This window comes from Pseudomonas deceptionensis, assembly GCF_900106095.1.
Lineage (GTDB): Bacteria > Pseudomonadota > Gammaproteobacteria > Pseudomonadales > Pseudomonadaceae > Aquipseudomonas > Aquipseudomonas deceptionensis.
In genome coordinates this window covers 4,321,005-4,436,347 of record NZ_FNUD01000002.1, presented here as the reverse complement: position 1 = coordinate 4,436,347, position 115,343 = coordinate 4,321,005, and the positions used below count along the sequence as shown (strand labels likewise).

The following is a 115,343-nucleotide window of genomic DNA, read 5'->3' as shown; positions in this document are numbered from 1 at the left end:
CCAGGTCCTGCGTGTTGGTCTGGATCTGGCTGATTTGCGCGGCGTTGTCGCCAGCCTTGTAGCGTGCCTGCATCCCCGGCTCCAGCCGCAGGCCGTCGCCACTGAGGTTCTTGTTGCTGGTCACCAGCACAGAGCCTTCGAGCAGCGTGACCCGCACCTGGTCTTCGTACAGCCACACGTTGAACTGGGTACCAGTGACACGAACCCGTCCTTCTGCGGCCTGTACCAGGAACGGATGGGCCGTATCGTGGCTCACCTTGAAAAACGCTTCGCCCTTGCTCAGGGTCACCCGGCGCTCGTCCTTATAGTTGCTGAAGGTCAGTTGCGTGCCCAGATTAAGTTCGACCTGGCTGCCATCGGGCAGGGTTACCGTCTTAGCGCTGGTACCGGCCTGGAAGCGTTCGTAAGCATTGGGCAGCCAGCCCAATTGCCAACCGCTGAACGCGGCCACGGGTGCTGCGAGAAGGGTGATGGCCGCGGCCACGGCAAAACGCTGCCAGGGGCTGCGGCGCGGGGCAATCACCTGAGCTTCGGTGGGCGCGGAGCGTGGCAGGTGCGTGCTCACTTCCCAGATGTCCAGCACGGCTTCGTATTCGCACGCATGCAGGGGGTTGGCGTTTAGCCACACAGCAAAAGCGTCACGTTCCCGGCGGGTGCAATCGGGCTCATGCAAACGCATGCACCACTGAGCTGCCGCTTCGGTGATGGCATCGTGTTCGGCTTCTGTGGGGCGTGTATCGCTCATTGGGTCTTCCCGGTTTTGTGCATTCTAACCCCGCGCCAGAGCTAACGAGAACATGAGCCATGTCAAAAGCATGTCATTTAGGCTCATGGCTCGGGTTTTCTCTGCTACGGTTGTCCCAGTCACATTGAGTACCAGACGCAACATCAATTAATGGAGTTAAGACAATGTTGAAGAAAACCTTTGCTGCTGTGATCACTACTGCTGCTTTGTTGAGTGCCGGTGCAGTAATGGCTAACCCTGTTGATCCAAACTGGGCGTTCTCCAAAGAGTTGGTTGAAGTTCTCAAGAACAAAAACGGCTATACCGTGATCAAGAAAATTGAAGCTCAGGACCCGGCTGCCGGCATCTGGAAAGCAGAAGGGATCAAAAAGGTCGATGGCCTCGAATACGAAATCATTTTCGATTCGACCGGCAAGGTCATTTCCGAGAAGAAAGACTGATTACGGTTGCCTGACACGAATCGCCTATCAGGCGGTTCGCCTCGACCCTGATCGCTCGCAGCGACAGGGTCGGGTGTTTTAAACCTCGCCTTCACCGCCGTTTTTGCGCCGCGCCAGCCATTGATCCTGGGTGATTTCCCACAGATCGCAGGCAAATCTTCCGCTCACAAAGTCTTTCTCTTCGCTGCTTACCTTGTGCATGCCGGCCCGTTCGGAGATGCGTCGCGATCCTGTATTCGGTGCGGCTTTGGGCACCCTCATGCTCTCGCGATTGAGGGTCTGGAACCAGAAAGCGTCCACCGCCTCGCAGGCTTCGCCCATCAGCCCCTTGCCTTGATACTCGGGTGCCAGCCAGAAGCCCCTGTTGTTGTCGACGGCGTCCATCAGGCTGATGCTGCCGATCAAGTTGGCAGGTTGCGACAGCAGGCGAATCGTCCAGTGCCACTCTTTGCCCAGCGCGATGGCGGGTAACGCCACGTCACGCAGGTAGCTCAGCGCACCATCGGCCGGGTAGGGCCATGGAACGGCGGCATTCAGGTAACGCACGACTTCCCAATGGGCAAACCGCTCCTGGATTGCGGGCGCGTCGCCAAGCTGCAATGGCTGCAGCACGAGACGCTGGGTGTGCAATGTCGGGGTGATGGGCATGCATATGCTTCCTTGCAATGGATTTGAGTTGAGACTACCTCTCAATGTCACCCATTAAAAAGCCCCCGTAAACGGAGGCCTGGTGCTGATCGTTGCGTCGGGGGGTGGTATTAGCCGTTGCTGCAACCATTGCCCATCACGCGGTACTCCAGAATATGACGCTGGCCCTGATGGTCTTCATAGGTCATCTGTGCCGGTACGACTTCGCATACATCGGCCGTCGGCGTCACGCTGATAACGTTGGCAATGTCGAGGTCGGTGGCGTAAGTGTAATGTTCAACGGCCAGTTGTTGTGGCGCTACTGCATGTTCGTCAGCGGCAGCCAGCGTTGAAAAACCAATCAATGCAAGAGCGATCAAAGATTTCATTATTAAGACCTTAAATATTCACGAATCACTGACTTCAATTGCCGTGCAGGCGGGAGAAGTTGTTACGCTGTTGGAGGCCGTGGCGTAACACGAAGTACCGTGCCCTGTTTCAATGTTGCGGTGAGGGATGAACATAGAATACGCGCCGGGTGTTTTGATTAAAGTCAAAAGATCGCCAAGCAGTCTTGTCAGATCAGTAACAATCCCTCCGGCGTTTTCTGCGCACAACAAAAAGCCCCCTGTGAAAGGGGGCTTGTGGACGTAGCCGCTGTTTGTCAGTGGGTGCTGCAACCGTCGCCCATTGCCTGGTATTCAAGGGTGTGGCGCTGACCCTGGGAGTCTTCATAGGTCATGGTTGCCGGTACGACTTCACACACGTCAGGAATAGTGGACAGGCTGATCACACGTGCGATGTCCAGTTTCGTACCGTAGTTGTACTGTTCTACCGCCGGTTGTTGAACCGAGGATGTTTCACCTGCAATCGCCAACGTTGCAAAGCCGGCAAGTACGAGCGCAATTAAGTTTTTCATTGTGTGGCCTCTAAAGTAATCAAGAGTTAAAGCTGACTGACTTCATTTGCCGATGAGGCGGGAAGAAGTTACGACACATGTAAAAGTTATCAAGTGCGTACGAAGTACCGTGTATCAATGTCAACCCATGCGTGAAGCATGTGAGTAAGGTTACGCTGATCCATCAAATCAAAAAGGCCTGATGGCAAAAGGCTCTATTACCGCTTGGGTAACAATGTGATGGCGCTCTGGCTTTTTTCAAGTGCTCCGGTTGTCACCTTGCTGGCATACTCGCCTCTCTGATTCAGGAGTCAGTCACCCGCATGAATGTCGAGTCCCCCCTTAGTGCATATCAACAGGCCATCGAGCAGCAGGGTTTTGTCCATGACCCTGCCCAATGGGTGGCGGTACAGGCGTTGCAGCGTTGCCATGAGGCATTGCACTGCGGTGCGGAGCCGGTCAACGGCGTGTATTTGTGGGGCCCGGTGGGCCGGGGTAAAACCTGGTTGATGGACCGGTTCTACCAAAGCCTGCGGGTGCCGGCCCGGCGTCAACATTTCCATCATTTTATGCAGTGGGTGCATCAGCGCCTGTTTCAGCTGACCGGTACGCCAGACCCGCTCAAGGCATTGGCCAAAGGCTTGGCTGAGGACGTGAAAGTGCTGTGCTTTGACGAACTGTTCGTCAATGACATCGCCGACGCGATCATTTTGGGGCGTTTGTTCCAGGTGATGTTCGACGAAGGCGTGGTGCTGGTCTGTACCTCTAACCAGCCACCGGAAGACCTCTACGGCCACGGTTTCAACCGGGACCGCTTTGAGCCCGGTATCACGGCGATTCTCAACCATATGGACGTAGTACCGGTGCAAGGGGTGGAGGATCACCGCCTGCACCCTGGCATTGCTCATCAGCGATATTGGGTGACCGTGCCGGGCCAGCCGGGCGCGATCGACACGGTGTTCAGGGACCTGACCCGGGGGCAGACGGTGTCTGATCAACCGATCAGCGTGGGTCATCGCTCGCTGAGTGTGGTGCAGGCCAGTGATGCGGTGCTGTGGTGCACGTTTCATGAACTGTGCGAGCAGCCGCTGGCGGCCACCGAATTTATGGATATCTGCGACCGCTACAAGGTGATGTTGCTCAGCGATGTGCCTTGCTTGAGTGCCGAACAGCGCGAGGGCAAAATTGCCCGCGGCACGGAAGACGGGGCAGTGAAAGTCGAGGCGGGGGATCGGGAACTGCCGCAGCTGTCCAAATACGATGACAGCGTGCGGCGTTTTATCGCCCTGATTGATGAATGCTACGACCGTAAAGTGCCGGTGTGCATCGAGGCTCAGGTGCCAATGGACCAGCTCTACACCAAGGGTTACCTGGAGTTTGCCTTTCGCCGGACATTGAGCCGTCTGCAGGAAATGCAGTTGCAGCGGTTTGGTCTGCAATAACCCGTGATTTTGTTGAAACCCTGCAGTCGCTGACTCGTCGAACGAGGCTGCAATTACAGGGTTTGGGGTAGCCGCAAGATCAATCCCACGCAGGCGCAACGCTTTGCGGGTTGGTCAGGCGATGTCCGCGATCCAGCGCGGCGATCTGTGCCATATCCCCATCGGTGAGTGTCAGCTCGCAGGCCTTGAGGTTGCTCTGAAGGTTGGCGCTTTTGGTGGACGATGGAATCACCGAGTAACCCAACTGCATGGCCCAGGCCAGGGTCACTTGCGCTGGCGTGGCGTCATGGCGCTTGGCGATCTCGATAATCACTGGATCTTTCAGTACTTCACCGTAAGCCAGGGTCATGTACGAGGTGATATGGATGCCTTGGCTCTGTGCGAATTCCACCACTTTGCGGTTTTGCAGATACGGGTGCAGTTCGATCTGGTGGGTGGCGATATTCTCGGCGCCGACGGCGGCAATGGCTTCTTTCATCAGCGCGATGGTGAAGTTCGAGACGCCGATTTGTCTGGTCAGGCCCAGTTGTTTTGCCTCAAGCAGTGCGCCCATGAACTCCGCGACGGGTACTTCATTGCCTGGTGATGGCCAGTGGATCAGCGTCAGGTCAAGGCGGTCGGTGCGCAGCTTTTTCAGGCTGTCCTTAAGGCTTGGGATCAACTGGTCTTTGGCAAAGTGGCTGACCCAGATTTTGCTGGTGATAAACAGCGCATCACGTTCCACGCCACTCTCGGCAATGGCCAGGCCGACGTCAGCTTCGTTTTCATAGATCTGTGCGGTGTCGATTGCGCGGTAACCCAGGTCCAGGGCGGTTTTGACCGAGTCGATAACCACTTGGCCCTTGAGGCGGAACGTGCCGAGACCGAATGCTGGAACTGTCATGGATGACTCCTTGGAGGTCGTAAGATTGAGGTTGAGTATCCTCGCCCTGATCTGTGGGAAAAACCGCCGGTCAAGCAAAGCACTTTTGACCTCAGGTCATGAATCGCCCCCTGAAACTGCCCAGCCACCCCCCAGCGCCTTGTACAGGGCAATACTGGCCTGCAGCCGCGCCATGCGCAGTTGCACGTGCTGCTCCTGGGCCTGATACAGCGTGCGCTGGGTTTGCAATACCGTCAGCAGCAGCTCGGCCCCGGCGGTGTAACGGTTTTGCGCGATGTCGAAGGCCCGTTGCGCCTGTTTGAGTTCTTCGTCCTGCCACTGCCTTTGCCGGTCCAGGCCGTCGGCACTGTTGAGGGCTTTTTCGACGTCGGCCAAGGCATTGATGATGCTCCCTCGATAGGTTTGCAGCAGCTCCTGCTGGCGGGCCGTGGCCTTGTCACGTTCGGCGCCCAGGCGCCCGTTGTTGAAGATTGGCGCTGCCAGCCCGGCGGTGAGGTTGTAGAACGGACTGTGCAGGATGTCGCTGAAATGATCCGCGCCAGAGCCAATGCTGGCACTCAGGGTCAGGTTGGGCAGCATGGCGGCGCGGGCGACGGTTATATCGGCACTGGCTGCGACCAGTCTGGCTTCAGCGCTGGCGATGTCCGGGCGGCGGCTGAGCAGTTCGCCGGGCAGCCCGCTGCCAATGGTGGGCCACTGCAAGCGGGCAAAAGACGTATCGCCCATTGTCAGATTTTGTACGGGCTGGCCAAGCAGCACGGCCAGGCTGATACGCGCTTCCCGGGCCTGTTGCACAAGCAGCGGAATGAATCGTTGCTGACTGGCAACCAGGCTTTTTTGCTGGGCCAGTTCCAGGGCGGTTGCGGAGCCTGCGTCATGGCGGGTCTGTACGACGTGCAACACGCTTTGCGCATTGGCCAGATTGAGTCGGGCAATGCGCACTTGCTCATCGAGTGCCAGGGTCTGGACGTAGCTGTTGGCCACGCTACTGAGCAGGGTCAATTCGACGGTGTCGCGATCAAACTCGCTGGCCTTGAGGGTCTGTAGTGCACTGTCGTGGGCCGCGGCCTTGCCTCCCCAGAAATCCACCTCGTAGCTGGCACTCAGGCGGGTGTCGAAAGAGTCCACGGCCTTGTTGTCGTCGCGGGCATCCAGTTGGCTGTAGCCTTTGCCGCGCAGCAGTTTTTCGCGACTGGCGTTGGTGCCGAACTTCACTTCAGGCAGCAGCGGTGCCCCGGCAATCACGGCAGTGGCACGGGCCTGACGTACCCGCGCCATCGCTCCGGCCAGATCGTAGCTGTCGACCTGCGCCTGGTTGATCAGGTGATCCAGATCGGGGCTTCCAAACTGCTGCCACCATTGCCGGCTGATCTGTTGGCGGGCAAGTACGTGTGGCGCCTGCCAGGTGGCGGGAACAACCACGTCATGCGTGTCGTCAGGGGTGGAGTGGCTGCAGGCGCCCAGCAGCAGGCACACGGACAACAAGCTCAAGGACGGCTTCATCAATAGATCATTCACTGGTTAGGGCCGTGACCGGGTCGAGCCGGGCAGCTTTGCGGGCCGGCATAAAGCCGAAAATGACGCCGGTCACCAGCGCACAACCGAAGGCGCCAAGCACGGCGACCCATGAAAATGCCACGGCCACATCGCACAGCAGCAGGACGCCGCCGACGATAAAGGCCAGGGTGATGCCGGCCACACCGCCGACCACCGAGAGCATCAGGGCCTCGGTCAGGAACTGGCGCAGGATGTCGCGCTGGCGGGCGCCGGTGGCCATGCGGATACCGATCTCGCGGGTGCGCTCACGCACGGTCATCAGCATGATGTTCATCACCCCGATACCCCCCACCAGCAGAGAGATGGCGGCAATCGAACCGAGCATCAGCGACAGGGTGTTACGGGTTTTGGCTTCGGCCTGGATCATTGCCGCGTTGTTGGTGATTTCGAAATCGCGCTGGCCGTGATGCAGTTTGAGCATCAGTTGCTCGATAGCTTTTTCGGTTTGATGGACCTTGCTCGCGTCCAGTGCGGCGATCACCACGTATTCCGGGTTATGGCTGCCGAACAGGCGCACGCTGGCGGCGGAGTAGGGCACCACGATGCGTGTGTCGCTGTCCGAGTCGCCGGAGCTGGCGCCCTTTTCGGCCAGCACGCCAACGACGCGAAAAGGCACGTTCTCCAGCAGGATGTACTGGCCAATGGGGTTGGGTACATCTTTGAGCACCTTGTCGCGCACCTTTTTGCCGATCACTGCCACAGCGGCGGCGGCGTTTTCGTCGGCCTGGGTGAAGAAGCTGCCCTGGACCACGGGCCAGTTGAAAATCGCCGGAAAGTCGATGCCGTTGCCGCCGGTGTACAGGGTGTGGTCGACGTTGCCGTAACGCACGCCGATTTCGGCGCCATTGATGGGCATGATCATTTTCACCTGGGGCAAGGTCGACAGGGCGGCCACGTCATTGAGGGTGACAATGCCCAGCGGCGCCCTGGGCCTGGGCGACATGCCGCTGAGGTAAATGATGTTGGAGCCGAAGGCGCCCATTTCGGCCATCACCTGGCGCTTGCTGCCTTCGCCGACGCCTAGCATCACCACCACCGAGGCCACGCCGATGACAATGCCGAGCAAGGTCAGGGCGGTGCGGAAGCGGTTGATCCACATCACCCGCCAGGCGGCGTGAACGGCGTCGACCAGCTCGCCTTTCCAGGCGCCACGGGCTTCGCTGCCTTCATTCAGGCGCTTGCGCAGATCAATGGCCTGCAGGGCTTGGGGGTTGTCACTCACGGCAGCAGGCTGGCCGTTGGCACTGTCGCTGATGACCTCGCCGTCGCGCACTTCGATGATCCGGTTGGCCCGCGCCGCGACTTCGCGGTCGTGGGTAATCAGGATCACCACGTGGCCCTGGCTCGCCAGTTCGTCGAGCAGGGTCATGACTTCGGCGCCGCTGTGGCTGTCGAGGGCGCCGGTGGGCTCGTCCGCGAGGATGATGTGCCCGCCGTTCATCAGGGCGCGGGCGATGGACACCCGCTGTTGCTGGCCGCCGGACAGCTGGTGCGGGCGGTTGGCAGTGCGTTCGGCCAGGCCCAGGCGCTCCAGCAGGGCCGCTGCGCGGGCATGGCGTTCCGCGGCCGGGGTGCCGGCATAGATGGCCGGCATTTCGACGTTTTCCTGGGCCGAGGCCGAGGGGATCAGGTGGTAGCCCTGGAATACAAACCCAAAGGCTTCGCGGCGCAACCAGGCCAGCTCGTCGCTGTCGAGGTGGGCCACGTCTTCCCCGGCAAACAGGTAGCGCCCCGACGTCGGGCGGTCGAGACAGCCGAGGATGTTCATCAGAGTTGACTTGCCCGAACCCGAGGCGCCGACAATGGCGACGAATTCCCCGGCATGGATCGACAGGTTGATGCCCTTGAGCACGTGAACTTCAGGGGTATCGATACCGCCGTAGACTTTGCGGATGTCCTGCAGGTCGATCAGGGGAGTGGGCATTCAGCCTCCGTTGCCGGTGGCGGGGCCGATCAGCAGGTGATCGCCTTCGTTCAGACCCTCGAGGATCTCTACCCGTAAACGGTCACTGATCCCGGTGCGGATCTGGCGGGGCTCGATCTTGCCGTTTTTCGCCACGACATGGGCGCTCTGGCGGTCGTTTTCGGTGCTGCCCTGCAGGGCCACAATCGGCGCCAGCAACACATCGCGGGCCTGGCCTGCGACGAAAAATACCTGGGTGGTCATCTCGGGCATCAATGCTTGATCGGTGTTGTCGACATCCAGCAGCACGGTGTACAGCACCACGCGGGCGCTGCCGCTTTTGCTCGCGGGGCTGCCGCCGCTCTGGCTGGCCTCGTTGAGAGGTTTGGGCGGGACGGGCAGGACTTGGCGCACGGTGCTGTTCCAGCGCCGGTTGCCACCGCTCAGGGTGGTGAACCAGGCCTGCATGCCGGGTTTGACATGGCCAATATCGGCTTCCGACACCTCAGCCCAGACCGTCATCGGTGAGAGCCTGGCGATACGCAGTATCAGCGGTGTTTGCTGTTGGGCATTGAGGGTCTGGCCTTCGCGGGCATCCAGTGCCACCACGGTGCCGGACATCGGCGCATAGATGCGGGTGTAACCCAGTTCGGCCTCGTCACTGCGCAAACTGGCCCGGGCCTGGCGGATCAGGGCCTGGAACATGTCGATACGGGCCTGGGTGGTGCGCACTTCAGCCTGAGCGGCTTGCACGTCTTCGTCGCGGGTGGCGCCGCCTTTGGCCAGGTGTTGCTGGCGCTGCAATTGCTGTATTGCCAGATCGTGCAGGGCGCGTTGTTCTTGCAGCTGAGCCTGGAGGTTTTCAATGGCGAAGCGGCTGGCGTCGAGTTTGGCGGTCTGGGTGGAGGGGTCAATTTCGACCAGTAGCTGGCCTTCTTTGACCTCGGCACCGGCCTCGACGTGAATCTTGTGGATTTGCCCTGAGGCTTGCGCGCCAACGTCGACGTACTGGCGAGGCTGCAAGGTGCCGAGTGCGGTCACGCTGCTTTCAATATCGCCCCGGGTGACGGGTACGGTGTCATAGGCGTCCCGCCCCGGCGCAAGAAATGGCCAGGCTGCCAGGGCTGTGACCAGCAATAAACACAGGGTAATCAGCAGCGCACGGCGGGTCGGTCGAGGGCGTTTCATGCAGGGTTCCGGCCAATGAAAATCGGCCCGTCGTCATGCCGTTGAGCGCAATGCCCAGAGCAAACGCTGTCGTCAGGACGACAGACACGGGGAGCTGTTGAGTAAACGAGCGGTTTGGCGAGGGATTTAGGCGTTGCTGGATGCGTCTGTTACTGGATATTTCTTAGACATTTAAGCGTTCGGGTTTAAATCTATATGAGAATTACTATAAATTACATCTGCACAAGTGCCATCATCATGCCGCTGTCCCATTAGATCTGTTTCTGCGCTCATGGAGTGTTGCCGCTGCTGCTGCGGCCTGGAGTCCTGTTGGAAAACTACTATCGCGAACTGATGGGCTTTTTGAGCGCCAGGCTAGGCAATGCCCAGGCGGCCGAAGATGTGGTGCATGACGCGTATGTGCGGGTGCTGGAGCGCACCGCTGATGAGCCGATCGAGCAGCCCCGGGCATTTCTGTATCGCACCGCACTTAACCTGGTAATCGACGGCCATCGGCGCAACACCTTGCGACAGGTCGAACCTCTGGAAGTGCTGGACACCGAGGAGCGCTTTTTCAGCCCCTCGCCGCAGGTGTTGATGGATCAGGGGCAGCGCCTGGACATGATCCAGCGGGCGCTCGCCGAACTGCCGGCGGCGTGCCGCGAGTGCTTTTTGCTGCGCAAGCTCGATGGTTTGTCCCACCTTGAAATTGCCGAGCGCCTCGGGGTGTCCCGCAGCGTGGTCGAGAAGCACATCGTCAACGCCATGAAGCACTGCCGGATCCGGATTCGGCAGTGGGACAACGCCTGAAACGGGGCGAAATCTTCCTTGTCTGAACCAATCCTGAAGAACTTTCTGATTCACAAGAAGGAAGCCTTCCTACGGTTTACTCTCTAAAACGTCGGGCGTAAGCTGCCGGCGTTTTCATCAAGAGCGCAGATCTTCAGTGGGTACCTCTTCGAGCGACAGTCGTCGGCCAGTTCTAAAAAACGGCATATTCTCGGCAAGCTAGTGCGCAGATTCCCCTGCCGTTTCTTGCTGACCAGCAGAAACGGCATCTTGGCCGGGTCAGCTCTGACCCGAATCGTGAAGCCCTTTCTTCGACGCTGACATGTGTGTGACTCCGGCCGTTTGCGGCGGGTTGCAACACAGCGCATGCGCACGCCCTGCCTTTTTGGCACAGGGCCGCGCACGAGCGTACCTGCTGCGGGTGGGCATCGGCGGCACAGGAGCAGCATCATGAAACTCACCCTGAAAGAATTCTTCGCAGGCTTTCTGCGTACCCGTCACATTGGTCGGCACTTTCGGCGCCTGGCGTTGCTCGACAGCCTGAGGGACAGCACGGTCAGTCGCGAAGTCCCACCCTCGCTGGCACAAACCCTGGTGGTTGCCGCCAACAGCGACAGCGCAGTTTTGATCGATAACCTGGGTACGCACACCGACGGTCTGAGTGAGGCCGAGGTCGAAGTGCTGCGCGAGCAACACGGGCTTAATGAGGTCGAGCACGAACAGCCGCTCAGCCGCTGGGTGCACCTGTGGCACTGCTACAAAAACCCGTTCAACTTGTTGCTGACCTTGCTCGCCAGTGTCTCGCTGGCCACCGATGATATTCAGGCCGCGGTGGTGATCAGCACCATGGTGGTTCTGTCGACGTTTCTGCGTTTTTGGCAAGAGGTCAAATCCAACAAGGCGGCTGACGCGCTCAAGGAGATGGTGAGTAACACTGCCACCGTGATGCGTCGCGATTTCAGCGCCGATGCATCGCCGATGTTCGGCAAGTTCTATGGCGCGGCGCGGCAAATCAGAGGTGCGCAGCGTATTGAACTGGCGATCAAACAGTTGGTGCCGGGTGACCTGATCGTGCTGTCGGCGGGCGACATGATCCCGGCGGATTGCCGGGTGCTGAGCGCCAAGGACCTGTTTGTCAGCCAGGCGGCCATGACGGGCGAGTCGATGCCGGTCGAGAAGTTTGCGCGTCAGTTTGACAGTCAGACCAGCAACCCGCTGGAACTGGACAATATTGTGTTCATGGGGACCAACGTGGTGTCCGGTGCTGCCACTGCGGTGGTGCTGACCACGGGCAACAACACCTATTTCGGGGCGCTGGCGCAGAGGGTTGGCGCCACGGATCGCGGCGCGACTTCGTTCCAGACCGGGGTCAATAAAGTCAGCTGGTTGTTGATCCGTTTCATGTTTGTCATGGCGCCGCTGGTGCTGTTTATCAATGGGTTTACCAAGGGCGACTGGACCGAAGCCTTGCTGTTCGCACTGTCGGTGGCTGTGGGGCTGACCCCGGAAATGCTGCCAATGATTGTGACCTCGACCCTGGCCAAGGGCGCGGTGTTTTTGTCGCGTAAAAAAGTCATCGTCAAACGTCTGGACGCTATCCAGAACTTTGGCGCGATGGATGTGCTGTGCACTGACAAAACGGGCACGCTGACCCAGGACAAGATCTTTCTGGCCCGGCACGTGGATGTCTGGGGGCAGGAGTCCGATGATGTGCTGGAGATGGCTTATCTCAACAGCTACTACCAGACCGGGCTGAAAAATCTGCTCGACGTGGCGGTGCTGGAGCACGTTGAGGTTCACCGTGAACTGAACGTGGGTACGGCCTTCAGCAAGATCGATGAAATCCCCTTCGACTTCACCCGCCGACGCATGTCGGTGGTGGTGGCCGAGCAGGATCAACCCCATCTGCTGATCTGCAAGGGGGCTGTTGAAGAAGTGCTGTCAGTGTGCAAAACCGTGCGCCATGGCGAGCAGGAAGAAGCCCTGAGCGCCGAGCTGCTGGCGCGTATCCGCCAGGTGACCGCCGAGTTCAACGAAGAAGGTTTGCGGGTTGTGGCCGTGGCTGCACGGTCAATGACCGCGGGACGCGACACTTACAGCCTGGCTGACGAACAGGAACTCACGCTGATTGGCTATGTGGCCTTCCTGGACCCTCCCAAGGAAAGTACCGCGCCGGCACTCAAAGCCTTGGCCGAACACGGGGTCGCAGTAAAAGTTCTTACGGGCGATAACGAATTGGTTACTGCCAAGATCTGCCGGGAAGTGGGCCTGGAGCAGCAGGGCTTGCTGATGGGCAATGACATTGAGCGTATGAGCGATGCCGAGCTGGCGGTGGCCGTGGAAACCACCAATGTGTTCGCCAGGCTCACCCCGACGCACAAGGAACGTATCGTGCGCCTGCTCAAGGCCAACGGCCACGTGGTGGGCTTTATGGGCGACGGTATCAACGATGCACCGGCATTGCGCACGGCGGACATCGGGATTTCGGTGGACAGCGCGGTGGACATCGCCAAGGAGGCGGCCGACATCATCCTGCTGGAAAAAAGCCTGATGGTGCTGGAGGAGGGCGTGCTGGAAGGGCGCCGCACCTTCGCCAACATGCTCAAGTACATCAAGATGACGGCCAGCTCGAACTTCGGCAATGTGTTCTCGGTATTGGTGGCCAGTGCGTTTATTCCGTTCCTGCCGATGCTGCCGATGCACCTGCTGGTGCAGAACCTGCTGTATGACGTGTCACAAATTGCCATCCCGTTCGATAACGTCGATGAGGAAATGCTGAAAAAACCGCAGCGTTGGCAGCCGGCTGATGTAGGGCGCTTCATGTTGTTTTTTGGGCCCATCAGCTCGATCTTCGACATCCTGACCTTTGGCTTGATGTGGTACGTGTTCAAAGCCAACACACCCGAACACCAGACCCTGTTCCAGTCGGGCTGGTTTGTGGTCGGGCTGCTGACGCAAACCCTGATCGTGCACATGATCCGTACGCCGAAAATACCGTTTCTGCAAAGCCGTGCGGCCATGCCGTTGATGGTGATGACCGTGCTGATCATGGCGGTCGGTATCTTTCTGCCAATGGGCCCGTTGGCTGGGTACTTCAAGTTGCAGGCGTTGCCACCGCTGTACTTTGTGTTCTTGCCAATGATCCTGCTGGCGTACATGGCACTGACCCAAGCGGTGAAAGGCTTTTATATTCGAAAATTTGGCTGGCAATAGCGTTTTATACAGCGCTGATGAAGGCTGCGATTTTTTGATGTTTGCCTCTGCCCGGGCAGGTCATGAAAATCGCAGCCCGGGCTTTTTTTTCAAAAAGCCTTTGCACTGATTTAAATGTCGCTCCTAATACATTGCATTTTTTTTGCCTGTGTAAAAGTGAATAAAAGATATTTATATCTAGATCAGTGATTTAGGATTATTCCTACAAATCAGATGGCAAATTCCCTTCTCGCATGTCGTATCTGATTGGCGATCATCCGCGCCTCGATTTCTAAAGAGTTTCGGTATGTTGCGTTCTAAGAATGTAGTGCGTGGATGTGTGAGCCGTAGGAGATATCCTATACTTTGGGTGCTACTGATCAGATCGTTTTTGACGGTTTTATGCAGGCCATATCCAGTCAAAACGATATGTTTGCCCCTGATCAAAATTGATGCTCGGCTTTCTGGCAGAGGATTAAATGTATGAAAGTGTTGATTGCAGACGATCATTCACTTATTCGCTCAGCCATGAAAATACTGATGCAGAATCAAGGGTATGACGTGGTGGCAGAGGCGACTAACGGCGCCGATGCTGTTCAGTTGGCGCGCTTGCATCATGTGGACTTGATGGTTCTGGATATCACCATGCCTGGTCTGGATGGTCTGGAGGTGATCAACCGGGTCAGGGCCTCTGGGCTGAACACCCGTATTCTGGTACTGACCTCCCAATCCCCCCTGTTTTATTCACAGCGTTGCATGAAGGCCGGTGCGGCCGGGTTCATCACCAAGAGCCAGGACCTTACGGAGTTGTTGAGGGCGATCAAAGTCATCATGGACGGTTACACATTCTTTCCGTATCTGGCGGCCAGTTCAGTGCGTAACAGTGACTCAACCATGAGCGACATAGAATTGATTCAGCATCTTTCGGCGCGTGAGTTATATATTTTGCAACAGATCGCCCGAGGTTTGAGCAATAAAAAAATTGCGGAAGACATGATCTTGAGCAGTAAAACCATCAGCACTTACAAAACGCGGCTGATAGAGAAGTTGAATATAAAATCGGTCGTTTACTTGGCAGATTTTGCCAAGCGCAATGATTTAATCTAATTGAGAACGTTCTTATGGCTGGGTTTCATCGGGCTGCTACTGGTCCCGAGCCTGCCCGTTGCCGCTGCTGATCAGTCGATACAGACGCTACGCCTGTTGGGGCGTTCGAGTGTCGAGGGGTACAGCGTGGTGCTTGAACCATCGGACGGGCAATGGCTCAAGCAAAAACAGCCCTTGCGACTGGGCATTTCGGCGCCCGACTATGGTCCCTTCGATCTGGCCGTCAATGGTCAGGACTTTGAAGGGGTGACGGCCGACTACGCGCAGCTGCTATCGGAGTTGCTGCACGTCGGTATCGAGGTCAAACGTTATCCTTCCCGGCCCCAGGCGATAGAAGCGCTAAAGAGAGGCGAGTTGGACTTGCTGAGCAGCTCCAACGGTTTTGAAGCGCAAGAGCCCGCGCTGGTGCTAAGCCTGCCCTATGCCGAGGACTCGCCTGCGCTGGTCACCCGCAGCAGTAACAGGGAGCGTCCGCCCGTTGATCTGGCCGGGCTGCGTGTGGCGATGCTTGATCACTATTTACCGCCGCAAAAGGTCAAGGACTTCTACCCCAAGGCCACTTTGCAACTGTACCCCTCAACCCTCACAGCGATCGGCGCCGTGGCGTTTGGCCAGGCCGATGTCTATCTGGGGGATTTTATAAGTGCCAATTACCTGATCCACAAAAACTACTTGAACAACGTGCAACTGGCCGAGTTTTCACGGCTGGAAGACAACCCTTTCTCGTTTGCCTTGCGCCGCGATGACACCCGATTACTGCGTGTGGTCAATGCCGCGCTTGCAGAGATCCCGCCCAGTACCCGCATGACGATCCTGCGGCGCTGGAGCTCGGACGGGCCGCAGATCACTAACCCGTGGCGCTTCAACCCCAACGCCATTGAAAAACGCTGGCTGGCTGAGCACCCGCGGTTAAAGGTAGCGGTCAGTGACCAGAACCTGCCGTTGTCGTACTTTGATGAGGAGGGGCGGTTCAAGGGGCTCACGGCCGATACTCTTTCCAACATCACGGCGCGTACAGGCATTGAGTTTGAAGCGGTGCCGGTGGATTCGGTTGCGGGGTTGATTCAGATGGTCACCACGGGCAAGGCTGATGTCGTGGGTACCATCACGGCCAGTACCGCTCTAAAGAATCAGCTGCACTTTACCCGGCCTTACCTCACCACCCCTTTTGTGCTGGTGATCCCTGTCGGCGCCGAGAACTCCGAAACACTGGACGAGATGGCGGGCCAACGCGTGGTGTTGGTGCCTGGCAGTGGGCTGCGCGACTTTATTCTGCTCCGCTACCCGGATGTTCAGATTACGGAGGCAAACAACTCGACGCAGGCCATGAATATGGTGGTCGAGGGCGAGGCGGATGCCATGATCGGAACGCTGATCAGTGCGCGCTATTTGATCTCGCGCCGTTTTGCCAAGCAGTTGCATATCAGCAGTACGGTGGGCACGCAGCCGGAGCAAATCGGATTTGCCATTACCCACGAAGACCCTCTGATGAACTCGATTATGGACAAGGCCTTGCTCAGTATCACCCCGGGGGAAATGAGTGAGTTGACCAGTCGCTGGCGCACGGAGATGCCGGCAACTGAGAGCTACTGGTTGCGCAATCGTGCCGCGATTTTTCAGGGGTTCTCCATCGCTGCGGCTTTGCTGTTGGTGGCGCTGGCATGGATTATCTATTTGCGCCGGGTCATGGCCAGGCGTCAGCAATTGATGGACGAGTTGCAAGTCGCCAAGCAAAGCGCCGATGAAGCCAACCGGACGAAAACCACGTTCCTGGCAACCATGAGCCATGAAATACGCACGCCAATGAATGCGGTGATCGGCATGCTTGAGCTGGCCATGAAAAAAGCCGATCAAGGCGTCATGGATCGCTTTGCCATTGAAGTGGCGTCGGTGTCTGCCCGGGAGCTGCTCGATCTGATCGGCGATATTCTGGATATCGCGCGCATTGAGTCTGGCCATCTGTCCCTGAGCCCCAAACGATCCAATATCAAGTCCCTGATAGAGGCCGTGGCGCGCATGTTTGACGGCCTGGCCCGGCAGAAGCATTTGAGCCTGGTGTGTGAGCTGAGCCCGGCGGCAGATGTCGATGTTCTGATCGATCCGATTCGTTTTAAACAGATCGTTTCCAACCTGTTGAGCAATGCCATCAAGTTCACCCGCAAGGGCGAAGTGCGGCTGATGTTGAGGATGCTGCCCGGTCACGATGCACAGCATGTAACGATCGGCTTGTGCATAGAGGACACGGGCGTGGGTATTTCTGATGAAGACCAGCGTCGCTTGTTCAGCCCGTTTGTCCAGGCCAGTAACAACACTCAATCGGCACGCACGGGGTCGGGTTTGGGGTTGGTGATCAGCCGGGAGCTGTGCGAAATGATGGGGGGGCAATTGCACCTGAGCAGCGTGGAGGGGAGCGGTACCCAGGTCGAGGTCGTGATGGTGGTGCCGCTGCTTGAGCCTGAAGAACAGACGGTTGAGGCCGAGGAGCAAGCTCCGGCCAGTACCCGCTCGCTGAATGTGCTGGTAGTGGATGACTACCCGGCTAACCGGATGTTACTGGCCCAGCAACTGAGTTTTCTGGGGCACCGCGTAACAGACGCTGAAAACGGGGCCTTGGGCCTGGCGGCGTGGCAGCAGGGGAGCTTCGATGTGCTGATCACTGATTGCACCATGCCGGTCATGAACGGCTATGAGCTGGCGCGTGCGGTGCGGTCCGAGGAGGCTGCGCTGGCGCGGGTGCCGTGCCTTATTTTCGGTTTTACCGCCAACGCTCAACCGGAAGAAGTTGAGCGTTGCCGAGAGGCCGGAATGGATCAGTGCCTGTTCAAGCCCATCAGCTTGAAGGACCTGAGTGCCTGCCTGGCGTCGGGTCTGACGCAGATTGCCATACCGGGAGCTGGCGATAAGCTTGACGGGCAGGTGGACGAGATTGATCTGACGTATCTCAGGCAATTGAGTCAAGGCGATGACCAGTTGATTCACAAGCTGCTCGCCGAGCTGTCGAGCAGTAATCGCCAGGATCTCGCCACCCTGATTGAACTGTTTGTGAAGGATGACTTCCAGGGCCTGGCTGCGTTGGCGCATGGCGTCAAAGGGGGGGGGGCGGCTTATTCAGGCGAACACAATGATTGAGTGTTGCGAGCAATTGGAGGCGGTATGCCTCGCGGGTGATTCAGAACGTCTTGCCGCCGCTGTTGATGCCTTGCACAGCAGCATGGAGCAACTGGGTGACGAATTGGACCGTTACGCTCAAGCCAGTGAGTGACATAAATGATGAGGCCAGAATGCCAACTAAATCATTACGAATACTGATTGCCGATGCCGATCCGGAACAGGCCCTGCACATAGAACGGGCGCTGAATATTCTGGGCTATTACCGGATCGCGCCCTTGTACAACCCTGAGGCATTAGTGAGCCTGAGCAATGCACGTACGGCTGAATACGACGTGCTGCTGATCAACCAGGAGATGGCGGGAGTGGGCGTCGCGGATGAAGACGGGTTCCGCAAGGATAACTCGCAGTTCCGCCATGTACTGATTTATGCCGATGCCGACCGTTTCGTGAATCAGCTTACCGGGCTGATGCAGACGCTGGATACGTCGCCCTGATACGGGACTTGTCTGAATCGCCTGGCCCGCGCTAATGTCTGGGGCTGTCAAAAGCAGACACTAATGGCCTGGTTCGTCGAGGGATACGCGTAATGTCGCAAGTTGTGGTAGTGCAAGCAGACTATTCAAACCCGGTTCATGCCCAGGCGTTGAGGGACGTATTGAACCATTACGCCACTGATCCCATGGGCGGCGGTGAAGCGTTGTCGCCGCAAGTGCTGGAGCAGTTGCCGGCAGAGCTTGCCAGGCGCCCCCACGCATTCAGTGTGCTGGCGTTCGTCGACGGCGAGGCGGCAGGTCTGGTGAACTGTTTTGAGGGGTTTTCTACCTTTGCCGGCAAGCCCCTGGTCAACGTCCATGACGTGTCGGTGTCCGGGGCGTTTCGCGGCCTTGGCCTGAGCCAGAAAATGCTGCTCAAGGTTGAAGAAATTGCCCGTGAGCGCGGCTGCTGCAAGATCACCCTCGAAGTGCTTGAGGGCAACCCGGTGGCTCAGGGTTCCTATCGCAAGTTCGGTTTCAGCGAAGGGCAGCTCGACCCGGCCTACGGGCGCATGCTGTTCTGGAACAAATACCTGTAAACCCCCGTGCAACCGCTGGCGCAGCTTGCGGCAGCGGTTGCAAAAGCGCGTTCAGTTGGCGGGTTACAACGTCCACTCCAGGCCGACACTCAGCGTGCGTGGTTCGCCCCAGAACACGCCGTTATAGAAACCGACGTTTTCGTAGTACTTCTGATCGAGCAGGTTCTTGACGTTCAGATTAGCCGAGACATGCTCGTCGAATTTGTAGCGGGCCATCAGGTCGACCAGGGTGTAGGACTTTTGGGTGATGTCTTCTTTGAAGGTGATCGGGTCGCCGTCTGCATCTTTCCCGCCGGTAGGGCGATTCGCCGCGCGATAGATATCGCTTTGCCAATTGACGGCAGCTCCCACGGTCATGGCGTTCCATTCGCCGGGCAGGCGGTAGGTGCTGGAGATCTTGAGCAGATTCAGCGGCGACGCAGTATTCATGCGCTGGCCTGCGGCGTTGCGCGAATGGGTGTAGGTGTAGCCGGCGATCATGTTCCAGTCACGCATGACCTCACCGGCCAACTCGACCTCAAAGCCATTGATCTTGTTGCCCTTGCCTCCGGATTTGTAATATTGCTCGCCTCTGGGGCCGCGTGGCACTGAATCGTCGATTTCCGGTACGTTGTCCTGCTTGCTCCAGAACACAGCCGTGGACAGGTTGAGGCGCTCTTGCAGGAAGCTGCCCTTCAAACCCAGCTCATAATTACTGCCCACCACCGGCTCAAGATACGCAGCGCCAGCGTCCTTGCTGGTTGTAGGTTTGAAGATGTCGGTGTAGCTCGCGTAGGCCGTCAATTCGTCGGTGAAGTCATACAGCAGGCCAGCGTAAGGCGTGATGATGTCGTTTTGTGTTTGGGTGACTTTCGTGTGCTTGAGGGCGCCCGGGTTTTGCTTATCGAACACGGTTTCGGCGTTGGAGCTTTTCCAGCTGCCATAGCGGGTGCCGAGCACGGCATGCCATTCATCTGTCAGGTTGAAGCGAGTGGCCAGGTAGCCGGACTTTTGCTTGACGATGTTTTGGCTGCCTTCAATGCCGGAGTTCAGATCCTGATACTTGGGAATCGAGCTCATGTCTTGCCAATCGGGAATGTTGTAGTAATCGTCCGGATTCAGGTCAACCATCAGCGGCGAGGTGTTGTCGTTCTTGGCCTGGCCGTAACCCACCATCAACTCGTGGTCTCGCCCGAACAAGGGGTAAGTGCCCGAGATGTTGACGTCGATGGCGGTCATTTTTTCTTCGCCGATGAAATGGCTGCTATAGGCCGACATGCCCGTGCCATCGGCATTGGGAAAACCGCCCCCTGCGTAATAAACCTTGCCTTCGGCATCACTGGTGCGATGGGTGTAGGCCGCTTTCAGGTGCCAGTCATTGGACAGTTGCTGGTCGAGAGTGGCGAAGGCCGTTTTGTCCTTCATCGGCCATGAACTCCAGGAGGTGGCGAGGTTGGTCGAACGGCCAAAATTGGCTTTGTCGCCCGTGCCGGTCCAGTAGGGCGTGGTCCCCCAGGACGAACCCTTTACCTGTTTGTCCTGGTAGTCATAACCCACAGCCAGGACGGTGGTGTCGGTCAGGTCGGCTTCCAGGATGCCGTAGGCCACTTCACGCTTGAGTGCGTAGTTATCGCGAAACGATTTGCTGTCGCGATAGGCCAGCACAGACCGCCCGCGCAAACGCCCGTCGAAAGCCAGCGGGCCGCCCACATCGACATAGCTGTAATAGTCATCGTAACTGCCACCCGTGGCGCCGGCTTTGGCCCGCAACTCGTGGGTCGGGCGCTTGCGGATCATATTGATGGTGCCGGACGGATCGCCCGCGCCGGTGGTCAAACCGGTGGCGCCACGCACCACTTCAATGCGGTCGTAGATGATGGTATCGGCATCAGTCTTCATAAAACTGAAGGTGTTGAGCATCCCGTCAATCTGGAAATTGGAGATGGTGTAGCCCCGGGACGAATAACTGACCCGGTCCGAGTCGTTGTGCTGCACCACAATGCCCGTGGTATGGCGCATGGCCTCGGTCAGGGTATTGAGGTTGAAGTCGTCCATCTCCTGGCGGGTGACGACTGAGATCGACTGCGGGGTTTCGCGAATACTCAGGTTGAGTTTGGTCGCGGTGCTGGTCGAGCCCGTGGTGTAGGAACCGGTATTTTCTGTGGTCGCACCCAGGCCCTGGGCGGTGATGCTGGTACTGCCCAGCTCCAGTGAGCGGGAGGTCTTTTCGGCGTCTTCCTGCTCGGTGTCTGCCAGCAATTGCGGGCTGATGGCGCTGCTGATAAGACCGAGGGTCAGGGTCATGGAACGGGTGATTGGCGCGAACATCGCTGCCGACTCCTTGTCGTTGTTATGAAGTTGTCTAGTGCTTCAAACGAATGACAAGGAGTGGAGTTAAGGAGAATAGGAATTATTTACTGTTTTAGTGGCGCAAGCAGGAGGGGCGCTAATGGCGCCCCGCGAGTGCTTTACTGGTTGGCCACATTCCCCTGGATGGGGGCTTTTGGCTTGAGCAGGCTGAAGTCGATCAGGGCCTTTTGCGGGCGCGAGTAAGGATCGCCAATCAGTTGCGGGCGGGCGACAAACTGGTCGCTGACCAGGCTCTTCTTGTCGTCCAGTTCGTCGGCACTCAAGCCTGCCAGGTCAGTCCAGGTATGGATGAACTGCGAGCTGCTGTATGGGCGGCTGAGGTCGCTGGCGAAATTCCAGGCATGGCTTTCACGCCATTTTGGTGAGGCCCAGGCCATAAACGGAATGGTGTACATCGGTGCTGTCGGTTTGGCTTCATTACGGCCAAGGGTCGAGTGGCCGACCGAGTCGAAGACGTCTTCGCCGTGGTCGGACAGGTACAGCAGGAAGCCGTTGGGATCGGTCTTGGCGAAGTCCTTGATCAGGCTCGACACCACGAAGTCGTTATACAAAACGGCGTTGTCATAGCTGTTGTACGTCGGTACCTGGTCATCGGTCAGCCCGGCTGGCACGCCGTTACGGTCGACAAACTTGTCGAAGGTCGGCGGGTAACGGTACTGGTAGCTCATGTGGGTGCCGAGCAGGTGAATCACGATCAACTTGCGCGGGGCGCTGTCGGCCAGGATCTTGTTGAACGGCTCAATCACGTCGCCGTCGTACTGGCGGGCGTTCTGGTTGCGGTTGTTGTTGAGGTAGACCTGCTGATCAGCCTGCTCGGAGAACGTGGTGAGCATGGTGTTGCGCTTGGTCATGGTCTGCTGGTTGGTCACCCAGAAGGTTTTGTAACCGGCTTGCTTCATCACGCTGACCAGTGACGGGGTACTGAGGTACAGGTCAGGGTTTTCTTCGTCAGCAAAGGTCAGCACTTGTTGCAGTGCTTCGATGGTGTAAGGGCGCGGTGTCACGACGTTGTCGAAGATTGCCAGTTGATCACGCAATTTATCGAGGTTGGGTGTGGTCTCGCGCGGGTAGCCATAGAGGCTCATGCGCTGGCGGTTGGTGGACTCGCCAATGATCAGCACCAGCGTAGTGGGCTTGCCGGCTTCACTGTCCTTGAGGTTGGTCAGGGGCGGGATTTTGCTGGCGCTGGCGAGCATGCCTTGCATGTTGTCCAGCTGCTCCAGGTAACGGCGATAAGCTACAACCATCTGCCATGGCACGGCGGGTTCTACACGGCTTTCAAAGCTTTCCATGGCATTGGCGAAGTTGTCGTGCTTGATCGTTTGTTTGATCAGCGGATAACCGACAACAGCTACCAGCAAGCCGATGGCAATGGCCCAGGCTTGCACGCGGGGCAAGTACACCGGGCGCAGGCGGGTCCAGAGGAACACGGCGAAAGCGGTATGCGCCAGGAATGCCAGAACCATCCACCAGGCAAAGTACTGGGTCATGTACTCGCCCGCTTCAGAGATGTTCGATTCGAACATGATGAAGATGACGCTTTGCGAGAATTCTTGCTGATAGATAAAGAAGTAGCCAAGGCTGGCCATGGAGCAGGCCCACAGCATGACGCCGATAACAGCGGCCATTACGCGGGTGTGCTTGGGAAACATCAGCATCGGGGCCAGCCAGATGGCGCTCATTACGAAGGCCTGGCGAAACCCTGAAAATCCGGAGGTGCCCGTCAGCTGGATCAGCAGTTGGGTGATGCCGGAGAAGTACCAAAAGAACAGGAACAGCCAGCCCAGGCCCGCCCAGTCGAAACCCTTCGCAGATGTGTTACTGCGTTTAAACATCCCCATACAGCGCTCCAGCCTGATTACTACTTGAATGGTTGGTGCCGTGTAGCCCGGCACAACACATGAGTACTGCCTCAATAAAGAGCAGCCACAAAGTGTTGAAGTATCGCGAAGTGCATGTGAAAACTTTGTCGCGAATGACGGCCCGGGAAGGCGCTGCGCAGTTGCGCGGGGGTGGGTTGCTGTGCTTTAGGGGGCTCAATGGCGCTGTCATGGGCCCCAATGACCATAACTTTTGGGTTCTTTAGTGCCTCGTCCGTCTGTTGAGTGTATTGAATCGGGAATCTGGCCTTCAGCTTGTGCGAAACTATGCACCATGTGTCAGGACTAATCTTGGCCGGGCACCTTGAGCAATGCTGCACTAAGGTGCTGTACACCTATTTATTTGTCGTTGGGAGCAACAGTACATGCAGTTGGGAATTATTGGGTTGGGCCGTATGGGTGGGAACATCGCACGGCGTCTGATGCTCAATGGGCATACAACCGTGGTTTTTGACCGCAATACCGACTTTGTCAGTGCTCTGGAACAGGAAGGCGCCACAGGCGTTGCTGATTTGCCAGCGCTGGTCGCAGGCCTGGCCAAACCCCGCGCTGTATGGGTGATGCTGCCTTCCGGTGCACCGACCGAAGACACCATCGAGACCTTGAGCCAGCTGCTGGACGCCGATGACATCATCATTGATGGCGGCAACACCTTCTACAAAGATGACATTCGTCGTTCGCAGTCGCTGGCCGAAAAGGGCATTCAGTACGTTGACGTCGGTACATCGGGTGGAGTTTGGGGCCTGGAACGCGGTTACTGCATGATGATTGGCGGTGACACCGCAGTGGTTAAACACCTGGACCCGCTGTTCGCTGCTCTGGCACCGGGCATGGGTGATATCCCGCGCACCAAGGACCGTGTTTCGGACGATGATCGCGCTGAGCGCGGTTATATCCATGCAGGTCCTGCGGGCGCGGGGCACTTCGTCAAGATGGTGCATAACGGCATTGAGTACGGCCTGATGCAGGCTTACGCCGAAGGCTTCAACCTGATGAAGATGAAAGGTGGCGAGAACCTGCCGCAAGAACAGCGTTTTGACCTGAACCTGGGTGATATCGCCGAAGTATGGCGCCGTGGCAGCGTGGTTTCGTCCTGGCTGCTGGACTTGACCGCCGATGCACTGGCCACTGATGAGCCGTTGAACGGCTACTCGGGTGCCGTGGCGGACAGCGGTGAAGGTCGCTGGACCATCGAAGCTGCCATGGAGCAATCGACACCGGTGCCTGTGTTGTCGCAGGCCTTGTTTGCCCGCTACAGTTCACGCCAGCAAAGCCTCTATGGCGACAAATTGTTGTCGGCCATGCGCTTTGGTTTCGGCGGCCACGTGGAGACGCCTAAAAAATGACCGAACTGTCCAGTAAACCCGCCGCCAAGCCGGCACCGCCCACCACGCTGTTTTTGTTTGGTGCCCACGGTGACCTGGTCAAGCGCTTGCTCATGCCCGCGCTGTACAACTTGAGTCGTGACGGTTTGCTGGACGATGGCCTGCGCATTGTGGGCGTTGACCACAATGCGATCAGTGATGAAGGTTTTGCCAAAAAGCTGGAGGACTTCATCCGTACTGAAGCCGCCAGCAAAGTGGATCATCCTGAAGGGCAGGGCTTGAATGCCGATTTATGGGCCTCGCTGGCCAGGAACATCAGCTATGTGCAGGGCGACTTTCTGGATGACAGCACCTATGAGGCGCTGGAACAGAAAATCATCGCCAGCGGCACCGGCAATGCGGTGTTCTACCTGGCCACTGCGCCACGCTTTTTTAGCGAAGTAGTGCAGCGGCTGGGCGCCAGCGGGTTGCTCAAAGAAACCCCGCAAGCGTTTCGGCGGGTAGTCATTGAAAAACCTTTTGGCTCTGACGTGCCAACAGCGCAAGCATTGAATGCGTGCCTGCTTGATGTCATGAGCGAGAAGCAGATCTACCGGATTGACCATTATCTGGGCAAGGAAACCGTTCAGAACATCCTGGTCAGCCGTTTCTCCAACGGGCTTTTCGAAGCTTTCTGGAACAATCATTACATTGATCATGTGCAGATCACGGCGGCAGAAACCGTCGGGGTCGAGACACGTGGCAGTTTTTACGAACACACCGGCGCCTTGCGCGATATGTTGCCCAACCACTTGTTTCAACTGCTGGCGATGGTGGCGATGGAGCCGCCCGCAGCTTTTGGGGCGGATGCGGTGCGCGGTGAAAAGGCCAAGGTCATTGGCGCGATTCGCCCGTGGTCAAAAGCAGATGCGCTGAAAAACTCCGTACGCGGGCAGTACACCCAGGGTGAGTCCGGCGGCAAGCCGGTCGTGGGGTATCGCGAAGAAAACAACGTGGCGGCCGACAGTAACACCGAGACCTTTGTGGCGCTCAAGGTGATGATCGACAACTGGCGCTGGGTGGGTGTGCCGTTTTACCTGCGCACCGGCAAACGCATGAGTGCGCGCGACACTGAAATCGCAATCTGCTTCAAGCCCGCGCCTTATGCGCAGTTTCGCGATACCGATGTTGAGCGGTTACAGCCCAACTATTTGCGTATCCAGATCCAGCCCAACGAAGGAATGTGGTTTGACCTTCAGGCCAAGCGCCCGGGGCCGGGTCTGCAAATGGCCAATATCGCGCTGGGGTTTGCGTACAAGGACTTCTTCGAAATGCAGCCCTCTACAGGCTACGAGACGTTGATTTACGACTGCCTGACCGGTGATCAGACCTTGTTTCAGCGTGCTGACAATATTGAAAACGGTTGGCGTGGCGTGCAGCCTTTTCTGGATGCATGGCGCGAACATACTGATGTACAACCGTATAAAGCCGGAGAAGATGGCCCGCAGGCGGCCAAAGAACTGCTGGCTCGCGATGGTCGCGTCTGGCTCGACATAGGATGAGTGACGTGAAGCAAGACTCCATTCAACTGGTGCTGTGTGACATGGATGGCACCTTGCTATTGCCTGACCATACCCTTAGCCCTCGAAATCTGGCAGCAGTCAAAGCGCTGCAAGCGGCGGGCATTTACTTCACGCTGGCTTCCGGGCGCCCGCCCAGAGCCATGCGCGGGATCATCGAGCAGTTAGGCATTGAACTGCCGGTCGCGGGATTCAACGGTGGGCTGCTGGTTAATGCGGATGGCGAGTACCTGCAATCCCACCATGTGCCGCATGAGGCGGTGATCAAAACACTGGCCCTCCTGGCTGAGCATGAGGTTGAAGTCTGGCTGTTTGTGGATGATCAATGGCTGGTGCGCGATCCTTCGGGCGAGATGGTACCCAGGGAACAGCACGGTCTGGGGTATGCGCCGCAAGTGGTTGAGAGCTTTGAGCCCTATCTGCACCAGGTGCACAAGATCGTAGCCACCTGCCTCAATGCGCCGTTGTTGATTGAGCTGGAGCAGCGCTTGCAGCCCTTGTTGAGCGGGCTTGCCGTAGCCAGTCGCTCCCAGGCCTGTTACCTGGACATCACCGCCCTTAAAGCCAACAAAGGCGATGCGCTCGTGACCCTGGCCGATTTTTTGAACGTGCCGTTGTCTTGCACGGCGGCCATTGGTGATGGCGGTAATGATCCTGCCATGTTCCACCGGGCCGGGCTGTCGATTGCCATGGGTCAGGCTCCGGAAGACATTCGCAAGCAGGCCATGCAAGTCACAGCCAGCAATGTCGAAGACGGCGTCGCGCAGGCGATCGAGCGTTTCATTCTCTAGGTCATTTTGTCCGTATTTTGGCGCAATCACGGCCTGCCTGATGCCTGTAAGGCTTGTTATAGTCCGCCGCTCATTGACCGGTGACGGCGCCCACAAAGGATTCAGGTTATGCCCGACTATCAGGCTTTTCAGGTTGAGTTAAAAGACAGCATCGCTCACGTCCAGATCAACCGGCCTGACAAGGTCAATGCGATGAATGCGGTGTTCTGGACCGAGATTATCGAGATCTTCCAGTGGATCGACGAAACCGACGCTGTGCGCGTCGTGGTGCTCAGTGGTGCGGGCAAGCACTTTTCGGCCGGTATCGACCTGATGCTCCTGGCCTCGGTGGCCAATGAGATGGGCAAGGATGTGGGGCGCAATGCCCGCTTGCTGCGGCGTAAAATCCTGCAGATGCAGGCCTCGTTCAATGCCGTCGACCAGTGCAGCAAACCTGTATTGGCGGCCATTCAGGGGTACTGCCTGGGCGGGGCGATTGACCTGATCGCTGCCTGCGACATGCGCTACGCCGCTGAGGACGCGCAGTTCTCGATCAAGGAAATCGACATGGGCATGGCCGCCGACGTGGGTACATTGCAACGTCTGCCGCGCATCATCGGTGATGGCATGCTCCGTGAGCTGGCCTATACCGGCCGGATGGTGGCCGCTGATGAGGCGCGCACTATCGGCCTGGTGAACCGGGTCTACAGTGATAAGCAGGCCTTGCTTGACGGGGTTATGGCACTCGCCCGCGAAATCGCCAGCAAATCCCCCATCGCCATCGCAGGAACCAAGCAGATGATCAGCTACATGCGCGATCACCGCGTGGATGACGGCCTGGACTATGTCGCGACGTGGAATGCGGCCATGCTTCAGTCCAACGACTTGCGGGTGGCGATGACGGCTCATATGACCAAGCAAAAACCCGAGTTTCTGGATTGACGTCTTTGTAACCTGAACAAGGATCTTTTAATGACACCGCGTTGGATCACGGCAGTACTGGATACAGACCTACCTGGCGGCTGGGCCGTGGCGCGCGGCCCCGACGGGTTTTTGATCGACGGCAATGGCCCGCTGTTTCCCCGTGAGTGGCTCAAGCGTCAGGACCTGTCGGTACTGGCCGAGCATGGCATCGGTCACCTGGACGGCGAGCCGGTGTATCTGCTGGAGCTGGACCGGGCGGCGCATATCGAGGGCTGCCACTGGCAGGGTTTGCGCGCATTCATGCTGGGCGATGATCACACCCTGTACAAAGTGCTGGGCTATGCCGCACAAATCGGCACCTGGGCTCGAGAGCATCGTTTTTGTGGCAGTTGCGGGCAGGGCATGACGCAGGTGCCGAGGGAGCGTGCGATGTATTGCGCATCGTGCGACTTGCGTAATTACCCGCGTATTTCACCGAGCATGATCGTGCTGATTACCCGGGGCGATGAAGTGCTGCTGGCGCGTTCGCCGCGCTTTGTGCCGGGGGTTTACAGCACGTTGGCGGGGTTCGCCGAACCGGGTGAGTCGGCCGAGGACTGCCTGATTCGCGAGGTGCGCGAAGAGGTGCAGGTGGAAGTCAGTAACATCCAGTATGTGGGCAGCCAATGCTGGCCGTTTCCGCATTCGATGATGCTGGGCTTTCATGCCGAATACGCGGGGGGCGAGATCGTGCCCCAGGCTGACGAGATAGAAGATGCGCAGTGGTTCAATGTGCATCATCTACCGCCGTTGCCGGCGTCGCGCTCGATTGCGCGCTATCTCATCGACTTGTATGTGGCCAGGCGTTTAGGCCATGCCGAACCAGTGCTGCCAGGCTAGGCGCACGGTCAATCCCAGTACCACGGTGATAAAGACCGGGCGGATGAATTTGGCCCCGCCGCTGATTGCGCTGCGGGCGCCAAAGAAAGCACCGACCATGACTGCAAAGCCCATGGTCAGGCCGATTACCCAGTCCACGTGCCCGGAAAATATGAACACCGACAGTGCCGCAATGTTGCTGACGAAGTTCATGCTGCGGGCCACGCCACTGGCTTTAACCAGATCGATCGGATACATCAGCATGCTGCTGACGGTCCAGAACGCACCGGTTCCAGGGCCAGCCACACCATCATAGAAACCCAGGCCCAGACCTTGCGGTAGCTGCCATTTCTTCTTGATCGGTGCATCGTTGTCGACAGGCGTTTTTGGGGTGCCGCCAAACAGCAGGTACAGCCCGCAACCAAAGACAATCACCGGCAGCATTTTGTTGAGCCATTCTGCGGGCATGTAGTGGGCGACGGTTGCACCGATCAGACTACCGATGAGGGTGCCGAAAATGGCCAGCTTCCATTCGCGCGGGTGGAACAGTTTGCGCCGGTAAAAGGTCAGGCTCGCCGTGGCGGCACCAAACGTCGAGCTGAGTTTGTTGGTGCCCAGCACCAGATGTGGCGGCAAGCCTGCGGTGAGCAGGGCAGGGGTGGTGAGCAAGCCGCCGCCGCCGGCAATGGCGTCGATAAAACCGGCAACAAAGGCAACGGCCGCCAGAATGGCGAGGGTGGTCAAATCTACGCTGAGTTCAAAAGGCATGGGATCGACTTAATTCGGCAGGACGTACAGCGCAGACGCGCGGGAAGGGCGTCATCTTACCGATATCGGGGAACAGCGGCGATAGGCCTTTAGTGCTTGATCAATGTTCGACTGGTTGCCCACCGACGATAACGGTCGTCGGGCAACTGCGGGGCTATCAATAGGCGAGAGCGCTGGCTTCAGTTCGGCGGGTGTTGACTGAAAGTGCTCCGAGTTTGATCAGGCGGGTACGTGTGACGTTACGGCTCAGCCCCAGCAGTTTGGCCGTGTGTACCTGGTTTTGATGGCAGAACTCATACGCTGTGCGTAGCAGGGCGTCTTCAACGGTTTCATGCAGGGCGCCGGGCTGTTCTTCGAACAGCTTTCTAAATGCGCGGTGCAACAAATCCTGGCCTGTGTGTGCCGCGGGTTGTGGTGTCAGGCAGTCCTGGCGCCTGCTGCGTGACGGGGACAAACGCAGGTCTTGTACCGTAATGGTCTGATTGCGGCACAGCAGCAGACTGTGATGCACGACGTTCTCAAGCTCGCGAATATTGCCCTGCCAGGGGTGATGGATGAGTACCTGTTCGGCGCACTCGCTCAGGGCTGTCGGGCCATGTTGCAAGCGTTGGCGGTAGGTTTTAAGGAAGTGCCTGGCCAGCGGCAGAATATCCCCCGGACGTTCACGCAGCGGGCGCAGCGCAAGGCTGACGACATTCAGACGGTAATACAGATCCTCACGGAAATGACCTGCATCGATGGCCTGCTCCAGATTGACGTTGGTGGCGGCCAGTACACGCACGTTTATCGGTGTACTTTTACGTGAGCCGAGCCTCACGACCTCTTGTTCTTGCAGAACGCGCAGCAGTTTCACCTGGATTGTCAGCGGCAAGTCGCCAATTTCATCCAGAAACAACGTGCCGCCATCTGCCTCCTCAAACCAGCCGGCTTTTGCCGTCAGCGCGCCAGTGAATGCTCCCTTTTCATGGCCAAACAGTTCGGCTTCGACCAGGGACTCCGCAAATGCCCCGCAGTTGACGGCTACGAATGGCCGCTGGTGGCGGTGGCTTAGCTGGTGAATATGCCGGGCGACCAGTTCTTTGCCCGTGCCGGTTTCTCCAATGATCAGCACACTGGCATCGCTGGGAGCTATTAGCTGCAAGTGCGCCAGCAAGGCCTGGGACGCAGGGTCTTCAAATACCTGCGCCGTGGCCCGGATGGAAGTGGCAAGGGCCGGGGTGGCAGGTAATGTTAATAGCTGCATGGATGCCTCCTTTTGGCAGGGGCTCTGCCCACAAAAGGAAAGCCGAAGGCAGCTTTATAAAGGCATTTTGATATTCCGTAAACTAACCTAATTCCATATTTATATATCGATATCGCATATGTGACTTGCGCCGGTACCTGTTTTTAGCGCTTTATAAGAGCCTGCTTTGTGGAAGGTCTGAATTTGGGAATACCCCTACGACTTTTCTATTGGATGTACCTTTTTTAACCTGGCTCAATCAGTTATTTCTAATGGCCGCATTTTCACGCGGTTTCACTCTCCGGCATCAAGCATGGTCTGCTGCCGGAACGCGCTCAGTGAGTTTGAACAATGAACAAGCGACCTCTTTATTTCGATTACGCGGCCACCACACCTGTGGACGCTCGTGTCATTCAGGTGATGGTCGATTGCCTGGGCTTTGAAGGCAACTTTGGTAATCCGGCCTCGGGCTCCCATGTGTTCGGCCAGCAAGCCCGGCATGCGGTAGAGCTGGCCCGTGAACAGGTAGCCCGGTTGATCAATGCCAGCCCCGATCAGATTATCTGGACCTCGGGCGCGACCGAGTCCAATAACCTGGCGCTCAAGGGTGTGGCCCAGGCCAGCGGCCAGTCCCGCGGGCATATCATCACCAGTCAGATCGAGCACAAGGCCGTTCTGGACACCGCGCGCTTTTTGCAACAGTCAGGTTTTGAAGTGACCTGCCTGGCACCCGGTGCCGATGGGCTTGTCAGCGCAGAACAGGTCGTAAATGCACTGCGTGAGGACACGCTGCTGGTATCGCTGATGCTGGTCAACAATGAGCTTGGAACGGTCAATGACATTCCGGGCATTGGCCGTCGGGTTCGCGAGCACGGAGCATTGTTCCACGTTGATGCGGCGCAGGGTGCGGGCAAGCTGGCCATCGACCTGGGTGAGTGGGCGGTAGATCTGATGTCGTTCTCCGGGCACAAGATCTATGGCCCAAAGGGGATCGGTGCCCTGTACGTCGGGCCACGTGCACAGGATCGGCTGCAGGCGCAGATTCATGGTGGTGGCCATGAGTCCGGTCTGCGTTCCGGGACCCTGGCGACTCATCAAATTGCAGGCATGGGCGCTGCCTTTGCGGTAGCCAATGAATCATTTGATCAGGAGCTCGCGCATATAGAAGGCTTGCGTCAGCGTTTGCTTGAGCAACTGGCCGATGTGCCGGGGCTGCAGTGCAATGGTTGTCCGACGCATCGAATTCCCCATACCTTGAGCCTGACCTTTAGCGAGGGTCACTTCAACAGCGCTGCGTTGAGTGCTGTGCTGGCGTATTCCGCGACGTCTGCCTGCAACTCGGCCAGCAATGCGCCGTCCCATGTGCTGCTTGCGCTGGGGCATGATGCTGACAAGGCGAGCCGAACGATCCGCTTGAGTCTTGGCCGTTTCACCTGCGAGCAGGATATAGATGTTGCAGTGAACGCGATCAAGGCTGCTGTCGCTGCGCCTGCACCGTTTTGGGCGGTTGCCCAACCTTAGTGGCTGATCCATCATCATTGGCAACGAATAAAAATTATCAGTGGTTAGCGGGAGACACAATGAGTACTCAGTCGTTGAATTCGGGATCGGTTGTACAGCGTTTGGCGCGTACCCGGGAGTTAATGAGCCAGAACGGTATCCATGCGTTGCTGGTGCCCTCGGCCGATCCCCATCTTTCGGAGTACTTGCCTGCGTATTGGCAGGGGCGTCAATGGCTGTCGGGCTTTCATGGTTCTGTCGGTACCTTGATCGTGACACCGACCTTTGCCGGGCTCTGGGCTGACAGCCGCTACTGGGAACAGGCAGGCAAGGAACTCAAAGGCAGCACCATTGAACTGGTCAAGTTGCTGCCTGGCCAGCCCGGCCCCCTGGAGTGGCTGGCTGAGCAGGTACCTGAAGGTGCAACGGTTTCGGTTGATGGCGCAGTGCTCGCGCTTGGTTCGGCACGAACACTCGAAAGCAAACTCAAGGAGCGCGGTGCGGTTTTGCGCACGGACATTGATCTGCTAAGCCAGGTTTGGGGGGATCGCCCTGCGCTCCCGGTGCAGCCGGTTTATGAGCACTTGCCGCCGCAAGCGACAGTCAGTCGGGTGGAAAAACTGGCAAAGTTGCGCGAAACACTCCAGCAGCGCAAAGCCGATGCCCATTTCATTGCCACTCTGGATGACATCGCCTGGTTGTTTAACCTGCGCGGCTCGGATGTTTCCTTTAACCCTGTTTTCGTTTCGTTTGCATTGATCGAGCCTGACCAGGCCACCCTGTTTCTGGATCTGGGCAAAGTCACTGCCGAACTGCGCGGGATACTTGAGCGTGAGGGCGTGGCACTGCGTAATTACGCCGAGATCAATTCGGCGCTGGCGTCTTTGCCGGCCTCAACCCGCTTGCTGGTGGATCCTGCGCGAGTGACCTGCGGGCTGCTCGGCCACCTGAAGCCTGAAGTGAAGCTGGTCGAAGGTTTGAATCCGACTACCCTGGCCAAGTCGCAAAAGAGCCTTGATGACGCGTTCCATATCCGTCAGGCCATGGAGCAGGATGGTGCTGCCCTCTGTGAGTTCTTTGCCTGGCTGGAAGTTGCCCTTGGGTGTGAGGTCGTGACCGAGCTGACGATTGACGAGCAACTGACCGCTGCCCGTGCCCGTCGCCCGGACTTTGTATCGCTGAGCTTCAATACCATTGCCGCTTTCAATGCCAATGGCGCAATGCCGCATTATCACGCAACCGAGCAAGAGCATGCGGTGATTGAGGGCGACGGCTTGCTGCTGATCGACTCCGGTGGTCAGTACTTGGGGGGTACAACCGATATCACGCGCATGGTGCCTGTCGGCACACCCACCCTCGAGCAAAAACACGACTGCACGCGCGTACTTAAAGGTGTGATTGCCTTGTCCAGGGCGCAATTCCCGAAAGGAATCCTGTCACCTCTGCTGGACTCGATTGCAAGGGCGCCGATTTGGGCTGAGAGCGTCGACTACGGGCACGGGACGGGGCATGGCGTCGGTTATTTTCTGAATGTGCATGAAGGGCCACAGGTTATTGCCTATCAAGCTGCGGCTGCACCGCACACGGCCATGCAACCGGGGATGATTACCTCGATTGAGCCCGGGACGTATCGTCCGGGTCGTTGGGGGGTACGAATTGAGAACCTGGTGTTGAATCGTGAGGCGGGGACTTCGGAGTTCGGAGCGTTCCTGAAGTTTGAAACCCTGACACTGTGCCCGATTGATACGCGCTGCCTGGAACCTTCATTGCTGACGCATGAGGAACTGGAGTGGTTTGATGCATATCACCTGCAGGTTCGCGAGCGTTTGAGTCCACTGCTTGAAGGGGCTGCACTTGAGTGGTTGCTGGCGCGTACTGCGCCACTGTCTATAGCAGCCTGATATTCATGCCATGCAGTCGGCCTGGCCGACCGCATGGCATGAGGTAGCTACTTGCAGATGACGATCATGCTGCGGCTGGTATAGCCTGCTGGATTCAAGCCAAACGGGTAATCCCCGGGCTCTTCGGCAGCATCACCCGATTTGGCAACCACGCGGTAGCCCTTGCTTCCACAGGACTTGTCGGCTTCGGCATAGCACTTGTTCCACGATGAGGACAATCCAGAGCAATTGATATGCAAGCCTCGCTTGCCATGTTTGACGGCGGTTTCCGAGGTTGCAGCGCAGCCGGTTACAGCGAGCACGGCTAAAGCTACCAAAATTCGTTTCATTCCTGTCCTTAAGCGTTTGCGTCGGATTTTCGGGATGCGTGTATCGGCGACCATCTCTCCATGGCACTGGTGGACATCCTTATCCGAAATCAGCCCTGCTGACACTCAGGGGACAAACATCCCTTAAATGAGAGTCAATTACCAGAGTTGTGTCAAATAGGTGACTTTTTGTCGGTAACCACCGGCGTTGAGTGGTTGCGCATCGTCAAGGTCGCACCGATGGAAGCCATTATGATGCAGGAGATGGCCATCCATTGTGTAAATGACAATACCTCATTAAGGAACAGCAGCCCCGACAGCGCCCCGAAGGCTGGCTCTATGCTCATGAGAGTGCCGAATGTGCGAGTGGGCATGCGCGTAAGGGCAATCATCTCTAGCGTATAGGGTATGGCCGTCGACATCAGGGCTACGGCAATTGCTATCGGGATCAGGCTGGGGGTGAATAAAGCGGCCCCGGCGTGAGCAACACCGATAGGCGCGATAAACAGCGCAGCGATAATTACACCCAAAGCCGCCGTCTGAACGCCGTTGTCAGCACCGGCTCTCTGCCCATATAGAATGTACAGCGCCCAACAAACCCCGGCGCTTAGTGCGTAGGCAGCACCTTCGGGGTCGATTCCCTGGGTGCTTTCACCTATGGGTATCAGTAGTAGCAGCCCCGTGATGGCCAGGCCAATCCATGCGAAGTCGATCGGTCTGCGGGAGGTATAAATGGCCACAGCCAAAGGCCCCGTGAACTCCAGAGCGACGGCAATGCCCAGTGGAACGCTGCGCAGTGACATATAGAAGAGGAAATTCATTCCCCCCAGGGCTATCCCGTACACCAAAACGGTCTTCAAGGACTTTGCGGTGAACTTGGCTCTCCAGGGGCGCAGTATCAACAGCATGATGATACTGGCGAATACCAGTCGAAGGCTGGTTGTACCCTGGGCTCCAACAATGGGGAACATGCTTTTGGCCAGCGATGCGCCGGATTGTATTGAGGCCATGGCTATAAGCAGCAGGCCGACAGGGAATAGCGTCGAGAAGAGGCTATGGGGAAGCTTGGTCATTAAGGAGTGTGCCCGGGGTGTGGAAGTCAGGAGGTCTGGCATCATGCTTAAGTAATGCTGGATGTGCAATATAGTGCGCACATTGAGGGGGCTTTCTCTCTATAGAGCTTCACTCTGCAATAGTTTCAATTAATGCTTGACTTAGAATTCTGACGGCCTATAATTCGCGCCTCTTCCGGCACAGTAGAAACGGAAAACTCCTTGAGTTTCAATGAGTTGTATCTGTTTTCGAGAGTGCCAGCTTCAAGTCATCGAAGCAGGAAATAAGGTGTTGACAGCAGCGTGTAACGCTGTAGAATTCGCCTCCCGCTAACGAGAGATCGAAAGCGCAAGTGGTTGATGTTACAGGGGAAACTTTGAAAACATCTTAAAATAACCGCTTGACAGCAACAGAGGCTGCTGTAGAATACGCGCCTCGGTTCAGCGAAAGCTAAACCAACCGCTCTTTAACAACTGAATCAAGCAATTCGTGTGGGTGCTTGTGGAGTCAGACTGATAGTCAACAAGATTATCAGCATCACAAGTTACTCCGCGAGAAATCAAAGATGTAACCAACGATTGCTGAGCCAAGTTTAGGGTTTCTTAAAAACCCAAAGATGTTTGAACTGAAGAGTTTGATCATGGCTCAGATTGAACGCTGGCGGCAGGCCTAACACATGCAAGTCGAGCGGTAGAGAGGTGCTTGCACCTCTTGAGAGCGGCGGACGGGTGAGTAATATCTAGGAATCTGCCTGGTAGTGGGGGATAACGTTCGGAAACGGACGCTAATACCGCATACGTCCTACGGGAGAAAGCAGGGGACCTTCGGGCCTTGCGCTATCAGATGAGCCTAGATCGGATTAGCTAGTTGGTGAGGTAATGGCTCACCAAGGCTACGATCCGTAACTGGTCTGAGAGGATGATCAGTCACACTGGAACTGAGACACGGTCCAGACTCCTACGGGAGGCAGCAGTGGGGAATATTGGACAATGGGCGAAAGCCTGATCCAGCCATGCCGCGTGTGTGAAGAAGGTCTTCGGATTGTAAAGCACTTTAAGTTGGGAGGAAGGGCAGTTACCTAATACGTGATTGTCTTGACGTTACCGACAGAATAAGCACCGGCTAACTCTGTGCCAGCAGCCGCGGTAATACAGAGGGTGCAAGCGTTAATCGGAATTACTGGGCGTAAAGCGCGCGTAGGTGGTTTGTTAAGTTGAATGTGAAATCCCCGGGCTCAACCTGGGAACTGCATCCAAAACTGGCAAGCTAGAGTATGGTAGAGGGTAGTGGAATTTCCTGTGTAGCGGTGAAATGCGTAGATATAGGAAGGAACACCAGTGGCGAAGGCGACTACCTGGACTGATACTGACACTGAGGTGCGAAAGCGTGGGGAGCAAACAGGATTAGATACCCTGGTAGTCCACGCCGTAAACGATGTCAACTAGCCGTTGGGAGTCTTGAACTCTTAGTGGCGCAGCTAACGCATTAAGTTGACCGCCTGGGGAGTACGGCCGCAAGGTTAAAACTCAAATGAATTGACGGGGGCCCGCACAAGCGGTGGAGCATGTGGTTTAATTCGAAGCAACGCGAAGAACCTTACCAGGCCTTGACATCCAATGAACTTTCTAGAGATAGATTGGTGCCTTCGGGAACATTGAGACAGGTGCTGCATGGCTGTCGTCAGCTCGTGTCGTGAGATGTTGGGTTAAGTCCCGTAACGAGCGCAACCCTTGTCCTTAGTTACCAGCACGTAATGGTGGGCACTCTAAGGAGACTGCCGGTGACAAACCGGAGGAAGGTGGGGATGACGTCAAGTCATCATGGCCCTTACGGCCTGGGCTACACACGTGCTACAATGGTCGGTACAAAGGGTTGCCAAGCCGCGAGGTGGAGCTAATCCCATAAAACCGATCGTAGTCCGGATCGCAGTCTGCAACTCGACTGCGTGAAGTCGGAATCGCTAGTAATCGTGAATCAGAATGTCACGGTGAATACGTTCCCGGGCCTTGTACACACCGCCCGTCACACCATGGGAGTGGGTTGCACCAGAAGTAGCTAGTCTAACCCTCGGGAGGACGGTTACCACGGTGTGATTCATGACTGGGGTGAAGTCGTAACAAGGTAGCCGTAGGGGAACCTGCGGCTGGATCACCTCCTTAATCGACGACATCAGCTGCTCCATAAGTTCCCACACGAATTGCTTGATTCATTGTAGAAGACGATAACTGCAGAGTCGCTCTGTGGTTTTTCTGTCGTAAAGCTTAGAAATGAGCATTCCATCAAACGATGGTGAATGTTGATTTCTGATCTTTTGATTAGATCGTTCTTTAAAAATTTGGGTATGTAATAGAAAGTTAGACTGGATAACACTTTCACTGGTGTTTATTCAGGCTAAGGTAAAATTTGTGAACGTTCTTAATTGAACATGCGAATTTTCGGCGAATGTCGTCTTCATAGTATAACCAGATTGCTTGGGGTTATATGGTCAAGTGAAGAAGCGCATACGGTGGATGCCTTGGCAGTCAGAGGCGATGAAAGACGTGGTAGCCTGCGAAAAGCTTCGGGGAGTCGGCAAACAGACTTTGATCCGGAGATGTCTGAATGGGGGAACCCACCTAACATAAGTTAGGTATCTTAAGCTGAATACATAGGCTTAAGAAGCGAACCAGGGGAACTGAAACATCTAAGTACCCTGAGGAAAAGAAATCAACCGAGATTCCCTTAGTAGTGGCGAGCGAACGGGGACCAGCCCTTAAGCTGTATTGATGTTAGCGGAACGCTCTGGAAAGTGCGGCCATAGTGGGTGATAGCCCTGTACGCGAAAACATCTTTGCAGTGAAATCGAGTAGGACGGAGCACGAGAAACTTTGTCTGAATATGGGGGGACCATCCTCCAAGGCTAAATACTACTGACTGACCGATAGTGAACTAGTACCGTGAGGGAAAGGCGAAAAGAACCCCGGAGAGGGGAGTGAAATAGATCCTGAAACCGTATGCGTACAAGCAGTGGGAGCCTACTTTGTTGGGTGACTGCGTACCTTTTGTATAATGGGTCAGCGACTTATTTTCAGTGGCAAGCTTAACCGAATAGGGGAGGCGTAGCGAAAGCGAGTCTTAATAGGGCGTCTAGTCGCTGGGAATAGACCCGAAACCGGGCGATCTATCCATGGGCAGGTTGAAGGTTGGGTAACACTAACTGGAGGACCGAACCGACTACCGTTGAAAAGTTAGCGGATGACCTGTGGATCGGAGTGAAAGGCTAATCAAGCTCGGAGATAGCTGGTTCTCCTCGAAAGCTATTTAGGTAGCGCCTCATGTATCACTGTAGGGGGTAGAGCACTGTTTCGGCTAGGGGGCCATCCCGGCTTACCAAACCGATGCAAACTCCGAATACCTACAAGTGCCGAGCATGGGAGACACACGGCGGGTGCTAACGTCCGTCGTGAAAAGGGAAACAACCCAGACCGTCAGCTAAGGTCCCAAAGTTATGGTTAAGTGGGAAACGATGTGGGAAGGCTTAGACAGCTAGGAGGTTGGCTTAGAAGCAGCCACCCTTTAAAGAAAGCGTAATAGCTCACTAGTCGAGTCGGCCTGCGCGGAAGATTTAACGGGGCTCAAACCATACACCGAAGCTACGGGTATCACTTAGGTGATGCGGTAGAGGAGCGTTCTGTAAGCCTGTGAAGGTGAGTTGAGAAGCTTGCTGGAGGTATCAGAAGTGCGAATGCTGACATGAGTAACGATAATGGGTGTGAAAAACACCCACGCCGAAAGACCAAGGTTTCCTGCGCAACGTTAATCGACGCAGGGTTAGTCGGTCCCTAAGGCGAGGCTGAAAAGCGTAGTCGATGGAAAACAGGTTAATATTCCTGTACTTCTGGTTATTGCGATGGAGGGACGGAGAAGGCTAGGCCAGCTTGGCGTTGGTTGTCCAAGTTTAAGGTGGTAGGCTGGAATCTTAGGTAAATCCGGGATTCTAAGGCCGAGAGCTGATGACGAGTTGTCTTTTAGACAACGAAGTGGTTGATGCCATGCTTCCAAGAAAAGCTTCTAAGCTTCAGGTAACCAGGAACCGTACCCCAAACCGACACAGGTGGTTGGGTAGAGAATACCAAGGCGCTTGAGAGAACTCGGGTGAAGGAACTAGGCAAAATGGCACCGTAACTTCGGGAGAAGGTGCGCCGGTGAGGGTGAAGCATTTACTGCGTAAGCCCATGCCGGTCGAAGATACCAGGCCGCTGCGACTGTTTATTAAAAACACAGCACTCTGCAAACACGAAAGTGGACGTATAGGGTGTGACGCCTGCCCGGTGCCGGAAGGTTAATTGATGGGGTTAGCTAACGCGAAGCTCTTGATCGAAGCCCCGGTAAACGGCGGCCGTAACTATAACGGTCCTAAGGTAGCGAAATTCCTTGTCGGGTAAGTTCCGACCTGCACGAATGGCGTAACGATGGCGGCGCTGTCTCCACCCGAGACTCAGTGAAATTGAAATCGCTGTGAAGATGCAGTGTATCCGCGGCTAGACGGAAAGACCCCGTGAACCTTTACTATAGCTTTGCACTGGACTTTGAATTTGCTTGTGTAGGATAGGTGGGAGGCTTTGAAGTGTGAACGCCAGTTTGCATGGAGCCAACCTTGAAATACCACCCTGGCAACTTTGAGGTTCTAACTCAGGTCCGTTATCCGGATCGAGGACAGTGTATGGTGGGTAGTTTGACTGGGGCGGTCTCCTCCTAAAGAGTAACGGAGGAGTACGAAGGTGCGCTCAGACCGGTCGGAAATCGGTCGTAGAGTATAAAGGCAAAAGCGCGCTTGACTGCGAGACAGACACGTCGAGCAGGTACGAAAGTAGGTCTTAGTGATCCGGTGGTTCTGTATGGAAGGGCCATCGCTCAACGGATAAAAGGTACTCCGGGGATAACAGGCTGATACCGCCCAAGAGTTCATATCGACGGCGGTGTTTGGCACCTCGATGTCGGCTCATCACATCCTGGGGCTGAAGCCGGTCCCAAGGGTATGGCTGTTCGCCATTTAAAGTGGTACGCGAGCTGGGTTTAGAACGTCGTGAGACAGTTCGGTCCCTATCTGCCGTGGACGTTTGAGATTTGAGAGGGGCTGCTCCTAGTACGAGAGGACCGGAGTGGACGAACCTCTGGTGTTCCGGTTGTCACGCCAGTGGCATTGCCGGGTAGCTATGTTCGGGAAAGATAACCGCTGAAAGCATCTAAGCGGGAAACTTGCCTCAAGATGAGATCTCACTGGAACCTTGAGTTCCCTAAAGGGCCGTCGAAGACTACGACGTTGATAGGTTGGGTGTGTAAGCGCTGTGAGGCGTTGAGCTAACCAATACTAATTGCCCGTGAGGCTTGACCATATAACACCCAAGCAATTTGCGTCGAAGAGACCAGATTGCGGTGTGTGAAGACGATACAAACCGAAAGTTTGCGACTCACAAAACACCACTCTATTACATACCCATTCGCTGGAGCGTGAACCGAAAGGTAAACGACCTGGCTACCGAATTTCTTGACGACCATAGAGCATTGGAACCACCTGATCCCATCCCGAACTCAGTAGTGAAACGATGCATCGCCGATGGTAGTGTGGGGTTTCCCCATGTGAGAGTAGGTCATCGTCAAGATTAAATTCCAAACCCCCTGTCTGCTAACGCAGACAGGGGGTTTGTTTTTGTGCCGAGAAAAGTACCGCCCAGCTTGGCGCGATAAGCGAAACGTCCTCGACCTTATCCCATAGCTCTTCCATATAACTGGCTTGCAGCGTCCATTTTTCGAAAGCTAAAAAAAACCACCTCGAAAGGTGGTTTTTTTTAGCATGCGATTCAGTCACCGTAGTAGATACAGCCACTGGTGCAGGTTTCATGAATTCGGATCGCGGACAGTTCTGGAAGCAAAGGCTTGAGCTGTTGCCAGATCCACTTGGCCAGCACTTCGCTGGTTGGATTTTCCAGACCCGGGATATCGTTCAGGTAATTATGATCAAGCCGTTCATAGAGTGGTTTGAAAATCGCTTTGATTTCCGAAAAGTCACGGATCCAGCCTGTCGCAGGGTCGATGTCGCCGCTCAAATGGATCGCCACTTTGAAGGAGTGACCATGTAAACGGCCGCATTTATGACCTTCAGGAACATAAGGCAGGCGATGCGCAGATTCGAAAGTAAACTCTTTGAAAATTTCCACAGTGTTTATAGCTCTTGAAGAGGTGACAATCGCCTGGGCGATGAATACAGGGCCGCAGTTTAGCAGTTAACGCTCAGTGCAGGTGTATAGCTCCCCACGATCACTGCGCAATCGGGGAGGGCGCTGCCAATTCAGCTTCAATTAAGGCAGTAGCGCTATGATTGATGCCTTTGATCTGGCAAGAATGACATTGAACGGAGGCCTTTTAGGCAAGTGATGACAGTGAACGTACGAGTTGGCGGATTTTTCGTGCTGATGCTTTCTGCTTTCTGTTCTTTGGCTATTGCGCGGGAATTGGGGCAAGACGAGGCGCTGCGTTTGCGTGAGCAAGGTCTTATCCAGCCTCTGGAGCAATTGCTGCAAACAGCCCTCGCGCGCCATCCGGGTGCAAAGCTGCTGGAAGTGGAGCTGGAGGAGGATGACGATGTTTATGTCTACGAAGTTGAGTTGCTTGCGCCCGATGGCGTAGTACGCGAAATCAAGCTGAATGCCAGTAATGGTCAATTGCTCAAAGATGAGGTGGATGATTAATGCGGTTGCTGTTGGTAGAAGATCATGTGCCCTTGGCCGACGAACTGATGGCTGGTTTAGCCCGACTGGGTTATGCGGTTGATTGGTTGGCCGATGGCCGTGATGCCCTGTACCAGGGGCAAAGTGAACCGTATGACTTGATTATTCTTGATCTGGGTTTGCCCGGATTGCCCGGTCTTGATGTGCTCAAACAATGGCGCGCTCAAGGGCTGACTACGCCCGTACTGATTCTGACGGCCCGTGGTTCATGGTCTGAGCGAATTGAGGGCCTTAAAGCCGGTGCTGATGATTATGTGACCAAGCCTTTTCATCCCGAAGAATTGCAGTTGCGGGTGCAGGCGCTGTTACGCCGCGCTCACGGTCAATCGAATCAGCCTTTACTGAAGGCTGCGGGGCTGCAACTGGATGAGGCCCGTCAATGTGTGGTCAATGATGGCGCGGAGGTACAGCTGACCGCGGCCGAGTTTCGTCTTTTGCGATATTTCATGTTGCATCCGCAGCAAATTCTTTCAAAAAGCCATTTGGCTGAGCATCTCTATGACGGTGAGACCGAACGGGACTCCAATGTGCTGGAGGTTCATGTGAACCATCTGCGTCGCAAGCTTGGGCGAGAGGTGATCGAAACCCGTCGTGGACAAGGTTATATTTTCGGCGCGGGCAGTCAGTGAAATCCATACAGAGGCGTTTGAGCCTTGGTTTGGTCAGTGTTCTGTTGGTTGCTGGCCTTGTCGTAGGGCAGGTCAGTCTCTTGCTATTTGAAAATGGCCTTCAACGTTACCTGGAATCAGGCCTGAGAAACGACAGCGAGAACCTGCTGATAGCATTGACCCGTGGCCCCCAAGGCTTGCAGCTCGATGAGCGACGGCTGTCACCTGCGTATCATCGGCCATTTTCCGGGCACTACTTCAGTATCGAGTTTGGTGATATTCACTGGCGCTCGCGTTCGCTGTGGGACGCTCACTTACCGCGGCCCAGCCAACCAGGGTTGAGCAGCGAGTTACAGCCTGGCCCCGAAGGGCAGATGTTGCTGGTCCTGCGCAGTGACTATCGGCGCCTTGGCCAGGCGGTCTCCATCAGCGTTGCCCAGGACTACACACCCATACGTGAAAGCTTCAGTCAGGTTCAGCGGATTGGTCTGGGGATGGGGGTCTTGGCCCTGATTATTGTGTTGCTGTTGCAGCGAATCACTGTCCGTCGGGCTCTGCGACCGCTGGAGACGGCACGCAAACAGATTGCCCAGTTGCAATCGGGGCAGCGCTCAAAGCTTGATGCACAGGTGCCGCTTGAACTTGAGCCTTTGGTCACGCAGATAAACCATTTGCTGGCCCATACCGAAGACAACCTCAAACGCTCGCGCAATGCGCTGGGTAATCTGGGGCACGCATTAAAAACGCCGCTGGCTGTGCTGATCAGCTTGGCCAATGATCCACGGCTCGCTGCTTACCCTCAAATCCAGAACACACTCCGGGAACAGTTGGAGCAGATACAGCAACGCATGGGGCGAGAGCTCAATCGTGCTCGCCTGGCCGGTGATGCCTTGCCAGGCGCCCAGTTTGATGCCGATGCCGAGTTACCGGGGCTACTGGCGACCCTTGGCATGATTCACGGCGAGCACCTGGAACTGATGCTCAAAATGCATCCCGGGCTGCATTTGCCCTGGGATCGTGAGGATATGCTCGAATTGCTCGGCAATCTCTTGGATAACGCCTGCAAATGGGCCGATTCCCGTGTCGAGTTGCGTGTTGCTCAAACACCCGGCGGGTTCGTGATTGAGGTGCAGGATGATGGCCCAGGCATCCCTGAGATTGAGCGCGATCAGGTGATCAGTCGAGGGGTGCGACTGGACGAGCAAACCAGTGGCCATGGCCTGGGCTTGGGCATAGTGCGAGACATCGTTGATGCCTGGGAAGGGCAGATGGAACTTGAGACGGGTGCATTGGGCGGGCTGTTGGTAAGGATCAACCTCCCGGGGCGTGCGTCAAAGGCGACAACGGCGTAAAGCCTGTCGTCGCCCCAAACGCAGTACGTCAGACGCGAAACTGATCCATCAGCGTTTGCTGTTGGTTGGCCAGCGAGTTCAGTGACTGGCTGACCCGCGCAGATTCATTGGCCTGTTCGGACAATGACTCTGTTACATCGCGAATAGTTGCAATGTTGTTGTTGATCTCTTCCGCCACCGCACTCTGCTCTTCCGCGGCGCTGGCAATCTGCAGGTTCATGTCGGTAATGACCGTCACGGCATTGCCGATTTGCTGCAAGGCAGTCACTGCTTGCCCTACCTGTTCGACACTGCCCTGGGCCTGGCGATGGCTGTTGTTCATGGAACTCACCACTTCTTGAGTGCCGGCTTGCAGTTGTTCGATCACCTGGCGGGTTTCCTCGACGGACTCCTGGGTCCGGCGCGCCAGGTTACGCACCTCGTCAGCCACCACCGCAAAACCGCGCCCGGCTTCGCCTGCTCGTGCCGCTTCGATCGCAGCGTTCAGGGCGAGCAAGTTGGTCTGTTCGGCAATCGCACGAATCACTTCCAGTACCGAACCAATCTTCTCGCTATTGGCAGCCAGCCCTTCAACCTGGGCCATGGCCTCACTCATGTCGGCGGCCAGATGATCGATGCTGGTGGTGGTGCGGTCGATGATGGTGAGCCCCTGGCGTGTTGCCTGATCAGCATCACGAGCGGCCTGGGCCGCCTGAGCCGCACTGCGGGCGACATCTTGCGCCGTGGCGCTCATCTCGTGGGAGGCCGTGGCTGCCTGATCGACCTGACGGTACTGTTGCTCCATGCCGGCACTGGTCTGTGTGGCAATGGCGGCTGACTGGTCGGCCGTGCTGCGGGCATCCTGCACCGAACGTTTAACCTCGGCGATGGTGGGTTGCAGTTTGTCGAGGAAGCGGTTGAACCAACTGGCCAGTTGGCCCAATTCGTCGTTTTTATCGTAGGCCAGGCGACGGGTCAGATCGCCTTCACCGCTGGCTATGTCTTCGAGCATGTTGGCCACGCCCAGGATCGGGCGTGTGACGCTACGGGCCATCAGCCACACCAGCAGAAGCCCGATAATGGCCGCGAGGGAACCCCAGGCCAGCTCGATCAGGGCCCCGGTTTTATTGCCCTGGTCCAGCTCGGCTTGCAGCGCTTGGGCCGGTCCGATCAGGACCTTTTCAGGCACATCCAGCAGCACGCCCCAAGGCTTGCTGCCCGGGATCGGCAGGAAGGGGGTCAGGATCTTCAAGCGCTGTTGCCCGCGAATGCTGTGTGCCTGACCGCCAGTAGCCGTCATTTGAATCAGTTGGGCACCGTCATTGGCATCCACTTGATCCAGGCGCTGGCCAAGTTTGCCGGCATCAGCGCTGAAGCCGGCCAATATGCCCGCGGAGCTCACAATGCCTACGCGGGTCTGCCCGTCGTACAGTTTCTGGCTGGCTTGCAGGCTTATGGCCTGCAAGCTGTTGAGGTTGATATCAACCGACAGTGACGCGATGACTTTGCCGTCAACCATCAGCGGGAAAACGATGCTGGTCAGCAACACGTTTTGCCCGTCGATCTGATAAAAATAAGGTTCGATAATGCAGGGTTTTTGCGTTGTGCGCGGGCAGGTGAACCACATGTTATTGGCCTGGCCGCTGGGCCCGGTGCTGGTGTCGGCCATGTCCGACTCGGGCAATGCCATCGAGGTCAGCTTGCCGGGTGTTGGCTGCGACCAGTAAAGGGCGAAGCGGCCCTTGTCATTGCTGCCCAGTTCTTTTTGATGGTCGAACAGCTGATCTTTTCCATCGAGTGCGTTGGCTTCAAACACCAGGGACAGGCCCAGCAAGTCCGGATTGGCCTGCAAGGCGGCCTTGACCTGGCGGGTCAGGTCTTCACGCAGGTCGAAGGCATCCAGAAAGCGCTTTTCGGATTGTTCACGCAAGAACAGGACCTGGCGGGCGAATCCGTTGCCATATTGATAAGCGTCCATGAACTGACGGCTGATTGCCAGTGCCTGGGCTTCACCCTGAGCCTCTATGCGGGCTTGTGCAGCCTCATTCAGCATCTTTGTGCTTGATGCTTCTACCAGATCGGCAGTGCGATCCATGCGATAGAGGGAAAGCCCTACGAGCAGGGTCACAACACCCAGCAGGCAGAGTCCGGCGAGGAGGGTGATTTTCCATTGGATGGAAAGCTGTCTGAGCGACATGGTGACGTCCTAAAAAGAGGCTTTGACTGTTAGCGGCCGCTCGGGACATTTCTTTATGCGTGACCCCGGGTTATTAGCGTTTTGCTTAACCAGAAAAAGCTGATTTAGCCCTTTGATTACTAGGGTTAAAGGCTGTTCCAGCCGATTGGGCGGGGGGCTGTGGCATGCGCTTTGACAAGGCGCCGATGGTGCTGCAAAGTGTGCGCCCCCAAATAAGTCCACCCTTCCAGATACGGCGATTGGAACGGTCGTCTTTTGCCCGGAATTTCCGCTTTACGGTGTTTTATCGTGGTGCGCGCTATGAGGTTGTAATAATGAATGCAGTAATTGCCGCGGTCGGCATCATGCTGGTGCTCAGTCTGTCCCGTGTGCATGTGGTCATCGCACTGATCGTGGGTGCTGTAGTTGGCGGCCTTGTTGGCGGGTTGAGCATCGAGGCAACGCTCAGTGCGTTCAATGGCGGCCTGGGTGGTGGCGCACAGGTTGCGTTGTCCTATGCCATGCTGGGTGCCTTTGCGGTGGCAATAGCCAAGTCTGGCCTGGCACATGCACTGGCCGACAAAGCGCTGATCATGGTCAACCGGCAGCAGGCCGTCGGCGGTAATCGCGTCAAGTGGCTATTGATCGGTCTGCTGCTGGTGGTGGCAATCAGTTCGCAGAACATTTTGCCGATCCACATCGCCTTCATTCCTTTATTGGTTCCACCCCTGCTGTATGTACTGACCAAGCTGAAAATCGACCGGCGCCTGATCGCCTGTGTCATGACGTTTGGTTTGATTACGCCGTATATGTTCTTGCCGGTGGGCTTTGGCAATATCTTCCTCAATCAGATCCTGCTCGCCAACGTCAGCAAGAGTGGCGTGGATATCAGCCAGGTCAATGTCACTCACGCCATGGCAATCCCTGCGTTGGGCATGCTGGTTGGCTTGTTGGTGGCTGTATTTATCAGCTATCGCAAAAAACGCGATTATGACCTGGAAAAAATCGAACAGGTCGAGCAAGTTGCCGTCAGCTATAACCCGCGCACACTGTTGGTGGCCGGTGTGGCCATTGCCGCGGCGTTCATTATTCAGCTTTGGCTGGGCTCCATGATCATTGGTGCGCTGTCGGGCTTCTTGATATTTTCGGCGTCGGGGATTGTGCGTTGGCGCGAGACTGACGATCTGTTCACCGAAGGCATGAAAATGATGGCCATGATTGGTTTCATCATGATCGCTGCCTCGGGTTTTGCAGACGTGTTGAAAGCCACCGGCGAGGTCAAGTCTCTGGTTGAGGCATCTGCCGGCTGGATCAACCACAGCAAGGGCGTGGGCGCGCTGCTGATGTTGCTGGTCGGGTTGCTGGTGACCATGGGGATCGGTTCGTCGTTTTCGACGGTGCCGATTCTGGCGGCCATTTTTGTGCCGCTGTGCGTGCAGCTGGGGTTCAGCCCGATGGCCATCGTTTGCATCGTCGGTACGGCGGGTGCCTTGGGTGATGCCGGCTCCCCGGCGTCGGACTCCACACTGGGCCCGACGTCCGGTTTGAATGTGGACGGTCAGCATCACCACATCTGGGATACCGTGGTGCCCACTTTCCTGCATTACAACTTGCCGTTGCTGGCTTTTGGCTGGCTCGCGGCAATGACTTTGTAAGATTCAGGCCTGCCGGGTTTCAAGGCAGTTCGATGCGGCCGACTTCTCCCGGGACGGTTGGCCAGTCGCCTGCCGCCCAGCGGGTTCTCGCCTGCTCGATCAGGCCCTGATCACTGGCGACGAAATTCCAGTTCATGCGGCGCGGGCCATCGAGCGCTGCACCGCCGATCAGTACCAGGTGGCAGTCACTTGCGGCATACAGTGTCATTGCTTCGCCAGCGGGCAATACCACCAGGCTACGCGGCTCAAGTGCCTGACTTTCCAGCTGTGCTTCCCCTTCCAGCACATACAGCGCGCGCTCCGGGTGTTCAGCCGGGATAAGCAGCGTGGTGGCTGTTTGCATCTGCACTTCGGCATACAGGGTCGGTGAGAGCACCGGCACGGGGGAGGTCATGCAGAAGCCAGTGCCGGCAATCAGACGGATTTTCACGCCCAGGTTATCGCTGAACGGCAAGCTGTCGGCGGGGTGGTGGCTGTAGTGCCCCGGGCCTTGCTCGTGTTCCTTGGGGGACGCCAGCCAGACTTGTAGCCCATGCAGGCTTGAGCCTTGCGCGAGCGCAGCCGCGGGTGTGCGTTCGATATGGGCAATGGCCGCACCTGCGGTCATCCAGCTCACGTCGCCAGGGCCAACCTGCTGGTCAGAGCCCAGGCTGTCCTTGTGTTGGAGTTGGCCTTCAAACAGCCAGGTCAGCGTAGACAGGCCAATGTGCGGATGCTGTCGGATGTTCATCCCGTGGCCGGGTGGGTAGTGCGTAGGCAGCATGTGATCGAAAAACACAAAAGGGCCGACGCTGCGGCATTTGGCTGACGGCAGGGGGCGCAGGATCGGTTGTCCTTCGACCTCTTCGGCGCGCGGGCGAATCACGGTCAGTGTGGGCATTGGACGGTCCCGGCAATGGAGAAGCGTTGAGCATAACCCAACGCTTCGCAGGCCTGCAGGTACGGCCTGCGCGCTACTGGCTGAAAGCGCCTTCAGACAAGTGGGTTTCGATAGTGATCTCGGCGGTGGTCATCAGTTTATGTACCGGGCATTTGTCTGCCACGTTGTGCAGCTCATCGCGCTGGGCGTCGGTCAGTACACCTTTGAGCGTCAGTTTGACGTGCAGCGCGTACTTGCCTTTTTGCTCTTCGCTGGCGTCGTGTTTGACTTCAACGGTCACGCCGGTGAGCGGGATTTCCTTCTTTTGCGCGTAGAGCTTGAGCGTCAGCGCCTTGCAGGCGCCGAGGGCCGCGTCGAAGTAATCATGGGGGGAGGGGGCAGAGCTTTCGCCGCCCATGGATTTAGGCAGGTCAGTAAACACCTCGTGATCGTCGATTTTAATGCTGTGACGAAAACCTTCGTGGGACTCGGTAATAACGGTAACAGTCATGGCAAACCTCGGAGTGGCAGTGATAAAGGTCCTGATCTTTATAGAGCACACGGCGAGTCATGCGTTCCCTTTGATCCCACGCTGAAACCTTGCGCGGCCTCGCAGGTCTACTGGAGTCAATTAAACAGGAGGTGGCAGGTGCGATTGAAACACTGCGTTCTGGCGTTGGCCCTGGGGACTTCCGGCACTTGGGCTCAGTCCCGTGACTACGCCTACAGTGATGCACACCTGCATTACGTCGATTTCTTCCAGGAAACGGCGGGAATGGACAAGTTGCTGGCGGCCATGGCGCAAAACCGTATCGAGCACGTCATGATCTCCGGTATTCCGGTTGCCAAGAAGTGGCATGAAGACGAGCCCAAGCGGCCACGCTATTACGCGGGTGATGATGCGGATGCCTATTGGTTCAGTGCAACGGATGTATGGGTGGCTGCGGCGGTCAAGGGTTTGACTGCAGAGCAGCGTCGGCACTTTCATCCGTTTTTGTCAGGGTTTAATCCCAATGACAAAAACTCGGCGGCACACATCCAGCGCATGCTCGATCTCGACCCCGGGCTGTGGCAAGGAATCGGCGAGGTGTTTACCCGCCATGATGACCTGACGGCTCTGATCGCCGGGGATACGCCGCGAGCCAACAACGAAGCCATGAACAAGATTTACACCCTGGCTGGCGAACATGATCTGCCGGTCCTGCTGCACTCCAACATCACGTCGAAACGTGAAAGGAACCCGCTGTATCTGGCCGAGCTGGAGGAGCCCCTGGCTCGGCATCCCGATACCCGCTTTATCTGGGCCCACGCGGGCACCAGCGCCGAAATTCATCGGCATCAAACCCAAATGCCATTTTTGTTGCCGACCCTCGCGCGGTTGCTGGCCACTTACCCGAATCTGTACGTAGACCTTTCCTGGAGCATGCTCACGCCGTATCTGCTGGATGAGCAGGGAGTGGCAAGGCCTGAGTGGGTTGCGTTGGTAGAGCGCTTCCCCGGGCGTTTTATGCTGGGGTCGGATGTGGTGGGGCGTTTCGACAAGTTAGGTCAGGAACTGCGCAGCTTTGGTCCGTTCCTGGATGCGTTGCCCCTCAGCGTGGCGCGCCAGGTCGCCAAGGACAACTTTTTGGCGGTATTGCCGAAAAAGCGGCCATGACGCTTTATTCAGGACAAAAAAATGCCCCGGATGTCCGGGGCATTTTTTATCCTGCGAGCGGAAGGCTTATTTGCCAGTCCAGCGCTTCAGTACCAGAGTGGCGTTAGTGCCACCGAAGCCGAAGCTGTTGCTCATCACATTGTTCAGCGTGACGTTCTCGCGGGTCTTGGTCAGGATCGGCATGTCTGCAACGACCGGATCGATTTCATCGATATTGGCCGAGCCAGCGATAAAGTTGCCTTCCATCATCAGCAAGCAGTAGATCGCTTCGTGAACGCCGGCGGCGCCCAGGGAGTGACCCGACAGGCTCTTGGTCGAGCTGATGGCTGGCGCCTTGTCACCGAACACCGCACGAACACCTTCCATTTCCTTGGCGTCGCCTACCGGAGTAGAGGTGCCATGGGTGTTGAGGTAGTCGATCGGGCCGTCAACGGTGGACATTGCCATCTGCATGCAGCGGATGGCGCCTTCGCCGCTTGGAGCAACCATGTCGTAGCCGTCGGATGTCGCGCCGTAGCCGACAATTTCGGCGTAGATCTTGGCGCCACGGGCCAGGGCGTGTTCCAGCTCTTCAACAACAACCATGCCACCACCACCGGCGATGACGAAGCCATCACGGTTTTTGTCGTAGGCACGGGACGCTTTTTCAGGCGTGTCGTTGTATTGAGTGGACAAGGCGCCCATGGCGTCGAACAGGAACGACTGGCTCCAGTGCTCTTCTTCACCGCCGCCAGCAAACACGATGTCCTGCTTGCCCAGCTGGATCTGCTCTACTGCAGTACCGATGCAATGAGCACTGGTGGCGCAGGCAGAGGAGATCGAGTAGTTCACGCCCTTGATCTTGAAGGGTGTGGCCAGGCAGGCGGAAACGGTGCTGCCCATGGTCCGCGTGACGCGGTACGGGCCAACACGCTTGACGCCTTTTTCGCGCAGGATGTCCAGCGCTTCCATCTGGTTCAGGGTCGACGCGCCGCCGGAACCGGCGATCAGGCCGGTACGCGGGTTGGAGACTTGCTCCTCGGTCAGGCCCGAATCAGTGATGGCGTCTTTCATGGCCAGGTAGGCGTAAGCCGCTGCGTGGCCGACGAAGCGATAGATCTTGCGATCGATCAGCTCTTCGAGAGGCAGGTCAATGGAGCCGGAAACCTGGCTACGCAGACCCATTTCGGCATATTCCGGGTTGAATCGGATGCCAGGGCGACTTGCACGCAGGTTAGCGGAGACGGTCTCTTTGTCATTGCCCAGGCACGAAACGATGCCCAGACCAGTGATAACGACGCGGCGCATGCGGATAACCCTTAAAAGTTGTCAGTGGAAGTAAATACGCCGACCCGAAGGCCTTCGGCAGTATAAATCTCGCGACCGTCTACAGTCACCGAACCATCGGCGATTGCCAGGTTCAGTTTGCCCTTGAGGACGCGCTTGATTTGAATGTTGTAAGTCACTTTTTTGGCGGTCGGCAGGACCTGGCCAAAGAACTTCACTTCGCCCGAACCCAAGGCACGACCGCGGCCCGGCAGACCTTGCCAGCCCAGATAAAAGCCGACCAACTGCCACATGGCGTCGAGGCCCAGGCAACCTGGCATCACCGGATCGCCTTCGAAATGGCAGGCGAAAAACCACAGGTCCGGGTTGATATCCAGCTCGGCGACCAATTCACCTTTGCCGTACTTGCCACCCTCTTCACTGATATGGGTGATGCGATCCACCATCAGCATATTAGGGGCGGGCAGTTGCGCGTTACCTGGGCCGAACAGCTCGCCGCGGCTACAGCGCAGCAAATCTTCCCGAGTAAAGGCGTTTTGTTTGGTCATGCGAGCTCCTCAATAATCCCATGCGGCAGGGTGGGGCAAATCTTCCCGACCAACTGAAACATATGCGTTCCAGTTCGCCAGCCTACACATAGACTATTGCGTTGTAGTGAAAGTCACAGCGCAAAGGGCAAGAATGTACACTTGTGCACTGAAAATTTAAATCAGGCCGGTTAAGGGGCCCATTCGGGTGCCTAAGACTGCCGCACTTTTGTGTTTAACGCCAGTAATTAGCCATAAGTTACTGGACCCAGCGCAGCAGGATCTGTTCCAGATCAGCTCGTTTGAACGGCTTGGCAAGGTAATCGTTCATTCCGGCCTGCAGGCAGGTTTCCCGATCACCCTGCAACGCGTTGGCGGTCAAGGCAATGATGGGCAGGGTCAGGCAGCCGGGCAGTTGGCGGATCTGCCGGGTGGCCTCGTAGCCGTTGATGATCGGCAGCCGGCAGTCCATCAAAATGGCGGCGAAGCGCTCGGTGTTGGCGTAATGAATGGCTTGCGCGCCATCACTGACCACGCTCACCTCGTATCCCAGGCTGCTCAATATGGCTTCAATCACGGTCTGGTTGACCGGGTTGTCTTCCACCAGCAGTACTCTGCGCCCCTGGGTACAGGTCGGGTCATCCTCAGGTTCCGGGCGCTGGTTGAGCGTCACCGGCTGGTGCAGTTCCAGCGGAATTTCCAGGGTGAACACCGAGCCATGTGCCTCTTCGCTCGTGGCATGCAGGGTTCCTCCCATGCGCTCGGCCAGTGTGCGGGCGATGGGCAGGCCCAGCCCGGTACCGCCATAGCGTCGTGAAATCGAGCTGTCGGCTTGCTGGAAGGCGGTAAACATTGAATCCAGTTTTTCGGTGCTGATCCCGATCCCGCTGTCGCGTACGGCACAGGTAAACCAGATCAGCTCGTGATCCAGCACCTGCCAAAGCGGCTCGATACTGACCTGGCCATGCTCGGTGAACTTCAGGGCATTACCCACCAGATTGACCAGGATTTGCCGGATGCGGGTCGGGTCGCCCAGCACGTTCAAGTCTTGCAAACCTTCAGGGATGGTCAACTGCAAGTGCAGGCCGCGTTGTCCGGCGTTGTGCTGGAACGCCTGAGCGCAGTTGCTGACCAGCTCGGCGAGATTGAAGGGGATGTGCTCCAGTTCCAGCGTCGAGCGTTCGATACGCGAGAAGTCGAGGATATCGTTGATGACCTTGAGCAAGTGCTCGGTTGATTCGGACGCGAGGGCGGCATATTCAGCCTGCTCTTCGCTCATCTCCGTGGTTTCGAGCAGTTGCAGCATCCCAAGCACGCCGTTCATGGGGGTGCGCAGTTCGTGGCTCATCATGGCCAGGAAGTCGGTTTTGGCCCGGTTGGCCCGCTCGGCCTCTTCGCGGGCCTGGATCAGTTGCGCCATGGCGGTCTGCTGCTCGCGACTGGCCTGCTCAAGGCCTTCGGCCAGGTTGTTGATGTGATGGGCCAGGCTGCCCAGCTCGCCATCGTCGACCACCGGCAAAGGGGCCTTGTAGTCGCCTTGCTGGATAGCCTTGACCGCATCGCTCATGTCACTGATGGGCTTGGACAGGTTGGATGCCAGGCGCTTGGCCAGCAGATAGGTGAAACCCAGCGCAAACAGCGCGAGGATCATGGCCTTGAGCAGGATTTCCTGCTGGCGCGTGCTGAACGCATCGCTGGACATGCCGACCAGTACCCGGCCCAGATAATCTTCTGCCGGAGCGGGTGTCTGGCCGTTGCTCAGCAACAGAAAGCCGCCTGAGGGGCTCTTTTGCAGCCGTACAGTGGCCTGGAACACTTCAATCTGTGACCCTTGATCGATGCTGGCGGTTGGGTGTTCGGCGTGAGCCAGCACATCGTTTGCAGGGCCTTGTACCTGTACGAACTGAACGTGAGGGATGTTCAGCGAGGCTTTAATCAGGTTTTCCAGGACCGGGGTGTTACCGGTGATGACCCCGTATTCGGTTGCGGGTGCCAATTGGTTGGCGATCAGTTGGCCTGTGTGATTGAGCTCCTGACGCAAATCCTGGATGCGTACGAAAGTAAAAAAGCTGATCAACAGCAAGGTCAACAACAAGGCCGGGCCCAGGCTCATCATTTGGGTGCGTGTGTGGATATCCCACCGGCTGCGGGCCATCATGGGCAGAGAGCTCCGTGAGTCAGCCGCAGGCTGGTGGATGCATCGCCCATATGAGTTGTCATCCGTGACTTCAAGTTGTTCATCATGATGCGCAGCCGGGCTGCTTCCTGGATGTGAGTACCAAGGCGCATGTTAACCGAGGTGCTGCACTTTTTCAGTCAAAGGCATCCATGTGCCAAGGGGCTGGTCGCGGGGGATGTGCTCCGTATAATGCCGCCATTGCCACTGCTAGATGGAAAACGGGATTGCATATGACTGAACAGCACGCTATTGCGGTCTTGGGAGGCGGAAGCTTTGGCACCGCCGTGGCCAACTTGCTGGCAGAGAACGGTCATCGTGTACATCAGTGGATGCGCGACCCCGACCAAGCCGAGGCGATTCGCCTCAATCGAGAAAACCCTCGTTACCTTAAAGGCATCAAGATTCATCCCGGGGTCGAGCCGGTTACCGACCTGCAGGCGACGCTCGATGCCTGCGAACTGTGTTTCGTGGCATTGCCGTCCAGTGCCTTGCGCAGTGTGCTGGCGGCACACGCCGAGCGCTTGAGCGGCAAAATGTTGGTCAGCCTGACCAAAGGCATTGAAGCGCACAGTTTCAAGCTGATGAGCGAGATCCTTGAAGAAATCGCTCCGCAAGCCCGTATCGGGGTGTTGTCTGGGCCCAACCTGGCGCGCGAAGTCGCTGAGCATGCCCTGACCGCCACCGTCGTCGCCAGTGCCGATGAAGACCTTTGCAGCCGCGTTCAGGCAGCACTGCATGGCCGTACCTTCAGGGTCTATGCGAGTGCCGACCGGTTCGGGGTGGAACTGGGCGGGGCGTTGAAAAACGTTTACGCGATCATTGCCGGGATGGCTGTGGCGCTGGGCATGGGTGAGAACACCAAGAGCATGCTGATTACCCGGGCCTTGGCAGAAATGACCCGGTTTGCCGTCAGCCAGGGTGCTAACCCGATGACCTTTCTCGGATTGGCCGGTGTAGGCGATTTGATCGTCACCTGCTCATCGCCCAAAAGCCGCAACTATCAGGTCGGGTTTGCCTTGGGGCAGGGGTTGAGCCTGGAGGACGCGGTCGCCAGCTTGGGCGAAGTGGCCGAAGGCGTGAATACCCTCAAGGTGCTCAAGGCCAAGGCGCAGGAACTGAACGTTTACATGCCGTTGGTTGCAGGGCTGCATGCCATTTTGTTCGAGGGTTACACCCTGGATCAGGTGATCGGCCAGTTGATGCGCGGCGAACCCAAGACGGATGTCGACTTTATCTCCACCAGTGGTTTCAACTGAGCACGACAGGAGCTGCACATGAACGGTACTAAAAACGCACCCAAGTACGAGTCCCTCGTGTTGCGCGTGCTGTGGATGCTGGTTTTTTTCTTTATCTGGCAAGTTGCGCAACTGGTGCTCGGCGGGCTGGTCCTGGTGCAACTGGTTTACCGGGTGGTCTACGGTGCTCCCAATGGCGGGCTGATGAACTTTGGTGACAGCCTGAGCCTGTATCTGGCGCAGATAGGGCGTTTTGGCAGCTTTCACACCGAGCAAAAACCCTGGCCGTTTGCCGACTGGCCTGCTGCACGGGCGCCAGAAGGTGAAGCTCCTTATGGGGCAGCAGCCAACAGCGATGAGACCAAGCCATGAAACTCTGGATCTTGCGCCATGGCGAAGCCGAGCCACACGCCCGGCGAGATGCCGAGCGCGAACTTACGGCTCACGGCCGTGAGCAGGTGCTGCACAGCGCAGCCCGGCTGATTGGCCAGCCGCTGGACAGCATTTTGGTCAGCCCTTACGTGCGGGCTCAGCAGACCGCCGAGTTGGTGCGCAAGACCCTGGGTTTTACATCCGTGCTTGTCACCGTGCCGTGGCTGACGCCTGAAAGCGAGCCCAAGTACGCTCTCGGCAAACTGCCGGATACGGGCAATGTGCTGCTGGTCAGCCATCAGCCGTTTGTTGGCGAGCTGATCAGCCTGTTGCTGCACGGCAACCTGCGTCAGCCCCAGCCCATGCAGACGGCCAGCCTGGTGGAGCTTGAAGGTGAATGGCCGCTGGCCGGCAGCATGACGTTGCTCAGTGTGCATCACCCCTGATCATGCTGACGGTTGCACATCCCGGTCATAGTGAAAGATAGTTGGGGGCGGATTAATGGCATTTTGACGCCTGCGTCGAAGGTCCATTGCGCCGCCACCACATTCACTGACCAAGGAATGAGCACATGATCTTGTGGACTACCCCGCCAGACCTGGCGCGCCTTAATGAAATGCGCAAAAACACGATTTGCGACGTGCTGGACATCACCTTCGATGCCTTCGATGACAATTCCATCACAGCGAGCATGGTGGTCGATCATCGTACCCACCAACCTTTCGGCCTGTTGCATGGCGGCGCGTCAGTAGTCCTGGCCGAAACCCTCGGCTCGATGGCCAGCTTCATGTGTGTCGATACCCAAAAATTTTATTGCGTGGGCCTTGAGGTCAACGCCAATCACCTGCGTGGCGTGCGCAGCGGCCGGGTGAGTGCCGTGGCACGCCCGGTGCACATGGGGCGCACTACCCATGTCTGGGATATCCGCCTGAGCGATGACAGCGGCAAACTCAGTTGCATTTCCCGCCTGACCATCGCTGTTGTTCCCTTGGGCGAAACCCCACCAGTTCGGTGATCAAACGGCCAGATAATGGCCGTATTGTCGTCACTCATGGCGCATACGGTCATTGATATGAAGAATCTTCCTGCAGACAATACGAAATACCTCCCGCATTTGGACGCCTTGTATGTCTCGGCAGATTTTTTTCGCCCATGCCAATGGCTTCCCTTCGGCCACGTATGGGAAGTTGTTCAGTGCCCTTGCGCCGGATTTCGATGTGACCCATCTGCCGCAGCACGGGCATGACCCGCGCTTTCCAGTGGACAACAACTGGCACAACCTCGTTGATGAGCTGATTTTTCACCTGCAACAGCAAAATGAGCCCGTGCTGGGTGTTGGCCATTCGTTGGGCGGGATGCTGCACCTGCATGCGGCGATCCGCTGCCCGCATCTGTACAAGGGCGTGGTCATGCTGGATTCACCGGTGCTGACACGTACCGATCGGTGGGTCATCCGTGCGGCCAAGCGTTTTGGCCTGATCGATCGCCTGACCCCGGCCGGTCGCACTCTGGGGCGGCGCGAAGAGTTTGCCGACCGCGAAGCGGCACGGGCCTATTTTGCAGGCAAATCGCTGTTTCGCAGCTTTGACCCTGATTGCTTCGACGCCTATCTGGAACACGGATTACAGCCTGTCGACGACCGCTTGCGGTTGAGCTTCGACCCGGCAACCGAGATCGACATCTACCGCAGTGTTCCTCACACAAGCCCTGGCCGGGCTTTCAAGTTGCAAGTGCCGCTGACCGTGGTGCGTGGGCGCGACAGCCGTGTGGTCATGAGCCACCATGCCAAGGCCGTGGCGCGCATGCCCAACGGCGAGTCGCTGATCGTACCGGGAGGGCACATGTTCCCGCTGGAGCAGCCACAAGACACCGCCAGCCTGCTGAAACAGATTTTTGCCCGCTGGGAGCTTCGTCATCCCGGCCTTTAAAGAGCACTTTGCATGAGCCCTGTGGTTGAAGAAATTCGCTTGAGCCTGCCCCATATCGAACTGGCAGCGCACATCTTTGGGCCAGAAGACGGCCTGCCCGTGATTGCCCTGCACGGTTGGCTGGACAACGCCAACAGCTTCGCCCGGCTGGCGCCGAAGCTGTCGGGTTTGCGTATTGTGGCGCTGGATCTGGCCGGCCACGGCCACTCCGATCATCGGCCGCGTGGTGCAGGGTATGCGTTGGCCGATTATGCCTTTGATGTATTGCGCGTGGCCGAGCAATTGGGCTGGGAGCGATTTGCACTGCTGGGGCATTCGCTGGGGGCGATTGTGTCAGTGGTGGTTGCCGGGTCATTCCCGGAGCGCGTGACCCACATGGCGCTGATAGATGGCATCGTGCTGCGCAGCGGCCCCGAAGGTGATACCGCCGAGCGCATGGGCCAGGCCCTGCAGGCTCAGCTCGGCCTGGAGCACAAACGCAAGTCGGTGCATCCGACCCTCGATCGAGCCGTTGAAGCGCGCATGAAAGGCGTGGTCGCCGTCAGTCGTGAAGCAGCAGAACTGCTGGCCCAGCGCGGTTTGATGCCGGTGCCCGGAGGTTACAGCTGGCGCAGCGACAGCCGTCTGACATTACCGACACCGTTGCGCATGACTGACGAACAGGCCATGTCTTTCATCCGGCGGGTCAATTGCCCTACGACGCTGGTGGTGGCGGAGCAGGGCATGCTCGCCAGCCATCCCGAGCTGCTGGATCGTCTACCCTTCACTCTGGAACGGTTAGCCGGTGGCCATCATTTGCACCTGAATGACGAAGCCGGGGCAATCCTTGTTGCAGACTGTTTCAATCGGTTCTTCGCCGTTCCTTGACTTGCGGCGGCCAACTGCCGAGGCTTGGCGGGTTGAAATGGGAGACAACCATGATAGATATCTACGCCGCTGCGACCCCGAAAGGCCATCCGGTCTCTATCGTGTGGATGCTGAATCACAGGTTACCTCTGGGCGAAGTACGCCGATGAGAATACCCAATCGTTTTATCTGTGCGCTGGGCTTGAGCTGTCTGAGCCCGTTACTGTGGGCTGGCGATGTGCCTGGCAGCCTTGATTTGCCAGGCGTGCCGCGGCTCGCGGACGCGCAAATTGTCGATTACGTTGTGCAGCCCGATGTTGAACGCATTTACCCGATGGGCTCGATCCGCAAGATCAGCGGCCGCTTGCGATTTGAGGGGCAGGTCAACTCCCGTGGCCAGACCACGGCCGTGACCTACGAGCTGCCTGCGGAACACAGCGCCACTGAAGCCTTTACCGCTGCCCGTGAAGCGTTGCAGGAACAAGGTGCCGAATTGCTGTTCTGGTGCCAGGCACGCGACTGTGGTGAAAGCAGCCTGTGGGCCAATGAAGTGTTCGGCAACTCCAAGCTGGTCGGTTCCGATGAACAACAAACCTACTTGTTGCTGCGTCGTGCAGCCCCCGAGCAGAACCAGCTGGTGGCCTTGTACGGCATCAATCGGGGCAATCGCAAAGCCTATCTGCATGTCGAGCAAATGCAGGCCAACGCCGATCTGGGTGTGCTGTTGCCCACCTCTGCCACCTTGCAGCGCCAGCTCAAGAGCACCGGCGAGCTGGACTTCCCCAAACTCACAGGCGAGCCGGATGCCCAGTGGCTGACCTTGATCGCCAGGGCATTGAACCTTGATGCGACCTCCAGGGTCAGTTTGACCGGTGCCCAGGCCTCCGCCTGGCGCGATGCGCTGATCAACAGCGGTGTAAGGGCCGCCAGAATGGAACTGGGTAATGATCAGGCCAAGGGTCTGCATATCGAGTTGCTACGCTAAACCTTTGTAAACGACGACTACACTCTGCGTAGTCGTCGTCCTTCTTCGATTTCTGAATCTTCTGTGGAACATACATGCTCAATAACGATCGCCTGCTGGTGCAAATTCTGCTCCTGGTGTTGTTCGGTGCCAGTCTGTGGGTGATGGCTCCTTTCTGGTCGGCCTTGTTCTGGGGCGCCGTGCTGGCGTTTGCCAGCTGGCCGCTGATGCGCCTGCTGACGCGAGTGCTCAAGGGGCGTGAAACACTGGCCGCGGGCATTCTGACCCTGGGCTGGATGCTGCTGGTGGCCGTGCCGCTGGTGTGGCTGGGGTTCAACCTGGCCGACCATGTGCGTGACGCCACGACCCTGATCAAGGATGTCCAGCTTGAAGGCTTGCCTGAGGCTCCGACCTGGCTCGCGGGTATTCCATTGGTTGGCGAGCGGCTGGTGGGTATCTGGAACACCATCGACGAGCAGGGCGCTGCCATGCTCCTGGCGGTCAAGCCTTATTTGGGGCAGGTGGGCAACTGGTTCCTGGCCCGAAGCGCACAGATTGGCGGCGGCATTCTTGAGCTGACGCTGAGTATTGTGTTCGTGTTCTTTTTCTACCGTGACGGCCCGCGCCTGGCGAGCTTCGTGCACGGTCTGCTTGTGCGGTTGATCGGTGATCGTGCCGATTACTATCAGGACCTGGTTTCAGGCACCGTGCAGCGTGTGGTCAACGGTGTGATTGGTACCGCAGCTGCCCAGGCATTGCTGGCGCTGATCGGCTTTTACATCGCGGGTGTACCCGGTGCACTGGTGCTGGGGCTGGCAACGTTCCTGCTCAGCCTGATTCCGATGGGGCCGCCGCTGATCTGGATTCCTGCCACGGCCTGGCTGGCCTGGAAGGGCGACTACGGGATGGCGATCTTTCTCGGGATATGGGGCACGGTGATCATCAGCGGTGTCGATAACGTGCTCAAGCCTTACCTGATCAGCCGTGGCGGCAACCTGCCGCTGGTGATTGTCTTGCTCGGCGTGTTTGGAGGCTTGATTGCCTTTGGTTTTATTGGCCTGTTTATCGGCCCTACCTTGCTCGCCATCGCCTATAGCCTGCTGGTGGACTGGAGCTCCAGCCAGCAGAACAAAGACAAGGCCGTTTAGAACTTGGGCCCGGAGCGGGTGTTATTGCCCTTGGCCAAACGGTCGTAAAGCACCACATTGACCGTGGCTGCGAGGTTCATGCAGCCATTGGTCGGGATGTAAATCACGTCTTCGCACCACTCCAGCACATCTTTGCCGAGCGAACCGTCTTCGGGGCCAAAAATGTAGATCGCCCGGTCCGGGTGCGTGTACTCAGGCAAAGAGCGTGCGCCCTCGACCATTTCTACGGCGACCGGAATACAACCCAGCGGGATGATTTTTTTCAGGTCGTCGATGCCGATCAAAGGAATGTCCTGATGGACTTTCTTGGTATCGGTGACGAAATCACGGGCGCGTTCATAGCGCTTGCCGGTGTAGAACACCGATGCCACGTTATAGCAACCAGCCGCACGCATCACCGAGCCGACGTTTTCCGGTGATTTGGGGTTATACAAACCAATGCAGCTGTACCGTTTATTTGCCACGTGCCCGAGCCTTTACGAAAAAAAGACGCGAGTATACGGTATTGGTCAAACAATTAAGGTGTGCTCGGTATCTGTAGCCGCTGCCGCAGGCTGCGATAAGGGCCGCAGGCCCTTCAAGGGCCAGGGCTGCGGCGTCGCAGTTGCGCGCCAAACCCGTCGCAGCCTGCGGCAGCGGCTACAAAAAACGTTACTCGTCTTTTTTCATCAAGCCTGCCAGCGCCGCGAACGGGTTGTGCGTGGCTTTGGCGATTGTCGGGCTGCTGGTGGAGCCTTCCGAAAAGTACTGCTGGTCGGTGTAGCGCGAGTGCTCGTTGTCATGGCAATACAAGCACAGCAGCTCCCAGTTGGAGCCGTCTTGCGGGTTGTTGTCATGGTTGTGGTCACGGTGGTGCACGGTCAGTTCGCTCAGGCGCTTGCCGGCAAACTCGCGGGCGCAACGGCCACACACGTGGGGGTACATCTTCAGGGCCTTGTCGCGGTAGCCCATTTCACGGTCACGCTGGGCATCGGCCAGGATGCGGTCCAGCTTGGCGGTGTGGGAGGGTGGATTCGCTGAACTCATGGGTTCACCTTTGTAGGACAAATGACGGTTATGTCGTGAAGTTTAGCTGTTGCTCAGCCTTTGATTTTTTCTGCAATCCAGATCGTGTGCCGTGTGCCCTTGTTGCCGTGGGCGAACACCTGAACTTCTTCAGCCTTGAAACCGGCTTTGCGAAGCTTGTCCGAGAACTGCTTGTCGGCGCTGGCCGACCACACCGCCAGCACGCCTTTTGGCCGCAGGGCCTTGGCGCAGGCACTTAGGCCACCGGCCGAGTACAGCCAGCTGTTGGCTTTTTGGGTCAGGCCTTCGGGGCCGTTGTCGACGTCGAGCATGATGGCGTCAAACCCATTGGGTTCGGCTTGCAGCACATTGGCCACGTCTTCCATGCGGATGACTGTGCGCGGGTCTTGCAGCGGGTTGCCCGATTTTTCGCCCAGCGGGCCGCGATTCCACTCAACCACGCCGGGTACCAGCTCAGCGACCACCACTTCGGCAGTCTTGCCCAGATGCTTGAGTGCCGAGGCCAGGGTGAAACCCATGCCCAGGCCGCCGATCAGTACCCGCGACTGCGGGCGCCCGGCGACTTTGCGGCAAGGGATCTCGGCCAGTGCATCTTCGGAGCCGTGCATGCGGGTGTTCATTAACTGGCCGCCGTCACCGCCCTGAATCTTGATCACGAAGTCTTCGCCATACTCGAACAGGCACAAGGCACCGCCGTTTTCGGGGATCGGAGTGGTGTCGAGCAAAACAAAACGTTTCATGGAAATCTCATTGAAGGGGGCAAAAACCGCAGGTTACGAGTAGCCTGAGGGCAGACAAGCCGGTCTGGCAACGGAGTGATTGATGAAACGCACTATTCTAACGGCCATTGTGTGGAGCGCGCTCTTGATAAGTGCAGCCCAGGCAGCGGAATTAACCCCTGTTCCGAGCGCCCCGGTGACGCCGGCACCGGGTTCACCCGGCACTGCCACGCCAACCCCGTACCCGCAGATCACTCCCCGCGCCGTGCCAAAACCGGTTGCAGGGAGCGCCAGCCTGATCCCGCTGCCACCGATTGATCTGCCGCAACCGCCCAAGGACCAGCCGTTGACAGGGCTTGAAGTTAAAGACTCGAAGGGCAAAACCCCCCAGGATTGATCGTTCATCGATGCTGTAGATGCTTTGTTTCCGGTCAAGCCCCCCGTGGGAGCGAGCCTGCTCGCGAATGATCTTCGCGAGCAGGCTCGCTCCCACGGTTGAAGTATCTCTGGCCGCTGAAAAGGGGGGTTATCGCGGGGCTGTCAAATTCCCAGCACCTTGAACACAAACGCATATTCCAGCGCCACATCGCGCAAGCCCTGATAACGCCCGCTCATGCCGCCATGGCCGGCATCCAGCTCGGTCTTGAGCAGCAGCAGATGATCGTCGGTTTTGGTGGCGCGCAGTTTGGCGACCCACTTGGCGGCTTCCCAGTACTGCACGCGGCTGTCGTTGTACCCGGCTATCACCAGCATCGCCGGGTATGCCTGGGCCGTGACGTTTTCATACGGCGCGTAAGCCTTGATCCGTGCGTAAACCTCAGGCTCTTGCGGGTTGCCCCATTCGTCATATTCAGTGACGGTCAGCGGCAGGTCCGGGTCGAGCATGGTGTTCAGTACATCCACAAACGGCACTTCGGCAATGGCCGCCTTGAACAGCTCCGGGCGTTGATTGAGCACGGCGCCAATCAGCAGCCCACCGGCACTGCCACCGCTGATGACCAGTTGTTCGCTGCGGGTCAGGCCCTGATCGATCAGGTGTTCTGCGCAGGCGATAAAGTCGCTGAAGGTGTTGTGCTTGTGTTCCTGCTTGCCGGCGCGGTACCAGGCTTCACCCAGCTCGCCACCGCCACGCACGTGGGCGATGGCAAACGCCACGCCGCGGTCCAGCAGGCTCAAGCGGGCATGGGAAAACCATGGGTCCAGACTTTCGCCATAGGCGCCGTAGCCATACAGATAAAGCGGGGCGGGTTGGCCAAGCGCGTCGCGCTTGATCACCAGGCTGATCGGCACCTGAGTGCCATCGGGTGCAGTGGCCCACAGGCGCTGGCTGACGTAATCATCGGCATTGAACGGCCCCAGAACCGGGGTCTCCTTGAGTACGCTCTGCTCGCCCGTGGTCAGGGTCAATTGGCGCACTTGTGCCGGGCGATTCAGTGCCTCATAGCGCAGGCGGATGTGCTTGCTGTCAAATTCAAGGCTGTCTTGCACATACAGGCTGTAGGCCGCGTCCGGCAGTTGTACGCGATACGATGGCAAACCTTCAGGGCGGATTTCGATGATTGGCAGGCCACCTTCGCGCAGGCTCAGGCACAAAGCCCGGGCGTTCAGGGTCATGCCTTCGAGCATCACGCTGTCGCTATGGGCGATCAGGCGCTGCCAGTCATTGCGCTGGGGCACAGTGCCGAAGGCGTAATACAGTGCAAAGTTGATCCCGTCCTGATTGGTACGGATAAACCATGCCCACTGGCCTTCATAGAGGCCGTGATCGACGCTGTAGTCGTGCCCTTCAACCCGCGCGGCCAGGCAACTGAAAGCCTGTCGGGGCTGATCGGCGTCCAGTACCCAGCTTTCGCTGGTGGTTTTGCTGTTGAGCAGCAAAATCAGCTGGTGCTCGGAGCTTGAGCGGTAGCAATGCAGGAAGAAACGACCGTCCGGCTCATTAAAAACTTCGTGTGCGCCTGCCTCTCCCAGGGTGTGGCGCAATAGCTTGTACGGACGATGGGTGTCGTCCAGTTCGGCGAAAAACAGCGTCTGGCTGTCATTGGCCCAGGTCATGCTGCCATCGCAGTTTTCAAAGGGCAGTTCGGTGACTGCGCCGGTGCTCAGCTCTTTGACAAACAGGCGGTAGGTTTCTTCACCGCTGGTGTCCAGGCTATAGGCCAGACGCTGGTGATCGGGGCTAATGCTGAAAGCACCCAGGGAAATAAACCCGCCTTCGGCCAGGGCGTTCGGGTCCAGCAGCAAGTGTTCGGCGTTTTCGTCGACCTGCTGGCTGTCATCGGCCGGGCGCGGGCAGCGGTAATGGCGGGCGTATTCGTCACCGGCGTTGGTGCGCGTGTAATACAGATACGGGCCCCAAGGGGAGGGCAGCGACAGATCGGTCTCGCGGATTCGTCCCTTGATCTCCTGAAACAGCGTCTCACGCAAGTTGGCCTGGTCGGCCAGCTGTGCCTCCTGATACTCGTTCTCGGCTTTCAGATAGTCTAAAACCTCATCGCTATCGCGATTTTGTAACCACGAGTAGGGGTCTGAACCCTCGACTTTATGTGCGACAGGAGCGCTATTTGCGTAGGCTGATTCGGTCATTGCGTGTTCTCTGAAACCTGCATGAAAGGACGTGACGCTGACGGCGTTGCAGCCGCACTGCCTAAAAGCCGTTATCATAGCGCCTCATTGCCTGCAGACCATGGATACCATGACCGAGAACGACTATCTGATCGCTTGGGGCCTTTACGCCTTTGCCGCTTTGGGCTGCCTGCTCGTGTGGTTGCGCATGACCCGCTTCATGTGGCGCTGGTTGCGCGAACCGCTGCGTGTGTTGATGGCCGTCTTGCTGTTCAGCCCGACCATTATTGATCCGGTCAAAGAGAAATTTGCGCCTGCAGTGGCGATTACCGCTCTGGACCTGGCCTTTAAAGTCGGCAACAACGCCTGGCGTGCGGTCTCGGACCTGCTGATGTACACCATTATTGCGTTTTGCCTGTACGGCGTGTTTGTGCTTATCCGCTGGCCCATTGAGCGTGCCGGCAAGGCTCGCAAGGCGCAAGCGGTGGCTGCAGAGCAAGCGCGCAAGCATGATCCTGAAGATGACCAGCCTTTCGGCTCGGCGGGCGATGATCGCTACGGCCGTGCTGCGGCGTCATCTGTGCCGGGATCTTCACGGGTTGAACCGCGGTTGTAATTATTTTTCGTCGAGCCTGAATGCGAGAGTGCGAGCATGTGTGAATTATTGGGCATGAGCGCCAACGTCCCGACCGATATTGTGTTCAGCTTCACCGGTCTGATGCTGCGCGGCGGGCGTACTGGCCCGCACCGCGATGGCTGGGGTATTGCCTTCTATGAAGGTCGTGGCCTGCGCCTGTTCCAGGACCCGGGTGCCAGTTGCGACTCCGAGGTCGCTTTGCTGGTACAGCGTTACCCGATCAAAAGCGAAGTGGTGATAGGCCATATCCGTCAGGCCAACGTGGGCAAGGTGTGCCTGTCCAACACTCACCCGTTTGTGCGTGAGTTGTGGGGGCGCAACTGGTGTTTTGCCCACAACGGCCAACTGGCGGACCTGGCACCGAGCACACGTTTTTACCGGCCCATCGGCGACACGGACAGCGAAGCGGCGTTTTGCGACCTGCTCAACCGGGTACGCGAAGCTTTCCCCGAGCCGGTTGATGTCGAGCGCATCCTGCCGGTGCTTGTAGCCGCCTGCGCCGAGTTCCGCAGCAAAGGCGTGTTCAACTGCCTGCTCAGCGACGGCGATTGGCTGTTCTGCTACTGCTCGACCAAGCTGGCGCAGATCACGCGCCGCGCGCCATTTGGTCCTGCACGCCTGAAAGATATCGACGTGATCGTGGACTTTCAGGCCGAAACCACGCCCAACGATGTGGTAACGGTGATCGCCACCGAGCCGCTGACTGAAAACGAAACCTGGACCCGCTACGAGCCGGGCCAGTGGAGCCTGTGGCGACGCGGCGAATGCGTCGTCCAGGGCACAACCGAATAAGGATGGGCGTGTATGTTCTTGAGCTACCTGCGGTTGGTGTTGTTTACCCTGGGCCTGTTGATCGGCGTACAAGTGCCGGGGTTTATCAATGATTACGCCAATCGCGTGGAAGCTCATCTGATCGAGGCCCAAACCGGGCTGGCGGGTTTCCAGAACACCGCCAACCAGTTTTTCAAAGGCGACCTGCAAGCCCTGGTGGCGCATTACCAGGCCAGTGACGACCCGGTCTTTCGCAGCGATGCCACGAGCCTGGGCACCTTGCTCAACCGCCAGCGCCTGCTCGATGAGCAGTTCCAGGCCATGCAAGGCCCTTGGTACATGCGCGCCCTGCAAGTGGCCTATGCCGCCGACCCGGCCATCCGCCAGGAAACCCTGAACGCCTACACCTATCAGGTGCTGTTATCGCCTACGGCTATCGGCTGGGCGATGGCCGGTGCTTTGTTGTTTTCCTTCATCATTGAAGGTGTCTTGCGGCTGATCGACTGGGTGGTGCTGGGCGGCAAGCGTCAGCGTGAGCGTATCGCCCGGCGCGAGCGCAGTTTTTAGGCGTTGCGGGAGCGAGCCTGCTCGCGAAAATCCCCAGCGACCTTCGCGAGTAGTCTCGCTCCCACAGAAGCAATCAACTTTTTCTTATGCCCGAACCCGGCTTTTATTAGTTGGACGAACGGTGTGTGGCTGTCGAAAAATGCCCTACACATAAACTATAAGAAGACCACAGGAGCATCATCGTGAGCCGCCTGTTATTGAATTGCGACATTGGTGAGAGTTTCGGCAGCTGGACCATGGGCCTGGATGCTGAGGTCATGCCGTTTATTGACTGCGCCAACATCGCCTGCGGTTTCCATGCGGGTGATCCGGGGATCATGCGTAAAACCGTGAGCCTGGCGCTGGCGAACAACGTAAAAATCGGTGCCCACCCGGCGTATCAGGACCTGGCAGGCTTCGGTCGCCGCTCCATGGCCTATTCGGCGCAAGAGCTGCAAGACCTGCTGCATTATCAGATAGGCGCGCTGGACGGTATCTGCCGGGCCCAGGGCACGCAGGTCAGTTACGTCAAACCCCACGGTGCGATGTACAACGACATGATGGCCAACCCCGCGCAGCTGCGGGCGGTGATTCAGGGCGTGGCCGCTTACGATTCAAGCCTGCCGCTGATGCTGATGGCCACTCGCGACAACAGCGCCGCGCAGGCCATGGGTGATGAATTTGGCGTAACCCTGTGGTTCGAAGCCTTTGCCGACCGCGCCTACGACAGCGCCGGGCGTCTGGTTGCGCGACAACTGCCGGGTGCCGTACACCACGACGCGGATGTCATTGTGCAACAGGCCCTGACCATCGCAGCTGGCAAAGCGCTGGTTGCCAGTGATGGCAGCGCCTTGCACCTGCACGCCAACACGCTGTGTGTACATGGCGATAACGCCAGTTCGGTTGCCGCCGTGCAACGTATTCGCGAGGCCTTGAATCAGCAGGTTCAGGCATGAAGCCGCGTATCGAAGTGGTGGCCATCGACTGTCTGATGCTGCGTTTGTTCGATGACATTGCAGAAGCCAACATGCCGTGGATGCTGGCTGCCAGCGAACGGCTGCGCACCAGCTTTGCCGGGTATCTGATCGATCTGGTGCCCTCGTATACCACCTTGATGGTGCATTACGACGGGCTGGCGCTGAGCCCGGCCCAGGCCCGCGAACTGATCGCCCAGGCCATGACCGGTCTGCGCCCGGAAACCCAAAGCCTTGGTCAATGCCATGTGCTGCCGGTGTGGTATGACTTGAGTGTTGGCCCGGAACTGACCCTGCTGGCCACGCGTGCCGGCTGCACGGTGAGTGAAGTGATTCGTCGGCACAGCGAGCATGAGTACCAGGTGTTTGCGCTGGGCTTTGCTCCGGGTTTTGCCTTTATGGGGCTGGTCGAAGAGGCACTGGCCGCGCCGCGCCTGAACACTCCGCGCAAGCAGGTGGCCAGTGGTAGCGTCGGGATTGCCGAGCGCCAGACAGCGGCTTACCCGGCGCAATCCCCGGGCGGCTGGAACCTGGTGGGGCGTACCCCGAGCGCACTGTTTGACCGCGAACGCGATGGCTATAGCCTGATGCAGCCCGGCGACACGGTGCGATTCGAGCCTGTTTCCCACGCTGAATTCATCCGCTTGGGCGGTGACGACACACCTCAGGAGGCCCTGGCATGAGCCGTTTACTGATTCAGGCCAGCACCCCGTTGTGCCTGCTGCAAGATGCCGGACGTTTTGGCGTACGACACCTGGGCGTGACCCAGGGCGGGGCCGCGGACTGGTTGTCGATGGCCTGGGCCAACTGGTTGCTGGGCAATTCACCGGATGCGGCGGTGATCGAAATCACCCTTGGTGGCTTGACCCTTGTTGCCCAGGCCGATTGCACCCTTGCACTGGCGGGCGCGGACCTTTCGGCCGCAGTGGACGGGCAGGCGCTGAAGCCTTGGCGCAGTTTCGACCTGAAAAAGGGCCAGACCCTGACCTTCACCCAGCCACTGATCGGTGCTCGCGCTTATCTGGCGGCCCCTGCCGGTTTTAATGCGCCTCAAGTACTGGGCAGCTGCGCCACCGTGGTCCGCGAACAGCTTGGCGGGCCGGATGGCTTTGGCCGCGGTTTGGCCGCAGGTGATGAGCTGACTTATGGCGGGCATGCACAGCCGCTGCGCGAACTGGCCCGTGAGCTGCAACCCGGGTTCAGTCCAAATCCTGAGCTGGACGTGGTGTTGGGTGCACAAATTGGTGCTTTCAGCGGGCAAAGCACGTTCGATGCCTTCAACAGCCTGTGGACCCTGGACACTCGCGCCGACCGCATGGGTATCCGTTTACTGGGGCCCGCACTGGTTTACCAGGGCGCACCGATGATTTCAGAAGGGATACCGCTGGGCGCGATTCAAGTGCCGCCTGATGGCCAGCCGATTGTGCTGCTCAATGATCGTCAGACCATTGGCGGCTACCCGCGCCTTGGCGCCTTGACGCCCTTGTCGCTGGCGCGACTGGCCCAGTGTTTGCCGGGGGAGGGCGTGCATATGCGCCCAACCACGCAAGAGGCTGCTCAGCGTCAGATGGTGGGGTTCATGCAGCGGTTTGGCTGAATCATGTAGCCGCTGCCGCAGGCTGCGATAAGGTCCGAAGGGCCTTCAAAAAGCGGGGCCGCTGCGCTGCCCATCGCAGCCTGCGGCAGCGGCTACAAGGTTCATTACTTCGCCAAAAACCGCATCCCTTCTTCCAGCCCCTCAAGCGTCAGCGGGTACATGCGGTCTTCGATCAAGTCACGCACGATGCCGGTCGAGGCCGTGTAGTGCCAGGTGTCCTTGGGGTACGGGTTGATCCAGACCAGCTTTTTGTACTTCTCCATGAAGCGCTGCATCCACTTGTAACCCGGCTCTTCGTTCCAGTGCTCGACACTGCCCCCTGCGTGGGTGATCTCGTACGGGCCCATTGAGGCGTCGCCAATAAAGATCACTTTGTAATCGGCGCCGTACTTGTTCAGCAGGTCCTGGGTCGAGATGCGCTCGGACTGGCGGCGCTGGTTGTTCTTCCACACGGACTCATAAATGAAGTTGTGGAAGTAGTAGTACTCCAGGTGCTTGAACTCGGTCCTGCAGGCTGAAAACAACTCCTCGCAAATCTTCACGTGGGCGTCCATCGAGCCGCCGATATCGAACAGCAACAGCAGCTTGATGTTGTTGCGCCGCTCGGGCCGCATCTGAATGTTCAGCAGCCCTGCATCACGGGCGGTATGGTCGATGGTGCCATCGATGTCCAGCTCATCTGCCGCGCCCTGGCGGGCAAACTTGCGCAGGCGCCGTAGCGCGATCTTGATATTGCGCGTGCCCAGCTCGACCTGATCGTCGAGGTTCTTGTACTCGCGCTGCTCCCAGACCTTGGCCGCCTTGCCCTGGCGCGCCCCGGCATCGCCTACGCGAATGCCTTCGGGATGGTAGCCGCCCGAGCCGAACGGGCTGGTGCCGCCGGTGCCGATCCATTTATTGCCGCCGGCATGGCGTTCCTTTTGTTCCTCAAGGCGTTGCTGGAACGCCTCGATCAGTTTGTCCAGGCCGCCCAGGGACTGGAGCTGCGCACGATCCTCGTCGGTCAGCGAGCGCTCGAACTCCTTGCGCAGCCAGTCTTCGGGGATCAACGCTTCAAGGTGCTCATTGAGGTTTTGCAAACCGTTGAAATAGGCGCCGAACGCCCGGTCGAACTTGTCGAAATGGCGCTCGTCCTTTACCAGGATCGTGCGCGCCAGGTAATAAAACTCGTCCATGTCGGCGAAGGTCACGTGGTTCTTCAGGGCGTTGATCAGGTCCAGCAGCTCACGCACTGAAACCGGCACCTTGGCCGCACGCATTTCATTGAACAGATTAAGCAGCATGCTTATCGCCTTCTCGAAAAATCAGCGATTGGGGCGACGGCTCATAAACGCCAGGCGTTCAAGCAATTGCACGTCCTGCTCGTTTTTAACCAGCGCACCGGCCAGTGGCGGGATGGCTTTGGTCGGATCACGTTCGCGCAATACCGCTTCGCCAATGTTGTCGGCCATCAGCAGCTTGAGCCAGTCCACCAGTTCGGAAGTGGACGGTTTTTTCTTCAGCCCCGGTACTTTGCGCACATCGAAAAACACGTCAAGTGCTTCGCTGACCAGCTCTTTCTTGATGTCGGGAAAGTGCACGTCGACAATTTTTTGCAGCGTGGTGCGATCCGGGAAGCTGATGTAGTGGAAGAAGCAGCGGCGCAGGAAAGCATCCGGCAGCTCTTTTTCGTTATTGGAAGTAATGATGATGATCGGGCGAACTTTGGCCTTGATCGTTTCGTCAGTCTCGTAAACGTAGAACTCCATCTTGTCGAGTTCTTGCAGCAGGTCGTTCGGGAACTCGATGTCGGCTTTGTCGATTTCGTCGATCAGCAAAATGACCCGCTCTTCGGCCTCGAAGGCTTCCCACAACTTGCCCTTTTTCAGGTAATTGCGCACGTCATGGACTTTGTCGACACCCAGTTGCGAGTCGCGCAGGCGGCTGACCGCATCGTACTCGTACAGGCCCTGATGGGCCTTGGTGGTGGACTTGATGTGCCAGGTGATCAGCTTGCAGCCAAAGGACTCGGCCAGTTGCTCGGCGAGCATGGTCTTGCCGGTGCCAGGCTCTCCCTTGACCAGCAGCGGGCGCTCAAGAGTAATGGCCGCGTTGACCGCCAGTTTCAGATCATCGGTGGCCACATAGGCGCGGGTGCCTTCAAACTTCATCTGCAATTCCTCAAACCATGACCCGGGCCCTGCAAGGGGCAGGGCGGGAGAACTTAAAAGTATGTCCGACTATAACGCGCTGCCCGCATAACGTGAACGCAGACGCCTCATTCAGTCTCTGAATGCAGCGTCACGCCATGACTGGACGCATGTGATCGTGAGGCCTAACCTTGGGATCTTCCCAAAAGGTGCATAAGGACCCCGCCATGAGCCGCATTTTTGCAGATAACGCCCAATCCATCGGTAATACGCCATTAGTGCAGATCAACAGTATCGCGCCGCGCGGCGTGACTATCCTGGCCAAGATCGAAGGCCGTAACCCGGGCTACTCGGTGAAGTGCCGCATTGGCGCCAACATGATCTGGGATGCCGAGAGCCGGGGCGTGCTCAAACCGGGCATGACCATCATTGAGCCGACGTCGGGCAACACCGGTATAGGCCTTGCATTTGTTGCGGCGGCGCGGGGTTACAAAATGGTACTGACCATGCCGTCGTCGATGAGCATTGAACGGCGCAAGGTGCTCAAGGCGTTGGGGGCCGAGCTGGTCTTGACCGAACCGGCCAAGGGCATGAAAGGCGCAATCGAGAAGGCTTCCGAGATCCAGGCCAGCGATCCGGCCCGGTACTTTATGCCGCAGCAGTTTGAAAACCCGGCCAACCCGGCGATTCATGAAAAAACCACCGGCCCGGAAATCTGGAACGACACCGAAGGCGGGGTTGACGTGCTGGTTGCTGGCGTCGGCACCGGCGGCACGATTACCGGCATTTCGCGCTATATCAAACACACCCAGGGCAAGCCGATCCTGTCGGTTGCGGTAGAGCCCATCACCTCGCCGGTGATCACTCAGGCGCTGGCCGGGGAAGAGATCAAACCTGCTCCGCACAAGATCCAGGGCATTGGCGCCGGTTTTGTGCCGAAGAACCTCGACCTGTCGATTCTCGACAAAGTTGAGCTGGTGAGCGATGACGAATCCAAAGCCATGGCCCTGCGCCTGATGCAGGAAGAAGGCATCTTGTGCGGAATATCCAGCGGAGCGGCCATGGCGGCGGCTGTCCGTCTGGCAGAAACCCCGGAAATGCAAGGCAAGACCATTGTTGTGATCCTGCCGGATTCGGGTGAGCGTTACCTGTCGAGCTTCCTGTTCAGCGATATGTTCAGCGAGCAGGAATTGCACCAGTAAGCACGTCCTTGATCTCTGCAGGAGTTCGCAAGCTGGCTCCTGCAGGGTGTATGCAACTGACTCAAATCAACTGGCTCAAGGGACGGCTTCTACATAATTAACCCGTTATTACGTATGACTTAACACTGAATGTTGGAACACGCGGGTTTTGTCCTGCGCCGGTAGTGTTTATCATGGCCGGCTGCCACGTCGGGCTATTGGTGCCGCACGGTATTTTCGAGGAGTTGTTGCATGACCTTATCCTTCGCCATCAAGGCAGGGCTGATACTGCTGTTTGTTGGCAGCATCCTTTACGTGCATTTGCGCGGCAAGGCGCGGTTGCCGGTGTTGCGCCAGTTCGTCAACCACTCTGCGATCTTTGCGCCCTACAACGCCTTGATGTACCTGTTCTCCGGTGTACCGTCCAAACCGTACCTGGACCGCAGCAAGTTTCCCGAGCTGGATGTCCTCAAAGACAACTGGCAAGTGATCCGCGAAGAAGCCATGCACTTGTTCGACGAAGGCTATATCCGCGCGGCCGAAAAAAACAACGATGCCGGCTTTGGCTCGTTCTTCAAAAAAGGCTGGAAGCGTTTTTACCTGAAGTGGTACGACAAAGCGCTGCCATCGGCCGAATTGCTGTGCCCGAAAACCGTTGAGCTGGTCAACAGCATCCCCAACGTCAAAGGCGCGATGTTTGCCTTGCTGCCGGGCGGTAGCCACCTCAACCCGCACCGTGACCCGTTTGCCGGCTCCTTGCGCTATCACCTGGGCCTGTCGACGCCCAACTCCGACGCTTGCCGGATTTTCGTCGATGGCGAGGAATACGCGTGGCGTGATGGCGAAGACGTAATGTTTGATGAGACCTATGTGCACTGGGTCAAAAACGAAACCGACGTTACCCGTGTCATCCTGTTTTGCGACATCGAGCGCCCACTGACCAGCGCGCTGATGACCCGCATCAACCGCTGGGTCAGCGCCCAGCTGGGCAAAGCCACCGCGCCACAGAACCTCGATGACGAGCGCGTGGGCGGGATCAACAAGGCCTACGCCTGGAGCAAAACCTTCAGCGACCGCTTCAGCGGTGTGGTCAAGCAGTGGAAGCGCCGCAACCCCAAGCTGTATCGCATAGCCCGCCCGATCCTGGCAGTGCTGGTACTGGTTCTGCTGTGGCGCTGGTTGTTCGGTTAAGTCGTTGCAATTTGTATCGGGCGCTGGTTATAGTCGGCGCTCGATATCCCCTCTTCAAAAAGATCAGCCCATGCCGGTTTCCCTTTCACATAGCGTTGACGTCTCAGCAGTGACTGCTGGCGTTGAGCCGTGCGGGAAGCAACAGCCTGTGCAGATCAGTCACTATCCCCCTCCTGTCAGCCGCACTGTGGTGTACGTCGTCGTATCGCCACCGGGTGTTGTTGCGGGCTGAGCTGATCGTTCGGCTGCCCGTACCCGTCTAAAAAACCAATGAACTTCAGCTTCGGCTGAGTCGGCTTTTTTTGCCTGATGACAGGTGCTATCCATGTTTTCGATTTCTAAAGAGTCCGCGCTGGCGGCTGCGTCCACGAGCCTGTTCGTTTTGCTGTGGAGCAGCGGGGCGATCTTCTCCAAGTGGGGGCTGGCCCACGCCTCGCCGTTTGCCTTTTTGTTGATACGCTTTGCCATCGCACTGCTGGCGTTGGTGCTGTTGATCCCGTTGATGAAGTTCAAACTGCCCGGCACCGCTCAGGGCATACGCTATGCGCTGGCTACGGGCGCGGTGCTGCTCGGGGCCTATCAGATTTTTTATCTGCTGGCGCTGGACCTTAAAGTCACGCCCGGTGTAATGGCGACAGTGATGGGGGTGCAGCCGATTTTGACTGCGGTGATCATGGAGCGCCGTCTGTCCTGGAGTCGTGTGCTGGGGCTGGTACTGGGGCTGACCGGATTGATTCTGGTGGTGTATCAGGGCATCGGGCTGGCGGGCATGCCGTGGATCGGGATGCTGTTCGCGGTGCTGGCGCTGGCCAGTATGACCGTGGGCACACTGATGCAAAAACGCATCACGACCAACCCGTTGGGGACCTTGCCCGTGCAATACCTGGCCGGGCTGGTGATGTGCGGGGTCTTTGTGCCGTTCCAGCCCTTCCACTTCGAGCACAGTGCGGGCTTTGTGGTGCCGGTGTTGTGGATGGGGTTGGTGGTGTCGGTGCTGGCGACCTTGCTGCTGTACCGGATGATTTCCAAGGGCAATCTGGTGAATGTCACCAGCCTTTTTTACCTGGTACCTGCTGTCACGGCGGTCATGGACTACCTGATTTTCGGCAACAAACTCGCGGCCCTGAGCTTGCTGGGGATGGCGCTGATCATCATCGGTCTGATGTTTGTGTTCCGTAAAACCCGCTGAGTAAACCAAGACCCGTAGCAGCTGCCTTCGTACCTCGGCAGATGCTACGGGTGGAAAGGCTCAGGCAGCTTGTCTGGCCGCAGGCTTGAGCACCAGCCACAGCGCCACGGCGATCAGCAGCCCGCCATAAAGGTGCGCCATCGACAGCGGTTCACCCAGGAACAGCGCGCCCCACAACACGCCAAACGGCGGGATCATGAAGGTCACGGTCATGGATTTGACCGGGCCAATGCTGGTCAGTAAACGGAAGTACAGGATGTAGGCAAACGCCGTACACACCAGGCCCAGCCCCAGCAACGATAACCACACACTCATCCCGCCCCAGCTCACGGGTGGCTGATTCATCACGCTCAGCCCAAACAGCGGCAACAGGAACAGGGTTGCACCCAGCATGCTGCCCAGCGCTGAAAGCCGTGGATCAAGACCGCCTTGCTGGTCCAGCCAGCGGCGCGCCAGAAAGCCGGCAAAGCCATAAAAGGTGGTGGCCAGCAGGCAGGCGAGGGCGCCCATCAGCAAGTCCATATTGAAAGCAACTGGCCCGGCCCGGGTTAAAACCCCTACGCCGAGCAATCCCAGAAATACCCCGGCCATTTTGGTCAGGGTCAGTTTTTCGCTGAAAAACATCCCGCCAATCAACACGCCCATCAACGGGGTGGTCGCGTTGAAAATGGACGAGTAACCGGCAGGCAATACCTGAGCCGCCACCGAATACAGGGTGGCCGGAACCCCGGAGTTGATGACCCCCAGAATCAGAATGACCTTGAGCTTGCCGCCGAAATCCCAGCGCACGCGCATCAGCGCCAGAATCACCACCAAGCCGGTAGCGGCGATGGAGACTCGAAAGAATGCCGTAGGAATCGTCCCAAGTACCGGCGCGATAATCCGCATAAACAAAAAGCTGGCGCCCCAAATACCGGCTAGCGACAGCATGCGGACCAAATCGACAAGTCTCACGGGATTTTCCTTACAAGGTTTGAGGCGGGCAGTGTAGGGGATGCTGCGCGCAAGGCAATGGTTGCGCCTGCTAACAATTGGCCACTAAGCTCAAGCGCATAACAAAACCCTCACCGTTTTTCGTGCAGAGGCTCCACCATGCCCCGATCCTGGCCGGCCGCCGAAATTGCCCAAATGATCCTCGACGGCTTCGACGATTACCGTGAGCACTTTCGTCAAATTACCGATGGCGCCCGAGCCCGCTTTGAGGGGGCATTGTGGCAAGCCGCACAGCTTGCCTCGGCCGCGCGGATCAACCTGTACGAGCAGAAAGTCAGTGAAATCAGCCAGGGTTTGCGCAGCACCTTTGCCGGTCAGGATTTGCTGGATGCTGATCAATGGCCGCGGGTCAAAAGTGCTTATATCCGGCTTATAGATTTGCGCTTTGACGATGAGCTGGCCGAGACCTGGTACAACTCGACCTTTTGCAGCCTGTTCAGTCATGACCTGATCAGCGATGGCTGCATGTTTATTCACACCACCCGACCCGCTTTGCGTCAGGCCCGCGCCGCGCAAACCCGCACCTATCGGCCAGCCGGGCAATTGAATCACGCGCTGGCGCAGATGTTCACCGACTTTGCCTTCGATGAGCCTTACGCCGACTTGCCGGGTGACCTGCACCGGCTCGAAGCCCGCTTGCGCGAAAGCCTGCCGGACTGGGTGTGTAAAGACCCGCAGTTGAGCATCGAGCTGTTTTCGTCAGTGCTGTACCGCAACAAGGGTGCGTATCTGGTGGGGCGTCTTTATACCCGGGACGAGCAATGGCCGTTGGCGATCGCTTTTCTGCACCGTGAAGGTCAGGGGGTCCAGATCGATGCGCTGATCACCGACGAGGCCGAAGTGTCGATCATCTTTTCGTTCACCCGCTCGTATTTCATGGTGGATGTGCCGGTGCCGGCAGAGTTTATCGGCTTTCTCAAACGCATCCTGCCTGGCAAGCATGTGGCTGAGCTGTACACCTCGATCGGCTTTTACAAGCACGGCAAGTCCGAGTTTTACCGGGCGCTGATCAATCACCTGGCGACCACTGACGACCGCTTCATCATGGCCCCCGGGGTGCGTGGCATGGTGATGACCGTGTTCACCCTGCCGGGCTTCAATACGGTTTTTAAACTGATCAAGGACCGCTTTTCGCCGTCGAAAAACGTTAGCCGCGCCACGGTGATTGAAAAGTACCGGCTGGTAAAAAGCGTCGATCGGGTAGGGCGTATGGCGGATACCCAGGAGTTCGCCGACTTTCGCTTCCCGTTGAGCAAATTCGAGCCCGAGTGCCTGGCCGAGTTGCTGGAGGTCGCGCCTTCAACCGTGGTTGTCGAAGGCGATCAGGTATTGATCCGCCACAGCTGGACCGAACGACGCATGACCCCGCTCAATCTGTATCTGGAAAATGCCAACCCCGCGCAAATCCGCGAAGCGCTGGACGATTACGGGCTGGCGATCAAGCAACTGGCGGCGGCCAATATTTTCCCCGGTGACATGCTGCTGAAAAACTTCGGCGTCACCCGGCATGGCCGCGTGGTGTTCTATGACTACGACGAAATCTGCTACCTGACCGAAGCCAACTTCCGACATATCCCGCAGCCGCGGACCCCTGAAGACGAAATGGCCAGTGAACCCTGGTACTCCATCGGCCCGCTGGACGTGTTCCCCGAAGAGTTCCCGCCGTTCCTGTTCGCCGATGCGGGGCAGCGCCGTCTATTTAACGAGCTGCATGGCGAAATCTACGACGCCGATTACTGGAAAAGCCTGCAAGCGGCGATTTTGGAGGGCAAGGTGATTGATGTGTTTCCCTACAGGCGCAAGGGGCTGGACGTAGCCTGATGATTGTGTGGGCGCGGGCAAGCCCGCGCCCACAGTTATCCCCGTGTCTGTAGAGCCCAAATCTGCGACAATCCGCCCCCTGCATTTACGAAGAATTCTGCGTACCTGATGACTGACGAATCGCCTGCTATCGACCAACTGTTGAAAAACCTTGATCAAGCCATGATTGCCGACCGCCACAAGCTGCGTCGGCAGTTGCATGAGCTGCGTAAAAAGCCTGACGACGCAGTCAAGCTGGTGGCGTGGGCTGAGCGGGTGCAGGCGTCGTGCGCGCAGGTGACGGCGCGGGCGGCCAGCGTGCCGTTGATTCGCTATGACGAAAACCTGCCGATTGCCGCCAAGCGCGACGAGATCAAGGCCGCGCTGCTCAAGCATCAGGTGCTGATCCTGGCCGGTGAAACCGGTTCGGGTAAGACCACCCAGTTGCCGAAAATCTGCCTGGAAATCGGTCGTGGTCAGCACGGTTTGATCGGTCACACCCAGCCGCGACGTATCGCTGCACGCAGTGTCGCGAGCCGTGTGGCCGAAGAGTTGGGTACGCCCTTAGGCGCACTGGTCGGGTATCAGGTGCGGTTTGAGGATCAGAGCGATTCCAACACCCTGGTCAAGTTGATGACCGATGGCATCCTGCTGGCCGAAACCCAGCACGATCGCTATCTCGAGCGTTATGACACGATCATCGTCGACGAAGCCCACGAACGAAGCCTGAACATCGACTTTCTGCTGGGTTATCTGAAGATCCTGCTGCCACGCCGTCCGGACCTGAAAGTCATCATCACTTCGGCGACCATCGATCTTGAGCGCTTCTCCAAACACTTCAACGACGCGCCTATTGTCGAAGTGTCGGGCCGTACCTTCCCGGTCGAGACCTGGTATCGCCCGTTGACCTCCGAGCAGGATGAAGAGGGTAACAACGTCGAAGAAGACCTGAGTGTCGATCAGGCCATCATTGCCACCCTGGACGAGATTGCAGCCTTCGAACGCAGCGAGCGCAAAAGCCCCGGCGACGTGCTGGTATTTTTGCCCGGCGAGCGCGAAATCCGCGATGCCGCCGACATGCTGCGTAAGGCCCAGCTCAAACACACCGAAATCCTGCCCTTGTACGCGCGGCTATCGCCGGCCGAGCAGCAGCGGATTTTCCAGTCCCACCCGGGGCGTCGCGTAGTTCTGGCCACCAACGTGGCAGAAACGTCGCTGACGGTGCCTGGCATTCGTTATGTGATCGACAGTGGTACCGCACGTATTAGCCGTTACAGCTATCGGGCCAAGGTGCAGCGCCTGCCGATCGAGGCGATTTCCCAGGCCAGTGCCAATCAGCGTAAAGGGCGTTGTGGCCGGGTCGAGCCGGGGATTTGCGTACGTTTGTACGCTGAAGAAGACTTTAACGGTCGCCCGGAATTTACTGATCCGGAGATTTTGCGTACCAACCTTGCGGCAGTAATCCTGCAGATGCTGCACTTGCGTCTGGGTGAAATTACGGCGTTTCCGTTTATCGAGCCGCCGGATGGCAAGGCGATTACCGACGGTTTCAACCTGCTGCAAGAGCTGTCGGCGGTTAACCGTGAGAACCAGCTGACGCCGCTGGGCCGTCAATTGGCGCGCTTGCCGGTGGACCCGCGCATGGGCCGCATGCTGCTTGAGGCCGCCAAGCTCGGCAGCTTGCAGGAAGTATTGATCGTTGCCAGTGCGATGTCGGTACAAGACCCGCGCGAACGCCCGCCCGAGCGTCAACAAGCGGCCGACCAGGCCCACGCGCAATGGAAAGATGTGGACTCGGACTTTGCCGGCCTGATCAATGTGTGGCGCGGTTTTGAAGAGCAACGCCAGGCCCTGACTGCCAGCCCGCTGCGCAACTGGTGCCGAAAGAACTTCCTCAACTACCTGCGGTTGCGCGAGTGGCGCGATTCTCACCGTCAGTTGAGTTTGATCTGCCGTGACATGCAGCTCACGGTCAATCAGGAACCGGCCGACTACCCAAAATTGCACAAGGCGGTGCTGTCCGGCCTGCTGAGCCAGATCGGGCAAAAAACCGAAGACGGCGATTACCTGGGCGCGCGTCAGCGCCGGTTCTGGATTCATCCTTCATCTGGCCTGGGCAAAAAGCGCCCGCAATGGCTGATGACTGCCGAGCTGGTGGAGACCACCAAGCTGTATGCGCGCATGGTGGCCAAGATCGAGCCGGACTGGATCGAGCCGCTGGCCGGGCATTTGATCAAAAAGAATTATTTCGAACCGCACTGGGAGAAGAAGCGCGGGCAAGTGGTGGCCTACGAGCAGATCACCTTGTTCGGCCTGATCGTGGTTGGTCGGCGTGCGGTGCATTACGGGCCGATTGATCCGGTGCTGTCGCGCGAGCTGTTTATCCGTGAAGGGCTGGTGCGAGGCGAGATTCAGTCGCGGGCCAAATGCCTGACGGCCAACGCGCAATTGCTGGAGCAGCTCGACGAGCTGGAGGCCAAGGCCCGTCGCCGTGATATTCTGGCCGACGAAGAAACCCTGTACGCGTTTTACGACGCCCGCCTGCCTGCCGAGATCCATCAGACCGCGACCTTTGACAGCTGGTACCGGGTCAACAGCCAGAAAGATCCGCAGCTGTTGATCATGCGCGAAGAGGACGTGCTGGCCCGCGAAGCCACCGAAATCACCGCCAGGCATTACCCCGACACGCTGCACCTGGGGGATCTGACCCTTGAGCTGAGCTATCACTTTGAACCCAACCACCCCCGCGACGGCGTGACGGTCAAAGTGCCTGCGCCACTGCTGCCGGTATTGCCGCCTGAGCGTCTGGAGTGGCTGGTGCCCGGCATGATCGAGGCCAAGTGCATTGCACTGGTGCGCAGTTTGCCCAAAGCGTTGCGTAAAAACTTTGTACCGGTGCCGGACTTCGTCAAGGCGGCACTGGAGCGGATGGAATTTGCTCAAGGTTCGCTGCCCCAGACCCTGGGCCGCGAATTGCTGCGCATGACGGGTGCCCGGGTGAGTGATGAAGCGTGGGCAGACGCGGCGCAACAAGTCGAAAATCACCTGAAAATGAATATCGAAGTGGTCGATGCCGACGGCAAGTTCCTCGGTGAAGGCCGCGATCTGGCCGAGTTGACGGCCCGCTTTGCCCAGGCCAGCCAGGCTGCACTGGCCGTGCCGCAAACGGCCAAAAACCAGTTGCCGGTCGAGGCCAAGGTGTTTGCCCCGGTTGCCGAAAAAACCCAGCAAAAAATAGCCGGGCTGTCGATGACGGTTTATCCGGCGCTGGTGGAAGAGGGCAATACAGTCAAGGAAGGGCGTTTTTCGACCCCGGCAGAGGCTGAGTATCAGCATCGCCGTGCGTTGCAGCGTCTGCTTATGCAGCAACTGGCCGAGCCGGCGAAGTTCTTGCGCGGCAAGTTGCCGGGTATGACCGAGCTGGGCTTGCTGTACCGCGAACTGGGCCGGGTTGAGAGCCTGGTCGAAGATATTCTGCTGGCCAGCCTCGACAGCTGCATCCTGGAAGGCGAAGCGGTATTGCCACGTGACGGGGCCGGGCTGGCTTCGCTGGCGGAGCGCAAGCGCGGCGCCTGGACGGAGCACGCAGAAAAACTGGCCCGGCTGACGCTTGATATCCTCAAGCTATGGCACGGGCTGCAAAAGCGCTTCAAGGGCAAGATCGATCTGGCCCAGGCCGTTGCCTTGAATGATATCAAGCAGCAGTTGAGCCACCTGGTGTATCCGGGCTTTGTCCGTGAAACCCCGGCGATGTGGCTCAAGGAGCTGCTGCGCTACCTCAAGGCCATTGAAATGCGTCTTGAGAAATTGCCGGGCCAGGTGCAGAAAGACCGGGTGTGGAGTGGTGAGTTGAGCGGTTTGTGGGCCCAGTATCAGGCCCGCGCCACCAAGCATGCCCAGGAGGGCAAGCGCGACCCGCAGCTTGAACTGTACCGCTGGTGGCTGGAGGAATACCGTGTGTCATTGTTCGGCCAGCAGCTGGGCACCAAAGTACCGATTTCGGACAAGCGCCTGAGCAAGCAATGGAGTGCGGTTGACGCGTAGATACCACGGATAACGGGATACTCTGTTACCGGCCAAGACCCCCTGTGGGAGCGAGCCTGCTCGCGAAAGATCTTCGCGAGCAGGCTCGCTCCCACAGTTGAAGTATTTGCAGTGGCGCTCATCGCGCGTGTAAATAACGCCAAATGCTGGCATTTATGGCAAACTTCGCGGCTATCGACACCTGAACACAATAGAGGAACGACCGTGCATAACGTCGTCATCAGCGGCACCGGCCTGTACACCCCGGCCAACAGCATCTCCAACGAAGAGCTGGTGCAGTCTTTCAATACCTATGTGCAACAGTTCAACGCGGACAACGCGCAAGCCATCGAGGCAGGTGAAGTCCAGCCTCTGGCCGAGTCCAGCGCTGCCTTTATCGAAAAAGCGTCGGGTATCAAAAGCCGCTTTGTGATGGACAAGGACGGCATCCTTGACCCGCAACGCATGCGCCCGCACTTGTCGGTGCGCAGCAACGATGAAATGTCGGTCCTCTGTGAAATGGCCGTAGGCGCTGCCAGACAAGCGCTGGAGCGTGCAGGCAAGACTGCTGCCGACATCGACGGCGTGATCGTGGCGTGCTCCAATCTGCAACGCCCGTACCCGGCGATTGCCATCGAAGTCCAGCACGCGCTGGGCATCCTGGGTTTTGGTTTTGACATGAACGTGGCCTGTTCTTCGGCGACCTTCGGCATCCAGACAGCCAGCAACAGTGTCCAGCTGGGCCAGGCTCGTGCAGTGCTGCTGATCAGCCCTGAAGTGTGCACCGGCCACCTGAACTTTCGTGATCGTGACAGCCACTTCATCTTTGGTGATGCAGCGACGGCAGTGATTGTCGAACGCGCCGACCTGGCGACGTCCGAGCACCAGTTCGATATCGTCAGCACCAAATTGCTGACCACCTTCTCGAACAATATCCGCAACAACTTCGGCTTCCTTAACCGTGCTTCTGACGAACCGGCTGATAGCCCGGACAAACTGTTCGTACAGGAAGGCCGCAAGGTGTTCCGCGACGTGTGCCCGATGGTGGCCGAGCTGATCGGTCAGCACCTGGAAGAAAACCAGCTGGACGTGGCGCAAGTGAAGCGCTTCTGGCTGCACCAGGCCAATCTGAGCATGAACCACTTGATCGTGCGCAAGCTTTTGGGCCGTGAAGCCTCGATCGAAGAAGCCCCGGTGATTCTCGATACATACGCCAACACCAGCTCGGCGGGATCGGTCATTGCCTTCCACAAGTACCAGGACGATCTGCCAAGCGGTGCGCTGGCAGTGCTCAGCTCGTTCGGTGCGGGCTACTCTATTGGCAGCGTGATTCTGCGTAAGCGTTAATCAACAACTCCCGGCTCCCACAGACTCCAGGCAGACGAGGTATTCATGTCAGTTGCTGACGACTCTCAACTGCTCAAGCGTCTGTTGGCGGGCGAGCAACCGGCCTTTCGCGAGTTGGTCACTACCTATCAAAGTGCCATGCGTGCAGTGGCTTATGCCATCGTCGGCAGCCGTCATGCCGATGAAGCCGTGCAAGATGCGTGGCTGTCAGTTGTGCGTAATCTGGCCGGATTCGAAGGTCGCTCCAGCCTCAAAACCTGGCTGCTGACCATCACCGCCAACTCGGCGAAAAACCGCTACAAGCAAAATCGCCGCGAAGTGTTGCTCGACGATCTTCCCTCGCCCCACGGCACCCTCGATGACGACCGGTTCAGCGGCGATGGCCACTGGTTGCTGGCGCCGTTTGCCTGGCATCAAGATACGCCTGAAGCCTTGCTCACAGAGGATGAATTGCGTGAATGCCTGGAGCACACGCTGCTCAGCCTGCCGCAGTTACAGAGCAGCGTGCTGCTGTTGCGCGAGCGCCAGGGGCTGGAGCTGGAGGAGATTTGTAATTTACTGGAGATATCGCTCTCTAATGCTCGAGTGCTGGTGCATCGAGCCCGGCTTAAAGTCTTTGCCACTGTGGAGCATTTCGAGGAAACCGGCGAATGTTGACCTGCAAACAGCAAGTAGCACGCTCAAGCGACTATCTGGATGGCCAGCTGAGTTTCCGTGAGCGGCTGTTGGTGCGTCATCACCTGATGTTTTGTCCGAACTGCCGACGTTTTATCAAGCAAATGCGCTTGATGAGCGCCACGTTGAAAAAGCTTCCCGAACCGTTGCCGACAGATCTTGAGCAAACAGTTGAGCGGATGATGCGCGAGCGATCACGCTAAAGGCGGGGCATGAGCGAGGCTGCCGTCGGTGGATTTGAAGGGGGCCGACGACACCCAGGCTCTGCTTTAGAGACACAGAACGCTGAATGACTTCAGCGTTCTGTTTATTGCGTGAAACTCGGTGTAACTCGTTTTTAGAACTTGGCTTCCAGGTCCAGCTGCAAGGTGTTGGCCTTGGCATCTTTCTGCGTGGACGTTACGTAGTCAGCCTTGGTCAGGAAGTACGTCACGCCGACACCAAAGTTCTTGTCGATTTCGTAACCCACTTTGAGCTTGTGGCCGCGCGAACCGGTAGTACCGTTGGCGAAGTCAGAGTCGGTGAAGGCGCCGACCACTGCGTTACGCTGAAGGTCGCGGTAGTTGTAGTCCAGGCTGAAGGCGTTGAGCTTGCTCTTGAAGCCCACCAGCCATGCGTCGTCCTGGTCGCTGTCGGTGGCTGCGTTGTGTACGTACTGGCCGTACAGCGACAGAGGCAAAGGCAGGTTGGCGATATCGACCTGGCCGAAACCTTCGTACAGGCGGAACTCGCTGGTGCTGTTGCCGTTAACGGCCAGGGCGCAAGGGGTTGTCTTGGTCCCGGTGGTAGGGCAGGCGCTGTCCTTGTCATTGTCGTAGCTGTAAACGCTACCGCCCAAGGTGACTTTCAGGCTGTCTGTGGGTGCGAATTTTGCACCCAGCTGACCGGCGTACAGACGCAAGTCATGACGAAATTGCACGCCGTCGCCGTCGACGTTGTCCTTGAGGGTGTAGTAACCGGCGCTACCGAACATTTCGACGCCGCTGTTACCCAGATTGTGCTTGTAAGTGGCAGCCAGGCCTTCCGGGTTGATATCGCTATCCCAGATCACATCGCCCATGCTGACCCATGGCTGTGCCATCTTGCCGGCGATCAGGTGCAGGTCCTTGACGGCAGTCGGGTGGTAATCGATGAAGGCCATGTCCAGCCACAGCTGCTTCTTGTCGAAGTAGTTGTCCAGATCCTGGTTGGTGGAGCGCGCATCGTCGCCGCCGCCAGTGGCGATACGGATACCGGTGTTCACTTGCGGGTTGATTTCGGTGTAGGCGCCCAGACGGGCACGAATGCGCTGACGGTCCTTGTTCTTGCCATCGGACTCGCCGTCGATCTTGATGTTTTCGTGACGAACTCGTACATCCCCCTTGAGTTCGGTTTTTGCAGCCCAGGCCACTTTCTGTTCGAAGGCGGTCAGGTCAGATTTCTTCACCTGATCGGCAACCGCTTCTTGCTTGGCTTGATTCTCACTGGCGAGTTCGGTTTGCAGCTCGGAGTACTGAGCCGGCGAAATGGAACCGTTGGCTTTGAGCATTTCAAGCAGTTTGGCATCAACTGCAGCGCTGGCCGGAACACTCATGGCCAAAACCAGGCCACCACACAGTCCCGCCGCAACCCGTGTCGATACAAGACGCATTATGAATCTCCCAATGCTGAGGTGGCCTTGGCCATCCCGAGAAAAATCGGCCCTTTACGGGCTCACGTTAACGAGGCTTGGGTGTTGTCATGAGCGTGTTGGCAAACAGGCGACTCATAACCCCGTGTTCTAAGAAGCGGCGCCAGTATCGCGGCTGGATATGACAAAAAAGTGGCAGGTTGATAGCAAGTCTGTGACATCGCGTTCAGTCGCCTAAAACCAGTGGAAGCAGGCTTGTGGTGCTACCATCGCCGCTCTACGCCGCACCCCCGGGGACTTTCAATGCCGTTACAACGCCTGGACAGCCTGTCTGCCATCACCGCTCAGGAATGGGATGCGCTGGTGCCTGTGGCCCAACCTTTCTTGCGTCATGCCTTCCTCAGTGCACTGGAGGACAGCGCCAGCCTGGGCCCGCATTCCGGCTGGCAGCCCGAGCACTTGCTGCATTACGAGAACGGGCAATTGCGAGCCGCGTTACCCAGTTACCGTAAATGGCATTCCTACGGCGAATACGTGTTCGATCACGAGTGGGCACAGGCGTGTGAGCGGGCGGGCATCGAGTACTACCCCAAACTGTTGACGGCCGTACCGTTCAGCCCGGTCAGTGGCCCCCGGTTGTTGGCCGCCCGTGCCGAGGACGGGCTTGAGTTGCTGGCGGCCTTGCCCGGTTATCTGGAGATAGAAGGGCTGTCCAGTGCACATATCAATTTCACCGATGCACTGGCCGATACCGCCCTGGCTCAACAACCTGGCTGGATGCAACGTCTGGGGTGTCAGTTCCATTGGAAGAACCGCGAGTACCGCGACTTTCAGGATTTTCTGGATGCGCTGAGTTCGCGCAAGCGCAAGCAAATGCGCAAAGAGCGCGAACAAGTGGCCGGGCAGGGGTTTGAGTTTGAATGGCTCGAAGGTCAGCAAGTTAGCGAGGCGCAGTGGGATTTTGTGTACGCCTGCTACGCGAATACTTACGCCGTGCGCCGGCAAACGCCGTATCTGACGCGGGCGTTTTTCAGCCTGCTGGCCGAGCGTATGCCCGAATCGATTCGCGTCGTGCTGGCCAAACAGGGCTCAACCCCGGTCGCGATGGCGTTCAGCCTGATCGGGGGCGGCAGTCTGTATGGTCGTTACTGGGGTTGTCTGGCCGAGTTTGATCGCCTGCATTTCGAGACGTGTTTCTACCAGGGCATGGATTACGCCATTGCCCAGGGTATCCAGCGTTTCGATGCCGGTGCTCAGGGTGAGCACAAGCTGATACGCGGCTTTGAGCCGGTGATCACCCACTCATGGCATTACCTGCGCCATGAGGGCCTCAAGGCCGCCGTCAGCGACTTTCTGCAGCGTGAGCGGGTCGGTGTGCTGGCGTATGCCGAAGAGGCGAAGTCGGCCTTGCCCTACCGGCAGGCCTGATCCTCGCCGGTTCGTGGGTCAGCTCTCTTCCTTGGCCAGCCATCGATAGGTCAGCCCGCCAATGGCGGCGCCCACCAGCGGTGCCAGCCAGAACATCCACAGCTGTTGAAGCGCCCAGCCGCCGACGATCAAGGCCGGGCCCATGCTGCGTGCCGGGTTGACCGAGGTGTTGGTCACGGGGATCGATATCAGGTGGATCAGCGTCAGCGCCAAACCGATGGCGATAGGTGCGAAGCCTGCCGGGGCGCGTTTGTCAGTGGCACCCATGATGATGAGAATGAACATCGCGGTCATCACCACCTCGCACACCAGCCCTGAGATCATTGAGTAGCCGCCGGGGGAATGCTCGCCATAGCCATTGGCAGCCAGCCCGCTGGCAGCCAGATCAAACCCGGGTTTACCGCTGGCAATGAAATACAACAGAGCGGCAGCGATGATGCCCCCCAGTACTTGGGCCACGATGTAGGCGGGCAGCTCTTTTGCAGGGAACCGGCCACCCACCCACAGCCCGAACGACACGGCAGGGTTGAGGTGACAGCCGGAAATATGCCCGATAGCGTATGCCATGGTCAGCACGGTAAGGCCAAAAGCCAGTGCGACCCCCAGCAGTCCGATACCTACATTGGGGAAGGCTGCAGCAAGTACTGCACTGCCACAACCGCCAAGAACCAACCAGAAAGTGCCTACCAACTCAGTTGCCGAACGTTTGAGCAAGGTCATGGGAAGATCCCGGATAGATGAAAATCTATCGAGCAGTTGAAACGGCGTCGCATCCTGCGGTTAAGAACAGAACTCTCCCGAATCCTTCTCTTAGTACAGCACCCGTGCGGGTTTTTTCCAGGGCCATGAAAAACGCCAGAGCCCTTTAAAACCGGGCGCTGGCGTTATGTATCAGCAGCGTTACAGTGGTTGTTTATTTGAGTCAGTCGATGCCTACAAAACCGCCTGTCTGGTGTTGCCAGAGCCGTGAGTACAAACCACCTTTGGCCAGCAGTTCACTGTGGGTTCCGGTTTCTGCGATATGGCCTTTTTCCAGTACCACCAGGCGATCCATACGGGCGATGGTCGAAAGGCGGTGGGCAATGGCAATCACGGTTTTGCCTTGCATCAGGGTTTCGAGGCTTTCCTGGATCGCCGCCTCGACTTCGGAGTCCAGCGCCGAAGTGGCTTCGTCCATGATCAGGATCGGAGCGTTCTTGAGCAGGACGCGGGCAATGGCAATGCGCTGGCGTTGACCGCCGGACAGTTTGACGCCGCGCTCGCCTACATGGGCGTCAAAACCGGTGCGCCCCTGAGCATCTGACAGGAGCGGGACAAACTCGTCGGCCCGGGCCTTGCGCACGGCTTCCCAGAGTTCTTCGTCGGTCGCATCCGGTTTGCCGTACAGCAGGTTGTCACGGATCGAACGGTGTAGCAGCGAAGTGTCCTGGGTAATCATGCCGATTTGCTCGCGCAAGCTTTCTTGCGTCACTTCGGCGATGTTTTGATCGTCGATCAGGATACGCCCGCCTTGCAGGTCGTACAGGCGAAGCAACAGGTTGACCAGGGTCGACTTGCCGGCACCCGAGGGGCCGATCAGGCCGATTTTTTCACCGGGGCGGATCACCAGATTGAGGTCGCTGATGATCCCGCTGTGTTTGCCATAGTGGAAATCAACGTGCTCGAAGCGCACTTCGCCACGGGTTACGGCCAGGCGTGGCGCCTGATCGCGGTCGGTGACGGCCACGGGTTGGGCGATGGTTTGCAGACCGTCCTGCACCATGCCGATGTTTTCAAAAATACCGTTGACCACCCACATGATCCAGCCGGACATGTTGACGATACGGATCACCAGGCCGGTGGCCAGGGCAATGGCGCCGACGCTAATCAGCGACTGGCTCCACAGCCACAGTGCCAGACCGCTGGTGCTGACGATCAACAGGCCGTTCATGGTGGTGATGGTGACGTCCATGCTGGTGACGACGCGGCCGGCCAGCTGGGTTTTTTCGGTTTGTTCGATAATGGCTTCGCGAGCGTACTGCTGCTCGAAATTGGTGTGTGCGAACAGCTTGAGGGTGGTGATGTTGGTGTAGCCGTCGACAATGCGTCCCATCAGTTTGGAGCGCGCATCCGAAGACACCACGGAGCGTTCCTTGACCCGGGGTACGAAGTAATACAAAGCGCCGATGTAGCATGCGATCCAGGTCAGCAACGGAATCATCAGGCGCCAGTCGGCTTCGGCAAACAGCACCAGAGAACTGATGGCATAGATCAATACGTGCCACAGGGCATCCACCGCCTGCACGGCCGAGTCGCGCAGGGAGTTACCGGTTTGCATGATGCGCTGTGCGATGCGCCCGGCGAAGTCGTTCTGGAAGAAATTGAGGCTTTGCTTGAGCACATAGCGGTGGTTCTGCCAGCGAATCATGCTGGTCATGCTCGGGCTCAGGGTCTGGTGCACCAGCAGGTCGTGCAGGCCAAAGAACACGGGGCGTATGACCAGTGCGACAACAGCCATCCAGATCAGCTCGCTGCTGTGGATCCTGAAGAAGTCGGTATTGGGAGTGCCCTGGGTCAGGTCGATCAGTGTGCTCAGGTAGCTGAACAGCGATACCTCGATCAGTGCCGCGATCAGCCCGACCACCAGCAAGGCGGCAAACATGGGCCAGACCTGACGCAGGTAGTAGAGATAAAACGCCCAGACAGTACTGGGTGGGGCAGCGGTGGGGGCTTCGCGGAAAATATCGATCAGTTGTTCGAAACGGCGATAAAGCATGGGCACTGACGCCCGCTAGGCGGGCTCTCCTTTAGTGGTGTGACCGGTGCAGCAAAACCCTCTAGTTGCTGCCGAAGGCTGCGATGGGCTGCATCGCAGCCCTTTCCTGAAGGTCCTGCGGACCTTATCGCAGCCTGTGGCAGCGGCTACAGGGTCTGACTTTTGCCAATCATTGCTTCCTGCATGATTGAGCCTGTCAGTCGACGCGTTTGGCCGACTTGATCATTACCGGGTCGATTGGCACATTTTGCATGCCTTGTTTGGTGGTGGTTTGCGAGTTGACGATCTGGTCAACCACGTCCATGCCATTCACCACCTTGGCGAACACGGCGTAGCCAGCGTCACGGCCCGGGTCCAGGAATGCATTGTCAGCCACGTTGATAAAGAATTGGCTGGTGGCCGAGTTCGGGTTGGAAGTCCGCGCCATCGACAGGGTGCCACGCACGTTATGCAGGCCGTTGCTGGCTTCGTTCTTGATCGGGTCGCGGGTCGGTTTTTGCACCATCTGCGGGGTAAATCCACCGCCTTGCACCATAAAGCCCGGGATCACACGGTGGAAAATGGTGTTGTTGTAAAAACCGCTATCGACATACTTCAGAAAGTTGTCAGTGCTGATCGGCGCCTTGACCGGGTCCAGCTCTATTTCGATCTTGCCGAAGCTGGTGTCCAGCATGACATGGGGTGCTTTGGTGGTGTCAGCAGCCATCAGGTTGGCAGCGAACATCAGGGCGCCAGCGGCAAGAGCAATTTTTTTAAGCATGGTTCAGTGATCCTGGAAAGTGGGGTGACCGTTCAATGTCACGCAAACAGGGTGCAAGGTGCATTGAAACAATGCCCGTGCCGCATCCGGCAGTGGCAGATGCTCACGGGCTGCGGGTGTTGGACAGGATATTCTTGAATCAGGTTCCTGCCCACTGATCTTCACGCTTGCTGTGGGGCTGCAAACGGCGCGTCCAGCGGAGCGGTGTCGAAAGTCTGCAGAAGTTCGACAAGGATTTGCGTGGCCGGGCCCAGAGGTTTGTCCTTGTTGGCGTACAGGAAAAACACCGGGTGACGGTTGCCGCCTTGATTCAAGGGCAACGGTTTGAGCACGCCTTCCTTGAGTTCGCGCTCGATCAGGTGCCGTGGCAACCAGGCAAAACCCAGCCCGCTGCCCACAAAGGCTGCGGCTGTGGCCAGGCTGCCGACGGTCCAGCGCTGTTCGGAGCCGAGCCAGCCCACATCACGAGGTTGCTGGCGGCCCGAGTCGCGGATCACCACTTGCAGCTGGCTTTCGAGGTCCTGGAAATGCAGTTCGCGTTTCAGACGATGCAGCGGGTGATCGGGGTGGGCCACCGCGACAAACTCCACAGTACTCAGCTCGGTGCCCAGGTAGCCGGGAATGTTGAAGCTGCTGATGGCCAGGTCAGCCACGCCTTCGAGCAGCACCTCTTCGACGCCGGACAGTACCTCTTCACGCAGGCGTACGCGGCAGCCACGGCTTTGCGGCATAAAGGCGGTCAGGGCGCGCACCAGCCGTGCGTTGGGGTAGGCGGCGTCGACCACCAGCCGGACCTCGGCTTCCCAGCCTTGCTCCATATGGTGGGCAAGGTCCTCGAGCTGGCTGGCCTGTTTCACCAGTTGCCTGGAGCGGCGCAGCAAGACGGCACCGGCTTCGGTGAGCACGGCTTTGCGCCCGTCGATACGCAGTAACGGTACGCCGAGCTGGTCCTGCATGCGGGCCACGGTGTAACTGACAGACGACTGTGAACGATGAAGTACTTCAGCGGCTTGGGCGAAGCCACCGTGATCAACCACCGCTTGCAAGGTGCGCCATTGATCAAGGGTCACGCGGGGCGCTTTCACGATGAATTCCTCTGGTGTTGGGGTTGCGACAGGATACCGCTAAATAAACAGGTTTATAGATAGGTTGTAGCAGGTTATTGCGCTTTTTTATCGAACTGATGATCTCTACTCTCTGTTCCATCGCCTTACAGTATTTACAGATGGAGCTTATCCGCCATGTCCAATGTTCTGATCATTGAAAGCAGTGCCCGTCAGCAAGACTCGTTTTCCCGGCAGCTGACCCGGCAGTTCATCAGCCAGTGGCAAGCTGCGCATCCCGCTGACCGTGTGACCGTTCGTGATCTCGCCCGCAACCCGGTGCCTCACCTTGACGCCGACCTGCTGGGTGGCTGGATGAAGCCCGAAGCGCAACGCAGTGCGCAAGAAAACGCCTCCCTGCAACGCTCCAATGAACTGACCGATGAGGTGCTGGCCGCTGATGTTCTGGTGCTGGCGGCTCCGATGTACAACTTTGCGATTCCCAGCACCCTCAAAGCGTGGCTTGATCATGTGTTGCGGGCCGGGGTGACCTTCAAATACACCGAGACCGGGCCACAAGGGCTTCTGACCGGCAAGCAAGCATACGTACTGACTGCCCGCGGCGGGCTATATGCGGGTAGCACCTCGGACCATCAGGAACCCTACCTGCGTCAGGTCATGGCATTTATCGGGATTCACGATGTGACCTTTATCCATGCAGAAGGCCTGAACCTGGGCGGTGACTTCCAGGAAAAAGGTCTGAATCAGGCCAAGGCCAGACTCGCTGCAATCGCATAGGCTGTTAATCGACAGATAATCGCCGGATGGCTTAATCGTTTCATTGCTCCTTCAAGCATGCGGTTCGCGCATCGAACCTCCCTTTGCACTTTCTTGAGTGCTCGTACCCGATCAGCCCTTGCGCTGGATCGGGTTTTTTTTGTCCGCGTATTACCGGGTGATGGTAAAGGCCGATATAAAACCGCTAAGGTCGCGCACCTTCTGATGAACTTGCGGGTGTTTTGCCGGCGAGCAGTTTCGATTTTCTGAGCGAGAGACTCATGGGCTATCTGTTAATTGTCACCTTGATTCAGGCGTTCTCCTTCAGCCTGATTGGCGAGTATCTGGCCGGGCACGTCGACAGCTACTTTGCAGTGCTGGTGCGCGTGGTGCTGGCGGGGTTGGTGTTTATCCCGCTGACGCGCTGGCGCCAGGTAGAGCCCGGCTTTATGCGTGGCATGCTGCTGATCGGCGCCCTGCAGTTCGGGATCACCTACGTCTGCCTGTACTTGAGCTTTCGTGTACTCACGGTGCCGGAGGTGCTGCTGTTCACCATTCTGACGCCGTTGCACGTGACCCTGATCGAAGATGCACTCAACCGGCGTTTCAACCCGTGGGCGCTGGTGGCGGCGCTGGTGGCGGTAATGGGGGCTGCGGTGATTCGATTTGACAGTATCAGCCCGGACTTCTTTGGAGGCTTTCTGTTGCTGCAATTAGGCAACTTTACCTATGCCGCCGGGCAGGTGTTGTACAAGCGCCTGGTGGCACGCTATCCGAGCGACGTGCCGCATTACCGACGGTTTGGTTTCTTTTATCTGGGGGCTTTGGCAGTGGTGTTGCCGGCATTTCTGCTGTTTGGCAAGGCCAACTTCCTGCCTGAAGCTCCCTTGCAGTGGGGCGTGCTGGTATTTCTGGGACTGATTTCTACGGCGCTGGGCCTGTACTGGTGGAACAAAGGCGCGTGTATGGTCAGGGTAGGCACTTTGGCGGTGATGAATATCTTGCATGTGCCGGTCGGCCTGTTGATCAGCTTGCTGATCTGGAACCAGCACGAGTCCCTGTGGCGCCTGTTCTTTGGCGGGTTGGTGATTGTGTTTGCCGTCTGGATCAGTCGGCTAGACCGCAGGGCTGTGACGGTCTAAGGTCAATCACAGTCCATTAACCACCGCAAGGGAGAGTCGGAATGACAGTCAGGGTGTTGATCTTGCCGGGCCTGTTCAATTCGGGAACAGAGCACTGGCAATCTCACTGGGAGCAGCGCTACAGCGGGCTGCACCGGGTCAAGCAGGACGACTGGGAGACCCCCGTCTGCACTGACTGGGTGCAGAATCTGCAAAAAAAGATCACCAAAAGCGAGCGTCCTGTGGTGTTGGTGGGGCACAGCCTGGCGTGCACGCTGATTGCCCGCTGGGCGCAGCAGCACCCCGCAGAGGCCAGGCGGGTACGCGGGGCCTTGCTGGTCGCACCCAGTGATACTGAAGCCGAGAGTTACCCGGACGGTACGGCAGGCTTCACTCCGATGCCGCTCAATGCGCTGCCGTTTGACGCGATTACCGTGGCCAGCACCAACGATCCCTACGTCACCCGTGAGCGGGCCACTGCATTCAGCGAAGCCTGGGGCAGCGAACTGGTGTGGCTGGAGAATGCGGGCCATATCAATGGCGACGGGGGCTATGGCGCCTGGCCGCAGGGGATCGAGTTGCTGTTCAGGCTGACCGGCGACCCTCAGTTTAAGCACGGTTGAACAAGTCAGCCGCACCAGGCCTGTGGGGGCCGGCAAGCCGGCTCCCACAACCCTCGGTTTCAGTTCTGCCCCTGTGGGGTCAGTCTACCGACACCGCCAGTGGCGCCTTTATCTTGCTCAGCAGCCCGTTACGCAGGTCATTGCCGCTCGGTTGCTGATACACGCTCAGCCCGAACTCGGGCAACACGGCCAACAGAAAGTCAAAGATATCGCCCTGGATCTGCTCGTACTCGTCCCACACCGTGGTGCGGGTAAAGCAATAGACTTCCAGCGGAACCCCTTCGGCCGTGGCTTGCAGCTGGCGCACCATGCAGGTCATGTTCGGCTGAATCTGGGCGTGGCTTTTGAGGTACGCCAGCGCGTAGGCGCGGAATGTGCCGATATTGGTCATGCGTCGACGGTTGGCGGACATTGCCGCGACGTTGCCCTGGGCTTCGTTCCAGCTTTTGAGTTCGGCTTTTTTACGGGTCAGGTAATCGCGTAACAGGTAGACCTGCTCCAGGCGTTCCTCTTGCTCATCGGTCAAAAAACCAACCCCGGCGGCATCGATATTCAGGCTGCGCTTGATCCGGCGCCCGCCGGACTGCTGCATGCCGCGCCAGTTCTTGAACGATTCGGACATCAAGCGCCAGGTCGGAATCGAAACGATGGTCTTGTCGAAGTTCTGCACCTTGACGGTGTGCAGGGTGATATCGATGACATCGCCATCGGCGCCGACCTGCGGCATCTCGATCCAGTCGCCCACACGCAGCAAGTCGTTGCTGGTCAGCTGCACGCTGGCCACGAATGACAGCAGGGTGTCTTTGTAGACCAGCAGGATCACCGCAGACATCGCGCCCAGGCCCGAAAGCAGCAGCATCGGTGAACGGTCGATCAGGGTTGCGACAATGATGATGGCCGAAAACACATACAGCAGCATTTTCGTCAGCTGGATGTAGCCCTTGATCGGTCGGGTCTTGGCGTAATTGGTGCGCGAGTAAATATCGAGCAAGGCGTCCAGCAGTGAGCTGATGACCCGTGTCAGGACAAATATCGTAATGGCCAGCGCCAGGTTGCCGAGGAAATGGCGACCGTTGTCGCTCATGTCCGGCACGAGATTGCGTCCGAATTGAACCATCAAGGAGGGGGTTAATTGCGCCAGACGGTGAAAGACCTTGTGCTCACGCAGATCGTTGATCCAGTGCAGGGCCGGTTGGCGGGCCAGAATCTTGGTAACGCGCAAAACGAGGATACGGGCCACGTGTCCGGCCAGCAGGGCGATGCCCACCAGGATAATCAGCCCCAAAAGTGCTGACACCCAAGGGTGCTGATCCAGATTGCTCCAAAGATCCTGGAATTGGGCCCAGAGTGATTGAGTATCCATAGGTTAAAACGCTGTCCTGTAGAGAAATGACAGAGGGGATTAGAGCACTTCAGGGCAATTTAGGGGTCTTCGTTGGACTAAAGACCTTAAAAAACCATTTGTTTCACGCCGTTCGTGCAAAGAAACTCGGCCTTGGCGCTCGAAACCGTTACTCTATGCCGCTGATTTTTTGTATTTCTTCGAGGTAGCACCCGTGTTTTCCGATTTCGCCCTGCACGAACGCCTGCTTAAAGCTGTGGCCGAGCTTAAATTTGTCGAGCCTACGCCTGTGCAAGCAGCGGCCATCCCGCTCGCGCTCGAAGGGCGTGACCTGCGGGTTACAGCTCAAACCGGGAGTGGTAAAACTGCCGCTTTCGTCCTGCCGATTCTGAACCGTCTGATTGGCCCAGCCAAAATCCGCGTCAGCATCAAGGCGTTGATTTTGCTGCCGACTCGCGAGCTGGCACAGCAGACGCTTAAAGAAGTTGAGCGCTTTTCGCAGTTCACGTTCATCAAGTCCGGCCTGATCACCGGCGGTGAAGACTTCAAGGTCCAGGCCGCCATGCTGCGCAAGGTGCCGGATATCCTGATCGGTACGCCTGGCCGTTTGCTGGAGCAACTGAACGCCGGCAACCTCGACTTGAAAGAAGTTGAAGTGCTGGTACTCGACGAAGCCGACCGCATGCTCGACATGGGCTTCTCCGAAGACGTTCAGCGCCTGGTTGACGAGTGCCCGAACCGTCAGCAGACCATGCTGTTCTCGGCCACCACCGGTGGTTCGGGTCTGCGTGAAATGATCGGCAAGGTACTGAAAGATGCCGAGCATTTGCAGCTCAACCAGGTCAGCCAGCTGAACGCCACGACGCGCCAGCAAGTCATCACCGCTGACCACAACCAGCACAAAGAACAAATTGTGAACTGGCTGCTGGCCAACGAGACGTATCAGAAAGCGATTGTTTTCACCAACACCCGCGCCATGGCAGACCGCATCTACGGTCGCCTGGTGGCTCAGGACTACAAAGCGTTTGTCCTGCATGGTGAGAAAGACCAGAAGGATCGCAAGCTGGCCATCGACCGCCTGAAGCAGGGCGGCGTCAAGATCCTTGTTGCCACCGACGTGGCAGCCCGTGGTCTGGACGTTGAAGGCCTGGATCTGGTGATCAACTTCGACATGCCACGCAGCGGCGACGAATACGTACACCGTATTGGTCGTACCGGCCGTGCGGGCAACGACGGTCTGGCCATCTCGCTGATCTGTCACGGCGACTGGAACCTGATGTCCAGCGTTGAGCGCTACCTGAAGCAAAGCTTCGAGCGTCGCACCATCAAGGAAGTCAAAGGCACCTACGGCGGACCAAAAAACGTCAAGGCCTCGGGCAAAGCTGTTGGCGTGAAGAAGAAAAAGACCGACGCCAAAGGCGTCAAGAAGAAGTCGGGCGCCAAGGCACCGACCAAGCGCAAGATAGCCAACCGCCCGAAGACCGACGCTCTGTCGCTGGTCAGCAAAGACGGCATGGCACCGCTCAAGCGCCGCAAGCCGGAAGCTCCAGCTGCTGAATAAGGCGCTGGCGTGACCCACAAAAAACCCGGCCTGTGCCGGGTTTTTTGTTGTCTGTGCCGTTGTTTTTGCAGGGGCTGGCTTGCCATCCCGGCTCAGTAAAAAGTCCGTTCCGCCTTGAACGTCAACAGGCCATCACACTGGGCGTTCTGTCCTGAATAGGCCGAGCACTCCATGCCGTCGAGGCTGGAGTCGCTGTAGATCAGGTTCAGGTCGATGCCCATCCAGGGCCGTGACAGCTTGACCGACCAGTCATTGAACGCGTGTACGCTGCTGCCATCTGCGATGGATACGGGCGTGCCCAGCTGGTGAGTGGTGTACTTCATGCTCACCCCGATGCCGAAGGGCTGGTTGAGTCCCAAATCGGCAAACAGTGTGCTGTCGCGCCGGTCCGGGTCGTTGCTGAAGGCGGCGCCAAAGCGCGTACCCAGTACCGTGAGGCCGGCAAAGAATTGTTGGCTGTCGAGCGAGTCGAGTTTGGGATAGCTGTAATGGATCAGGCCCAGTTCATAGCCCAAGGTCTGGTCGAAAGGGTGCTTGTAGCCCAGGTAGGAGTCGACTTCGAGATTGCTGCCAGGTCTGATCCCCATGGTGGGCGCCCATTGGCCGACATACCAGCCGCTGTCATGGGTGAGGTCCAGGCCGCCATGGAAGGTCGAGCCAGGGGTGGTGGGCTTGACCAGGCCTTGCGCCATGCTGCGGCTCGGCTGTGTGGCCAGTTTGAGATCGAAATTCCCCAGTTCCCGGGAAAATATCTGTGCATCCACAATGGTGCTGGCGAGTACCGTACCGGCCAGCAGTAAAGCCCGTGTGAGCATGATCGGCTCCCTATATGGGCTCAAAGGCTTGATTCAGAGCCTTTGGAGCATACGCAGGAAAGTCGGCAGCAGGGTGCCGTTCGTCGATTTATCGATTCTGGTCGCGGGTGTTGATGGGGAACAAAGGGATAAATCGATAGTCCTAGCGCCTTGGATGGCAAAGCGCATGAGGACCAGATGACGCGAGGGGTATTACTTTTTGCCGAGCGTGATCTGCTTGGACGGGCCAAAAGTCTGGCCGCTGACGCCTTTCTTGATTTCCTGAATTTCGCCGCCGGATTTCAAGAATGCTTCAATTTGAGCATTGATTGAGGCGCTGGTTTCAACAGCGGGAGCTGGCTTTGCTTTGCTGGCGGATGCTTTTACACGCATGGCGGCTATTGTCCTGTAGAAAATAACTTGGCCAGCGATAGTACCTGAAATACTTGACAATTGCTTGTTAAATATCTTCGTAAAATAAAGGAGGTGTTTGTTGAGGGCTGATAAACAAGGGTGCCATTGTCGGCTAACTCGCTGTTTTAATTCAAAACAGCGGCTGCTTTTTTATCGTGCTCAGACGGGTTGCCAGTGCCTGGCAGGCTGACGAGTGGCACCCGGCGCGCGTTATAAAATCCAGACAAATCAAACCTTTCGCAGATTTTTTGATCACCGGGCTGCGGCGCTCCAATTCGCCCCCCTAAACTCGGGTAGAATGCCGCCTACGTAATGAGGGTATTGGACATGGCTTTAATCGGTCGCTACAACAGTTTGCAAGTGGTTAAACATACGAATTTTGGTTTGTATTTAGACGGTGGGGCGGACGGCGAAATCCTGTTGCCCAATCGTTATATTCCCAAAGATATTCCCAGCGAAGATGAAGACTGGCTCAACGTCTTTGTTTATTTGGACAGTGAAGACAAATTACTTGCCACCACTGAAACACCAAAAGTTCAGGTGGGTGAGTTCGCCAGTCTTAAAGTGGTAGAAGTTAATAGTATCGGTGTGTTCCTCGATTGGGGGCTGCCGAAAGATTTGCTCTTGCCGTATTCCGAAGAAAAACGCCAGATGACCGCCGGCGAATATGTCGTGGTGCACGTCTACCTCGACAAGCACACGCGTCGTATCACCGCGACTGCGCGTCTTGACCGTTATCTGGACAAAACCCCGGCCAATTACCAGGTGGGCCAGGAAGTTGATCTGTTGGTGGCCGAAGCCACGGACATGGGCTTCAAAGCCGTGATCAACAACAAGCACTGGGGCTTGATCCACAAGAATGAAATCTTCAAGTTCATGCGTGCGGGCAAGCAAGAGAAAGGCTTCATCAAGGAAGTTCGCGCAGACGGCAAGATCAGCCTGAGCCTGCAGCCGGTTGGCCAGGAAGCTTCCAGCAGCCTGAACTCGAAAATCCTCAGCAAGCTGCGAGACAACAACGGCGTGCTGGCGGTCAGCGATAAAAGCGCGCCAGAAGTGATCAGCAACCTGTTCGGCGTCAGCAAGGGCAACTTCAAAAAGGCCATCGGCGCGCTGTACAAGGAAGGCAAGATTGCAATCCACGCAGATCGTATCGAACTGATCTGAGCCAAATCCAAGGGGGCTGGCGACATGAGAAAAGCAGTGTGGGCGTATATCGGTGCGTTGGTGGCTTTTCTGGTGCTCGACGGCCTGTGGCTGGGCGTGCTCATGAGCTCTACCTATAAAGAGCTGCTGGGCTCGCTGATGCTGGAGCAGCCCAAGTGGGGGCCCGCCATCGTGTTCTATCTGTTGTACGTGCTGGGCGTGGTGTTCTTTGTCGTGATGCCGGCCCTGGCCCGTGGCAGCGCGCGAAGAGCAGCGCTGGCCGGCGCGTTCTTCGGGTTGGTGGCCTATGGCACCTATGACATGACCAACTGGGCGACGCTGCAAGGCTGGTCTGCCCAGTTGGCGTTGATGGATATGGCGTGGGGCGGGTTATTGACCTGCCTTGCAGCCTTGTCGGGTTATTGGGCGGCACGCAAGCTGGCGTCCTGATTCCTTTCGGCAACAGGTTCAATACTGCGCTGTATCTGGCTTTTCCCGGACGTGGCTTTTTAGGTGGTCTATGAGTATTTCGCGGCGAGCAACGGATGCTTTCGCTCTGCAAGTCATGCTGGGCCTGTGCCTGATCTGGGGCGTGCAACAGGTAATAATCAAGATCGCGGCGCCGGACATCGCACCCGTGATGCAGGCGGCCGCACGCTCCGGCATTTCGGCGCTGCTGGTGGGGCTGTTGATTTGCTGGAAGGGCGGCTGGAACCAGGTGCCCGCCACCTGGCGCGGTGGCTTGCTGGCCGGCAGCCTGTTCGGCCTGGAGTTCTTCTTTATCTCCGAAGGGCTACAACTGACCAGTGCCGCGCATATGTCGGTATTCCTTTATACCGCACCTATTTTCACCGCTCTGGGGATTAACTGGTTATTGCCCAGCGAGCGCTTGCGGCCATTGCAATGGCTGGGAATTTTTCTCGCGTTTATAGGGATCGCCTTCTCCTTTGCCGGCGGTATGTCGTTTGCAGACATGGATCGCAATATGCTGCTGGGCGATGCCTACGGGATTCTGGCCGGCATGGCCTGGGGCGCGACCACGGTAGTGGTGCGTGGCTCCAGGCTGTCCGAGGCGCCGGTGACGCTGACCTTGTTCTATCAACTGATTGTCGGCTTCGTCGGCTTGCTGGTCATCGCTGCGGCCAGTGGCCAGATCAGTCATATCAGCCTGACCACCGTCGCGGTGGCCAGCGTGCTGTTTCAGGGGCTGGTGGTGTCGTTCTTCAGCTACCTGGTGTGGTTCTGGCTGCTCAAGCGCTACCTGGCTTCCAACCTGGCGGTGTTCTCGTTTATGACGCCGCTGTTCGGCGTGACGTTCGGTGTGCTGGTGCTGCACGAGCCCTTGAGCATCAACTTTGTTGTGGGCGCCATTTGTGTGTTGCTGGGCATCACGTTTGTCAGCGCGGAGCAGTGGGTGCGTCGCAAAGTGCGCGCTCTGCTGGGCAGTTGACCGACTGCCAGGCCAGCACGCCTGCCAGCAGCAACCCGCTGGCCGCAATGATCAGTGCCGGTTGCAGTCCGCCACTGAAATGACTGCTGAGCGCTGCCAGCAACGGCCCGCACAACTGCCCCACGGCGAAGCAGGCGGTCAACAAGGCAGCGTTACGGGTCGTCGCATGGGGCGCCAGGTCCCGCGAACGTTGCATGACCAGCGGCATGCAGGCTAAAAACGGCGTGCCGCACAGGATGACGCCCAGTGCCAGCCCGGTACTGCTCGGCAGCAGACACGCCAGCACGCCAAGGGCCTGGACCCACAACCCGGCCATCAGCCAGAAGCGCGTGGTGCCGGGGTTGGGGCGGCGCAAGCTGATCAGCGCCACGCCTGTCGCGGCGCATAGTCCGAAGGCGGGCCAGAACAAGTCGGCCTGCCACTGGCCGTGAAACTGAGCGTTGGCCATTTGCGACAAAAACGTTGCAGGGATGATGTACCCCAATCCATAGAGCCCATAAATCGCCCCCAGGCGTGCAATCCCGGGTTGGCGCGTGCCCGAAGCTGCGGCCGGTGATTGTGCGGGTAGCGCGGACGATTGCGGCAGTATCGGCATAATCACCAGCAGCATGACCAGCGCCGCAACGGCATAGACCAGCCAGAGCGTGGCAGAGCCTTGCCCCGACACATTGGCGGCCAGTGCCAGCAAGCCTGTCAGCACGACGCCAGCCCCGGGGCCGGCAAACACCAGCGCCCCAAGACGCGGACGGTTGGCGCTTATGGCTATCTGTTGACTGAGTGCAGTGATCATCACCATCACCCAGGCGCTGGCGACCCCCGAGCCAAAGCGCAAGAGCAGATGCGGCCAAAAGCCGTAGGCCCAATATGAAATCAGCGTCAGCCCGACACACAGCCACAGGCCCGTGTGCAAGCGGCCACGGATCTGGTCCGGGCGTCTGGCGCGGATGGCATCCAGTGCGCCGACCAGATAGCCCAGGTAATTGGCCGCCGCGATCAGCCCGGCACCGGTGAGGTCAATCTGCCCTTCGCTGATCAGGTGCGGCAGTTGCGGCGTCAGGGAGAAGCGGCCGATGCCCATGGCCATCATGAGCGCGATAAAGCTGGCGAGTAAGCGGGTCAGGGGTGACATGCTGCGAATTCCTGAGAGAAGACAATGACCGTCAGGCTAGAGGTAATTGACATTCCTTAAAAATGAATAATAGTGAGCGACTTGTTCTGTTTTGGAGAATGGCGTGGAGTTCAGCCAGTTACGAATTTTTCAGGCCGTGGCCGAAGAAGGATCGATCACCCGTGCGGCTGAGCGACTGCATCGAGTGCCGTCCAATCTGTCGACCCGGCTCAAGCAACTTGAAGAGCAGATGGGCGTCGAGTTGTTTGTGCGTGAACGCCAGCGCCTGCAGCTGTCCCCGGCGGGCCAGGTGTTGCTGGACTACACCGCGCGGCTGTTTGCGCTGCACGATGAAGCGCTGGGGGCGGTGCAGGGCGGTGTGCCGTCAGGCAAATTCACTCTGGGCACGATGTACAGCACTGCGGCGATTCATCTGCCCGCGTTGCTGGCGCGCTATCACCGCACCTACCCGGGGGTGAACCTGAACGTGCAGTCGGCACCGAGCGGCGAGCTGCTCGAAGGGTTGCTGACCGGGCGTCTGGACGCTGCGCTAGTGGATGGGCCGCTGGAACTGGCAGGGCTGGATGGGGTGGTGTTCTGCGAAGAAAGCCTGGTGCTGATCAGCGATCTGGATCATCCGCCGATTACCCGCGCTCGGGACGTGCAGGGCAGGGAGGTGTTTACCTTTCGACAAGGCTGCTCGTACCGGGCCCGGCTTGAAGCCTGGTACGCCAGTGATCGCGCCGCTATGGGGCGGGTGATGGAGATTGAGTCCTACCAGGGCATGCTGGCATGTGTGGTTGCCGGATCTGGCGTGGCGCTGATGCCTGCGTCCATGCTGGCCAGTTTGCCGGGGCGTGAAAGCGTCGGCATACATGCCTTGCAACAACCTTTTGCCAACGCTTCAACATGGCTGATGTGGCGAAAAGGCATGATGGGCGCCAACCTGAATGCGTGGATAGAGCTGCAGCAGACGCCGTCGGCGTTAAACAGCCCTCTGTTGACGAAACTTCAGGTCTCGGCTTGAGTCATATTTGTACGAGATTAGCCTAAAGTTCATTGACCTTAGGCAAGCATTGCGTAGGACTTAGGACTATTATCTGTGTGAAGCGACTACAGAATTCCCGTCGCCAGAGTGACCCCAAGGGGGAAATATGAAAGACAAACTGCAAACCTGGCTCCATGACGTTGGTGTTGCACTTGGCCTGATCGAGCCGCCACTGCAACCCGTGCCTATTCCTGTCCAGGATCCGCGTCGTCGTCCGCAACGTCGACGTTAAGGCATGCATGCTTGCGCCGTGCGCAGGTGGCTGTCCTGTTTCTTCTGCTTCTGGCCGGTAGAAGCTGCTGTTGCGTGAAAGAAAGGGCAGTGTGAACTGCCCCCCTCCCTTCCGGGCCTGTTAGCCCATGGTGTAGCGCACGCTGTAATCGAGCGGAGCGGTGTCTGTTTTCTCCGTAATTCGAGCTTCGCACTTCACATCATCCATACCTGTAGAGGATGCACTGGCTGATCGAGTGGAGCTCAGTGTCGGCCCCAATATACCGAGACATCCCATGTCACCGCTTTTGAAGAGTAGTTTGAAGGTCTGTTTGGCTGGCAGCGATAAAGCGCTGTAGTGGCGGGGTATTGGTGTTCTGGTCTGTATGAATCGGTAGAGACAGCGGGGCATTTCTAAAAAATCGGGTACGGCATGTGACGCCGCACCCGGAGAAGCAAGCGTTTGTCAGGCGATGCTGGCCACCGGTGTTGGCCGCCGATCCAGCAGGCTGACTACGACAAAGCTGATCAATGCCACTGCCAGGCTGAAGTAAATCGGCGTGTTGGCTTCCAGACCGTCCTTGAACATGAACCCCAGTGCCGTGATAAACCCCAGCGCCATGCTGGTAATGGCGCCTGCGGTGGTGGCGCGCTTCCAGAAAATCGCCCCGATCAATGGCACCAGCATGCCGCCGACCAGCAGGTTATAGGCCAGGGTGAGGGCGCTGATCACATCGTTGACCACCAGTGCGATCCCCAGCACGGCAAACCCCGTCAGCAAGGTGAACAGGCGGTTGATGTTGAGGCTCGACTGCTTGCCGCCGCGCAACCTGGGCAGCAGGTCTTCAGTCAGCACCGTGGAGGCTGCCAGCAAGCCTGCGCTGGCGGTCGACATCATGGCCGCCAGGGCCGCGGCAATCACCAGCCCGCGAATGCCGTCCGGCAGCGAAACTTTAACGATCGCGGCGAATGCGTTGTTGACGTTGTCCAGGTCCGGCAGCAGCACATGCGCCGCCATGCCGATCAGGGCGCAGGTCAGGCCGTAGAGGATGCAGTAGAGACCGGCGAACGTGCCCGCGTACTTGGCTACTTTGGCGGTTTTTGCGGTGAATACCCGTTGCCAGATGTCCTGGCCGATCAGGATGCCGAAGAAGTAGATCAAGAAGTAAGTGATGATCGTGTCCCAGCCGATGCTGGTGAAGCTGAAGCTCGACGCAGGCAGCTTGCTCACCAGTTCGTCCCAGCCACCGACGCGGTACAGGCAGATAGGTAGCAGCACGAACATCAGGCCGATGGTCTTGATCGCAAATTGCACGATATCGGTCAGGGTCAGCGACCACATGCCGCCGATGGTCGAATACACCACGACTACGCCGCCGCCGAGCAGCACCGAGATCCAGAATGGCAGGTCGAACAGCACTTCCAGCACCGTGCCGATGGCCAGGATAGAGGTCACGCCAATCATCAGTGCGTAGGCCAGCATGATCACCGCGCTGGCCTGGCGTGCCATCGGGTTGTAACGCTTCTCCAGCACCTGGGTGACGGTGAAGATTTTCAGCTTGAGCAGCGGCTTGGCCAGGAACAGGTTCAGCGCGATGATCCCGCAACCCAGCGCGGCACACAGCCAAAAGCCGGAAATCCCGTGTACATACCCAAGACGCACCGTGCCGACGGTTGAAGCGCCGCCCAGCACGGTTGCCGCCATGGTGCCCATGTACAGAGTGGGGCCCAGGTTGCGCCCGGCAACCAGATAGTCTTCGTGGGTTTTTGCCTTGCGCATGCCGTAGTAACCCAGCACGAGCATTGCCGCTGCGTAAATAAGGACGACCAGTAGATCTAAAGCCATGATGGCGAATCTCCGATTATTTTTTTTATGGATGCAGCTAGGGTCTGTTGACGTTTCGTTGTGGCCGCGCCGATAGCCCATGTGGCGCAGGGCTAGGCGCGAGCAGCGTGGTTTGGTTGTTCCAAATGAGCTGCGAGCAACGCCGCCCTGCGTCACATGGGCTATCGACCCAGCGACGCGGCTCACAACGAAACGTCAACAGACCCTGGTCACGGGGCGCGACACCGTTTTAAGGGGGTCGCGCAGATGTCCTTATCGGTGCACGACGCCGGGTAGCACACAGAGCATTTCGTAGAGCAGATTGGCGCCCAGCAGTGAGGTATTGCCGGTTGTGTCATAGGGCGGCGAGACCTCTACCAGATCGCAGCCGACCAGGTCGAGGCCCTGACAACCGCGGATCACTTCAATCGCCTGGATGGTGGTCAGGCCGCCGATTTCCGGGGTGCCGGTGCCGGGCGCCCATGCGGGATCGATGCCGTCGATATCAAAACTCAGGTACACCGGGCCATTACCGACTTTCTCGCGCACTTCGGCCATCAGCGGTGCCAGGGATTTGTGCCAGCACTCTTCGGCCTGTACCACGCGAAAGCCCTGGTTGCGGCTCCAGTTGAAATCTTCGGCGGTATAGCCCTGGGCGCGCAGGCCGATCTGCACGACCCGGTCACAGTCCAGCAGGCCTTCTTCCACAGCGCGGCGGAAGGTGGTGCCGTGAGCGATTTTCTCGCCGAACATGTGGTCGTTCACATCAGCGTGGGCATCGATATGCACCAGGCCGACCTTGCCGTGTTTTTTATGGATCGCCCGCAGAATCGGCAAGGTGATGGTGTGGTCACCGCCCAGGGTCAGCGGGATCACGTCGTGTTCGAGGATTTCGTCGTAAGACTCTTCGATGATGCGTACCGCATCCAGCAGGTTGAAGGTGTTGATCGCCACGTCGCCGATATCGGCCACCGACAGTGAGTCGAAAGGCGCTGCCCCGGTGGCCATGTTGTAGGGGCGGATCATCACTGATTCGGCGCGGATTTCGCGGGGGCCAAAGCGGGTGCCGGGGCGCAGCGAGGTGCCGATGTCCAGTGGCACGCCAATAAAGGCCGCGTCCAGGCCTTTGGCCGACTGCAGGTGAGGCAGGCGCAGCATGGTGGCGATGCCGGCGAAGCGCGGCATTTCGTTGCCGCCCAGTGGTTGATGAAGAATTTTGTCCACGGGATAAGCCTCGTCGTTTGTTGTGGTTATGGCGCTCGATTCTGCGAAAGGTGCGAGGCGGGAAGAATCCCTGTGGGCAAATACTTAGTTCAGGTTTTTCTAAACTAATGGCGGTAGACTCTGATTCCCAAGCCCGCCTGTATCGCGAGCAAGCCCGCTCCCGCAGTGGCAAGTGAGTGATTGATGGCCAGCGCATTACCCGATCTGAAACTATTACGAATATTTGCCAGCGTGGTCAGGCATCAGGGTTTTGCCAATGCGCAGCAGGCGCTAAACCTCTCTACCTCGGCCATCAGCACCTATATGAGCCAGCTCGAGGCCAATCTGGGCCTGGTGCTGTGCCATCGCGGGCGTGGCGGATTCAGCCTTACCAGCAAGGGCGAGCTGTTTCATCAGGAAACACTGCGCCTGCTGGGTGAGCTGGAAGGTTTTGAGCAGTACGCCGCAGCGCTCAAGGGTGAACTGCGGGGCACTTTGAACCTGGGGGTTATCGACTCCACGGTCAGCGACAAGGCCTTGCCCTTTGCCGAGGCCATTGGTGCCTATAGTCAGGAGCACCCGGCGGTGCACCTGCATTTATCAGTGATGAGCCCGTATGAATTGCAACTCGGCGTGCAAGACAACCGCCTGGATCTGGCCATCGGTGCATTTTCGACACGCATGAGCGGGTTGGTCTATCAGCCGCTGTATCGGGAGCAACACTGGTTGTACTGCAGCGCGCGGCACCCCCTGTTCAGCGAGCGACGCATTCCCGAGCAGGTGATTACTCAGCAGAGGATGGTCGGTCGCGGCTATTGGAGCCAGGCCGAGCTGGCGCGCCACGGCTTCAAGCACAGTGCGGCGACGGTGGACAGTATGGAAGCACAGCTGATTCTGGTGCTTTCGGGCGCTTACATTGGCTACTTGCCCGAGCATTACGCAGAACCCTGGGTAGAGAAGGGCGACCTGCGTGTGCTGCTCCCCGCGACCTTTGGCTATCAGGCACCGTTCTCGATGATCGTGCGCCGTGGTCGCAGTCGTGAGCCGCTGATTCAAACCTTTCGCGACCTGCTCAAAGCACAGCTTAATCAACCTTGAACGAGAGCTTTATTCCCATGTCACGAGCCCAATGCCCTCGCTGCTTGCGCCCGCAAACTCACTGCTTGTGCGAACTGATCCCACAGCTTGAAAGCCGTACCCGGGTATTGCTGTTGCAGCACCCGAGTGAGGTCAACCACGCGCTGAATACGGCCCGGCTGGCGGCATTGGGTTTGACCAACGCCGAGTTGCGAGTGGGTGAGGTGTTCGAGGATCTGGCCACGCTGCTCAACCCGCCCGGGTATCGGGCGCGTTTGTTGTTTCCGGGGGAGGGCGCGCAGTTGATCACTGCCCATGCCCCGCTAGGGGATGACCTGCCACTGTTGTTGGTGGTGCCCGACGGCACGTGGCGCAAGGCGCGCAAGTTGCTGCACCTCAACCCGTTGCTGGCGCAGTTGCCACGTATCACGCTGCCCGAAGGCGCAGTGTCACGTTACCGGTTGCGCAAGGCGCCGGGGCCGGGAGCCTTGTCGACCCTTGAGGCCATTGTGCAGGCGTTGGAAGTCCTTGAACCGGCCACTTCGTTCGCGCCGTTGCTGCGCCCGTTCGAGGCATTGATCGAAGGGCAGATCGAAGCAATGGGCGCCGACACCTATCTGAAAAATCACGGTAGGCCCCAAGACCTGTAGATACTCTGTTGTAGGTCAAGCCCTATTGTGGGAGCGAGCCTGCTCGCGAACGACCTATTCGCGAGCAGGCTCGCTCCCACAGTTGCCGTTTTTCTGCAGCCTTCGGCAGCGGCCACCAGTTGTTTGGGGTTCAGGGTTTTTCGAGGGTTTTCTGGCGCAGTATGTAAATGCTCACCAGCACCGCGCTGGTCAACATAAAGCCCCGTGCCCAAGGGAGGGGCACCAGGTAGCAGGACAACCCGATACTCAGCCACATCAGGCCAATGGCGTATACCTTGCCCTTGAGTGGAATGCCGTTGCCATCCAGGTAGTCGCGGATCCATGGCCCGAGCCGCGGGTGCTCGACCAGCCATTGATAAAAGCGTGGCGAACTGCGCGCAAAACACGCGGCGGCCAATAGCAGAAAGGGCGTTGTAGGCAGGACAGGCAGGAAAATACCGATAACCCCCAACGCTACGCTCAGCCAGCCGATGGCAAACAGAGCGTAGCGCAGCAACCGCGGACGGTTGCCGGGCGAGGGCTGAGCCACTGAGTGATCAGTGGTGACGTGGCTTGAGGATCGCTGGCTTCTCGTCGGGTGCCTGGCACAGCAGGTACAGGGCGGTCAGCGCTTCAGGGATCTGAACGATCATGTCGTCCATCAGGTTGGCATCCTTGGCGATGTCTTCAAACTCAGGCTGGTCATCGAACAGGCCCGAACCCACCATGATCGGCAGCAGCATTTCGCTGACTTCTTCTTCGGCGGTTTCGAACCAGGCGGCTTCGCGCATGAATACGCCTTCCATGAAGCCGACACACCAGCCGCGCAAATCGGAATCATCCGGCTCGTCGCCCAGATCCAGGTCACAAGGCAGCTCGAACTCTTCGTCGGACGCCAGCTGGCGAGCGATGTGAGCCTTGAGCTGGATCAGCGTGCCTTCGATCTCGGCGCGCTGGGCGTCGTCTTGATAATGCGGGGCTTCGGAGAAGATGGCGTCGATCCACTCGCGCTCAGGCACATCTTCAGAGCAGATGGACAGGGCAGTCAGATAGCCGTGGGTGGCCACGTAGTCCAGCGCCTCGTCATGCAGCTCGTCGGCGTCGAGGAAGACTTGCAGGCGGGTTAGTTGCTCAGCGAAGGACATTAATGTGCTACCTAGTAAATAAACGATAGTGAATTCTAGGCTTTCTTGAGCTCCCAAGCCAGTCGCAGGGCACATTTGCCATCAGTTCCCGGTTATCAGTGTTGCAATTACACAACCCGCAGCGGGGGAGTGCTCGGGTATACTGCCGCGTTTTGTGATGCCCTGCGGTAAATGTAGCGCACCGGTGCCCTGTGCCCGAGCCTTTAAAAGGCTTGTGGCCTCGGCGGATCGCGCTGGCGCAGGGGTGTTTCGGCGATTTCTGGAGTTTCTATGCTCGAACAGGCTCAACGCGTACTCAAAGACATCTTCGGCTACGACAGTTTCCGTGGCCGCCAGGGTGACATTATTGAGCGCGTGGCCCTGGGCGGCGACGCCTTGGTGCTGATGCCTACCGGCGGCGGCAAATCCTTGTGCTTCCAGGTCCCGGCACTGCTGCGTGACGGTCTGGCCGTGGTGGTGTCGCCGCTGATCGCCTTGATGGACGATCAGGTCGCAACCCTTGAGGAGCTCGGGGTGGCCGCTGCGGCCTTGAACTCGACGCTCAACGCCGAGCAACAGCGTGACCTGGCAAACCGGATCAAGCGCGGCGAAGTCAAAATGCTCTACCTGGCGCCCGAGCGTCTGGTGCAGCCGCGCATGATGGCGTTCTTGCAAAGCCTGGATATCGCCCTGTTTGCCATCGACGAAGCCCACTGCGTATCGCAGTGGGGTCACGATTTTCGCCCGGAATACCTGCAGCTGGGCCAGTTGGCCGAGGTGTTCCCCAATGTGCCGCGTATTGCCCTGACCGCCACGGCAGACAAGCGCACCCGCGAAGAAATCGTCACCCGTCTGCATTTGCAAAATGCCGAACGTTTTTTGTCGAGCTTCGACCGGCCCAATATTTTTTACCGCATCGTGCCCAAAGAGCAGCCACGCAAGCAGTTGCTGGCATTCCTCTCGGAACGGCGCAGCGACGCGGGCATCGTGTACTGCCTGTCGCGTAAAAAGGTCGACGAGGTGGCGAAGTTTCTCTGTGAGCAGGGTTTCCCGGCCTTGCCGTATCACGCCGGTTTGCCGAGCGACACCCGCGCCGCCAACCAGAAGCGCTTCCTCAATGAGGAAGGGCTGATCATGGTGGCGACCATTGCGTTCGGCATGGGTATCGATAAATCCAACGTGCGCTTTGTGGCGCACCTGGATTTGCCCAAGTCCCTTGAGGCGTATTACCAGGAAACCGGCCGGGCCGGGCGCGATGGCTTGCCCGCCGACGCCTGGATGGCCTACGGCCTGCAAGACGTGGTGATGCTCAAACAAATGCTGCAAAACTCCGAAGGCGATGAGCGACACAAACGCCTGGAGCATCACAAGCTCGACGCCATGCTGTCCTTGTGCGAAGAGCCCCGCTGCCGCCGTCAGACCTTACTCGCGTACTTCGATGAAGAAATGCCGCAACCCTGCGGGCATTGCGACAACTGCGTGGATGGCGTGCAAACCTGGGACGCCACCGAGCCTGCGCGTCAGGCACTGTCGACGATTCACCGCACGGGTCAGCGCTATGGCACAGGTCACTTGATTGACGTGCTGCTGGGTCGAGAGAACGAAAAAATCCGCAGCGTGGGTCATCAGCATCTGTCGGTCTTTGGCATTGGCAAAGACCGCGCCGAAGGTGAATGGCGCACGCTTTTCCGTCAGCTGGTGGCCCGTGGCCTGGCCGATATTGATATCGAAGGCTATGGCGGTTTGCGTCTGAGCGACAGCTGCCGGCCGTTGCTGCGTGGCGAAGTGACGCTGGAGCTGCGTCGCGAGCTCAAGCCGCAAACCACGGTCAAAAGCAGCTCTGCCAGCCCGGCCAGCCAATTGGTGCGCGGCGAAGAGCGCGAGCAGTGGGAAGCCCTGCGTGCCTTGCGCCGCAAATTGGCTGAAGAGCACGGCGTGCCGCCTTACGTCATCTTCCCCGATTCGACCTTGCTCGAAATGCTGCGCAGCCAGCCCACCTCGTTGTCCGAGATGGCCACGGTCAGTGGCGTGGGCGCGCGCAAACTGGAACGTTACGGCGAGGCATTCCTCGAGGTTCTGGGCGGGCAGGCCGAAACGCCAAAAGTGGTGGCCGATATCCGCCACGAATTGATCAGCCTGGCCCGGGCCGGCATGACCCCGTTGCAGATCAGCGGGCAATTGCAGTGCTCGGAAAAGAATGTTTACACAATGCTGGCCGAAGCCATCGGTCGTCAGGAGCTGTCGCTGGAGCAGGCGCTGGACTTGCCTGAAGACCTGATGGAAGAAGTGCAGGATGCGTTCCTGGATGGCGAAGGTGAGCTGCCGAGCGTGGCCAGCATTGCCGAACAGTTCAAGGGCCGGGTGCCCGAAGGTGTGCTGTATTGCGTGCGTGCAGCACTGCAATCGGAGTTCGAAATCTGACTATGATGTTGATTATGTAACGTTTGATTGACTTACACCCCTTGCCTATGGGCAAGCGCCATGCTTAGCTGACTAATAATTAGTTTCACTCTATTTTCAGTCTAATCATTGAGTTTTTTATGCCGTTAACCGATCAGCACCGTTTTGGTATGCAACTGGCCCAAATGTCCCGTGGCTGGCGTGCCGAACTGGATCGTCGCCTTGCGGGCCTGGGTCTGTCCCAGGCGCGCTGGCTGGTGCTTTTGCACCTGGCCCGTTTTGACTGCGCGCCCACTCAGCGCGAACTGGCCCAAAGCGTTGGCGTTGAAGGCCCGACCCTGGCCCGCCTGCTCGACAGCCTTGAGGCCCAGGGGCTGGTACAGCGCCACTCGGTGGTAGAAGACCGGCGCGCCAAGAAAATCGTCCTGAGCGATTCTGCCCGGCCGTTGATCGAACAGATCGAAGCCATTGCCACCGCGTTGCGCCAAGAGTTGTTCGTGGGCATTGATGAGGAAGAGCAGCGTATTTGCCTGCGTGTTCACAAGCGCATTCTGGATAACCTCGAGAAGCACTGATCCCTGCACATTTCCCCTTGTGGGAGCGAGCCTGCTCGCGATGGCATCACTGCGGTCTCTTTGGAAGACCGTGCTGCCAGCATCGCGAGCAGGCTCGCGCCCACATTGGCTTGAATCGTCAGAACGTTTGCCCCAAATTCAAATACAGCGCCTTCTGGTCATCATCGTTAAAGCCATAGCTGAAATTCAGCGGGCCAAGCGGTGTATCGAATCCGATAAAGATGCTCGCTGCATTGATATAGCCACTGTCGAACTCGTTGTCGTTGTTCCAGGCGCGCCCGCGCTCCAAGGACGCACCGGCATACAGCGGGAAATCAAACGGCAAGTATGAACGCGGAGTCAGGCGGCGGTAGTAAACGGCACGTACCAGGCTGATGTTTTGCCCGGAAATCGCGTCTTGCCTGAAGCCCGACAACTGCCGGGCTCCGCCCAGCAGATAGCTCGATGTGACCACGTTGGCCTGATCCAGCGTGCGAGCGTAACGCCCGCCCAGAATCCAGGTGTCAGGGCCTGAGCTCAGGGCCTTGTCCAGATTGAATTCCCACTGGCGATAGCGCTCATCCGAGCCCAGCCCCGGTTCGAACTGGCGCACGCTCATGCTGATGTCTTCGCCCGAGTGCGGGAAGTACACGTTGTCCAGTGAGTCGAACGAGTACTTGAGGTCGTAGAAACCTTCATTGAAGCTGGTGCTTGGCAGGTCCTGCTCACCAATTCGCACATTGGCTTCGCCCCATGCCTCGCCGACACCCAGGCGGATCTCGCCGCTGTTGCCGATTTGACGCCCGACATTCAAGCCAAAACCGTACCGCTCCAGTCGATATTCGGCGATGGGGTCGTTGTCGAGGATGGCCTCCACGTTTTGTGACTGGGCATTGATGTACGGCGCCACGAAGTACCGCGAACCCGCATCCAGCGGCTGATAAAACTCGCTGTAGAGCTCTTGCTGATCGCCGATTTGTACCCGGGTCAGCCATTCCGCGCCCAGGGTATTGATGCCGTTGACCCGGTAGCTGGCGCCGAGGTTGAACGCGTTGTCGCCGCGCAGGTCGTCAGACAGGTTGAGCCCCAGTCGCAGGTAGTCGGTGCCGCCGCGTTTGGCTCGTGCAGTGATCACCAGTGTGCGCTCCTTGCCTTTGTGCACCACGCGGTATTGCACCTGGTCGAAATAGTCCAGACCATAAAGCGTGCCCATGTCCCGTTGCAGACGGCCCAGGTCCAGTGGTTCGCCGATGGGTTGGCGGATGTAATAGCGGATGACCGAGTCGCCGATTTTCGAGTCGTTTTCGATTTTGATCGCGGTAATGACCGGGGTGCGCTCTTCGCCGGAGCGGGCGGCGGCCAATTGCGGATCGGCGGGTTGGCGCAGGCTGGACAGGCGCTTTTCGAGAATTTGCGTGGCGCGGTAGCCGGCGTTGATGATGTCTTGCGATCGACCAAAGTCGGTGACGCCGAAGCTGGCCAGTGCGGGCTGGATCAGGATGTCATCGGGCTTCAGGGACGCAAGTTGCACTTCGGAGTTGCTGCGGGTCATCAGGGTGATGGACTGGTTGAGGATGTCGAACACGGTGTTGAGCTGTTTGCGCCCGCGCAGCGGGGTGCCGATGTCGACCACGATGACCAGGTCCACACCCATCTCCCGGGCCACATCCACCGGGATGTTGTCGACCATGCCACCGTCGACCAGCAGTTGACCGTTGATTTCAACCGGGGCGAACACGGCCGGGATCGACATGCTGGCGCGGATCACCTGGGGCAGATGACCTTTGCGGAACACCACTTTTTCGCCGTTCACGATATCGGTGGCAACGGCGCGGAACGGGATCGGCAGCTTGTCGAAGTCACGTATGTCGCTGCTGTGGGCCAGCAGGCTTTCCAGCAGCAGCGCCAGGTTCTGGCCCTGAATCACGCCCAATGGCAGGCCCAGGCTGCCATCGTCGCGAAAACTGAGCTTTTGTTTGATCAGAAAGTCGCGGTCATCCTGCTTGCGCCGGAACGGCACGTCCTCACGGTCTGGCGAGTCGGACAGGGCTTCTTGCCAGTCGATGCCCAGTGCGAGTTTTTCAAGCTCGTCGATCTTGTACCCGGAGGCATACAGGCCGCCGATCACCGCGCCCATGCTGGTGCCCGCGATTGCATCGATGTGAATACCCTGTTCTTCGAGTGCCTTGAGCACGCCGACGTGGGCCAGGCCACGGGCGGCACCGCCAGACAGCACCAGCCCGATTTTCGGCTTTGGGGCTTCGGCGGCAAACAGCACCAGGGGGCATAAACACAGAAGTAAAAAGCTCAGCAGGCGGCGCATCATGAATCTCGGGGCAAGCGACAAAGGCGGCTATTATAGCGGCGCCTTTCCCTTCAGAGCCTTTGAAATCATGTCGCTCACCAAACCTGAAATTGTCATCACCTATTGCACACAGTGCCAGTGGCTGTTGCGCGCTGCATGGCTGGCTCAGGAACTGCTCAGTACCTTTGCCGAAGATCTGGGGCGGGTAGCGCTGGAACCGGGTACCGGCGGGGTGTTTCGCATTACCTGCAACGGCGTACAGATCTGGGAGCGCAAGGCCGATGGCGGCTTCCCCGAGGCGAAGGTGCTCAAGCAGCGGGTTCGCGACCAGATCGACCCTCAGCGAGACCTTGGCCATAATGACCGGGTTCAGTGAGCGGCGGCGTCCATTGATGCTTTGCCCGGTGTCGGGCCGCTGGCCATGCGGCTCGACACCACGATCGCGACGATAATCAGCACGCCGCCCAGCAGCATGCGCAGCGTCGGCGTTTCGTGGAACAGCACCCATGCCAGAGTGATGCCGTAAACCGGCTCCAGTGCAAAGACCACGGCGGCCGTGCGTGCCTTGATCACCGCCAGGCTGGCGACGAACAGGCTGTGGGCCACCCCGGTGCACAGCACGCCGAGCAGGCCGATCCACAGCCAGTCCAGCGGGCGAACGTCACCCAGCCCCGGGGCGGCGAAAGGCAGCAGGCACAAGGCAACCACCGCGTTTTGCCACATGGCGGCCTGCACAGCGGGGATCCGCCCCGAGTTGGCGCGGTTGTTGAGGGACAGCAACGAAAACAACAGGCCCGAGGCAACCGCCC

At 58.1% G+C, this 115,343-nt stretch carries 100 protein-coding genes, 3 rRNA genes and 2 pseudogenes (2 of these 105 cut by a window edge); 61 read left to right on the top strand and 44 right to left on the bottom strand.

Annotation, left to right across the window (positions count from 1 at the left end; translation table 11 throughout):
- Positions 1-745, bottom strand: partial view of a FecR family protein gene (locus BLW11_RS20515; RefSeq protein WP_048359582.1) — the 5' portion only. 245 nt of this gene lie to the left of the window's left edge; 745 of the gene's 990 nt are visible here — the first part of the coding sequence; its start codon is at positions 743-745; its stop codon lies off the left edge, out of view.
- A gap of 164 nt (positions 746-909) precedes the next feature.
- Between BLW11_RS20515 and BLW11_RS20510 the strand changes: the two genes are divergently transcribed.
- Positions 910-1,185 carry a PepSY domain-containing protein gene (locus BLW11_RS20510; RefSeq protein ID WP_048359581.1) on the top strand — a complete coding sequence of 92 codons (276 nt, stop codon included), beginning with the start codon at positions 910-912 and terminating at the stop codon, positions 1,183-1,185.
- A gap of 78 nt (positions 1,186-1,263) precedes the next feature.
- On the opposite strand, the gene BLW11_RS20505 is transcribed toward BLW11_RS20510, so the two are convergent.
- The 3 genes from BLW11_RS20505 to BLW11_RS20495 form a co-directional block, all read right to left on the bottom strand.
- Complete coding sequence (locus BLW11_RS20505; RefSeq protein WP_048359580.1) at positions 1,264-1,833, bottom strand: GNAT family N-acetyltransferase; 570 nt, start codon at positions 1,831-1,833, stop codon at positions 1,264-1,266.
- A 110-nt stretch (positions 1,834-1,943) separates the two neighbouring features.
- Positions 1,944-2,201, bottom strand: a complete 258-nt coding sequence (locus tag BLW11_RS20500; RefSeq protein WP_048359579.1) for a DUF2790 domain-containing protein — start codon at positions 2,199-2,201, stop codon at positions 1,944-1,946.
- 275 nt (positions 2,202-2,476) lie between these two features.
- On the bottom strand, positions 2,477-2,731 hold the full coding sequence (locus BLW11_RS20495; protein ID WP_048359578.1) for a DUF2790 domain-containing protein: 255 nt from the start codon (positions 2,729-2,731) through the stop codon (positions 2,477-2,479).
- Positions 2,732-3,033: 302 nt separating this feature from the next.
- On the opposite strand from BLW11_RS20495, the gene zapE reads away from it, so the two are divergent.
- Positions 3,034-4,152, top strand: a complete 1,119-nt coding sequence (gene zapE / locus BLW11_RS20490; RefSeq protein WP_048359577.1) for a cell division protein ZapE — start codon at positions 3,034-3,036, stop codon at positions 4,150-4,152.
- Between the two features lie 79 nt (positions 4,153-4,231).
- On the opposite strand, the gene dkgB is transcribed toward zapE, so the two are convergent.
- From dkgB to BLW11_RS20470, 4 genes are all read right to left on the bottom strand, one after another.
- Positions 4,232-5,035, bottom strand: coding sequence for a 2,5-didehydrogluconate reductase DkgB (gene dkgB, locus BLW11_RS20485; RefSeq protein WP_048359576.1), 804 nt, complete (start codon positions 5,033-5,035; stop codon positions 4,232-4,234).
- A gap of 96 nt (positions 5,036-5,131) precedes the next feature.
- A complete protein-coding gene (locus BLW11_RS20480; RefSeq protein WP_048359575.1) occupies positions 5,132-6,538 on the bottom strand; it encodes an efflux transporter outer membrane subunit in 1,407 nt (468 codons plus the stop codon).
- Positions 6,539-6,545: 7 nt separating this feature from the next.
- On the bottom strand, positions 6,546-8,516 hold the full coding sequence (locus BLW11_RS20475) for a MacB family efflux pump subunit (RefSeq protein ID WP_048359574.1): 1,971 nt from the start codon (positions 8,514-8,516) through the stop codon (positions 6,546-6,548).
- Positions 8,517-9,683: an efflux RND transporter periplasmic adaptor subunit gene (locus BLW11_RS20470; protein ID WP_048359573.1), complete on the bottom strand. Its 1,167-nt coding sequence runs from the start codon at positions 9,681-9,683 to the stop codon at positions 8,517-8,519.
- A 309-nt stretch (positions 9,684-9,992) separates the two neighbouring features.
- Between BLW11_RS20470 and BLW11_RS20465 the strand changes: the two genes are divergently transcribed.
- From BLW11_RS20465 to BLW11_RS20440, 6 genes and pseudogenes are all read left to right on the top strand, one after another.
- Positions 9,993-10,472 carry a sigma-70 family RNA polymerase sigma factor gene (locus BLW11_RS20465; protein ID WP_048360176.1) on the top strand — a complete coding sequence of 160 codons (480 nt, stop codon included), beginning with the start codon at positions 9,993-9,995 and terminating at the stop codon, positions 10,470-10,472.
- 429 nt (positions 10,473-10,901) lie between these two features.
- A complete protein-coding gene (mgtA, locus tag BLW11_RS20460) occupies positions 10,902-13,664 on the top strand; it encodes a magnesium-translocating P-type ATPase (RefSeq protein WP_048359572.1) in 2,763 nt (920 codons plus the stop codon).
- Between the two features lie 462 nt (positions 13,665-14,126).
- The gene (locus BLW11_RS20455; protein WP_048359571.1) at positions 14,127-14,750 is read left to right on the top strand and encodes a response regulator transcription factor; all 624 of its coding nucleotides are present in this window, start codon (positions 14,127-14,129) and stop codon (positions 14,748-14,750) included.
- Positions 14,751-18,012, top strand: a pseudogene (locus BLW11_RS20450) (transporter substrate-binding domain-containing protein).
- Between the two features lie 19 nt (positions 18,013-18,031).
- Positions 18,032-18,355: an ANTAR domain-containing protein gene (locus BLW11_RS20445; protein ID WP_048359570.1), complete on the top strand. Its 324-nt coding sequence runs from the start codon at positions 18,032-18,034 to the stop codon at positions 18,353-18,355.
- 92 nt (positions 18,356-18,447) lie between these two features.
- On the top strand, positions 18,448-18,933 hold the full coding sequence (locus tag BLW11_RS20440; RefSeq protein WP_048359569.1) for a GNAT family N-acetyltransferase: 486 nt from the start codon (positions 18,448-18,450) through the stop codon (positions 18,931-18,933).
- A 63-nt stretch (positions 18,934-18,996) separates the two neighbouring features.
- Here BLW11_RS20440 and BLW11_RS20435 read toward each other — a convergent pair whose 3' ends face one another.
- Both BLW11_RS20435 and BLW11_RS20430 read right to left on the bottom strand, forming a co-directional pair.
- Positions 18,997-21,240: a TonB-dependent siderophore receptor gene (locus BLW11_RS20435; protein WP_048359568.1), complete on the bottom strand. Its 2,244-nt coding sequence runs from the start codon at positions 21,238-21,240 to the stop codon at positions 18,997-18,999.
- 140 nt (positions 21,241-21,380) lie between these two features.
- Positions 21,381-23,123 (bottom strand): phosphoethanolamine transferase CptA, encoded by a 1,743-nt coding sequence (locus BLW11_RS20430; protein ID WP_048359567.1) that lies wholly within the window; start codon positions 23,121-23,123, stop codon positions 21,381-21,383.
- 404 nt (positions 23,124-23,527) lie between these two features.
- Between BLW11_RS20430 and gnd the strand changes: the two genes are divergently transcribed.
- The 5 genes from gnd (at position 23,528) to nudC (ending at position 28,619) form a co-directional block, all read left to right on the top strand.
- Positions 23,528-24,508: a phosphogluconate dehydrogenase (NAD(+)-dependent, decarboxylating) gene (gene gnd, locus BLW11_RS20425; RefSeq protein ID WP_048359566.1), complete on the top strand. Its 981-nt coding sequence runs from the start codon at positions 23,528-23,530 to the stop codon at positions 24,506-24,508.
- Positions 24,505-26,028 carry a glucose-6-phosphate dehydrogenase gene (zwf, locus tag BLW11_RS20420; protein WP_048359565.1) on the top strand — a complete coding sequence of 508 codons (1,524 nt, stop codon included), beginning with the start codon at positions 24,505-24,507 and terminating at the stop codon, positions 26,026-26,028. The genes gnd and zwf overlap by 4 nt, the downstream gene beginning before the upstream one ends.
- Positions 26,025-26,837 carry a Cof-type HAD-IIB family hydrolase gene (locus tag BLW11_RS20415; protein WP_048359564.1) on the top strand — a complete coding sequence of 271 codons (813 nt, stop codon included), beginning with the start codon at positions 26,025-26,027 and terminating at the stop codon, positions 26,835-26,837. The genes zwf and BLW11_RS20415 overlap by 4 nt, the downstream gene beginning before the upstream one ends.
- 108 nt (positions 26,838-26,945) lie before the next feature.
- Complete coding sequence (locus BLW11_RS20410; protein ID WP_048359563.1) at positions 26,946-27,758, top strand: crotonase/enoyl-CoA hydratase family protein; 813 nt, start codon at positions 26,946-26,948, stop codon at positions 27,756-27,758.
- 30 nt (positions 27,759-27,788) lie between these two features.
- Complete coding sequence (gene nudC, locus BLW11_RS20405; RefSeq protein WP_048359562.1) at positions 27,789-28,619, top strand: NAD(+) diphosphatase; 831 nt, start codon at positions 27,789-27,791, stop codon at positions 28,617-28,619.
- Here nudC and BLW11_RS20400 read toward each other — a convergent pair.
- The gene (locus BLW11_RS20400) at positions 28,587-29,366 is read right to left on the bottom strand and encodes a TSUP family transporter (RefSeq protein ID WP_048359561.1); all 780 of its coding nucleotides are present in this window, start codon (positions 29,364-29,366) and stop codon (positions 28,587-28,589) included. The two genes, nudC and BLW11_RS20400, sit on opposite strands and share 33 nt — an antisense overlap.
- 157 nt (positions 29,367-29,523) lie before the next feature.
- Complete coding sequence (locus tag BLW11_RS20395; RefSeq protein WP_048359560.1) at positions 29,524-30,609, bottom strand: sigma-54 interaction domain-containing protein; 1,086 nt, start codon at positions 30,607-30,609, stop codon at positions 29,524-29,526.
- Between the two features lie 330 nt (positions 30,610-30,939).
- Here BLW11_RS20395 and BLW11_RS20390 point away from each other — a divergent pair, with 330 nt between their 5' ends.
- Both BLW11_RS20390 and BLW11_RS20385 read left to right on the top strand, forming a co-directional pair.
- The gene (locus BLW11_RS20390; RefSeq protein ID WP_048359559.1) at positions 30,940-32,109 is read left to right on the top strand and encodes a cysteine desulfurase family protein; all 1,170 of its coding nucleotides are present in this window, start codon (positions 30,940-30,942) and stop codon (positions 32,107-32,109) included.
- A gap of 59 nt (positions 32,110-32,168) precedes the next feature.
- Positions 32,169-33,989 carry an aminopeptidase P family protein gene (locus tag BLW11_RS20385; protein ID WP_048359558.1) on the top strand — a complete coding sequence of 607 codons (1,821 nt, stop codon included), beginning with the start codon at positions 32,169-32,171 and terminating at the stop codon, positions 33,987-33,989.
- A 47-nt stretch (positions 33,990-34,036) separates the two neighbouring features.
- Here BLW11_RS20385 and BLW11_RS20380 read toward each other — a convergent pair whose 3' ends face one another.
- Both BLW11_RS20380 and rhtA read right to left on the bottom strand, forming a co-directional pair.
- Positions 34,037-34,318, bottom strand: coding sequence for a hypothetical protein (locus BLW11_RS20380; RefSeq protein WP_048359557.1), 282 nt, complete (start codon positions 34,316-34,318; stop codon positions 34,037-34,039).
- 152 nt (positions 34,319-34,470) lie between these two features.
- A complete protein-coding gene (gene rhtA, locus BLW11_RS20375; RefSeq protein WP_048360175.1) occupies positions 34,471-35,370 on the bottom strand; it encodes a threonine/homoserine exporter RhtA in 900 nt (299 codons plus the stop codon).
- Between the two features lie 602 nt (positions 35,371-35,972).
- Here rhtA and BLW11_RS20365 point away from each other — a divergent pair.
- From BLW11_RS20365 to rrf, 3 genes are all read left to right on the top strand, one after another.
- Positions 35,973-37,509 (top strand): 16S ribosomal RNA (locus BLW11_RS20365).
- Between the two features lie 324 nt (positions 37,510-37,833).
- Positions 37,834-40,725 (top strand): 23S ribosomal RNA (locus BLW11_RS20360).
- A 151-nt stretch (positions 40,726-40,876) separates the two neighbouring features.
- Positions 40,877-40,992, top strand: a 5S ribosomal RNA gene (gene rrf, locus BLW11_RS20355).
- The 16S, 23S and 5S rRNA genes sit together here, the layout of an rRNA operon.
- A 198-nt stretch (positions 40,993-41,190) precedes the next feature.
- Here the strand turns inward: rrf and queD are convergent.
- The gene (gene queD / locus BLW11_RS20350) at positions 41,191-41,547 is read right to left on the bottom strand and encodes a 6-carboxytetrahydropterin synthase QueD (protein WP_082136262.1); all 357 of its coding nucleotides are present in this window, start codon (positions 41,545-41,547) and stop codon (positions 41,191-41,193) included.
- Positions 41,548-41,763: 216 nt separating this feature from the next.
- Here queD and BLW11_RS20345 point away from each other — a divergent pair, with 216 nt between their 5' ends.
- Genes BLW11_RS20345 through BLW11_RS20335 form a run of 3 tightly spaced genes read left to right on the top strand, consistent with a single transcriptional unit; the run spans position 41,764 to position 44,077 of the window.
- A complete protein-coding gene (locus BLW11_RS20345; protein ID WP_048360654.1) occupies positions 41,764-42,078 on the top strand; it encodes a PepSY domain-containing protein in 315 nt (104 codons plus the stop codon).
- A complete protein-coding gene (locus BLW11_RS20340) occupies positions 42,078-42,746 on the top strand; it encodes a response regulator transcription factor (protein ID WP_048360655.1) in 669 nt (222 codons plus the stop codon). Before BLW11_RS20345 ends, BLW11_RS20340 begins: the two co-directional genes overlap by 1 nt.
- A complete protein-coding gene (locus BLW11_RS20335; RefSeq protein WP_048360656.1) occupies positions 42,743-44,077 on the top strand; it encodes an ATP-binding protein in 1,335 nt (444 codons plus the stop codon). The genes BLW11_RS20340 and BLW11_RS20335 overlap by 4 nt, the downstream gene beginning before the upstream one ends.
- Positions 44,078-44,105: 28 nt before the next feature.
- Here the strand turns inward: BLW11_RS20335 and BLW11_RS24320 are convergent, their stop codons facing one another.
- Together BLW11_RS24320 and BLW11_RS24315 are read right to left on the bottom strand one after the other, a co-directional pair.
- A complete protein-coding gene (locus BLW11_RS24320) occupies positions 44,106-44,861 on the bottom strand; it encodes a methyl-accepting chemotaxis protein (RefSeq protein ID WP_420912227.1) in 756 nt (251 codons plus the stop codon).
- Positions 44,862-44,963: 102 nt separating this feature from the next.
- Positions 44,964-46,034, bottom strand: a pseudogene (locus BLW11_RS24315) (methyl-accepting chemotaxis protein); the annotation flags it as partial.
- Between the two features lie 533 nt (positions 46,035-46,567).
- Between BLW11_RS24315 and BLW11_RS20325 the strand changes: the two are divergent.
- Entirely contained in the window at positions 46,568-47,887 is a 1,320-nt protein-coding gene (locus tag BLW11_RS20325) for a Na+/H+ antiporter family protein (RefSeq protein WP_048360658.1), read from the top strand.
- 19 nt (positions 47,888-47,906) lie between these two features.
- Here BLW11_RS20325 and BLW11_RS20320 read toward each other — a convergent pair whose 3' ends face one another.
- Together BLW11_RS20320 and BLW11_RS20315 are read right to left on the bottom strand one after the other, a co-directional pair.
- Positions 47,907-48,767, bottom strand: a complete 861-nt coding sequence (locus BLW11_RS20320; protein ID WP_048360659.1) for a pirin family protein — start codon at positions 48,765-48,767, stop codon at positions 47,907-47,909.
- A 73-nt stretch (positions 48,768-48,840) separates the two neighbouring features.
- A complete protein-coding gene (locus tag BLW11_RS20315; protein ID WP_048360660.1) occupies positions 48,841-49,257 on the bottom strand; it encodes an OsmC family protein in 417 nt (138 codons plus the stop codon).
- A 138-nt stretch (positions 49,258-49,395) separates the two neighbouring features.
- Here BLW11_RS20315 and BLW11_RS20310 point away from each other — a divergent pair, with 138 nt between their 5' ends.
- Positions 49,396-50,403: an amidohydrolase family protein gene (locus BLW11_RS20310; RefSeq protein WP_241486143.1), complete on the top strand. Its 1,008-nt coding sequence runs from the start codon at positions 49,396-49,398 to the stop codon at positions 50,401-50,403.
- Positions 50,404-50,469: 66 nt separating this feature from the next.
- On the opposite strand, the gene fabB is transcribed toward BLW11_RS20310, so the two are convergent.
- The 3 genes from fabB to BLW11_RS20295 all read right to left on the bottom strand — a co-directional run bounded on the left by fabB (position 50,470) and on the right by BLW11_RS20295 (position 54,354).
- Positions 50,470-51,690: a beta-ketoacyl-ACP synthase I gene (gene fabB, locus BLW11_RS20305; protein ID WP_048360661.1), complete on the bottom strand. Its 1,221-nt coding sequence runs from the start codon at positions 51,688-51,690 to the stop codon at positions 50,470-50,472.
- An 11-nt stretch (positions 51,691-51,701) separates the two neighbouring features.
- Positions 51,702-52,217 carry a 3-hydroxyacyl-[acyl-carrier-protein] dehydratase FabA gene (gene fabA, locus BLW11_RS20300; RefSeq protein WP_017529299.1) on the bottom strand — a complete coding sequence of 172 codons (516 nt, stop codon included), beginning with the start codon at positions 52,215-52,217 and terminating at the stop codon, positions 51,702-51,704.
- A 238-nt stretch (positions 52,218-52,455) separates the two neighbouring features.
- The gene (locus BLW11_RS20295) at positions 52,456-54,354 is read right to left on the bottom strand and encodes a response regulator (RefSeq protein ID WP_048360662.1); all 1,899 of its coding nucleotides are present in this window, start codon (positions 54,352-54,354) and stop codon (positions 52,456-52,458) included.
- Positions 54,355-54,605: 251 nt separating this feature from the next.
- On the opposite strand from BLW11_RS20295, the gene BLW11_RS20290 reads away from it, so the two are divergent.
- The 8 genes from BLW11_RS20290 (at position 54,606) to BLW11_RS20255 (ending at position 60,868) form a co-directional block, all read left to right on the top strand.
- Positions 54,606-55,631 carry an NAD(P)H-dependent glycerol-3-phosphate dehydrogenase gene (locus BLW11_RS20290; RefSeq protein WP_048360663.1) on the top strand — a complete coding sequence of 342 codons (1,026 nt, stop codon included), beginning with the start codon at positions 54,606-54,608 and terminating at the stop codon, positions 55,629-55,631.
- 18 nt (positions 55,632-55,649) lie between these two features.
- On the top strand, positions 55,650-55,982 hold the full coding sequence (locus tag BLW11_RS20285; protein ID WP_048360664.1) for a DUF4389 domain-containing protein: 333 nt from the start codon (positions 55,650-55,652) through the stop codon (positions 55,980-55,982).
- Positions 55,979-56,428, top strand: a complete 450-nt coding sequence (sixA, locus tag BLW11_RS20280; protein WP_048360665.1) for a phosphohistidine phosphatase SixA — start codon at positions 55,979-55,981, stop codon at positions 56,426-56,428. The genes BLW11_RS20285 and sixA overlap by 4 nt, the downstream gene beginning before the upstream one ends.
- 125 nt (positions 56,429-56,553) lie before the next feature.
- Positions 56,554-56,997 (top strand): hotdog fold thioesterase, encoded by a 444-nt coding sequence (locus BLW11_RS20275; RefSeq protein ID WP_048360666.1) that lies wholly within the window; start codon positions 56,554-56,556, stop codon positions 56,995-56,997.
- Between the two features lie 112 nt (positions 56,998-57,109).
- On the top strand, positions 57,110-57,910 hold the full coding sequence (locus BLW11_RS20270; RefSeq protein WP_048360667.1) for an alpha/beta fold hydrolase: 801 nt from the start codon (positions 57,110-57,112) through the stop codon (positions 57,908-57,910).
- A 12-nt stretch (positions 57,911-57,922) separates the two neighbouring features.
- Entirely contained in the window at positions 57,923-58,777 is an 855-nt protein-coding gene (locus tag BLW11_RS20265; RefSeq protein ID WP_048360668.1) for an alpha/beta hydrolase, read from the top strand.
- A 145-nt stretch (positions 58,778-58,922) separates the two neighbouring features.
- Positions 58,923-59,741: a DUF4892 domain-containing protein gene (locus BLW11_RS20260; protein WP_048360669.1), complete on the top strand. Its 819-nt coding sequence runs from the start codon at positions 58,923-58,925 to the stop codon at positions 59,739-59,741.
- Between the two features lie 74 nt (positions 59,742-59,815).
- Positions 59,816-60,868, top strand: a complete 1,053-nt coding sequence (locus tag BLW11_RS20255) for an AI-2E family transporter (RefSeq protein ID WP_048360670.1) — start codon at positions 59,816-59,818, stop codon at positions 60,866-60,868.
- Here the strand turns inward: BLW11_RS20255 and BLW11_RS20250 are convergent.
- The 3 genes from BLW11_RS20250 to BLW11_RS20240 form a co-directional block, all read right to left on the bottom strand.
- Complete coding sequence (locus BLW11_RS20250; protein WP_048360671.1) at positions 60,865-61,332, bottom strand: RNA methyltransferase; 468 nt, start codon at positions 61,330-61,332, stop codon at positions 60,865-60,867. The two genes, BLW11_RS20255 and BLW11_RS20250, sit on opposite strands and share 4 nt — an antisense overlap.
- Positions 61,333-61,519: 187 nt before the next feature.
- Positions 61,520-61,894: a YajD family HNH nuclease gene (locus BLW11_RS20245; protein WP_048360672.1), complete on the bottom strand. Its 375-nt coding sequence runs from the start codon at positions 61,892-61,894 to the stop codon at positions 61,520-61,522.
- A gap of 53 nt (positions 61,895-61,947) precedes the next feature.
- Positions 61,948-62,634, bottom strand: a complete 687-nt coding sequence (locus BLW11_RS20240) for a spermidine synthase (RefSeq protein WP_048360673.1) — start codon at positions 62,632-62,634, stop codon at positions 61,948-61,950.
- A gap of 82 nt (positions 62,635-62,716) precedes the next feature.
- Between BLW11_RS20240 and BLW11_RS20235 the strand changes: the two genes are divergently transcribed.
- Complete coding sequence (locus BLW11_RS20235; protein ID WP_048360674.1) at positions 62,717-63,010, top strand: hypothetical protein; 294 nt, start codon at positions 62,717-62,719, stop codon at positions 63,008-63,010.
- Between the two features lie 143 nt (positions 63,011-63,153).
- Here the strand turns inward: BLW11_RS20235 and BLW11_RS20230 are convergent, their stop codons facing one another.
- Positions 63,154-65,199, bottom strand: a complete 2,046-nt coding sequence (locus BLW11_RS20230) for a S9 family peptidase (RefSeq protein ID WP_048360675.1) — start codon at positions 65,197-65,199, stop codon at positions 63,154-63,156.
- Positions 65,200-65,299: 100 nt separating this feature from the next.
- Between BLW11_RS20230 and BLW11_RS20225 the strand changes: the two genes are divergently transcribed.
- The 6 genes from BLW11_RS20225 to BLW11_RS20200 all read left to right on the top strand — a co-directional run bounded on the left by BLW11_RS20225 (position 65,300) and on the right by BLW11_RS20200 (position 69,703).
- Entirely contained in the window at positions 65,300-65,794 is a 495-nt protein-coding gene (locus BLW11_RS20225; protein ID WP_048361056.1) for a hypothetical protein, read from the top strand.
- Between the two features lie 36 nt (positions 65,795-65,830).
- Positions 65,831-66,607 carry a class II glutamine amidotransferase gene (locus BLW11_RS20220; RefSeq protein ID WP_048360676.1) on the top strand — a complete coding sequence of 259 codons (777 nt, stop codon included), beginning with the start codon at positions 65,831-65,833 and terminating at the stop codon, positions 66,605-66,607.
- Between the two features lie 12 nt (positions 66,608-66,619).
- Positions 66,620-67,153 carry a DUF2937 family protein gene (locus BLW11_RS20215; RefSeq protein WP_048360677.1) on the top strand — a complete coding sequence of 178 codons (534 nt, stop codon included), beginning with the start codon at positions 66,620-66,622 and terminating at the stop codon, positions 67,151-67,153.
- A gap of 182 nt (positions 67,154-67,335) precedes the next feature.
- A complete protein-coding gene (locus tag BLW11_RS20210) occupies positions 67,336-68,088 on the top strand; it encodes a 5-oxoprolinase subunit PxpA (RefSeq protein WP_048360678.1) in 753 nt (250 codons plus the stop codon).
- Positions 68,085-68,789 carry a 5-oxoprolinase subunit B family protein gene (locus tag BLW11_RS20205; RefSeq protein ID WP_048360679.1) on the top strand — a complete coding sequence of 235 codons (705 nt, stop codon included), beginning with the start codon at positions 68,085-68,087 and terminating at the stop codon, positions 68,787-68,789. Before BLW11_RS20210 ends, BLW11_RS20205 begins: the two co-directional genes overlap by 4 nt.
- Positions 68,786-69,703 (top strand): 5-oxoprolinase subunit C family protein, encoded by a 918-nt coding sequence (locus tag BLW11_RS20200; protein WP_048360680.1) that lies wholly within the window; start codon positions 68,786-68,788, stop codon positions 69,701-69,703. The genes BLW11_RS20205 and BLW11_RS20200 overlap by 4 nt, the downstream gene beginning before the upstream one ends.
- Before the next feature lie 104 nt (positions 69,704-69,807).
- On the opposite strand, the gene BLW11_RS20195 is transcribed toward BLW11_RS20200, so the two are convergent.
- Both BLW11_RS20195 and BLW11_RS20190 read right to left on the bottom strand, forming a co-directional pair.
- Entirely contained in the window at positions 69,808-70,986 is a 1,179-nt protein-coding gene (locus BLW11_RS20195; protein ID WP_048360681.1) for a vWA domain-containing protein, read from the bottom strand.
- Positions 70,987-71,007: 21 nt separating this feature from the next.
- Positions 71,008-71,853 (bottom strand): AAA family ATPase, encoded by an 846-nt coding sequence (locus BLW11_RS20190; protein WP_016781663.1) that lies wholly within the window; start codon positions 71,851-71,853, stop codon positions 71,008-71,010.
- A 206-nt stretch (positions 71,854-72,059) separates the two neighbouring features.
- Here BLW11_RS20190 and cysK point away from each other — a divergent pair, with 206 nt between their 5' ends.
- From cysK to BLW11_RS20175, 3 genes are all read left to right on the top strand, one after another.
- Positions 72,060-73,034 carry a cysteine synthase A gene (gene cysK / locus BLW11_RS20185; protein ID WP_048360682.1) on the top strand — a complete coding sequence of 325 codons (975 nt, stop codon included), beginning with the start codon at positions 72,060-72,062 and terminating at the stop codon, positions 73,032-73,034.
- Positions 73,035-73,265: 231 nt separating this feature from the next.
- Positions 73,266-74,204, top strand: coding sequence for an aspartyl/asparaginyl beta-hydroxylase domain-containing protein (locus BLW11_RS20180; protein WP_048360683.1), 939 nt, complete (start codon positions 73,266-73,268; stop codon positions 74,202-74,204).
- A 325-nt stretch (positions 74,205-74,529) separates the two neighbouring features.
- On the top strand, positions 74,530-75,393 hold the full coding sequence (locus BLW11_RS20175) for a DMT family transporter (protein WP_048360684.1): 864 nt from the start codon (positions 74,530-74,532) through the stop codon (positions 75,391-75,393).
- A 60-nt stretch (positions 75,394-75,453) separates the two neighbouring features.
- Here BLW11_RS20175 and BLW11_RS20170 read toward each other — a convergent pair whose 3' ends face one another.
- A complete protein-coding gene (locus BLW11_RS20170) occupies positions 75,454-76,347 on the bottom strand; it encodes a DMT family transporter (protein WP_048360685.1) in 894 nt (297 codons plus the stop codon).
- 138 nt (positions 76,348-76,485) lie between these two features.
- On the opposite strand from BLW11_RS20170, the gene aceK reads away from it, so the two are divergent.
- The 5 genes from aceK to BLW11_RS20145 all read left to right on the top strand — a co-directional run bounded on the left by aceK (position 76,486) and on the right by BLW11_RS20145 (position 84,434).
- Positions 76,486-78,207, top strand: a complete 1,722-nt coding sequence (gene aceK, locus BLW11_RS20165; RefSeq protein ID WP_048360686.1) for a bifunctional isocitrate dehydrogenase kinase/phosphatase — start codon at positions 76,486-76,488, stop codon at positions 78,205-78,207.
- Between the two features lie 108 nt (positions 78,208-78,315).
- Entirely contained in the window at positions 78,316-82,230 is a 3,915-nt protein-coding gene (hrpA, locus tag BLW11_RS20160; RefSeq protein WP_048360687.1) for an ATP-dependent RNA helicase HrpA, read from the top strand.
- 204 nt (positions 82,231-82,434) lie between these two features.
- Positions 82,435-83,556: a beta-ketoacyl-ACP synthase III gene (locus BLW11_RS20155; protein ID WP_048360688.1), complete on the top strand. Its 1,122-nt coding sequence runs from the start codon at positions 82,435-82,437 to the stop codon at positions 83,554-83,556.
- A 45-nt stretch (positions 83,557-83,601) separates the two neighbouring features.
- Positions 83,602-84,213, top strand: coding sequence for an RNA polymerase sigma factor (locus tag BLW11_RS20150; protein WP_048360689.1), 612 nt, complete (start codon positions 83,602-83,604; stop codon positions 84,211-84,213).
- On the top strand, positions 84,207-84,434 hold the full coding sequence (locus BLW11_RS20145) for an anti-sigma factor family protein (RefSeq protein ID WP_048360690.1): 228 nt from the start codon (positions 84,207-84,209) through the stop codon (positions 84,432-84,434). The genes BLW11_RS20150 and BLW11_RS20145 overlap by 7 nt, the downstream gene beginning before the upstream one ends.
- 134 nt (positions 84,435-84,568) lie before the next feature.
- Here BLW11_RS20145 and BLW11_RS20140 read toward each other — a convergent pair whose 3' ends face one another.
- Positions 84,569-85,861: a putative porin gene (locus tag BLW11_RS20140; RefSeq protein WP_048360691.1), complete on the bottom strand. Its 1,293-nt coding sequence runs from the start codon at positions 85,859-85,861 to the stop codon at positions 84,569-84,571.
- A gap of 282 nt (positions 85,862-86,143) precedes the next feature.
- Here BLW11_RS20140 and BLW11_RS20135 point away from each other — a divergent pair, with 282 nt between their 5' ends.
- Positions 86,144-87,268 (top strand): GNAT family N-acetyltransferase, encoded by a 1,125-nt coding sequence (locus BLW11_RS20135; protein WP_048360692.1) that lies wholly within the window; start codon positions 86,144-86,146, stop codon positions 87,266-87,268.
- Positions 87,269-87,286: 18 nt separating this feature from the next.
- On the opposite strand, the gene aqpZ is transcribed toward BLW11_RS20135, so the two are convergent.
- The 4 genes from aqpZ to BLW11_RS20115 all read right to left on the bottom strand — a co-directional run bounded on the left by aqpZ (position 87,287) and on the right by BLW11_RS20115 (position 91,868).
- Positions 87,287-87,988: an aquaporin Z gene (gene aqpZ / locus BLW11_RS20130; RefSeq protein ID WP_048360693.1), complete on the bottom strand. Its 702-nt coding sequence runs from the start codon at positions 87,986-87,988 to the stop codon at positions 87,287-87,289.
- Between the two features lie 202 nt (positions 87,989-88,190).
- Positions 88,191-90,023 (bottom strand): ABC transporter ATP-binding protein, encoded by a 1,833-nt coding sequence (locus BLW11_RS20125; RefSeq protein ID WP_048360694.1) that lies wholly within the window; start codon positions 90,021-90,023, stop codon positions 88,191-88,193.
- A gap of 196 nt (positions 90,024-90,219) precedes the next feature.
- On the bottom strand, positions 90,220-90,783 hold the full coding sequence (locus BLW11_RS20120; RefSeq protein WP_048360695.1) for a peptidylprolyl isomerase: 564 nt from the start codon (positions 90,781-90,783) through the stop codon (positions 90,220-90,222).
- A 161-nt stretch (positions 90,784-90,944) separates the two neighbouring features.
- Positions 90,945-91,868, bottom strand: coding sequence for a PA3225 family LysR-type transcriptional regulator (locus BLW11_RS20115; RefSeq protein WP_048360696.1), 924 nt, complete (start codon positions 91,866-91,868; stop codon positions 90,945-90,947).
- A 156-nt stretch (positions 91,869-92,024) separates the two neighbouring features.
- Here BLW11_RS20115 and BLW11_RS20110 point away from each other — a divergent pair, with 156 nt between their 5' ends.
- The 3 genes from BLW11_RS20110 (at position 92,025) to BLW11_RS20100 (ending at position 94,347) form a co-directional block, all read left to right on the top strand.
- Positions 92,025-92,624 carry an FMN-dependent NADH-azoreductase gene (locus BLW11_RS20110; protein WP_048360697.1) on the top strand — a complete coding sequence of 200 codons (600 nt, stop codon included), beginning with the start codon at positions 92,025-92,027 and terminating at the stop codon, positions 92,622-92,624.
- A gap of 260 nt (positions 92,625-92,884) precedes the next feature.
- Positions 92,885-93,745, top strand: coding sequence for a carboxylate/amino acid/amine transporter (locus BLW11_RS20105; RefSeq protein ID WP_048360698.1), 861 nt, complete (start codon positions 92,885-92,887; stop codon positions 93,743-93,745).
- Between the two features lie 41 nt (positions 93,746-93,786).
- Positions 93,787-94,347, top strand: a complete 561-nt coding sequence (locus BLW11_RS20100) for an RBBP9/YdeN family alpha/beta hydrolase (RefSeq protein ID WP_048360699.1) — start codon at positions 93,787-93,789, stop codon at positions 94,345-94,347.
- Between the two features lie 79 nt (positions 94,348-94,426).
- Here BLW11_RS20100 and BLW11_RS20095 read toward each other — a convergent pair whose 3' ends face one another.
- Positions 94,427-95,710 carry a mechanosensitive ion channel family protein gene (locus tag BLW11_RS20095; RefSeq protein ID WP_048360700.1) on the bottom strand — a complete coding sequence of 428 codons (1,284 nt, stop codon included), beginning with the start codon at positions 95,708-95,710 and terminating at the stop codon, positions 94,427-94,429.
- Between the two features lie 193 nt (positions 95,711-95,903).
- On the opposite strand from BLW11_RS20095, the gene BLW11_RS20090 reads away from it, so the two are divergent.
- Entirely contained in the window at positions 95,904-97,250 is a 1,347-nt protein-coding gene (locus BLW11_RS20090) for a DEAD/DEAH box helicase (protein ID WP_048360701.1), read from the top strand.
- 92 nt (positions 97,251-97,342) lie between these two features.
- On the opposite strand, the gene BLW11_RS20085 is transcribed toward BLW11_RS20090, so the two are convergent.
- Complete coding sequence (locus BLW11_RS20085; RefSeq protein ID WP_048360702.1) at positions 97,343-98,065, bottom strand: TorF family putative porin; 723 nt, start codon at positions 98,063-98,065, stop codon at positions 97,343-97,345.
- Between the two features lie 192 nt (positions 98,066-98,257).
- A complete protein-coding gene (locus BLW11_RS20075) occupies positions 98,258-98,437 on the bottom strand; it encodes a hypothetical protein (protein ID WP_048360704.1) in 180 nt (59 codons plus the stop codon).
- Positions 98,438-98,785: 348 nt separating this feature from the next.
- On the opposite strand from BLW11_RS20075, the gene BLW11_RS20070 reads away from it, so the two are divergent.
- From BLW11_RS20070 to BLW11_RS20060, 3 genes are all read left to right on the top strand, one after another.
- Positions 98,786-99,622: a CvfB family protein gene (locus BLW11_RS20070; protein WP_048360705.1), complete on the top strand. Its 837-nt coding sequence runs from the start codon at positions 98,786-98,788 to the stop codon at positions 99,620-99,622.
- A 24-nt stretch (positions 99,623-99,646) separates the two neighbouring features.
- Positions 99,647-100,051: a DUF2177 family protein gene (locus BLW11_RS20065; protein ID WP_048360706.1), complete on the top strand. Its 405-nt coding sequence runs from the start codon at positions 99,647-99,649 to the stop codon at positions 100,049-100,051.
- A 70-nt stretch (positions 100,052-100,121) separates the two neighbouring features.
- A complete protein-coding gene (locus tag BLW11_RS20060) occupies positions 100,122-101,051 on the top strand; it encodes a DMT family transporter (protein ID WP_048360707.1) in 930 nt (309 codons plus the stop codon).
- Here BLW11_RS20060 and BLW11_RS20055 read toward each other — a convergent pair.
- Entirely contained in the window at positions 100,999-102,180 is a 1,182-nt protein-coding gene (locus BLW11_RS20055) for an MFS transporter (RefSeq protein WP_048360708.1), read from the bottom strand. The genes BLW11_RS20060 and BLW11_RS20055 overlap by 53 nt on opposite strands.
- Before the next feature lie 103 nt (positions 102,181-102,283).
- Here BLW11_RS20055 and ptrR point away from each other — a divergent pair, with 103 nt between their 5' ends.
- Together ptrR and BLW11_RS24210 are read left to right on the top strand one after the other, a co-directional pair.
- A complete protein-coding gene (gene ptrR, locus BLW11_RS20050) occupies positions 102,284-103,186 on the top strand; it encodes a putrescine utilization regulator PtrR (protein WP_048360709.1) in 903 nt (300 codons plus the stop codon).
- A 127-nt stretch (positions 103,187-103,313) separates the two neighbouring features.
- The gene (locus tag BLW11_RS24210; protein WP_277620430.1) at positions 103,314-103,439 is read left to right on the top strand and encodes a PA1414 family protein; all 126 of its coding nucleotides are present in this window, start codon (positions 103,314-103,316) and stop codon (positions 103,437-103,439) included.
- A gap of 444 nt (positions 103,440-103,883) precedes the next feature.
- Here the strand turns inward: BLW11_RS24210 and BLW11_RS20045 are convergent, their stop codons facing one another.
- Entirely contained in the window at positions 103,884-105,263 is a 1,380-nt protein-coding gene (locus BLW11_RS20045) for a sodium:solute symporter family protein (RefSeq protein ID WP_048360710.1), read from the bottom strand.
- 252 nt (positions 105,264-105,515) lie between these two features.
- Positions 105,516-106,466 carry an agmatinase gene (gene speB, locus BLW11_RS20040; protein WP_048360711.1) on the bottom strand — a complete coding sequence of 317 codons (951 nt, stop codon included), beginning with the start codon at positions 106,464-106,466 and terminating at the stop codon, positions 105,516-105,518.
- A 183-nt stretch (positions 106,467-106,649) separates the two neighbouring features.
- On the opposite strand from speB, the gene BLW11_RS20035 reads away from it, so the two are divergent.
- On the top strand, positions 106,650-107,543 hold the full coding sequence (locus BLW11_RS20035) for a LysR family transcriptional regulator (protein ID WP_048360712.1): 894 nt from the start codon (positions 106,650-106,652) through the stop codon (positions 107,541-107,543).
- Between the two features lie 17 nt (positions 107,544-107,560).
- On the top strand, positions 107,561-108,172 hold the full coding sequence (locus BLW11_RS20030; protein ID WP_048360713.1) for a tRNA-uridine aminocarboxypropyltransferase: 612 nt from the start codon (positions 107,561-107,563) through the stop codon (positions 108,170-108,172).
- A gap of 130 nt (positions 108,173-108,302) precedes the next feature.
- Here the strand turns inward: BLW11_RS20030 and BLW11_RS20025 are convergent, their stop codons facing one another.
- Together BLW11_RS20025 and BLW11_RS20020 are read right to left on the bottom strand one after the other, a co-directional pair.
- Positions 108,303-108,701: a YbaN family protein gene (locus BLW11_RS20025; protein WP_162200696.1), complete on the bottom strand. Its 399-nt coding sequence runs from the start codon at positions 108,699-108,701 to the stop codon at positions 108,303-108,305.
- Positions 108,702-108,708: 7 nt separating this feature from the next.
- On the bottom strand, positions 108,709-109,296 hold the full coding sequence (locus BLW11_RS20020) for a UPF0149 family protein (protein WP_048360714.1): 588 nt from the start codon (positions 109,294-109,296) through the stop codon (positions 108,709-108,711).
- Positions 109,297-109,566: 270 nt separating this feature from the next.
- On the opposite strand from BLW11_RS20020, the gene recQ reads away from it, so the two are divergent.
- Positions 109,567-111,696 (top strand): DNA helicase RecQ, encoded by a 2,130-nt coding sequence (gene recQ / locus BLW11_RS20015; RefSeq protein ID WP_048360715.1) that lies wholly within the window; start codon positions 109,567-109,569, stop codon positions 111,694-111,696.
- Between the two features lie 119 nt (positions 111,697-111,815).
- Positions 111,816-112,250, top strand: a complete 435-nt coding sequence (locus BLW11_RS20010; protein WP_048360716.1) for a MarR family transcriptional regulator — start codon at positions 111,816-111,818, stop codon at positions 112,248-112,250.
- Between the two features lie 118 nt (positions 112,251-112,368).
- Here BLW11_RS20010 and BLW11_RS20005 read toward each other — a convergent pair whose 3' ends face one another.
- The gene (locus BLW11_RS20005; RefSeq protein ID WP_048360717.1) at positions 112,369-114,552 is read right to left on the bottom strand and encodes a patatin-like phospholipase family protein; all 2,184 of its coding nucleotides are present in this window, start codon (positions 114,550-114,552) and stop codon (positions 112,369-112,371) included.
- A gap of 70 nt (positions 114,553-114,622) precedes the next feature.
- Here BLW11_RS20005 and BLW11_RS20000 point away from each other — a divergent pair, with 70 nt between their 5' ends.
- Entirely contained in the window at positions 114,623-114,910 is a 288-nt protein-coding gene (locus BLW11_RS20000) for an Rdx family protein (RefSeq protein ID WP_048361058.1), read from the top strand.
- Here the strand turns inward: BLW11_RS20000 and BLW11_RS19995 are convergent.
- Positions 114,904-115,343, bottom strand: the final stretch of a protein-coding gene (locus BLW11_RS19995; RefSeq protein WP_048360718.1) for a DMT family transporter. It continues 454 nt past the right edge of the window; 440 of the gene's 894 nt are visible here — the last part of the coding sequence; its start codon lies off the right edge, out of view; its stop codon occupies positions 114,904-114,906. The two genes, BLW11_RS20000 and BLW11_RS19995, sit on opposite strands and share 7 nt — an antisense overlap.

Coding starts and splice junctions, on each gene's coding strand:
- BLW11_RS20190 (WP_016781663.1), bottom strand. CDS start 71,853: ATGAAGTTTGAAGGCACCCGCGCCTATGTGGCCACCGATGATCTGAAA.
- BLW11_RS20120 (WP_048360695.1), bottom strand. CDS start 90,783: ATGCTTAAAAAAATTGCTCTTGCCGCTGGCGCCCTGATGTTCGCTGCC.
- BLW11_RS20045 (WP_048360710.1), bottom strand. CDS start 105,263: ATGGCTTTAGATCTACTGGTCGTCCTTATTTACGCAGCGGCAATGCTC.
- BLW11_RS20390 (WP_048359559.1), top strand. CDS start 30,940: ATGAACAAGCGACCTCTTTATTTCGATTACGCGGCCACCACACCTGTG.
- fabB (WP_048360661.1), bottom strand. CDS start 51,690: ATGCGCCGCGTCGTTATCACTGGTCTGGGCATCGTTTCGTGCCTGGGC.
- BLW11_RS20275 (WP_048360666.1), top strand. CDS start 56,554: ATGATCTTGTGGACTACCCCGCCAGACCTGGCGCGCCTTAATGAAATG.
- BLW11_RS20195 (WP_048360681.1), bottom strand. CDS start 70,986: ATGCTGCTTAATCTGTTCAATGAAATGCGTGCGGCCAAGGTGCCGGTT.
- BLW11_RS20345 (WP_048360654.1), top strand. CDS start 41,764: ATGACAGTGAACGTACGAGTTGGCGGATTTTTCGTGCTGATGCTTTCT.
- BLW11_RS20055 (WP_048360708.1), bottom strand. CDS start 102,180: ATGTCACCCCTGACCCGCTTACTCGCCAGCTTTATCGCGCTCATGATG.
- BLW11_RS20265 (WP_048360668.1), top strand. CDS start 57,923: ATGAGCCCTGTGGTTGAAGAAATTCGCTTGAGCCTGCCCCATATCGAA.
- BLW11_RS20215 (WP_048360677.1), top strand. CDS start 66,620: ATGTTCTTGAGCTACCTGCGGTTGGTGTTGTTTACCCTGGGCCTGTTG.
- BLW11_RS20145 (WP_048360690.1), top strand. CDS start 84,207: ATGTTGACCTGCAAACAGCAAGTAGCACGCTCAAGCGACTATCTGGAT.
- BLW11_RS20030 (WP_048360713.1), top strand. CDS start 107,561: ATGTCACGAGCCCAATGCCCTCGCTGCTTGCGCCCGCAAACTCACTGC.
- BLW11_RS20065 (WP_048360706.1), top strand. CDS start 99,647: ATGAGAAAAGCAGTGTGGGCGTATATCGGTGCGTTGGTGGCTTTTCTG.
- BLW11_RS20225 (WP_048361056.1), top strand. CDS start 65,300: ATGGATACCATGACCGAGAACGACTATCTGATCGCTTGGGGCCTTTAC.
- BLW11_RS24320 (WP_420912227.1), bottom strand. CDS start 44,861: ATGGAGCAACAGTACCGTCAGGTCGATCAGGCAGCCACGGCCTCCCAC.
- cysK (WP_048360682.1), top strand. CDS start 72,060: ATGAGCCGCATTTTTGCAGATAACGCCCAATCCATCGGTAATACGCCA.
- BLW11_RS20110 (WP_048360697.1), top strand. CDS start 92,025: ATGTCCAATGTTCTGATCATTGAAAGCAGTGCCCGTCAGCAAGACTCG.
- BLW11_RS20105 (WP_048360698.1), top strand. CDS start 92,885: ATGGGCTATCTGTTAATTGTCACCTTGATTCAGGCGTTCTCCTTCAGC.
- BLW11_RS20140 (WP_048360691.1), bottom strand. CDS start 85,861: ATGCGTCTTGTATCGACACGGGTTGCGGCGGGACTGTGTGGTGGCCTG.
- BLW11_RS20180 (WP_048360683.1), top strand. CDS start 73,266: ATGACCTTATCCTTCGCCATCAAGGCAGGGCTGATACTGCTGTTTGTT.
- BLW11_RS20020 (WP_048360714.1), bottom strand. CDS start 109,296: ATGTCCTTCGCTGAGCAACTAACCCGCCTGCAAGTCTTCCTCGACGCC.
- BLW11_RS20035 (WP_048360712.1), top strand. CDS start 106,650: ATGGCCAGCGCATTACCCGATCTGAAACTATTACGAATATTTGCCAGC.
- dkgB (WP_048359576.1), bottom strand. CDS start 5,035: ATGACAGTTCCAGCATTCGGTCTCGGCACGTTCCGCCTCAAGGGCCAA.
- BLW11_RS20205 (WP_048360679.1), top strand. CDS start 68,085: ATGAAGCCGCGTATCGAAGTGGTGGCCATCGACTGTCTGATGCTGCGT.
- BLW11_RS20500 (WP_048359579.1), bottom strand. CDS start 2,201: ATGAAATCTTTGATCGCTCTTGCATTGATTGGTTTTTCAACGCTGGCT.
- BLW11_RS20395 (WP_048359560.1), bottom strand. CDS start 30,609: ATGCAGCTATTAACATTACCTGCCACCCCGGCCCTTGCCACTTCCATC.
- gnd (WP_048359566.1), top strand. CDS start 23,528: ATGCAGTTGGGAATTATTGGGTTGGGCCGTATGGGTGGGAACATCGCA.
- BLW11_RS20400 (WP_048359561.1), bottom strand. CDS start 29,366: ATGCCTTTTGAACTCAGCGTAGATTTGACCACCCTCGCCATTCTGGCG.
- BLW11_RS20295 (WP_048360662.1), bottom strand. CDS start 54,354: ATGATGGCCCGCAGCCGGTGGGATATCCACACACGCACCCAAATGATG.
- BLW11_RS20380 (WP_048359557.1), bottom strand. CDS start 34,318: ATGAAACGAATTTTGGTAGCTTTAGCCGTGCTCGCTGTAACCGGCTGC.
- BLW11_RS20060 (WP_048360707.1), top strand. CDS start 100,122: ATGAGTATTTCGCGGCGAGCAACGGATGCTTTCGCTCTGCAAGTCATG.
- BLW11_RS20150 (WP_048360689.1), top strand. CDS start 83,602: ATGTCAGTTGCTGACGACTCTCAACTGCTCAAGCGTCTGTTGGCGGGC.
- hrpA (WP_048360687.1), top strand. CDS start 78,316: ATGACTGACGAATCGCCTGCTATCGACCAACTGTTGAAAAACCTTGAT.
- BLW11_RS20455 (WP_048359571.1), top strand. CDS start 14,127: ATGAAAGTGTTGATTGCAGACGATCATTCACTTATTCGCTCAGCCATG.
- BLW11_RS20220 (WP_048360676.1), top strand. CDS start 65,831: ATGTGTGAATTATTGGGCATGAGCGCCAACGTCCCGACCGATATTGTG.
- BLW11_RS20200 (WP_048360680.1), top strand. CDS start 68,786: ATGAGCCGTTTACTGATTCAGGCCAGCACCCCGTTGTGCCTGCTGCAA.
- BLW11_RS20095 (WP_048360700.1), bottom strand. CDS start 95,710: ATGGATACTCAATCACTCTGGGCCCAATTCCAGGATCTTTGGAGCAAT.
- BLW11_RS20240 (WP_048360673.1), bottom strand. CDS start 62,634: ATGAAACGTTTTGTTTTGCTCGACACCACTCCGATCCCCGAAAACGGC.
- BLW11_RS20085 (WP_048360702.1), bottom strand. CDS start 98,065: ATGCTCACACGGGCTTTACTGCTGGCCGGTACGGTACTCGCCAGCACC.
- fabA (WP_017529299.1), bottom strand. CDS start 52,217: ATGACCAAACAAAACGCCTTTACTCGGGAAGATTTGCTGCGCTGTAGC.
- BLW11_RS20495 (WP_048359578.1), bottom strand. CDS start 2,731: ATGAAAAACTTAATTGCGCTCGTACTTGCCGGCTTTGCAACGTTGGCG.
- BLW11_RS20270 (WP_048360667.1), top strand. CDS start 57,110: ATGTCTCGGCAGATTTTTTTCGCCCATGCCAATGGCTTCCCTTCGGCC.
- BLW11_RS20340 (WP_048360655.1), top strand. CDS start 42,078: ATGCGGTTGCTGTTGGTAGAAGATCATGTGCCCTTGGCCGACGAACTG.
- BLW11_RS20445 (WP_048359570.1), top strand. CDS start 18,032: ATGCCAACTAAATCATTACGAATACTGATTGCCGATGCCGATCCGGAA.
- rhtA (WP_048360175.1), bottom strand. CDS start 35,370: ATGACCAAGCTTCCCCATAGCCTCTTCTCGACGCTATTCCCTGTCGGC.
- nudC (WP_048359562.1), top strand. CDS start 27,789: ATGACACCGCGTTGGATCACGGCAGTACTGGATACAGACCTACCTGGC.
- BLW11_RS20245 (WP_048360672.1), bottom strand. CDS start 61,894: ATGAGTTCAGCGAATCCACCCTCCCACACCGCCAAGCTGGACCGCATC.
- BLW11_RS20430 (WP_048359567.1), bottom strand. CDS start 23,123: ATGGGGATGTTTAAACGCAGTAACACATCTGCGAAGGGTTTCGACTGG.
- BLW11_RS20385 (WP_048359558.1), top strand. CDS start 32,169: ATGAGTACTCAGTCGTTGAATTCGGGATCGGTTGTACAGCGTTTGGCG.
- BLW11_RS20435 (WP_048359568.1), bottom strand. CDS start 21,240: ATGTTCGCGCCAATCACCCGTTCCATGACCCTGACCCTCGGTCTTATC.
- BLW11_RS20290 (WP_048360663.1), top strand. CDS start 54,606: ATGACTGAACAGCACGCTATTGCGGTCTTGGGAGGCGGAAGCTTTGGC.
- BLW11_RS20415 (WP_048359564.1), top strand. CDS start 26,025: ATGAGTGACGTGAAGCAAGACTCCATTCAACTGGTGCTGTGTGACATG.
- BLW11_RS20470 (WP_048359573.1), bottom strand. CDS start 9,683: ATGAAACGCCCTCGACCGACCCGCCGTGCGCTGCTGATTACCCTGTGT.
- BLW11_RS20255 (WP_048360670.1), top strand. CDS start 59,816: ATGCTCAATAACGATCGCCTGCTGGTGCAAATTCTGCTCCTGGTGTTG.
- mgtA (WP_048359572.1), top strand. CDS start 10,902: ATGAAACTCACCCTGAAAGAATTCTTCGCAGGCTTTCTGCGTACCCGT.
- BLW11_RS20505 (WP_048359580.1), bottom strand. CDS start 1,833: ATGCCCATCACCCCGACATTGCACACCCAGCGTCTCGTGCTGCAGCCA.
- BLW11_RS20075 (WP_048360704.1), bottom strand. CDS start 98,437: ATGCGTGTAAAAGCATCCGCCAGCAAAGCAAAGCCAGCTCCCGCTGTT.
- BLW11_RS20440 (WP_048359569.1), top strand. CDS start 18,448: ATGTCGCAAGTTGTGGTAGTGCAAGCAGACTATTCAAACCCGGTTCAT.
- aqpZ (WP_048360693.1), bottom strand. CDS start 87,988: ATGACCTTGCTCAAACGTTCGGCAACTGAGTTGGTAGGCACTTTCTGG.
- BLW11_RS20325 (WP_048360658.1), top strand. CDS start 46,568: ATGAATGCAGTAATTGCCGCGGTCGGCATCATGCTGGTGCTCAGTCTG.
- BLW11_RS20480 (WP_048359575.1), bottom strand. CDS start 6,538: ATGAAGCCGTCCTTGAGCTTGTTGTCCGTGTGCCTGCTGCTGGGCGCC.
- BLW11_RS20410 (WP_048359563.1), top strand. CDS start 26,946: ATGCCCGACTATCAGGCTTTTCAGGTTGAGTTAAAAGACAGCATCGCT.
- BLW11_RS20320 (WP_048360659.1), bottom strand. CDS start 48,767: ATGCCCACACTGACCGTGATTCGCCCGCGCGCCGAAGAGGTCGAAGGA.
- BLW11_RS20135 (WP_048360692.1), top strand. CDS start 86,144: ATGCCGTTACAACGCCTGGACAGCCTGTCTGCCATCACCGCTCAGGAA.
- BLW11_RS20285 (WP_048360664.1), top strand. CDS start 55,650: ATGAACGGTACTAAAAACGCACCCAAGTACGAGTCCCTCGTGTTGCGC.
- BLW11_RS20230 (WP_048360675.1), bottom strand. CDS start 65,199: ATGACCGAATCAGCCTACGCAAATAGCGCTCCTGTCGCACATAAAGTC.
- recQ (WP_048360715.1), top strand. CDS start 109,567: ATGCTCGAACAGGCTCAACGCGTACTCAAAGACATCTTCGGCTACGAC.
- BLW11_RS24210 (WP_277620430.1), top strand. CDS start 103,314: ATGAAAGACAAACTGCAAACCTGGCTCCATGACGTTGGTGTTGCACTT.
- BLW11_RS20000 (WP_048361058.1), top strand. CDS start 114,623: ATGTCGCTCACCAAACCTGAAATTGTCATCACCTATTGCACACAGTGC.
- BLW11_RS20175 (WP_048360684.1), top strand. CDS start 74,530: ATGTTTTCGATTTCTAAAGAGTCCGCGCTGGCGGCTGCGTCCACGAGC.
- BLW11_RS20005 (WP_048360717.1), bottom strand. CDS start 114,552: ATGCGCCGCCTGCTGAGCTTTTTACTTCTGTGTTTATGCCCCCTGGTG.
- zwf (WP_048359565.1), top strand. CDS start 24,505: ATGACCGAACTGTCCAGTAAACCCGCCGCCAAGCCGGCACCGCCCACC.
- zapE (WP_048359577.1), top strand. CDS start 3,034: ATGAATGTCGAGTCCCCCCTTAGTGCATATCAACAGGCCATCGAGCAG.
- BLW11_RS20070 (WP_048360705.1), top strand. CDS start 98,786: ATGGCTTTAATCGGTCGCTACAACAGTTTGCAAGTGGTTAAACATACG.
- BLW11_RS20510 (WP_048359581.1), top strand. CDS start 910: ATGTTGAAGAAAACCTTTGCTGCTGTGATCACTACTGCTGCTTTGTTG.
- BLW11_RS20260 (WP_048360669.1), top strand. CDS start 58,923: ATGAGAATACCCAATCGTTTTATCTGTGCGCTGGGCTTGAGCTGTCTG.
- aceK (WP_048360686.1), top strand. CDS start 76,486: ATGCCCCGATCCTGGCCGGCCGCCGAAATTGCCCAAATGATCCTCGAC.
- BLW11_RS20100 (WP_048360699.1), top strand. CDS start 93,787: ATGACAGTCAGGGTGTTGATCTTGCCGGGCCTGTTCAATTCGGGAACA.
- BLW11_RS20475 (WP_048359574.1), bottom strand. CDS start 8,516: ATGCCCACTCCCCTGATCGACCTGCAGGACATCCGCAAAGTCTACGGC.
- sixA (WP_048360665.1), top strand. CDS start 55,979: ATGAAACTCTGGATCTTGCGCCATGGCGAAGCCGAGCCACACGCCCGG.
- BLW11_RS20125 (WP_048360694.1), bottom strand. CDS start 90,023: ATGCTTTATCGCCGTTTCGAACAACTGATCGATATTTTCCGCGAAGCC.
- BLW11_RS20235 (WP_048360674.1), top strand. CDS start 62,717: ATGAAACGCACTATTCTAACGGCCATTGTGTGGAGCGCGCTCTTGATA.
- BLW11_RS20315 (WP_048360660.1), bottom strand. CDS start 49,257: ATGACTGTTACCGTTATTACCGAGTCCCACGAAGGTTTTCGTCACAGC.
- BLW11_RS20010 (WP_048360716.1), top strand. CDS start 111,816: ATGCCGTTAACCGATCAGCACCGTTTTGGTATGCAACTGGCCCAAATG.